The sequence below is a fragment of the Streptomyces silvae genome (assembly GCF_016745505.1).
Classification (GTDB): Bacteria; Actinomycetota; Actinomycetes; order Streptomycetales; family Streptomycetaceae; genus Streptomyces; species Streptomyces silvae.
In genome coordinates this window covers 1-112,247 of the sequence record NZ_JAERUC010000206.1, presented here as the reverse complement: position 1 = coordinate 112,247, position 112,247 = coordinate 1, and the positions used below count along the sequence as shown (strand labels likewise).

General features: G+C 72.0%; 98 protein-coding genes and 4 pseudogenes (1 of these 102 running past the window's edge). 45 read left to right on the top strand and 57 right to left on the bottom strand.

The features are described 5' to 3' along the window. Nucleotides 1-3,953, bottom strand: partial view of a glycoside hydrolase family 2 TIM barrel-domain containing protein gene (locus tag JKV81_RS35325; RefSeq protein ID WP_202079672.1) — the 5' portion only. The gene continues 1 nt to the left of window position 1, outside the view; the window shows 3,953 of its 3,954 coding nt (coding positions 1-3,953); its start codon is at nt 3,951-3,953; its stop codon straddles the left edge of the window (only 2 of its three bases are visible, at nt 1-2). A gap of 404 nt (nt 3,954-4,357) precedes the next feature. Here JKV81_RS35325 and JKV81_RS35320 point away from each other — a divergent pair, with 404 nt between their 5' ends. From JKV81_RS35320 to JKV81_RS35305, 4 genes are read left to right on the top strand one after another with little or no spacing between them, the layout of a single operon-like run. Next, the gene (locus tag JKV81_RS35320; protein ID WP_202079670.1) at nt 4,358-5,623 is read left to right on the top strand and encodes a WS/DGAT domain-containing protein; all 1,266 of its coding nucleotides are present in this window, start codon (nt 4,358-4,360) and stop codon (nt 5,621-5,623) included. A gap of 49 nt (nt 5,624-5,672) precedes the next feature. Next, on the top strand, nt 5,673-6,086 hold the full coding sequence (locus tag JKV81_RS35315; protein ID WP_129259945.1) for a phage holin family protein: 414 nt from the start codon (nt 5,673-5,675) through the stop codon (nt 6,084-6,086). Then, complete coding sequence (locus JKV81_RS35310; RefSeq protein WP_124279212.1) at nt 6,083-6,562, top strand: DUF3618 domain-containing protein; 480 nt, start codon at nt 6,083-6,085, stop codon at nt 6,560-6,562. The genes JKV81_RS35315 and JKV81_RS35310 overlap by 4 nt, the downstream gene beginning before the upstream one ends. Continuing rightward, entirely contained in the window at nt 6,559-6,825 is a 267-nt protein-coding gene (locus JKV81_RS35305; protein WP_129259944.1) for a DUF4235 domain-containing protein, read from the top strand. Before JKV81_RS35310 ends, JKV81_RS35305 begins: the two co-directional genes overlap by 4 nt. A 109-nt stretch (nt 6,826-6,934) precedes the next feature. On the opposite strand, the pseudogene JKV81_RS35300 reads toward JKV81_RS35305, so the two are convergent. Continuing rightward, nucleotides 6,935-7,497 (bottom strand): annotated as a pseudogene (locus JKV81_RS35300) (CGNR zinc finger domain-containing protein). Nucleotides 7,498-7,511: 14 nt separating this feature from the next. On the opposite strand from JKV81_RS35300, the pseudogene JKV81_RS36460 reads away from it, so the two are divergent. Further along, a pseudogene (locus JKV81_RS36460) lies at nt 7,512-7,712 on the top strand (alpha/beta fold hydrolase); the annotation flags it as partial. Nucleotides 7,713-7,728: 16 nt separating this feature from the next. Here JKV81_RS36460 and JKV81_RS35295 read toward each other — a convergent pair. Then, nucleotides 7,729-8,616, bottom strand: coding sequence for a helix-turn-helix domain-containing protein (locus tag JKV81_RS35295; RefSeq protein ID WP_129259943.1), 888 nt, complete (start codon nt 8,614-8,616; stop codon nt 7,729-7,731). Nucleotides 8,617-8,750: 134 nt separating this feature from the next. Between JKV81_RS35295 and JKV81_RS35290 the strand changes: the two genes are divergently transcribed. Next, complete coding sequence (locus JKV81_RS35290; protein ID WP_129259942.1) at nt 8,751-10,520, top strand: glycoside hydrolase family 35 protein; 1,770 nt, start codon at nt 8,751-8,753, stop codon at nt 10,518-10,520. Between the two features lie 90 nt (nt 10,521-10,610). Here JKV81_RS35290 and JKV81_RS35285 read toward each other — a convergent pair whose 3' ends face one another. Then, on the bottom strand, nt 10,611-13,679 hold the full coding sequence (locus JKV81_RS35285; RefSeq protein WP_129259941.1) for an endo-alpha-N-acetylgalactosaminidase family protein: 3,069 nt from the start codon (nt 13,677-13,679) through the stop codon (nt 10,611-10,613). Between the two features lie 204 nt (nt 13,680-13,883). Between JKV81_RS35285 and JKV81_RS35280 the strand changes: the two are divergent. The 4 genes and pseudogenes from JKV81_RS35280 (at nt 13,884) to JKV81_RS35265 (ending at nt 18,215) form a co-directional block, all read left to right on the top strand. Then, nucleotides 13,884-15,238, top strand: a pseudogene (locus JKV81_RS35280) (APC family permease). Between the two features lie 186 nt (nt 15,239-15,424). Further along, complete coding sequence (gene ligD / locus JKV81_RS35275; RefSeq protein ID WP_129260228.1) at nt 15,425-16,447, top strand: non-homologous end-joining DNA ligase; 1,023 nt, start codon at nt 15,425-15,427, stop codon at nt 16,445-16,447. Beyond that, nucleotides 16,444-17,370, top strand: coding sequence for a non-homologous end-joining DNA ligase (gene ligD, locus JKV81_RS35270; protein ID WP_202079668.1), 927 nt, complete (start codon nt 16,444-16,446; stop codon nt 17,368-17,370). Before ligD (JKV81_RS35275) ends, ligD (JKV81_RS35270) begins: the two co-directional genes overlap by 4 nt. Before the next feature lie 38 nt (nt 17,371-17,408). Next, a complete protein-coding gene (locus tag JKV81_RS35265) occupies nt 17,409-18,215 on the top strand; it encodes an Fpg/Nei family DNA glycosylase (protein WP_202079666.1) in 807 nt (268 codons plus the stop codon). 42 nt (nt 18,216-18,257) lie between these two features. Here the strand turns inward: JKV81_RS35265 and JKV81_RS35260 are convergent, their stop codons facing one another. From JKV81_RS35260 to JKV81_RS35250, 3 genes are all read right to left on the bottom strand, one after another. Continuing rightward, complete coding sequence (locus JKV81_RS35260; RefSeq protein ID WP_124279202.1) at nt 18,258-18,959, bottom strand: 2-phosphosulfolactate phosphatase; 702 nt, start codon at nt 18,957-18,959, stop codon at nt 18,258-18,260. 143 nt (nt 18,960-19,102) lie between these two features. Next, nucleotides 19,103-20,530, bottom strand: coding sequence for an MFS transporter (locus JKV81_RS35255; RefSeq protein ID WP_164493796.1), 1,428 nt, complete (start codon nt 20,528-20,530; stop codon nt 19,103-19,105). Between the two features lie 227 nt (nt 20,531-20,757). Further along, nucleotides 20,758-22,203, bottom strand: coding sequence for a dihydrolipoyl dehydrogenase family protein (locus JKV81_RS35250; RefSeq protein ID WP_202079662.1), 1,446 nt, complete (start codon nt 22,201-22,203; stop codon nt 20,758-20,760). A 115-nt stretch (nt 22,204-22,318) separates the two neighbouring features. On the opposite strand from JKV81_RS35250, the gene trxA reads away from it, so the two are divergent. Continuing rightward, nucleotides 22,319-22,714 carry a thioredoxin gene (gene trxA / locus JKV81_RS35245; protein WP_202079660.1) on the top strand — a complete coding sequence of 132 codons (396 nt, stop codon included), beginning with the start codon at nt 22,319-22,321 and terminating at the stop codon, nt 22,712-22,714. A gap of 57 nt (nt 22,715-22,771) precedes the next feature. Here the strand turns inward: trxA and JKV81_RS36455 are convergent, their stop codons facing one another. The 3 genes from JKV81_RS36455 to JKV81_RS35230 form a co-directional block, all read right to left on the bottom strand. Beyond that, the gene (locus tag JKV81_RS36455) at nt 22,772-23,218 is read right to left on the bottom strand and encodes a hypothetical protein (protein ID WP_236058543.1); all 447 of its coding nucleotides are present in this window, start codon (nt 23,216-23,218) and stop codon (nt 22,772-22,774) included. Between the two features lie 62 nt (nt 23,219-23,280). Beyond that, nucleotides 23,281-24,309, bottom strand: a complete 1,029-nt coding sequence (locus tag JKV81_RS35235) for a LacI family DNA-binding transcriptional regulator (protein WP_129259935.1) — start codon at nt 24,307-24,309, stop codon at nt 23,281-23,283. A gap of 63 nt (nt 24,310-24,372) precedes the next feature. After that, nucleotides 24,373-25,494, bottom strand: a complete 1,122-nt coding sequence (locus JKV81_RS35230; protein WP_202079658.1) for a glycosyl hydrolase family 18 protein — start codon at nt 25,492-25,494, stop codon at nt 24,373-24,375. 71 nt (nt 25,495-25,565) lie between these two features. Between JKV81_RS35230 and JKV81_RS35225 the strand changes: the two genes are divergently transcribed. Then, on the top strand, nt 25,566-26,033 hold the full coding sequence (locus JKV81_RS35225; protein WP_129259933.1) for a type II toxin-antitoxin system PemK/MazF family toxin: 468 nt from the start codon (nt 25,566-25,568) through the stop codon (nt 26,031-26,033). Here the strand turns inward: JKV81_RS35225 and JKV81_RS35220 are convergent. Next, complete coding sequence (locus tag JKV81_RS35220; protein WP_129259932.1) at nt 26,018-26,854, bottom strand: TIGR02452 family protein; 837 nt, start codon at nt 26,852-26,854, stop codon at nt 26,018-26,020. The genes JKV81_RS35225 and JKV81_RS35220 overlap by 16 nt on opposite strands. A 146-nt stretch (nt 26,855-27,000) precedes the next feature. Here JKV81_RS35220 and egtA point away from each other — a divergent pair, with 146 nt between their 5' ends. The 4 genes from egtA to egtD are packed head-to-tail and all read left to right on the top strand — an operon-like array spanning nt 27,001 to nt 31,350. Continuing rightward, nucleotides 27,001-28,299, top strand: a complete 1,299-nt coding sequence (gene egtA / locus JKV81_RS35215; protein WP_124279197.1) for an ergothioneine biosynthesis glutamate--cysteine ligase EgtA — start codon at nt 27,001-27,003, stop codon at nt 28,297-28,299. Beyond that, on the top strand, nt 28,296-29,636 hold the full coding sequence (gene egtB, locus JKV81_RS35210) for an ergothioneine biosynthesis protein EgtB (RefSeq protein WP_202079656.1): 1,341 nt from the start codon (nt 28,296-28,298) through the stop codon (nt 29,634-29,636). Before egtA ends, egtB begins: the two co-directional genes overlap by 4 nt. Then, on the top strand, nt 29,636-30,391 hold the full coding sequence (gene egtC / locus JKV81_RS35205; RefSeq protein WP_202079655.1) for an ergothioneine biosynthesis protein EgtC: 756 nt from the start codon (nt 29,636-29,638) through the stop codon (nt 30,389-30,391). The genes egtB and egtC overlap by 1 nt, the downstream gene beginning before the upstream one ends. After that, the gene (gene egtD, locus JKV81_RS35200) at nt 30,388-31,350 is read left to right on the top strand and encodes an L-histidine N(alpha)-methyltransferase (RefSeq protein WP_202079653.1); all 963 of its coding nucleotides are present in this window, start codon (nt 30,388-30,390) and stop codon (nt 31,348-31,350) included. The genes egtC and egtD overlap by 4 nt, the downstream gene beginning before the upstream one ends. Here egtD and JKV81_RS35195 read toward each other — a convergent pair. The 3 genes from JKV81_RS35195 to JKV81_RS35185 form a co-directional block, all read right to left on the bottom strand. Continuing rightward, nucleotides 31,293-32,132, bottom strand: coding sequence for a lysophospholipid acyltransferase family protein (locus tag JKV81_RS35195; RefSeq protein ID WP_202079651.1), 840 nt, complete (start codon nt 32,130-32,132; stop codon nt 31,293-31,295). The genes egtD and JKV81_RS35195 overlap by 58 nt on opposite strands. Further along, nucleotides 32,129-32,962 (bottom strand): GNAT family N-acetyltransferase, encoded by an 834-nt coding sequence (locus JKV81_RS35190; RefSeq protein WP_202079649.1) that lies wholly within the window; start codon nt 32,960-32,962, stop codon nt 32,129-32,131. The genes JKV81_RS35195 and JKV81_RS35190 overlap by 4 nt, the downstream gene beginning before the upstream one ends. Nucleotides 32,963-33,134: 172 nt before the next feature. Continuing rightward, nucleotides 33,135-34,388 (bottom strand): extracellular solute-binding protein, encoded by a 1,254-nt coding sequence (locus JKV81_RS35185; protein WP_202079647.1) that lies wholly within the window; start codon nt 34,386-34,388, stop codon nt 33,135-33,137. Nucleotides 34,389-34,593: 205 nt separating this feature from the next. Here JKV81_RS35185 and JKV81_RS35180 point away from each other — a divergent pair, with 205 nt between their 5' ends. Then, nucleotides 34,594-34,809 (top strand): dodecin, encoded by a 216-nt coding sequence (locus JKV81_RS35180; protein ID WP_099175818.1) that lies wholly within the window; start codon nt 34,594-34,596, stop codon nt 34,807-34,809. A gap of 63 nt (nt 34,810-34,872) precedes the next feature. Here JKV81_RS35180 and JKV81_RS35175 read toward each other — a convergent pair whose 3' ends face one another. Then, the gene (locus JKV81_RS35175; protein WP_129259924.1) at nt 34,873-35,361 is read right to left on the bottom strand and encodes a phosphatase domain-containing protein; all 489 of its coding nucleotides are present in this window, start codon (nt 35,359-35,361) and stop codon (nt 34,873-34,875) included. 78 nt (nt 35,362-35,439) lie between these two features. Beyond that, on the bottom strand, nt 35,440-35,766 hold the full coding sequence (locus JKV81_RS35170; protein WP_129259923.1) for a plasmid stabilization protein: 327 nt from the start codon (nt 35,764-35,766) through the stop codon (nt 35,440-35,442). A gap of 205 nt (nt 35,767-35,971) precedes the next feature. On the opposite strand from JKV81_RS35170, the gene JKV81_RS35165 reads away from it, so the two are divergent. Together JKV81_RS35165 and JKV81_RS35160 are read left to right on the top strand one after the other, a co-directional pair. After that, entirely contained in the window at nt 35,972-36,163 is a 192-nt protein-coding gene (locus tag JKV81_RS35165) for a DUF6381 family protein (RefSeq protein WP_104782993.1), read from the top strand. Nucleotides 36,164-36,258: 95 nt separating this feature from the next. Continuing rightward, entirely contained in the window at nt 36,259-38,679 is a 2,421-nt protein-coding gene (locus tag JKV81_RS35160) for an excinuclease ABC subunit UvrA (protein ID WP_202079638.1), read from the top strand. 39 nt (nt 38,680-38,718) lie between these two features. On the opposite strand, the gene JKV81_RS35155 is transcribed toward JKV81_RS35160, so the two are convergent. The 5 genes from JKV81_RS35155 to JKV81_RS35135 form a co-directional block, all read right to left on the bottom strand. Next, nucleotides 38,719-39,825, bottom strand: coding sequence for an SPFH domain-containing protein (locus JKV81_RS35155; protein WP_129259921.1), 1,107 nt, complete (start codon nt 39,823-39,825; stop codon nt 38,719-38,721). 29 nt (nt 39,826-39,854) lie between these two features. Beyond that, nucleotides 39,855-40,292, bottom strand: a complete 438-nt coding sequence (locus tag JKV81_RS35150; protein WP_202079636.1) for an NfeD family protein — start codon at nt 40,290-40,292, stop codon at nt 39,855-39,857. A gap of 130 nt (nt 40,293-40,422) precedes the next feature. Next, a complete protein-coding gene (locus JKV81_RS35145; RefSeq protein WP_099175811.1) occupies nt 40,423-41,169 on the bottom strand; it encodes a succinate dehydrogenase/fumarate reductase iron-sulfur subunit in 747 nt (248 codons plus the stop codon). Next, nucleotides 41,166-43,115, bottom strand: a complete 1,950-nt coding sequence (locus JKV81_RS35140) for a fumarate reductase/succinate dehydrogenase flavoprotein subunit (RefSeq protein ID WP_202079634.1) — start codon at nt 43,113-43,115, stop codon at nt 41,166-41,168. Before JKV81_RS35140 ends, JKV81_RS35145 begins: the two co-directional genes overlap by 4 nt. 1 nt (nt 43,116) lies before the next feature. Next, nucleotides 43,117-43,824: a succinate dehydrogenase gene (locus JKV81_RS35135; RefSeq protein WP_202079632.1), complete on the bottom strand. Its 708-nt coding sequence runs from the start codon at nt 43,822-43,824 to the stop codon at nt 43,117-43,119. A 96-nt stretch (nt 43,825-43,920) separates the two neighbouring features. On the opposite strand from JKV81_RS35135, the gene JKV81_RS35130 reads away from it, so the two are divergent. Next, nucleotides 43,921-44,925, top strand: coding sequence for a LysR family transcriptional regulator (locus tag JKV81_RS35130; protein ID WP_236058541.1), 1,005 nt, complete (start codon nt 43,921-43,923; stop codon nt 44,923-44,925). Here JKV81_RS35130 and JKV81_RS35125 read toward each other — a convergent pair. The 3 genes from JKV81_RS35125 to JKV81_RS35115 form a co-directional block, all read right to left on the bottom strand. After that, the gene (locus JKV81_RS35125; RefSeq protein WP_129259916.1) at nt 44,865-47,039 is read right to left on the bottom strand and encodes a putative bifunctional diguanylate cyclase/phosphodiesterase; all 2,175 of its coding nucleotides are present in this window, start codon (nt 47,037-47,039) and stop codon (nt 44,865-44,867) included. The two genes, JKV81_RS35130 and JKV81_RS35125, sit on opposite strands and share 61 nt — an antisense overlap. Then, on the bottom strand, nt 47,036-47,854 hold the full coding sequence (locus JKV81_RS35120; protein WP_129259915.1) for an SAM-dependent methyltransferase: 819 nt from the start codon (nt 47,852-47,854) through the stop codon (nt 47,036-47,038). Before JKV81_RS35120 ends, JKV81_RS35125 begins: the two co-directional genes overlap by 4 nt. A gap of 205 nt (nt 47,855-48,059) precedes the next feature. Continuing rightward, a complete protein-coding gene (locus JKV81_RS35115; protein WP_129259914.1) occupies nt 48,060-49,016 on the bottom strand; it encodes an SCO0930 family lipoprotein in 957 nt (318 codons plus the stop codon). 737 nt (nt 49,017-49,753) lie between these two features. Here JKV81_RS35115 and JKV81_RS35110 point away from each other — a divergent pair. Together JKV81_RS35110 and JKV81_RS35105 are read left to right on the top strand one after the other, a co-directional pair. Continuing rightward, nucleotides 49,754-50,521: a bestrophin-like domain gene (locus JKV81_RS35110; protein ID WP_129259913.1), complete on the top strand. Its 768-nt coding sequence runs from the start codon at nt 49,754-49,756 to the stop codon at nt 50,519-50,521. A gap of 183 nt (nt 50,522-50,704) precedes the next feature. Beyond that, the gene (locus JKV81_RS35105; RefSeq protein WP_202079630.1) at nt 50,705-51,247 is read left to right on the top strand and encodes a hypothetical protein; all 543 of its coding nucleotides are present in this window, start codon (nt 50,705-50,707) and stop codon (nt 51,245-51,247) included. Between the two features lie 92 nt (nt 51,248-51,339). Here JKV81_RS35105 and JKV81_RS35100 read toward each other — a convergent pair whose 3' ends face one another. After that, the gene (locus JKV81_RS35100; protein WP_307820666.1) at nt 51,340-51,981 is read right to left on the bottom strand and encodes a hypothetical protein; all 642 of its coding nucleotides are present in this window, start codon (nt 51,979-51,981) and stop codon (nt 51,340-51,342) included. A gap of 344 nt (nt 51,982-52,325) precedes the next feature. Here JKV81_RS35100 and JKV81_RS35095 point away from each other — a divergent pair, with 344 nt between their 5' ends. Then, nucleotides 52,326-52,988, top strand: coding sequence for a class F sortase (locus JKV81_RS35095; protein ID WP_124279175.1), 663 nt, complete (start codon nt 52,326-52,328; stop codon nt 52,986-52,988). A 24-nt stretch (nt 52,989-53,012) separates the two neighbouring features. On the opposite strand, the gene JKV81_RS35090 is transcribed toward JKV81_RS35095, so the two are convergent. Next, complete coding sequence (locus tag JKV81_RS35090) at nt 53,013-53,858, bottom strand: polysaccharide deacetylase family protein (protein ID WP_129259910.1); 846 nt, start codon at nt 53,856-53,858, stop codon at nt 53,013-53,015. A gap of 164 nt (nt 53,859-54,022) precedes the next feature. On the opposite strand from JKV81_RS35090, the gene JKV81_RS35085 reads away from it, so the two are divergent. Beyond that, nucleotides 54,023-54,484: a universal stress protein gene (locus JKV81_RS35085; protein ID WP_202079626.1), complete on the top strand. Its 462-nt coding sequence runs from the start codon at nt 54,023-54,025 to the stop codon at nt 54,482-54,484. A 36-nt stretch (nt 54,485-54,520) separates the two neighbouring features. On the opposite strand, the gene JKV81_RS35080 is transcribed toward JKV81_RS35085, so the two are convergent. After that, on the bottom strand, nt 54,521-55,744 hold the full coding sequence (locus tag JKV81_RS35080) for a CapA family protein (protein ID WP_202079624.1): 1,224 nt from the start codon (nt 55,742-55,744) through the stop codon (nt 54,521-54,523). A 257-nt stretch (nt 55,745-56,001) separates the two neighbouring features. On the opposite strand from JKV81_RS35080, the gene JKV81_RS35075 reads away from it, so the two are divergent. Continuing rightward, nucleotides 56,002-56,571, top strand: coding sequence for a sigma-70 family RNA polymerase sigma factor (locus JKV81_RS35075; RefSeq protein ID WP_124279171.1), 570 nt, complete (start codon nt 56,002-56,004; stop codon nt 56,569-56,571). On the opposite strand, the gene JKV81_RS35070 is transcribed toward JKV81_RS35075, so the two are convergent. Then, a complete protein-coding gene (locus JKV81_RS35070; protein ID WP_129259907.1) occupies nt 56,505-56,702 on the bottom strand; it encodes a zf-HC2 domain-containing protein in 198 nt (65 codons plus the stop codon). The genes JKV81_RS35075 and JKV81_RS35070 overlap by 67 nt on opposite strands. 111 nt (nt 56,703-56,813) lie before the next feature. On the opposite strand from JKV81_RS35070, the gene JKV81_RS35065 reads away from it, so the two are divergent. Continuing rightward, complete coding sequence (locus tag JKV81_RS35065; RefSeq protein ID WP_129259906.1) at nt 56,814-57,335, top strand: hypothetical protein; 522 nt, start codon at nt 56,814-56,816, stop codon at nt 57,333-57,335. Nucleotides 57,336-57,351: 16 nt separating this feature from the next. Here the strand turns inward: JKV81_RS35065 and JKV81_RS35060 are convergent, their stop codons facing one another. From JKV81_RS35060 to JKV81_RS35045, 4 genes are all read right to left on the bottom strand, one after another. After that, complete coding sequence (locus tag JKV81_RS35060) at nt 57,352-58,578, bottom strand: sensor histidine kinase (RefSeq protein ID WP_099175795.1); 1,227 nt, start codon at nt 58,576-58,578, stop codon at nt 57,352-57,354. After that, on the bottom strand, nt 58,575-60,065 hold the full coding sequence (locus tag JKV81_RS35055) for a sodium/solute symporter (RefSeq protein ID WP_129259905.1): 1,491 nt from the start codon (nt 60,063-60,065) through the stop codon (nt 58,575-58,577). The genes JKV81_RS35060 and JKV81_RS35055 overlap by 4 nt, the downstream gene beginning before the upstream one ends. Continuing rightward, the gene (locus JKV81_RS35050) at nt 60,062-60,424 is read right to left on the bottom strand and encodes a hypothetical protein (protein ID WP_099175792.1); all 363 of its coding nucleotides are present in this window, start codon (nt 60,422-60,424) and stop codon (nt 60,062-60,064) included. Before JKV81_RS35050 ends, JKV81_RS35055 begins: the two co-directional genes overlap by 4 nt. 62 nt (nt 60,425-60,486) lie before the next feature. Further along, nucleotides 60,487-61,239, bottom strand: coding sequence for a LytR/AlgR family response regulator transcription factor (locus JKV81_RS35045; RefSeq protein WP_099175790.1), 753 nt, complete (start codon nt 61,237-61,239; stop codon nt 60,487-60,489). 72 nt (nt 61,240-61,311) lie between these two features. On the opposite strand from JKV81_RS35045, the gene JKV81_RS36755 reads away from it, so the two are divergent. Next, nucleotides 61,312-61,521, top strand: a complete 210-nt coding sequence (locus JKV81_RS36755; RefSeq protein WP_129259904.1) for a zf-HC2 domain-containing protein — start codon at nt 61,312-61,314, stop codon at nt 61,519-61,521. 9 nt (nt 61,522-61,530) lie between these two features. On the opposite strand, the gene JKV81_RS35035 is transcribed toward JKV81_RS36755, so the two are convergent. The 5 genes from JKV81_RS35035 to JKV81_RS35015 all read right to left on the bottom strand — a co-directional run bounded on the left by JKV81_RS35035 (nt 61,531) and on the right by JKV81_RS35015 (nt 67,940). Then, nucleotides 61,531-62,391, bottom strand: a complete 861-nt coding sequence (locus JKV81_RS35035; RefSeq protein ID WP_129259903.1) for an Fpg/Nei family DNA glycosylase — start codon at nt 62,389-62,391, stop codon at nt 61,531-61,533. Nucleotides 62,392-62,441: 50 nt separating this feature from the next. Then, nucleotides 62,442-63,314: an amidohydrolase family protein gene (locus JKV81_RS35030; protein ID WP_129259902.1), complete on the bottom strand. Its 873-nt coding sequence runs from the start codon at nt 63,312-63,314 to the stop codon at nt 62,442-62,444. Beyond that, nucleotides 63,311-64,279 carry an aldo/keto reductase gene (locus tag JKV81_RS35025; RefSeq protein ID WP_129259901.1) on the bottom strand — a complete coding sequence of 323 codons (969 nt, stop codon included), beginning with the start codon at nt 64,277-64,279 and terminating at the stop codon, nt 63,311-63,313. The genes JKV81_RS35030 and JKV81_RS35025 overlap by 4 nt, the downstream gene beginning before the upstream one ends. Before the next feature lie 115 nt (nt 64,280-64,394). Continuing rightward, the gene (locus JKV81_RS35020) at nt 64,395-65,753 is read right to left on the bottom strand and encodes a wax ester/triacylglycerol synthase family O-acyltransferase (protein ID WP_202079622.1); all 1,359 of its coding nucleotides are present in this window, start codon (nt 65,751-65,753) and stop codon (nt 64,395-64,397) included. Nucleotides 65,754-65,873: 120 nt separating this feature from the next. Beyond that, nucleotides 65,874-67,940: a SpoIIE family protein phosphatase gene (locus JKV81_RS35015; protein WP_202079620.1), complete on the bottom strand. Its 2,067-nt coding sequence runs from the start codon at nt 67,938-67,940 to the stop codon at nt 65,874-65,876. Nucleotides 67,941-68,094: 154 nt separating this feature from the next. Between JKV81_RS35015 and JKV81_RS35010 the strand changes: the two genes are divergently transcribed. The 3 genes from JKV81_RS35010 to JKV81_RS35000 are packed head-to-tail and all read left to right on the top strand — an operon-like array spanning nt 68,095 to nt 70,918. Further along, nucleotides 68,095-68,931 carry a YndJ family protein gene (locus JKV81_RS35010; RefSeq protein ID WP_129259898.1) on the top strand — a complete coding sequence of 279 codons (837 nt, stop codon included), beginning with the start codon at nt 68,095-68,097 and terminating at the stop codon, nt 68,929-68,931. Next, nucleotides 68,928-69,437 (top strand): DUF1990 domain-containing protein, encoded by a 510-nt coding sequence (locus tag JKV81_RS35005; RefSeq protein ID WP_129259897.1) that lies wholly within the window; start codon nt 68,928-68,930, stop codon nt 69,435-69,437. Before JKV81_RS35010 ends, JKV81_RS35005 begins: the two co-directional genes overlap by 4 nt. 29 nt (nt 69,438-69,466) lie before the next feature. Beyond that, nucleotides 69,467-70,918 carry a lipase maturation factor family protein gene (locus JKV81_RS35000; RefSeq protein WP_129259896.1) on the top strand — a complete coding sequence of 484 codons (1,452 nt, stop codon included), beginning with the start codon at nt 69,467-69,469 and terminating at the stop codon, nt 70,916-70,918. Nucleotides 70,919-70,991: 73 nt separating this feature from the next. On the opposite strand, the gene JKV81_RS34995 is transcribed toward JKV81_RS35000, so the two are convergent. The 3 genes from JKV81_RS34995 to JKV81_RS34985 form a co-directional block, all read right to left on the bottom strand. Beyond that, nucleotides 70,992-71,165, bottom strand: a complete 174-nt coding sequence (locus tag JKV81_RS34995) for a hypothetical protein (RefSeq protein WP_164992608.1) — start codon at nt 71,163-71,165, stop codon at nt 70,992-70,994. 361 nt (nt 71,166-71,526) lie between these two features. Further along, the gene (locus JKV81_RS34990) at nt 71,527-73,017 is read right to left on the bottom strand and encodes an SDR family NAD(P)-dependent oxidoreductase (RefSeq protein ID WP_124279158.1); all 1,491 of its coding nucleotides are present in this window, start codon (nt 73,015-73,017) and stop codon (nt 71,527-71,529) included. Between the two features lie 131 nt (nt 73,018-73,148). Beyond that, nucleotides 73,149-74,624: an MFS transporter gene (locus tag JKV81_RS34985; RefSeq protein WP_129259895.1), complete on the bottom strand. Its 1,476-nt coding sequence runs from the start codon at nt 74,622-74,624 to the stop codon at nt 73,149-73,151. 230 nt (nt 74,625-74,854) lie between these two features. Between JKV81_RS34985 and JKV81_RS34980 the strand changes: the two genes are divergently transcribed. The 6 genes from JKV81_RS34980 (at nt 74,855) to JKV81_RS34955 (ending at nt 81,099) form a co-directional block, all read left to right on the top strand. Continuing rightward, nucleotides 74,855-75,751, top strand: a complete 897-nt coding sequence (locus tag JKV81_RS34980; protein ID WP_129259894.1) for an RNA polymerase sigma factor SigF — start codon at nt 74,855-74,857, stop codon at nt 75,749-75,751. Between the two features lie 167 nt (nt 75,752-75,918). Further along, a complete protein-coding gene (locus JKV81_RS34975) occupies nt 75,919-77,130 on the top strand; it encodes a PP2C family protein-serine/threonine phosphatase (RefSeq protein ID WP_241748359.1) in 1,212 nt (403 codons plus the stop codon). Further along, nucleotides 77,127-78,752 (top strand): sensor histidine kinase, encoded by a 1,626-nt coding sequence (locus JKV81_RS34970; protein WP_202079618.1) that lies wholly within the window; start codon nt 77,127-77,129, stop codon nt 78,750-78,752. Before JKV81_RS34975 ends, JKV81_RS34970 begins: the two co-directional genes overlap by 4 nt. Continuing rightward, nucleotides 78,749-79,192 (top strand): response regulator, encoded by a 444-nt coding sequence (locus JKV81_RS34965; RefSeq protein WP_124279153.1) that lies wholly within the window; start codon nt 78,749-78,751, stop codon nt 79,190-79,192. Before JKV81_RS34970 ends, JKV81_RS34965 begins: the two co-directional genes overlap by 4 nt. Before the next feature lie 99 nt (nt 79,193-79,291). Beyond that, nucleotides 79,292-79,750 carry an ATP-binding protein gene (locus JKV81_RS34960; RefSeq protein WP_124279152.1) on the top strand — a complete coding sequence of 153 codons (459 nt, stop codon included), beginning with the start codon at nt 79,292-79,294 and terminating at the stop codon, nt 79,748-79,750. Nucleotides 79,751-79,974: 224 nt separating this feature from the next. After that, the gene (locus JKV81_RS34955; RefSeq protein WP_202079616.1) at nt 79,975-81,099 is read left to right on the top strand and encodes a DMT family transporter; all 1,125 of its coding nucleotides are present in this window, start codon (nt 79,975-79,977) and stop codon (nt 81,097-81,099) included. Here JKV81_RS34955 and JKV81_RS34950 read toward each other — a convergent pair. Then, a complete protein-coding gene (locus JKV81_RS34950; protein ID WP_129259890.1) occupies nt 81,069-82,376 on the bottom strand; it encodes a transglycosylase family protein in 1,308 nt (435 codons plus the stop codon). The genes JKV81_RS34955 and JKV81_RS34950 overlap by 31 nt on opposite strands. Before the next feature lie 211 nt (nt 82,377-82,587). On the opposite strand from JKV81_RS34950, the gene JKV81_RS34945 reads away from it, so the two are divergent. Then, nucleotides 82,588-83,655: a LacI family DNA-binding transcriptional regulator gene (locus JKV81_RS34945; protein ID WP_124279149.1), complete on the top strand. Its 1,068-nt coding sequence runs from the start codon at nt 82,588-82,590 to the stop codon at nt 83,653-83,655. 69 nt (nt 83,656-83,724) lie between these two features. On the opposite strand, the gene JKV81_RS34940 is transcribed toward JKV81_RS34945, so the two are convergent. Then, nucleotides 83,725-85,056, bottom strand: a complete 1,332-nt coding sequence (locus JKV81_RS34940) for an ROK family transcriptional regulator (RefSeq protein ID WP_202079614.1) — start codon at nt 85,054-85,056, stop codon at nt 83,725-83,727. A 144-nt stretch (nt 85,057-85,200) separates the two neighbouring features. On the opposite strand from JKV81_RS34940, the gene JKV81_RS34935 reads away from it, so the two are divergent. The 5 genes from JKV81_RS34935 to JKV81_RS34915 all read left to right on the top strand — a co-directional run bounded on the left by JKV81_RS34935 (nt 85,201) and on the right by JKV81_RS34915 (nt 90,285). After that, a complete protein-coding gene (locus tag JKV81_RS34935; protein ID WP_129259888.1) occupies nt 85,201-86,514 on the top strand; it encodes an ABC transporter substrate-binding protein in 1,314 nt (437 codons plus the stop codon). Between the two features lie 10 nt (nt 86,515-86,524). Further along, nucleotides 86,525-87,535, top strand: coding sequence for a carbohydrate ABC transporter permease (locus tag JKV81_RS34930; protein WP_129259887.1), 1,011 nt, complete (start codon nt 86,525-86,527; stop codon nt 87,533-87,535). A 19-nt stretch (nt 87,536-87,554) separates the two neighbouring features. After that, complete coding sequence (locus tag JKV81_RS34925; RefSeq protein WP_129260227.1) at nt 87,555-88,394, top strand: carbohydrate ABC transporter permease; 840 nt, start codon at nt 87,555-87,557, stop codon at nt 88,392-88,394. Nucleotides 88,395-88,414: 20 nt separating this feature from the next. Next, a complete protein-coding gene (locus JKV81_RS34920) occupies nt 88,415-89,773 on the top strand; it encodes a GH1 family beta-glucosidase (RefSeq protein WP_202079612.1) in 1,359 nt (452 codons plus the stop codon). Between the two features lie 131 nt (nt 89,774-89,904). Further along, nucleotides 89,905-90,285, top strand: a complete 381-nt coding sequence (locus JKV81_RS34915; RefSeq protein ID WP_099175750.1) for a hypothetical protein — start codon at nt 89,905-89,907, stop codon at nt 90,283-90,285. 149 nt (nt 90,286-90,434) lie between these two features. On the opposite strand, the gene JKV81_RS34910 is transcribed toward JKV81_RS34915, so the two are convergent. From JKV81_RS34910 to JKV81_RS34895, 4 genes and pseudogenes are all read right to left on the bottom strand, one after another. Then, on the bottom strand, nt 90,435-92,201 hold the full coding sequence (locus JKV81_RS34910) for a galactose-binding domain-containing protein (RefSeq protein ID WP_129259884.1): 1,767 nt from the start codon (nt 92,199-92,201) through the stop codon (nt 90,435-90,437). A gap of 126 nt (nt 92,202-92,327) precedes the next feature. Continuing rightward, nucleotides 92,328-93,464, bottom strand: coding sequence for a DUF1996 domain-containing protein (locus JKV81_RS34905; RefSeq protein ID WP_202079610.1), 1,137 nt, complete (start codon nt 93,462-93,464; stop codon nt 92,328-92,330). A 670-nt stretch (nt 93,465-94,134) separates the two neighbouring features. Further along, the gene (locus JKV81_RS34900) at nt 94,135-95,268 is read right to left on the bottom strand and encodes a S1 family peptidase (RefSeq protein WP_129260226.1); all 1,134 of its coding nucleotides are present in this window, start codon (nt 95,266-95,268) and stop codon (nt 94,135-94,137) included. Between the two features lie 225 nt (nt 95,269-95,493). Further along, nucleotides 95,494-96,998, bottom strand: a pseudogene (locus JKV81_RS34895) (carboxylesterase/lipase family protein). Between the two features lie 244 nt (nt 96,999-97,242). Between JKV81_RS34895 and JKV81_RS34890 the strand changes: the two are divergent. Together JKV81_RS34890 and JKV81_RS34885 are read left to right on the top strand one after the other, a co-directional pair. Further along, entirely contained in the window at nt 97,243-97,890 is a 648-nt protein-coding gene (locus JKV81_RS34890) for an HD domain-containing protein (protein WP_129260225.1), read from the top strand. A 52-nt stretch (nt 97,891-97,942) separates the two neighbouring features. Next, nucleotides 97,943-98,413, top strand: a complete 471-nt coding sequence (locus JKV81_RS34885; protein WP_202079608.1) for a DUF1579 family protein — start codon at nt 97,943-97,945, stop codon at nt 98,411-98,413. On the opposite strand, the gene JKV81_RS34880 is transcribed toward JKV81_RS34885, so the two are convergent. The 11 genes from JKV81_RS34880 to JKV81_RS34830 all read right to left on the bottom strand — a co-directional run bounded on the left by JKV81_RS34880 (nt 98,395) and on the right by JKV81_RS34830 (nt 111,479). Beyond that, the gene (locus JKV81_RS34880) at nt 98,395-99,897 is read right to left on the bottom strand and encodes a UDP-N-acetylmuramoyl-L-alanyl-D-glutamate--2,6-diaminopimelate ligase (RefSeq protein WP_129259881.1); all 1,503 of its coding nucleotides are present in this window, start codon (nt 99,895-99,897) and stop codon (nt 98,395-98,397) included. The two genes, JKV81_RS34885 and JKV81_RS34880, sit on opposite strands and share 19 nt — an antisense overlap. A 320-nt stretch (nt 99,898-100,217) precedes the next feature. Beyond that, nucleotides 100,218-101,765, bottom strand: coding sequence for an ABC transporter ATP-binding protein (locus JKV81_RS34875; protein WP_202079605.1), 1,548 nt, complete (start codon nt 101,763-101,765; stop codon nt 100,218-100,220). A 20-nt stretch (nt 101,766-101,785) separates the two neighbouring features. Continuing rightward, the gene (locus JKV81_RS34870; RefSeq protein ID WP_129259879.1) at nt 101,786-102,595 is read right to left on the bottom strand and encodes an ABC transporter permease; all 810 of its coding nucleotides are present in this window, start codon (nt 102,593-102,595) and stop codon (nt 101,786-101,788) included. Beyond that, nucleotides 102,592-103,545 (bottom strand): ABC transporter permease, encoded by a 954-nt coding sequence (locus JKV81_RS34865; RefSeq protein ID WP_129259878.1) that lies wholly within the window; start codon nt 103,543-103,545, stop codon nt 102,592-102,594. Before JKV81_RS34865 ends, JKV81_RS34870 begins: the two co-directional genes overlap by 4 nt. Next, on the bottom strand, nt 103,542-105,137 hold the full coding sequence (locus tag JKV81_RS34860; RefSeq protein ID WP_129259877.1) for an ABC transporter substrate-binding protein: 1,596 nt from the start codon (nt 105,135-105,137) through the stop codon (nt 103,542-103,544). Before JKV81_RS34860 ends, JKV81_RS34865 begins: the two co-directional genes overlap by 4 nt. Continuing rightward, complete coding sequence (locus JKV81_RS34855; protein WP_202079603.1) at nt 105,134-105,973, bottom strand: class I SAM-dependent DNA methyltransferase; 840 nt, start codon at nt 105,971-105,973, stop codon at nt 105,134-105,136. Before JKV81_RS34855 ends, JKV81_RS34860 begins: the two co-directional genes overlap by 4 nt. Then, nucleotides 105,970-107,244: an MFS transporter gene (locus JKV81_RS34850; protein WP_202079601.1), complete on the bottom strand. Its 1,275-nt coding sequence runs from the start codon at nt 107,242-107,244 to the stop codon at nt 105,970-105,972. Before JKV81_RS34850 ends, JKV81_RS34855 begins: the two co-directional genes overlap by 4 nt. Further along, nucleotides 107,241-108,308, bottom strand: coding sequence for a dipeptide epimerase (locus JKV81_RS34845; protein WP_202079599.1), 1,068 nt, complete (start codon nt 108,306-108,308; stop codon nt 107,241-107,243). Before JKV81_RS34845 ends, JKV81_RS34850 begins: the two co-directional genes overlap by 4 nt. Beyond that, nucleotides 108,305-109,390, bottom strand: a complete 1,086-nt coding sequence (locus JKV81_RS34840) for a PLP-dependent cysteine synthase family protein (RefSeq protein ID WP_129259873.1) — start codon at nt 109,388-109,390, stop codon at nt 108,305-108,307. Before JKV81_RS34840 ends, JKV81_RS34845 begins: the two co-directional genes overlap by 4 nt. Then, complete coding sequence (locus JKV81_RS34835) at nt 109,387-110,226, bottom strand: Rossmann-like domain-containing protein (RefSeq protein ID WP_129259872.1); 840 nt, start codon at nt 110,224-110,226, stop codon at nt 109,387-109,389. The genes JKV81_RS34840 and JKV81_RS34835 overlap by 4 nt, the downstream gene beginning before the upstream one ends. Continuing rightward, entirely contained in the window at nt 110,223-111,479 is a 1,257-nt protein-coding gene (locus JKV81_RS34830) for an ATP-grasp domain-containing protein (RefSeq protein ID WP_129259871.1), read from the bottom strand. The genes JKV81_RS34835 and JKV81_RS34830 overlap by 4 nt, the downstream gene beginning before the upstream one ends. A gap of 270 nt (nt 111,480-111,749) precedes the next feature. On the opposite strand from JKV81_RS34830, the gene JKV81_RS34825 reads away from it, so the two are divergent. Beyond that, nucleotides 111,750-112,211 (top strand): DUF5709 domain-containing protein, encoded by a 462-nt coding sequence (locus JKV81_RS34825; RefSeq protein WP_099175727.1) that lies wholly within the window; start codon nt 111,750-111,752, stop codon nt 112,209-112,211. The last annotated feature ends 36 nt before the right edge of the window (nt 112,212-112,247 follow it).

Here is a 112,247-nt window from a genome sequence, read left to right as displayed (position 1 = left end):
CAGCCGGGCAGCTCCGTCGAGGTCGGCCGGCGCGATGCCGCCGTGGCGCCGTCGGGGCCGGTCAGCGGACGCAGCCGGTAGGTGTAGGAGTAGTCCCGGTCGGCGAACAGCTTGTACTCGTCGTGCGTGGGCGCTCCCCAGCTGTCGTCACCGCCCACCCCCATCTGCCGGTGGTTCAGCCGGAGTACGACCTCGTCCCGGGGTGTGAGCTGGTAGTCGTGCCGGATGCCGGCCGACAGGTCCTCCGGGGTGAAGTGCGAGGCGTTGAACTCGATCAGCGGCTCACCGGAGGCGAGCAGTCCCCTGCCGCCGCCGTCCGTCAGCGCCACCCACCGCACGTCCGTCCTGTTGCCGTTCTCCTGCGGGCGGAGGTACGGGGTCTTCTTCGCCGGAACGGTGAGGGAGTGGAGCCCCACGTCGGTGCCGTTGTTGCGGTCCCAGTAGTTCTCGTCCGGTCCGCGCCCGTAGTAGTGCACATGGTCCAGCCGGCCGGGCAGCAGGAGCAGGGAGCCGACCTCCGGGATGTACGGGAGTCCCGCCGCACCCGGGTGCAGGGTGTGGTCGACCTTGATCTCGGCGTTGCCGAAGACCGTGTACACGGTGGTGTACGTGGACTCGGCCGAGGTGGGCAGGGTCCCGCTGACGGTGATCTCGACGGCACGGTCGCCGAGCGTCTGCACCTCGACGCCCGTCACCGTGCGCTCGCTGCCCGCATGGCGCCAGGTGGCGTTGCGGACCGGCTGGCCGGTGCCGATGTCGTTGTCGGTCGGGGCGCGCCAGAAGTTCGGGGCGGGCCCCGAGACGATCAGCGGGACGCCGCCGGCCTCGTACGAGGTGATGACGCCGCTGCTCCGGTCGACGGTGACGGAGAAGTCCTCGCCGGTCACGGTCACGGAGTCGTCGCCGTCCCGGTGGCTCAGTGGCCGTACGGAGTCCAGCGGCCTCGGTGTGACGGCCGGGCTGCCGGCGCCGATCGCCAGCTGGTGCCTGGCCACCTCGAAGCCGGCCTTCGCCCACCTGGTGGGCTCCTTGGTGGTGAACGACAGCTGGAGGAAGTACTCGGTGCCCGGTGCCGGGTTCGCGGGCAGGGTGAGGGGCACGGTGACGGTTTTACGGGCCAGGGGGGCGATGTCCAGCTGGGTGCGGGTGAGCTTTCCGCGCCGTACCACCGTGCCGTCGGCCACTAGTTCCCAACTGCCGTCGAATTCCCTGAGGTTGGTGAACAGGTATTCGTTGGTGACGGTGATCCGTCCGGCGGCCGCTTCGCTCGTGCCGGCTGTGACGCCGATCGCCTGGTAGACGCGCTTGATCTCCGTGGCCTTGCCGGTGTGCCCGCGGTCGGCGGTGACGACGCCGTCGCCGGAGAAGTTGCCGTCGTTGGGGTTGTCGCCCCAGTCACCGCCGTAGGCGAGGAACGTCCGCTCGGAGGGTTTGCGTTCCTCGAAGCCGACGGTGGCGGCGTCGAACCAGAAGCGCACGCCGTCGTCGCCGGGGCCCCGGGAGCCGGAGGCGAGCTCGGCGGCGGTCAGGGCGCGGGCGTAGACGCGCGCCCGCCGGATCGTGCCGCTGAACTCGCGGGTCGGGTCCTCCCCGTCGGTGGCGAGCGCGAGCGGTGCGGTGTTGCTGCCGGGCGGCTCGGGGGCGGCCTTGGTCGCCTTGGCCTCACCGTCGACGTAGAGGGTCACGGTGGCCGCCTCGGCGTCGAAGACACCCGCGACGTGGTGCTCGGTGCCGGTCCAGTTCTCCGGGAGCTTCCAGCTCGCGGTGGTCCACCGGCCGCCGGCGTGGATGAAGAACTCCAGGGTGCCGTCGGTCTGTTTCAGCGCGTACTGGGTGTCGCCCTTGGCCAGGAAGGGCTGATGGCCGCCGCTCACCTTCTGCGTGATCCAGGCCTCCAGGGTCAGCGAGCCTGTGATGTCGTGCCCTGCGTCGCGGGCGAAGAGGGTGCCGCCGTACACCCCCTTGTCCCGGTCGAAGGTGCCGCTGGGGGCGAGGATCTCCCCGGTGACCGCGCCGGGGCCTGCTTCCGTGAACAGCTTGCGGGTCGGCGTGGGCCAGGCGAGGGCCTGGTCGGCGAAGTCCCAGATCCAGCCGCCCTGCAGGACGTCGTAGCGGCGGATGAGGTCCCAGTACTTCTTGAAGTTGCCGTTCGAGTTGCCCATCGCGTGGGAGTACTCGATCAGGACGAACGGCCGGGTGTCGGCGGTGTCCTCGGCGCGCTCCTCGACCTGGGCGGGCCTGGTGTACATCTCGGAGCGGATGTCGCTGATCCCGGGGCGGTCGTCGCCCTCGTACTGGATGACCCGGGTGGTGTCGTAGGAGCGGATCCAGTCGTGCATGGCGACGAAGGCGGATCCCGTGCCGGCCTCGTTGCCGAGCGACCAGATGACGGCGGACGCGTGGTTCTTGTCGCGGTGCACCATGTTCCTGGCGCGTGCCACGCAGGCCTCGGTCCAGTCGGCGTGGTTCCCCGGGTACGCGTCGCGGATGCCGTGGGTCTCCAGGTTGGTCTCGGCCACCAGGTACAGCCCGTACTCGTCGGCCAGTTCCAGCCACAGCGGGTTGTTCGGGTAGTGGGAGGTGCGGACGGTGTTCATGTTGAGCCGCTTGACGGTCTCGATGTCCTTGACCATGTCCGCGCGGGTCAGCGCCATGCCGCGCTCGGGGTGCATCTCGTGCCGGTTCGTGCCGCGCAGGGAGACCGGCTTGCCGTTGACGCGCATCAGCCCGTCCTCGATCGCGAAGGTGCGGAAGCCCACGCGGTGCGACAGCGTCTCGGTCACCCGGCCGGCGGGGTCACGCAGCCGCAGGACGGCGGTGTAGAGGTACGGGTGCTCGGCGGACCAGAGGACCGGCTTGGCGACGGCCTTGTCGGCCCGTACGGTCACGTCCTTCCCGGCCGGCACGGACCCGGGGTCGGCGGACTGCCGCAGCGGGCGGGACCAGACCGGGTGCCCGGCGGCGTCGTAGAGCTGGGTCTCGACGGTGTGCGTCCCCTTGCCGGGGGCGTCGCCGTACGCGCGCACCGAGGCGGTGACGGACAGTGCGGCCGACCTGTGGTCGTCGCCGAACGGGGTTTCGAGCTTGAAGTCCCGCAGGTGGACGGCGGGGGTGGAGAAGAGGTGGACCGAGCGGAAGATCCCGCTCAGCCGGATCATGTCCTGGTCCTCCATCCAGTCGCCGTCGGAGAACCGGTAGACCTCCACCGCGATCTGGTTACGGCCCGGCACGAGGTGCGGGGTGATGTCGTACTCGGCGGAGGTGTAGGAGTCCTCGCGGTAGCCCACCGGCTTGCCGTTGATCCAGACGTAGTGGGCCGACTTCACCCCCTCGAAGTGGAGGAACACCCGCCGCCCCGCCCAGCCGCGCGGAACCGTGAAGGTGCGGCGGTACTGGCCGACGGGGTTGTAGCGGGTCGGGGCGAACGGCGGCTGCGCCTCCTCGCCCAGGCCGTTGGCGCCCGCCCAGGGGTAGGTGATGTTGGAGTAGATGGGGAAGTCGTAGCCGTGCAGCTGCCAGCAGGACGGTACGGGGATGGTGTCCCAGGAGCGGTCGTCGAGGTCGGTCCGGTGGAAGTCGGGGTCGCGGTCGTCGGGGCGGTCGGCGTAGGCGAACTTCCATGTGCCGTCGAGGCCGAGGCGCCACGGGGAGCGCGTACGGTCGCAGTCCAGGGCCTGGCCGACGTCCTCGTACGGCATGAGCGTGGTGTGGGGCGGCTCCGAACCGACGTCGAAGACCGCGATGTTGTTGCTCCACTCCGGATGGCCGTTGGCCGGCGGCTCCCAGGCCGCGGGGGCAGGGTCCGCGTGCGCGACGGCGCCTGTGGGCAGGACGGCGGGGAGACCGGAGAGGGCGAGCGCGCCGAAACCGGCGGCACCGCCCTCCAGGAGCCGGCGGCGGCTGACGCTCCGGGACGGGTGGGCCTGCGGGTGGGGGGAAGACGAGTGCTCCATGGCAGTGGACCCCTAGGAATGGCCGTACCGCTGTGCGTCGGTGGGGCGTACAGCAGGCCGGCGTGTCGAGTTCCGTTCGATATTTCGTCTGGCGTCCGAAATCCTGCCGTGACGGTAGTGACGCGTGAGGAAGTGTGTCAACGGTCGTGCACGGAGGGTGTGTTGTGCCGGCCTGCTGCGGTGCGGGGCGGGTCCGGGAGGTCACGGACCCGCCGCCGCCGGCGTCCACCGGCGCGCGCCGCCCTCACCTGCGCGGGTGATCTCTCCGGGCATTGTGCGGGCGGCGCGCTACGGAACGGCTCCGGCGCGGTTGTCCGTGCACGGGCTTCCGAGGCCCGGACCGCTTCGTCCGTGCGGCAGACGGGGGCGCGGACCGGTTCCGCAGACAGGACGCGAGGAAACACATGCAGTCGAGTACGCCCCTACCGGCGCAGGCCGGTGACGCGGTGCTCATGGAGATGGCACCGCTCACACACGCGGCACAGATGTACATCGCCACGGCACTGATCCTGGAGGGCGAAGCACCCGGCGCGGCGGAGGTCGCCGGTCACCTCGCACCGCGCGTGGGGCGGGTGCCGGGCCTGTGGCACCGCTATGCCGAGCGCGCGGGGCGGCCCGTCTGGCAGCCGCAGCGGGTGCGGGCCGCCGACCATGTCGCCCTGCTCCCCCTCGGCGCCGACGCGGCCGACGCGGGGCTCGACGGACTGATGCGGGAGGTCCGGCGGCGGCCACCCGTGTCCCCGGCGGGGGCGCCGATGTGGGATGTCCTGATCGCCACCGGCTTCGCGCCCCGGCGGTGGGCACTGGTGTTCCGCTGCCATCACACCCTGATGGACGGCGGAGCCATCACCCACACCCTGGACCAGTTGTTCGGCGACGGCCCCAGGGCCCGGCGCCGCTCCCTGCTGGGCGGCGGGCTCCTCCCCGCTCTGCCGCGTCTTCCGTCCGCGGCGGCCTCGGTGCTCCGGGCGGCCCTGCCCACCGCACCCTGGCCGGCACCGGCGGCAGCACGGGCCGAGGGTTCCGCGACGTACGCGGTGACCGAGCCCTTGGAGGTGGAGGCCGTCAAGCAACCGGGCGCCACTCTCAGCCAGGTCTTCGCCGCCTGCTTCGCGCTGGCCGCCGACTCCTGGTGGCCGCTGCCCGGGGACCGGGAGGTGCACGCACTGGTCCCGATGGACCTGAGGGTGCCCGGCGAACAGCGGGCACTGGGCAACCACTTCGCGCCGATGCGTCTGGCGCTGCCCACCGGGGATCCCGCACGCGTACTCGCCGGGACCGGGGCGCAGATGGCCGCGTGGCCGACGCCCGGGTTCCGGGCGGCCCTCGACCTGACGATCCGGCGGATCACCCCCTTTCCGGCCACCCTCGCCCTGGGCCGGCGCATCAGCTCGGGGGTGTGCTGCAGGGCGGTGGTCTCCTCCATCCGCTCCAGGAACCCCCTCTCCTTCAACGGGTCCCCCGTGCTGGACCTGGTGCCGGCAGCCCCGACCTTCCCGGGGCAGGCCCTGTCGTGCGTGCTGTGGTCCTACCAGGGGCGGGCCCGGGTCGCCTTCGGCTCGCACACCTCCATGCCGGGGGTCGGCGCACTGCCCCAGGCGTGGGAGCAAGCGCTCAAATCGATCCAATCCCTTCCCCCTGAGGCGGGTGCAGGAGCGGTTGCGGGGTAGTCGGGCCAAGACACCGGCGACAGACCGAGGAAGGCAAGGTGACCTGGCCATGAGCACGGCAGAGCGACCGCCCCACGCCACCGACGAACCGGTGGGCGTGCTGGTGTCGCGGGCCTCGCAGCAGATTTCGGAGCTGGTCCGCGAGGAGATGGCGCTGGCCCGGGCGGAGATGACCCAGAAGGGCAAGCGCTTCGGGAAGGGCGGTGGCCTCTTCGGCGCCGCCGGCTTCATCGGCATCCTGGCCGCCCAGGCCCTCGTCGCGACGTGCATCGCGGCTCTCGCGCTGGTGCTGCCGGTGTGGGCGTCGGCTCTCGTCGTCACGGCGGTGCTGGCTGCGGTGGCAGCCGTGGCGGCCCTGGCCGGAAAGAAGGAGTTCGCCGAAGCCGGGTCACCCGCCCCCGAACAGACCGTCGACAGCGTCAAGGCCGACCTGGCCGAGATCAAGGAGAAGGCACACCGATGAAGGAAGAATCCCGGACCAACATAGGCACCCCCGTCCCCGACGCCTCCGACCCGGAGGAGCTGCACGAGCAGGTCGAGCGCACCCGGGACGAGCTGGGGCGGACCGTCGAGGCGCTGGCCGCCAAGGCCGACGTCAAGGCGCAGGCCAAGGAGAAGACGGCCGCCGCGAAGGAACAGGCCTCGGAGAAGGTGGCTCTGGCCGCCGATCAGCTCCGGGGGAAGGCCGAACAGGCCACGCGACTCGTCAAGGACAAGACACCCGACCCCCTCCTGGAGCGGACGGCCCAGGCGGCGGCCCAGGTACGGGACACCGCGTCCAAGGCGGGACAGTACGCGGCCGGCAAGGCTCCCGAGCCGGTGCGCGAAAAGGCCGGTCAGGCCGCGTCGTTCGCACGCACCAACCGCGGCCCCCTGATCGTGAGCGGTACGTTGCTCGCGGCCTTCCTGCTGGTGCGCCGGGCGCGAGGACGCCGATGAAGGTGTCCAGGATCGCGTACAAGCCGGTCGGGATGGCGCTCGGCGCGGCGAGCGGCATGATCGCGGGTGCCGCCTTCAAGCAGACGTGGAAGATCATCGAGGGTGAGGGCGATGCGCCCGACGCCCTGGACGAGGACCGGTCCTGGCGGCAGATCCTGCTCGCCGCCGCCATCCAGGGTGCCGTCTTCGCCGTGGTCAAGGCCGCGGTCGACCGCTCGGGGGCCGTGGCAGCACGGCGTCTGACGGGCACCTGGCCGGGCTGACCTGACCCGGGTGATCAACGCGGGTGACACCATCGCCCTGCGGTGGTGCGCCTGACGCTCCGAGGTAGGCGACGGCCCCCCGCATCACCACCGATGCGGGGGGGCCTGCTCAGCGGGCCGGCTCGGCGGGTGCGCTCTTCTTGCGCGCGCGGTAGGCGGCCGCGTTGCTCTTGTTGCCGCACGAGTCCATGCCGCACCACTGCCGCCGCATGCCGCGCGACCGGTCGGTGTACACCCGGGTGCACTCCGGGTTGCCGCACTCCTTCATCAGGGGCACGTCCGGCCCGGTGAGCAGTTCGACGGCGAGCCGGGCGACGGTCGACAACGCCTGCTCCGGGGTCGCCACGGTCCGGCGCCGACGCGGGTGAGCTGGGGCACGGCGGAGGGCCGGCGCGCCGCCTCGTTGACCACGGCGAGTGCGTCCGCGCCGAACTCCTCCCCCAGGCGGCGGGCCGTGATCAGTGCGTACACGGCTTCACGCACGGCCCGCGCCTGCTGTACGTCGCCGTCCTCGCCCGGGGTGACCGCGTCGACGACGCCGGATTCCTCGTACCACGCGCCGAGCCGTTCCGGCGTCACGAACATCTCGAAGCGCGCCGAACGGCGGGCCCGGAGGGTGGCGGCGAAGTCGAGGGCGGGGTTCCCGCAGACGAAGACATGGTCGAGGTTCACCTCACCATCCGGACGCCCGCCCCCGCATCGCCACCCCGACGATCACCCTCGACGCCGAGCGCGACCCGTTCACCGCCCCCGGCGACGGCTCCTCCTACCGGGACTTCTTCACCGGGCCCTACGAGCACCGCACGCTCGCCGGGATCGGCCACAACGTGCCCCAGGAGGCACCGGCCGCCTTCGCCCGGGCCGTCGTGGACGCCACCCGCCTCTGATCCCCGGCCAGGGATCTCACACCGGCGGGTTGACGATGGTCGGAGGGTGCCCGGGGTCCGGGATCCGGTTGCTCCAGCCGCCGGGGACCGCCCTGCCCTGCTGGTCCCGGAAACGTACGGGCGCCAAGCCGACCCGCCGGGTGAAGAGGCGGGAGAAGTAGGCGGGGTCGTCGTAGCCGACGCGGCGGGCCACGGCGGACACCGGGAGCTCGGTGCCGGCGAGGAGCTCCTTGGCGCGGCCGAGCCGGATGCCGAGGAGGTAGTCCTTGGGGCTGCATCCGGCGACGCGGCGTACGGCGGTGCGCAGCTCGGCGGGCGTCATCCCGTGGCGGGAGGCGTGCTCGGCGACGGACAGCGGCTGGAAGGCGTCGCGGGCGAGGGCGTTGAGCACGGGGTCCCCGTCGGCTCCGACGTCGGCGCGGGACCGGCGCAGGGCGACGAGCAGTTCGTGCACGGCGGCGCCGGTCTCGACCTCCAGGAGGGGATTGCCCAGGCGGGCGGCGCGGGCGATGCGGCTCACGGCGGCCCGGGGGGACGCGGTGTCGGCGAGGGGGACGACCGGCCGGTCGGGCTCGATATAACCGAGTTCGGTGTACGGGGCGGTCGCCGGGCCGGTGAAGTCGACGAAGCTCTCGTCCCACCCGGTGGCCGGATCGGGGCCGTAGTGGTGCGGGACGCCCGGCACGAGCCAGATCAGCGCGGGGGCGGTCACGGGCGTGACCGTGCCGTCGGGGCAGCGGTACCAGCCGCTGCCCGCGCTGATGACGACGGCGACATGGTGGTCGAGCGTACGGGGCCCCACCGTGGGCAGCGTGCCGTGCTGGAGGCCGACCCCGAGGCAGACCAGACCCAGCTTGTGGTGCGTGGGGCTCGGCGTGAAATAGCGCATCCAGGTGTGGTACATCCGCTTCCGTTCCTCCCCGCCCGGCCGTCGGCGTTCCGTTGTGTCCAACCAGCGCTGATCTTTGTCCATGGACCGCTCCGCCGCCAGGGGGTGAGGTGAGGGACGGTGGGGGCGTGGAACGAGAGGCGGGGACCGTGGCTGAATTCACGGTGGGCGAGCGGGATTTCGAACTGGACGGGCGGCCCGTACGGCTGCTGTCGGGGGCGATGCACTATTTCCGGGTGCACGAAGGCCGGTGGGGGCACCGGCTGGCGATGCTGCGTGCCATGGGGCTGAACTGTGTGGAGACGTACGTCCCGTGGAACCTGCACGAGCCGCGGCAGGGACACCACCGGGATGTCGAGGCGCTGGGGCGTTTCCTGGACGCGGCGGCGGCCGCGGGGCTCTGGGCGATCGTGCGGCCGGGGCCGTACATCTGCGCGGAGTGGGAGAACGGCGGTCTGCCGCACTGGCTGACGGGGGCGCTGGGCACCCGGGTCAGGACCCGGGACGCGGAGTACCTCGGGCAGGTGGAACGCTGGTTCCGGCGGCTGCTCCCGCAGGTGGTGGAGCGGCAGATCGACCGGGGCGGCCCGGTGGTCATGGTGCAGGTCGAGAACGAGTACGGCAGTTACGGCTCCGACCAGGTGTATCTGGGCCGGCTCACGGAGCTGTTGCGTGAGCTCGGTGTGACGGTGCCGCTGTTCACGTCCGACGGGCCGGAGGATCACATGCTGACCGGCGGTTCGGTGCCGGGCGTGCTGGCCACGGCGAACTTCGGCTCGGGGGCCCGGGAGGGCTTCGCGACGCTGCGGCGGCACCGTCCGGACGGGCCGCTGATGTGCATGGAGTTCTGGTGCGGCTGGTTCGGGCACTGGGGTGCGGAGCCGGTGGTGCGGCACCCCGCCGACGCGGCTGCGGCGTTGCAGGAGATCCTCGCGTGCGGCGCATCCGTGAACATCTACATGGCGCACGGCGGTACGAACTTCGGCGGCTGGTCGGGGGCGAACCGCGCCGGGGACCTGCACGGCGGGGAGCTCCAGCCGACGGTGACGTCGTACGACTACGACGCGCCCGTCGACGAGTACGGCCGCCCCACCGACAAGTTCTGGCTCTTCCGGGACGTCCTGGCGCTCCACCGGGAGGACGGCACCCCGCTGCCGGACGTCCCGGCGCAGCCCGCCGCGCTGGCCGGTCCGGTGCGCGCGGAGCTCGTGGAGTGGGCGCCGCTGGGCGAGGTGATGGACACGCTGGGCGGACCGGAGGCCGAGTGGGCGATGCCGCCGACGTTCGAGGAGCTGGGGGTGGACCGGGGGCTGGTCCGCTACCGGGTGGAGGTGCCGGGGCCGCGTCAGCCGTATCCGCTGGGCGTGACCGGGCTGCGGGACCGGGCGGTGGTGTACGTCGACGGGGTGCGGGCGGGGGTGCTGGGCGGCGGCCCCGCCGAGGCCGGCTCGTACACGGCGCTGAAGGAGCCCCTCGCGGGGCCTGCCTCGGTGGAGCTGTGGGTGGAGTCGCTGGGCCGGGTCAACTACGGGCCGCGGCTCGCCGAGCCCAAGGGGATCACGGGCGGCATCCTGCACGAGCGGCAGTATCTGCACGGCGTATGGGCGCGTGGGCTGGCCCTGGACGCGTTCGAGGGCGAGGACGCACTCGGGAAGGTGCCGTTCCGTTCCCCTGAGCCGGGCGCCACGGGCCTGTTCCGGGGCACCTTCGACGTACGCGGTGCGGGGGACGCCGGGATCGCCCTGCCGGGGTGGGAGCGGGGCTTCGTCTGGGTGAACGGCTTCTGCCTGGGCCGTTACTGGGACGTGGGCCCCCAGGAGTCCCTGTACGTTCCCGGGCCCCTGCTGCGGGAGGGTGTGAACGAGGTGTGGGTCCTGGAGCTGGAGCGCTCGGGCGAGCACCTGCTGACGCTCCGCTGAGTCACGCGTGCCACCCGTGGAGGGCCGGTCCTCATCAGGACCGGCCCTCCGTGTCGTCACCGCTCGCAGGCGGCCGCTGTCAGCTGTGCGTCACACCTCGCGCACCTCGAAGGAGTCGAGGACGAACTCCGCCGTGCCGTCGTCCCCGGTCTTGCGCAGGCCGACCCAGGTCTCGCCCTCGGAGGGCGCGGTGAACTCGTAGCTCAGCACGGCCGGCGAGGTGGCGACGGGCAGGTCCCTGCGGTCGAGTTCGCGGGAGGCCGGTGCGTCGACACCGGTGATCCAGGCGTACTCGCCGGCCTTCTCGTTCTCGTAACGGAAGGTCACCCGGTAGCGCTTGCCCGGTGCGAAGCGGACGGTGTGCTGCACGGTGCGGTACACGAGTCCGGTGTTCTCACCACGCGACTTGAGCGACTGGGTCCCGTCGACGATGTCGTCGATCGCCTTGCCGTTCCAGCCGCACTGGGTGAACGGGGCGTGCCGCTGCGCGATGTGGGTGCGCGGGTCGGTCGAGCCGCCCGCGTCGCCCTTGACGAAGGCTCCCCAGCCCTGGGGCACGTGCTGGAAGTCCTCGAAGGCCACGGTTCCGGCCTTGGTGGTGCGCTGCGCGGCCACGATCCGCACGTTGTCGAAGCGGACCCTGGCGCTCCCTGCCCCGGCCCGCAGGGTGAGGTCCACGGGGCCCGAGCCGGCCGGCACGGTGAACCAGGTGAACAGGCGCTGGAAGCGGGTGTCGTGCTTGCGGTCGGCCGCGACGAGGTTGACGGCGGTCGAGGAGTCCGTCCAGTTCTCGGCGGTGGTTCCGTCGGCGGTGCGCACGGTGAGCGCGGCCCGGCGCCTCTCCCCCGCCTTCGCTCCCACCTCCACCTGTACGGACGCGGCGTAGGTGCCCGGGGCCAGGCGCGTGAGCCGCCGGCCGACGGCGGCGGCCGCACCGGCGCCGATGACCAGTTCGTAGTCTCCGAGGGCGCTCAGCTCCACCGACGCCGGCCCGCTGACGTTCCAGCCGTCCAGGGAGCCGGAGTTGAAGCCCGGGTCGTGCAGCGGTGTCGCCTGCCCCCACTGCGGGTCCCGGTGCGCGGGCATCCGGGTGCGGTGGACGACGTACGGCTGCTTCGCCTCGGCCTCGATGGTCACCCGGCCGGAGCGGACGGGCACCTCACGGAGGCCGGCCCGCCCCTGGTCGGTGAGCCGGTAGACCGCGACCTTCGACCGGCCGGCCCAGCCGCGCGGCAGCTGCCAGGTGGTGGTGCCGCCCTCCGGGTTGTAGTGGTAGAGCCGGTCGGGGTCGGTGGCCTCACGCGGCTCCCAGGGCAGCAGGTAGCGTCCCGCCTCGTACACCACCCGGCCGTCCGTGGTGATGCGGCGGGTGCCTTCGGTGTCGTCCACGGACGTCCTCGTCGGGCCGAAGAACGTGATCTCGTGGTCGCCCCAGGTTCTGACGGGGTACGCCTGGAGGTACTTGGCGGGCAGGCTGTCGGTCCAGATCTGCTCGTAGAAGGTGTTCCAGTCGGTCTTGTTGACCCAGCCCTCGAAGTTGCCGGTGCGCGGGATGCCCAGGAGCGTGGGCCACTTGTCGGCGAAGACGTCCTTCTGGTGGTTGCGGACGAAGCGGATCAGCCGGGAGTTGATGCCCCGGGACGTGTCGGCGCCGTAGTCGGTCTCGGTGGCCCAGTGGGACCACAGGGAGGAGCGTTCGAGGCCGTGGCCCCACTCGGTGGTGACCTGCCACCCCTGGTCCCGCAGGGCACGCTGGAGCCGGTCGGAGGTCCATCCCGACTCGCGGAACACGTCGATGTAGAGCATGTTCAGGGCGGGGTCGGTCTCGTCCCTGAGGTCCTGGAAGCGCTTGATGATGTCGCCGGACACGAGATCACGGCGCTGGTCGATGCGGTAGCTCTGGTCGAGCCAGTCCCACTGTTCGTTGTTCTTGTCGACGAGTGTCTCGGAGAACGCGTTCGCGACGGGGTACGACTCGGTGGCGTTCACATGGACGCCGAAGTCGCTCCCCCACCGGCGTCCTTCGCGCACGAGGGTGTTGAGGTCCTTCAGGCCGCCCGCGCGCTCGTTGTGGTTGCCCGCGTAGTCGGGGTGGGCGGAGTCGTGACCCTCCGACTGGTAGCCCTTGAGGAGGGTGTACTGGCGCAGGCCGTCCGTCGCCAGGGAGATCCGCTTGACGTTGTCGAGCGTCGCGAGGAACGGGTTGGTGGCCTGGCTGGCGAAGTTGAACGGGATGTGCGGGACGACGCGCAGGTGCTGTTCGTCGGCGCCCAGCGGGTCGACCATGATGTCGCGGAAGGCGATGGCGGCGTCCTGCCAGTCCACCACCCCGTCGCCGTTGCGGTCCCCGGTGACGATGACGGTGGCGTACGGGAGCGGCTCGGTGGCGTCCACGGGCGCGGTCGCGGCGCGGTGCGTCCACTGCCCGCAGGCCAGCTGCGCCTTGACGTAGCCGTCCTTCTTGACGGTCTGCCGCCACAGCCGCCCGTTCTCCCAGGTGGCACCGGGGGTGCTGTCGGGCTTGTCGTACGTCGTGTTGGTCTCGACGGCGCCGCCGAGCCGGTCGTGCGCCACGACGGCGTAGGCGCAGCCCGTCGGCTCGGCCTCGGGCGCGGTACCGGGCGTGACCTCGACCAGGGTGTCTCCGCTGGTGGCCTTGTCGAGCTGGATCCGGGCGGCGAGGAGCGCGGCGCCCGGCTGGTCGCTCCGTACCGACAGGAAGGCCAGCGACGGGATCTGCAGCGTGCCGACGCGCAGGGCCGGTGTGTCGGTGATCCTTGTGACCCGCCAGTCGACCCGGCGGCCGGTGACACGGATCTCGACCCTGATCTCGGTACCGCCGTCGAAGGCGAGGGTGTACGAGGCGCTGTCACGGCCGGAGCGTGAGGTCACCCGCGGGGTGCGGGCGGTCCCGTCGATCAGCACCGAGGTGACCGGGTCCTCCTGGCCGTGCAGGACGGCGCCGCCGGCGCGGTCGGTGTACGAGACGATGCGCGGGAAGTCCGGATCGACGCGCACCTCCAGCTCACGGGAGCGCAGCACGGTCTCCCGCTGCGCCGCGAACGCCACACCGGGACCCGCGAGGGCCAGCCCCGCCCCCGCCAGCGCGGTGGCGGCCACCACGGTCCTGCGGCTCGGTCCGGGATCTTGTGCGTGCATGCGCGCTCTCCTGACGCTGGACGGCATCCGTGCACGCCAAGATCGCGTCTCGGGGGTGAACGCGCCCATGGACAAAGGAGGAGCGGGTCTTGGACTAACGCGCCGGGCGCGCACCGGGCCCGGACCCCGCGCACCGGGCCGGCACTCCCCGCCCCGGGCGCCGGCCGCCTGCTTGGGGACGCCCTGGCGTGGTACCAGGTGACCATGAACCGTCCTGCGCACGACGACACGGAACTCGCGGAGTCACCGCTCAAGCGCACGCTGACCACGCCGCTTCTCTACTTCTTCATCCTCGGTGACGTGCTGGGTGCCGGGGTCTACGTCCTCGTGGGGCAGGTGGCCGCGGAGTCCGGTGGCGCGGTGTGGGTCCCCCTGTCGGTGGCCCTCGGGCTGGCCCTGCTGACGGCCTCCTCGTACGCGGAACTCGCGACGAAGTACCCACGGGCCGGTGGCGCGTCTCACTACACCACCTTGGCCTACGGCCCGTTCGCCGGCTTCTTCACCGGTTTCTGCATGCTGGCGGCGGGGGTGGTGTCCGTGGCTGCCCTGGCCCGCGGATTCGGCGGCGACTACCTCAGTGTGTTCGTCTCGCTGCCCGTCGCGCTGGTGGCCGTACTGTTCCTCGGCCTGCTGGCTCTGCTCAATGCCAGAGGCATCAGCGAGTCGACCCGGGCCAACGTGGTCGCGACCGTCATCGAGGTCGGAGGCCTCGTCCTGGTGATCGGCCTGGGGGTGTGGGTGGTGGTGCGCGGTGACGGCGACCTCGGGCGGCTGACCCGGCTCGGCACCGCCGAGCACTCGCCTGCCGCCGCCGTGCTGAGCGGATCCGTCCTGGCCTTCTACTCTTTCGTCGGCTTCGAGACGTCCGTCAACGTGGCCGAGGAGACCCGCGACCCCGCGCGGTCGTATCCCCGTGCGCTGTTCGGCGCGCTCGCCACCGCCGGCGTGGTGTACGCGCTGGTCGGTGCCACCGCGAGTTCCGCTGTGAGGACGAGCACACTGGTGCAGTCCAGCGGTCCCCTGCTCGCTGTCGTCGAGACCGCGGGTGGTGTCCCGACGCGGCTGTTCAGTGTGATCGCCTTGATCGCGGTGGCCAACGGCGCCCTGCTGACGGGCGTCATGTCCTCCCGGCTTGCGTACGGCATGGCACGCGACGGCCTCCTGCCGCGCTTCCTCACGCGCGTGCTCCCCGGGCGGCGCACTCCCTGGGCCGCCATCGCGACGACGGCCCTGCTGTCGCTGCTGCTCGCCGTGACGGGGGATGTGGCCGCCCTCGCCTCGACGCTCGTACTGCTGCTCCTCGTCGTCTTCCTCCTGGTCAACACGGCCGTTCTGCGCCTGCGTGGCGACACCGTGCCGCACAACCACTACAGGACGCCCAGGATCGTCGCCCTGCTCGGGGCCGCCTCGTGTGTGCTGCTGGCCACGAGGATCGAGGGCGCGGTGTGGGGCGGGGCCTGATCGTGCTGGCCGTCGGCGTACCGCTGGCGTGGGTCGCGGCCCGACGCCGGCGGAGCGAGAAGGACGGCGGAAAGCGGCACCAGCGGGCCGGGGCGTGAGAGCGGCCGGACCGCGCCCGGTGCCGGTGTGCGACCGCGCTCGGTTGCGCGATCCGTCCACCGGAGGATCCTGGAAGGTCCGGTCCGTCCTGCGTCCGGCCCGGATACGGCGTGGCGCGGAGGCGCCTGATGGCGGAGGTGCCTGATGTACGTGACGTACGGGAAGGACGGTCCTGCGGAGTGGCGATGAACGTGCTCGACCGGCTTCCGGCCGATCTGGCGGCCCGCCTCGGCCCGGCGGTCCCGCAGGTCGGCGAACGCGCGGCCGAGAAGCCGATGCTCGCGGTGCTCAGTGACCGCCGGTCCTTCGACGAACGCTGGCTTTTCGAACGCAAGCTCGACGGGGTGCGCACCCTCGCCCTGCGCTCCGGCGACGGGGTGCGCCTGTTGTCGCGCGGAGGCCTGTCGCGGGAGGACACCTATCCGGAGGTCGTCGACGCATTGGCGGCCCAGGCGTGCGAGGACTTCACCGTCGACGGCGAGATCGTCGCCGTCAAGGGCGGGCGCATGGACTTCTCCCTGCTCCAGCAGCGCAGCGGTATCACCGATCCGCGGGCAGCGCGCGCCGCCGGCGTCACCGTGCTGTACTACGTGTTCGACCTCCTGCGCCTTGACGGACGCGACACGACCGGCCTGCCGCTGCGGGTGCGTAAGAGTCTGCTGCGCGACGCGATGACGTTCCGGACGCCGCTCAGGTTCACCCCGCACCGCAACACCTGGTCCGACCGGCTGCTGCCCGACGCCTGCGCGAGCGGCTGGGAGGGGCTGATCGCGAAACGGGGGGACTCGCCCTATGTGCGGCGTCGCTCGCCCGACTGGCTGAAGCTGAAGTGCGAGGCGGGACAGGAGTTCGTGATCGGCGGCTACACACGGCCCTCGGGCAGCAGGGTGGGCTTCGGAGCGCTCCTGATCGGCTACCACCAGCAGGGGCGGCTGCGGTACGCCGGCAAGGTGGGGACCGGCTTCGACACCCGGACACTCCGGGACCTGACGGGGCGTCTGGAGGAACTGTCGGCGGACCGGTCGCCGTTCGCGGATCCCGTACCCGAGCCGACGGCCCGCTGGGTGCGTCCTGAGCTGGTGGCGCAGCTGGGCTTCACCGAATGGACCCGGGCGGGCCGCCTCCGTCACCCGCGCTTTCTCGGACTGCGGGACGACAAGGACCCGGCGGACGTCGTACGGGAGACACCGTCGGAGGGAGGACCATGAGCGCGGAGGAGAACATCCGGGTGGGCCGGCGCACGGTGGCCCTCACCCGCCCCGGGAAGGTCCTGTTCACGGACGACGGGATCACCAAGGCCGGCCTCGCGGACTACTACAAGTGCGTTGCCTCCGCCATGATCCCCCACCTGCGGGGGCGGCCGCTGATGATGGAGCGGCGTCCCGAGGGCATCGACGGGCCGGCCTTCATGCAGAAGGAGGTGCCGGGCCACTTCCCCGACTGGTTCCACCGCGTCGAACTGCCGAAGGAGGGCGGGACGGTCACCTACGCGGTGTGCGACGAGGCGGCGGCGCTCGTGTACCTCGCTGGCCAGGCGTGCATCACCCCGCACCGTTTCCTGTCCCGGACGGACCGTCCGGACCATCCCGACCGCATGGTGTTCGACCTCGATCCGTCCGGCGACGACTTCGGCACCGTCCGCACGGCGGCGCTCCGCCTCCGCGCGCTCCTGGACGAACTGGAGCTGCCCGCCGCCGTGATGACCACGGGCTCGCGCGGGCTGCACGTCGTGGTGCCGCTGGACCGCCGGGCGCCCTTCGACGAGATACGCGACCTGGCTCACCGGATCTCCGGTCTGCTCGCCGCCCGTCACCCCGAGACGCTCACCACCGCACCGCGCAAGCAGGCCCGGGGCGGTCGTCTCTACCTCGACGTCCAGCGCAACGCGTACGCCCAGACCGCCGTCGCCCCCTATGCCGTACGGGCCCGTCCGGGCGCTCCCGTGGCCGCGCCGCTCACCTGGGCGGAGGTGGAGGACCCGCGGATCCACGCCCGCAGCTTCACGACGGTCTCCGTCCTCGACCGCCTCGGCGACGACCCGTGGAAGAACGCGTTCCGGCACCCCCGGGCGGCCGGGGCCGCTCTGCGGCGCGTCGAAGCACTCGGCTCCGGCCCCCGGGAAGGCACCTGAGCGGAGGGGCGACGGCAGGAGAAGCGGAGGAAAGAACCATGCCCGAACTCCCTGACGTCGAAGGGTTCCGCCGGGAGCTGACCACATGCGGGCGGCGACGGACGGTCACCGAGGTCGACGTACGCGACAGCGGAGTCCTGGAGGGAGTCTCCGGGCGACGGCTGCGCGGAGAACTGACCGGGTCGCGCTTGGGCACACCGCGGCGGCACGGCAAGTGGCTGCTCGCGCCCACGGACGACGGCCCGACGCTGGCCTGGCACTTCGGGATGACGGGGTCGCTGCGGTGCTGCTCCCCCGAGGAGGAAATCCACCGGCACGACCGCCTGGTGCTGACGCTCGACGACGGGCGGCAGGTGCGCTACCGCGACCAGCGCAAGCTCAAGGGCGTGTCGTGGATGAGCGACCACGACCTCGACCACCTCCTGGACGGACTCGGCCCGGACGCCCTGACCGTGGGGACGGCGGAGTTCGAGGAGGCGCTGTCCCGCCGGCGGTCGGCGGTCAAGAGCGCGCTCATGGACCAGTCCGTCGTCGCGGGCCTCGGGAACCTCCTCTGCGACGAGATCCTCTGGCGGGCGCGCGTCGACCCGAGGACCCCGGCACGCGATCTGGACGCCGCGACCCTCCGGCGGGTCAACGGGGCGATGGGACGCGTCCTGCGTACGTCCGTGCGGGCCGGGCACGTCCCCACCCGGCGGTCCTGGCTGACCGGCCGGAGGGACGCGTCCGAGCCGTCGTGCCCGCGCTGCGGCCATGCCCTGGAGTCGGACCGGGTCGCCGGTCGCCGCACGGTCCACTGCCCGCACTGCCAGACCTGCCAGACCTGCCAGACCTGCCAGACCTGACAGCCCGTCATACGCGCATGATTCGGCGGTGGGAACAGGTGGTCAGGCCGGGTGCCCGCCGGCCGGCTCAGGCGTCGTGTGCGGGCGCAGGACCATGAGCGGGCCCTCCGGGGCCGCCACCATGGCGAAGGGGAAGCGGTCGACCTCGAGACAGAGCGCGATGTCATCGGCGTGGACCCCTTGGCGTATCCCGTGCGTCAGTTCGGCGGCGGCTCGCGACCCGGCAGCGCGGCGGACGAACTCCGCGGCGTCCGTCCCCGCGCCCTCGGCCCTGCGGGCGATGTACTCGGCGCACGCCAGGTCCTCGTCGGCCTTCCCGTCCTCGCCGGTGACCACGAAGGTGACGCTGTCGCTCCCGCGCCTTCGCAGCAGTCGGGCCGTCGCCTCGGCCACCACGAAGCCGGCGCACAGCACGAGCGACGCCTCCTTGACCGCGAGGGCGCCGACCGTCCCTGCCGTGGTCTTCTGCACGACGGTACGTCCGCCTAGTTCGGCGGACCGCAGCAGGCCCGGGGAGTTGACCAGGTCGAAACCGGGCGCGGGCGGCCCGTCCTTGAGCGCCGCCCAGTCCGGGTGGGCCGCCTTGAGTTCCAGCGCCTCGTCCGGCGACCCGGCGAGGACGATCTTCTCCGCCCCCCGGGAGAAGGCCCAGGCCGCCACGGTGAAAGCGCGCATGACGTCGACGACGACCGCCACGGGAGGCACGTCGTCCAGATCGGGGATACCGAGAAATCGTGTGTCCACCCGGCTCATGATCGCGCACGCCTGTCCCCGGGCATACACCCGGAGCCGTGGCAAGCAACGTACGTCCCGTCCGACGCACGCTCTCGCGGAGCCGGACGCCGCTCCGCACGGAAACCGTTGCCTGCCACGCCAACAGGTCCGCGTCAGGCGGACGGGACCTCGGTCCGGGCGGGGGCCGCCGGGACCTCGCCCTCGTCCAGGGCGACGTCCTTCGTCTCCTTGCCGATGAGAAGAGCGGTCAGGGTGAGGACCGCCATCACGGAGAGGTAGACGCCGACCAGCCACGGGGAGCCGTCGCCGGCCTCCCAGAGGGCGACCGCGACGAACGGGGCGACGGCCGCGCCGAGGATGGAGCTGACGTTGTAGGCGATGCCGGAGCCGGTGTAGCGGACGCTGGTCGGGAAGAGCTCCGGGAGCATCGCGCCCATCGGGCCGAAGGTCGTGCCCATCAGGGTGAAGCCGAGGACCAGCCACAGGACCACGCCGAGCGTGCCCAGGTTGATCAGCGGCACCCAGACGAGGCCGAAGACGATGATGCCGACGGTGACCCAGGCGAGGGTCTTACGGCGGCCGTACTTGTCCGCGAGCGGGCCGGAGATCAGGGTGAACGCGGCGAAGAACAGCACACCGAAGATCATCATCAGGACGAACGTGGTGTAGCTGTAGCCGAGACCCGGGACATCCGCGTCCTCGGCGGCACGGCCGTAGCTCAGCGAGAACGTCGTCATCAGATAGAAGAGGACGTACGTCGCCAGCATCGCGAAGCTGCCGAGGACCAGCTGCTTCCAGTGGTGGCGGAAGACGGTGGCCAGCGGCAGCTTGCGGACCTTGCCGGTCTCCTGCGTCTTCGCGAAGACCTGCGACTCGACCAGGCGCATGCGTACCCACAGACCGATCGCGACCATGACGGCCGAGAACAGGAACGGGATCCGCCAGCCCCAGCTCTGGAAGGCTTCGGACGGCTGCGAGGGGTCGGCGCCCGCCGCGGAGGGCAGCAGCGCCCCGATGATCAGGAAGAGGCCGTTGCCGATGATGAACCCGAGCGGGGCTCCCAGCTGCGGGAACGTGCCCCACAGCGCACGCTTCCCGGCAGGTGCGTTCTCGGTGGCGACCAGGGCCGCGCCGCTCCACTCCCCGCCGAGCGCGAAGCCCTGGGCGAGGCGCATCAGCACCAGCAGCGCCGTGGCGACCCAGCCGACCTGCGCGTACGTCGGCAGGACGCCGATGAGGAAGGTGGCGATGCCCATCGTGAGCAGCGAGGCCACGAGGGTGCCCTTGCGGCCGAGCCGGTCACCGAGGTGGCCGAAGACGATCGCGCCGATCGGGCGGGCGACCATCGCCGCGCCGAAGACCGCGAAGGAGGAGAGCAGGGCCGTCGTCGCGTCGCTGCTCGGGAAGAAGAGTTTCGGGAAGATCAGGACCGCGGCGGTCGCGTAGACGTAGAAGTCGTAGAACTCGATCGTCGTGCCGATGAGGCTGGCGATCAGGACGCGGGACCGCGAGTTGGCGGGTGCGGTCCCGGCCGGGGACTGCGACGGGGCCTGGGAGGGTCCGGTGGTGGGAGCGTACATCTCTGGGGCTTTCCCACGAGGGCGTAGTGCGGCCGTCGGCCTGGAGGGCCGACGGTCCCGCACGGTGTCGCAGGTCCCCTCGTGGCAAGGCCGCGCGACGGGTGCGGGCGCCGAAACGATCTCACGCATCTCACGGACCGGTTAGACATCGTCCAGAATGTGGGATCGCTGCACCGCGGACCGAACACTGCCGACGTGGCCGGAGCGCGGGCGAGCGATACGCGGGCTCATCCCCGGTAGGTCTCCAGCAGCCGCAGCCACACCTCGCTGATCGTCGGGTACGCGGGCACCGCGTGCCAGAGCCGTTCGATCGGGACCTCGCCGGAGACGGCGACCGTCGCCGAGTGCAGGAGTTCACCGATGCCGGGGCCGACGAAGGTGACGCCCAGCAGGATCTCCCGGTCCAGGTCGACGACCATCCTGGCCCGGCCCTTGTAGCCCTGCGCGTACAGGCCGGCGCCGGCGACCGAGGCCAGGTCGTGGTCGACGGCACGGACCCGGTGGCCCGCGGCTTCCACCTCGGCGAGCGTGAGCCCGACGGAGGCCACCTCCGGGTCCGTGAACACGACCTGGGGGACGGCCGCGTGGTCGGCGGTGGCCGCGTGCGCGCCCCAGCGGTCGGTCTCCAGCAGCGGGGTCTCCTGGGCGCGGGCCGCGATCGCCGCGCCCGCGATACGGGCCTGGTACTTGCCCTGGTGGGTGAGGAGCGCGCGGTGGTTGACGTCGCCGACGCCGTACAGCCAGTCGCTGCCCTCCACGCGGCAGCTGTCGTCGACGGAGAGCCAGGAGCCGGGCTTGAGGCCCACCGTGTCGAGGCCGAGATCGCCGGTCCGGGGGGCCCGGCCGGTGGCGAAGAGGATCTCGTCGGTCTCCAGCCGCTCGCCGTTGTCCAGTTCGACGGTGACCGGTCCGTCGTGGCCCGCGCGGCTCACACCGCTGGCCGAGACCCCGGTCAGGATCCGCACGCCGGCCTCGGTGAGTGCGTCGGCGACCAGCTCACCCGCGAAGGGTTCCATCTTGGGGAGCAGGCGGCTGCCGCGGATCAGCATCGTCACCTCGGCGCCGAGGCCCTGCCACACGGTGGCCATCTCCACGCCGACCACTCCCCCGCCCACGACGACGAGCCGGCCGGGAACCTCCTTGGCACTGGTCGCCTCACGGCTCGTCCACGGCCGTACGTCCTCGATGCCGGGCAGGGCGGGGACCACGGCCCGGCTCCCGGTGCAGACGGCGACGGCGTGCCGTGCGGTGAGGTGCTGCTCGGTCCCGTCGGCGGCCGTGACGGAGACCTGCCGGACCCCTGTCAGCCGGCCCATGCCGCGGTAGATGTCCGCGCCGATGCTCTCCAGCCAGCCGACCTGGCCGTCGTCCTTCCAGTGGGAGGTCTCCTCGTCGCGGTGGGCGAGCACGGCGTCCGCGTCGAGCGGACCCTGCACCGCGCCGCTCAGTCCGGGTACGCGGCGGGCGTCGGCACGCGCGACGACCGGGCGCAGCAGTGCCTTGCTGGGCATGCACGCCCAGTACGAACACTCACCGCCGATCAGCTCGGACTCGATCACCGCGGTGCTCAGCCCGGCGGCCCTGGCCCGGTCCGCCACGTTCTCCCCCACGGGGCCGGCCCCGATGACCACGACGTCGTATTCGCGGTTCCGCACACCTTCATCATCAGTCATGGGAACAGTGTCCTCGTGGGTGTGCGGAGCGGCCACATGGGCAGGCGGAATAGCGCAAGTGACGTCACCGTTGTGCCGGACAGGTCCGAACGGTCCCAGGAAGAGGTAACAGAGTATGAGCACCATAGAGCTCACCAAGGAAAACTTCGATCAGGTCGTGAGCGACAACGAATTCCTGCTGATCGACTTCTGGGCTTCCTGGTGCGGTCCGTGCCGGCAGTTCGCCCCGGTCTACGACTCGGCGTCCGAGCGTCACCCCGACCTGGTCTTCGCCAAGGTCGACACGGAGGCGCAGCAGGAGCTGGCGGCCGCCTTCGAGATCCGGTCCATCCCCACGCTGATGATCGTCCGTGACAACGTGGCGGTCTTCTCGCAGCCGGGGGCGCTCCCCGCGGAGGCGCTGGAGGATGTCATCGGCCAGGCCCGCAACCTGGACATGGACGAGGTACGCAAGTCCGTCGAGGAGCAGAAGCAGGCACAGCAGGGCCAGGCGCAGCAGGAGCCCCAGTAGTCCCTTCGGATGTGCGGCAGACGTGATGAGGGCCCGGCCTGAACGGCCGGGCCTTCGTCATGGTGCGGTGCCGTCCGAGCTCCCCGCGCCGGCCCCGGTGCCCTCCGTCCCGGCCCCCTCGGCCCCGGCCCGCGCCCCAGCGCCCCCGGCCCCGGACTCCTGCGCCCCGGTATGCCCCGGCTCGGGCTCGGCGGGCGCCGCCTCCTCGGCCGCGGCCGGCTCCTCCTCGGTCTCCTGAGGGCCGCGGACGCGGTCGGCGATCCTGGCCGTGAGCCCGTAGTCCAGCTCCGCGCCGTCCACCAGCAGGGCTTCCACCGTGTGGGAGGCGGGGTCGATGTCCGCCTCCATGCCGTTCCCGGCGTAACGCGGATAGCCCGTCTCCCCGGTGTCCCCGGTGGCCGCCACGACCGCGGAGCGGATGGCGGTGCCGGGCGGGGGCGCCCCGGTGACGGGCTCCTCCGGTTCCGGGAAGAGCAGGATCTCGTAGCTCTGCGGATGGCTCATGCCGTCGACGCTAGACATCCGGGGCCACCCTCGCATGTCGCAACGCCGCGCATCAGGGCCGGTCAGCTGGATTCGCGCGCCACCACCGTGGCCCGCAGCGGATAGTGCCGCTCGGGCGCCCCGCCGGGGCTCTGCACGAGGCGGTCGATCATCTCGGCCGGTGACTGGGCGGTCGCCAGTTCCATGGTGACGCTGCTGAGGCGGGGCCGCAGGAGCCTGCCGAGCATCAGGTCGTCGGCCCCGATCACGGCCGTCTCGGCGGGGACGCCGATCCCGGCGTCCTGGAGGGCGCTCATCAGCAGCATGGCGTACTCGTCGTCGTACGCGAACACGGCGTCCAGGCCCAGCGTCCGCCAGCGGGCGGCCAGGTCCGCCGCCGACTCCTCCTCGTACCGCAGGGGCAGTGGCCGGACACGGGCGTCCGCGCCGGACTCCTCCACGGCGCGTACCGCTCCGGCCAGCCGGGGTTCGGCGAAGGGGGCGAGGCCGGGTTCCTGGGGCATGACCACCCCGATCCCCCGCCGCCCCCGCGAGAGGAGGTGGCGGACCGCGGCGCCGCCGACCTCGCGCTGGTCCACGACGAGCGCGTGGGCGCCCTCCACCGGCTGCGGGCCCAGGGTGATCACGGCCTTGGCGCCGGAGCGGGTGAGCACGCCGGTGCCGTACGGGGTGAGGGCGATGTTCCCGGGCGAGACGACGGCCACCGGGCGGAGTTCCGCCCAGGCCCTGGCCGCCTCGTCGGCGTCCATGCCGGCGCTCCCGTACTGCACGACGGTGTAGTCGAGGCGGCGCAGACCGGTTTCGAGCCCGGTGAGAAACCGCTGGTACAGGGGCCCGGCCGGGGACCGGGCGGCGGGCAGCAGCACCATCCTCGTGTGCCCGGCCCGCAGGCTCCGGGCCGCCGCGTGCGGGACGTAGCCGAGGTCGGCGGCGGCTTCCCTGACCCGACGGCGGGTGGGTTCGCTGATCCGTACGGAGGTGTTGTCGTTCAGTACGTAGGACACGGTGGCCCGGGAGACTCCCGCGAGCCGCGCCACGTCGGCGCTGGTCGGTACGGAGGTGCCCGCGGGCTGCTCGGATAACTGGCTCATGGCGTCCGGCAGTCTTCCAGACCCCTCGGCCCCGCCCCGGGGGCGGGGCACCGTAACGGGGCGTCAGCCGTCGGCGAGTACCGGCCAGATCTCCGGGTCCTCGAAGTTGAGCGCCCACAGGGCGGTCCCGGTCACACCGTGTTTGCGCAGCACCGTCAGGTGGGCGGCGATCCCGCGCGCGTCCTGGTACCAGACCTCGCGGGACTCCGTGCCGTCCCGGTAGGTGAAGTACGGGGTGCCGGAGACCTGGTCGAAGCGGTAGGGGACGCCCTGCCGCTTGCGCAGCGCCTCGGCCTCCTTCCAGGTGACGTGCTTGGTGGCGGCCGTGCCCGTGCGGTCCGCGGGCCAGTCCCAGCCGTAGGCGGGAAGGCCCATCTCCAGCTTGGCGGCCGGTACGAGCGCGGTGGCCCGGGTCAGGATGTCCTCGTACCAGCGGGTGTCGGCGAGCGGCCCGGGGTCGCCGCCCGACCAGTGCAGGTTGTAGCCCATGATCCGGATCCGGTCGGCGACACGCCCGAGGGCCGCGTAGTCCCAGATGCGGCCGGTCGTGGCGGTCTTCGGGAAGACCGTGAGCACGCACTGCTTGCCGAGGGTGTGCAGACGCCCGCAGAGGTCGGTGGCCAGTGCGGTGAACCCGTCGCGTACGGAGGCGTAGGTGGAGTCGCCGGTGGCGGCGATGGACTCGTAGTCGAGGTCTAGGCCGTCGTAGTCGCGGGTGGCGACGGTGCGCATCAGCGCGTCGGCGTGCTCCGTGCGGCGGGCGGGGCTGGTCAGGATCGCCGCCAGGGCACCGTACTTCATGGTCTCCATCACCGTGGGGACGACCTTCGTCCCGGCCCGGTGCAGCCCGTCGATGATGCGGCGTTCGCCCGCGCCGGGGTGCGCGTCGATCCGGCCTGCCGACACGGCCTCGTACCAGAACGGGCTGACGGTGTGCAGTTGCGCGGCGTGGAGCAACGCGTCCTGGTAGGCGCCCTCCTGGTCCCAGTAGGGCAGCCACGCCGACACGGTGCGGGCGGTGGGTGCGGAGGGGCGGGCCGAGGGGCCCGGCGCCGTGGTGGGCGTGGGGGACGGCCGCGGCGGCGGGGCTGACGCGGCACCAGGAACCGTGGCCAGGACAGCGGCTGCGAGGAGGCCGGCGACGGTGACGGCGCGGGCCGTCCGGAGGGTGAGGAGGGTGATCATGTGGTCGAGCCTGCGGTCGGTTTCGCCGACCCGCTCCACGGACTGGGCCGTACAGGTCCTACGGTATTGCGATGACGTTCCAGCACACCAACCACAGCAGCGACAGCACGACCGACTTCCCCGGCCGCAGCGGACCGGCGGCCACCACGGAGGCGGAACCCCGCGACGTGGGGCCCGTCCGCACCTCGTACGCCCCCGACCGCGACGGGAATCCGGACCCCGGCGAGATCGTCTGGACCTGGGTGCCGTACGACGAGAACGACGGGCGCGGCAAGGACCGTCCGGTACTCGTCGTGGCCCGGGAGGAGCGGGGCACGGTGCTCGCCGTACAGCTCTCCAGCAAGCAGCACGACGGGGACCACGAGTGGGTCTCCCTGGGGGCCGGCCCGTGGGACAGCTCGGGCCGGCCGTCCTGGGTGGATCTGGACCGGGTCCTGCGGGTGCACGAGGACGGGATGCGACGCGAGGCCTGTGCCCTGGACCGTGTCAGGTTCGACCTGGTCGCGGGGCGGCTGCGGGAGCGCTACAGCTGGAGCTGACCGCCGAGCGCGCGGGTGAAGGCCGCCCGGACGGCGGAGTCGGGATCCCGGTCGGGTACGCCGAAGACGAGCTGCTCGAAGTGGCCGGCGAACCGCCCGCCGCCGGTCAGCAGGGCGCGGAACGCGCCGGCCACCTCGGCGGGGTCGTTCATGAAGACGCCACAGCCCCACGCGCCCAGCACGAGCCGCCGGTAGCCGCGGACGGCGGCCACTTCGAGCACCCGCTCGGCCCGGCTCGCCAGCGCGGCGGGTATGCGCGGGACCAGGTCGGGCTCCCGGCTGCGGATGACTCCGGCGTTGGGCGCGGGCGAGGTGAGGAATCCGGCCGTGTACGGGGATTCCAGCAGCCGCCCCCGGTCGTCGCGGAAGACCGGTACGCCGGGTGAGTGGATGACCCGGTCGGTGTAGAAGGCGCTGCGTTCGGCGCGGTGGTGGGCGTAGAACTCGGGGGCCCGCAGCAGCGTGGCGTGGAGCGCGGAGCCCCGGCACAGGGACTCCTCCTGGGCCTGCGCGCCGTTCAGATAGCCGCCGCCGGGGTTGCGTGCGGAGGCGTAGTTCAGCACGGCGACCTTGGCCGCCGACTCGCCCGTCATCCGGTGTGCCGCCTGCAGGCTCGTCTCGCCGGTCACCTCGACGACCGGACTGCGGTCGGTGTCCAGGGCCGCCACGTGGACGGGCTCGGGGCCGTACAGCCGGGTGCCGGAGAGGGCGGTGGCCAGGGCGCGCCCGATCGTCACCTCGCGCCCCTCGGGCGTGCGGTACCGCCCGGACCGGACGACGGACTCGGTCTCTCGCGCGATGCCGCGCAGTCGTGCGCTCATCGGCGCGCCCCCGTGTGGTGCATACGGGGCATGCTGGACGCCGTGACGGCATGGACGCAACCGGTTTTCCGCGTCCAGGGGCACCCTTGTGCGAACTCCCGGTAAGGGTTTGGGTGGGTAGGAAGCACCCGAAGAGGAGGCCCAGCATGCCCCCGGACACTCTCGGCCAGCACGGCCCGCCCGTCGACGCGGCGCCGCTCGGTGAGGAAGAGGCGGAGGATCTGCTCCGCGGCATATGTTTCAAGACGGGACCGCCCCGGACGGTCGGTGTGGAGCTGGAATGGCTCATTCACGACCGTGAACATCCCGAGGTCGCCGTCCCGCACGACCGTCTGCGCGCCGCGGCCGACGCCGTGCGCGCGACGGAGCTGGACGCCGCCCTGACCTTCGAACCAGGAGGCCAGCTGGAGCTCAGCTCCCAGCCCGCTCCCTCGATGATGGCGTGCGTGGACGCCACGGCCGCCGATCTGGCCTCCGTACGCGACACCCTCGGCCGGGCCGGGCTGACACTGGCCGGCCTGGGCGTGGACCCGTGGCATCCGCCGCGTCGCCTGCTCCGGGAGCCGCGTTACGACGCCATGGAAGCGGCGCTGGACCGGTCGGGTTCCGCAGGCCGCGCCATGATGTGCACCTCCGCGTCCGTGCAGGTCTGCCTGGACGCGGGCGAGGAGGAGCCGGGGCCGCTGGGTTACGGGCGGCGCTGGCAGCTCGGGCACCTGCTGGGCGCGGTGCTGGTCGCCGCGTTCGCCAATTCGCCGTACCGGCAGGGCCGGCGCACCGGCTGGCGGTCGACCCGGCAGTCGCTGTGGGCCGACCTCGATCCGGCCAGGACGCTCGCGCCGCAGGGCCGTCTCTCGCCCCGTGACGCCTGGGCCACGCATGTGCTCGCCACACCGGTGATGTGCGTCCGTGCCGACGACGGCCCCTGGGCCGTGCCGGAGGGGCTGACGTTCCGCGACTGGATCCGCGGCGGTGGGCCGAGACCACCGGTGCGGGCCGATCTCGACTACCACCTCACCACGCTGTTCCCGCCGGTGCGCCCGCGCGGGCACCTGGAACTGCGCATGATCGACGCCCAGTCCGGCACCGACGGCTGGATCGTTCCGCTGGCCGTCACCACCGCTCTGTTCGACGACCCGGAGGCAGCAGAAACCGTGTACCGCACCGTGAAACCGCTGGCCGAGACGGCGGGCCCGCCGGCCGCGCCCCGCAATCCGCTCTGGACCGCCGCCGCCCGTGACGGGCTGAGCGATCCCGAGCTGGCGGCGGCGGCCGCGGTCTGCTTCACGACGGCGCTGGAGGCGCTGCCCAGGATCGGGGCGAGCGACCATGTCATCGGGACGGTCGCCGCCTTCCATGACCGCTATGTGGCCCGGGGCCGATGTCCGGCCGACGACTTTCCCGACCCTGCCCGGGCGCCGTACGGAAAGGGCTTGGTCCGATGACCGACACCTCAGCTCCGCACACGGGCGCGGAATTCGACGCGGAAAAGCTGCGTGAACGTGCCCTGGCCGCGCTCCTCGCCGCGCGCGAGCGCACCGCCCTGCTCACCGACAGCGTCGACGACCACGACCTCACCGCCCAGCACTCCCCCCTGATGTCGCCCCTGGTCTGGGACCTGGCGCACATCGGGAACCAGGAGGAGCTGTGGCTGCTGCGGGCCGTGGGCGGCCGCGAGGCGATGCGCCCCGAGATCGACGGGCTGTACGACGCCTTCGAGCACTCCCGGGCCAGCCGGCCCTCGCTGCCCCTGCTGGCTCCCGCCGAGGCACGGACGTACGCCGCCGACGTACGCGGCCGTGCCCTGGACGTCCTCGGTGGCGCACCGCTGCACGGCGAGGGCCGTCCGCTGGAGCGGGCGGGGTTCGCCTTCGGCATGGTCGCCCAGCACGAACAGCAGCACGACGAGACGATGCTGATCACCCATCAGCTGCGCTCGGGGCCCGCGGTGCTCGGCGCCCCGGAACCGCCCGAGCCCACGGACACCGTCACCCTTCCGCCCGAAGTCCTGGTCCCCGGGGGCCCGTTCACCATGGGTACGTCCACGGAGCCCTGGGCACTGGACAACGAACGGCCCGCGCACCGGCGCGAGGTGGCGGCCTTCCACATCGACACCGCCCCGGTCACCTGCGGTGCGTACCAGCGCTTCATCGAGGACGGCGGCTACACCGAGGAGTGCTGGTGGGCGCCCGAGGGCTGGGCGATGATCCGCGAACACGACCTGACGGCGCCCCTGTTCTGGCACCGGGACGCCGGACAGTGGCTCCGGCGGCGCTTCGGGGTGACCGAGCCCGTGCGGGCGGACGAGCCGGTGCTCCACGTCAGCTGGTACGAGGCGGACGCGTACGCCCGCTGGGCGGGCCGGCGCCTGCCGACGGAACCGGAGTGGGAGAAGGCGGCCCGCCACGACCCCGCGTCGGGGCGTTCGCTGCGCTACCCGTGGGGCGACGAGGACCCGGCCCCCGAGCACGCCAACCTGGGCCAGCGCCATCTGCGGCCCGCCGCCGCCGGGGCGTACCCGGCCGGCCGATCCCCCGCGGGGGCGGGCCAGCTGATCGGCGACGTGTGGGAGTGGACGTCGAGCGACTTCCTGCCGTATCCCGGCTTCGTCGCGTTCCCGTACCGGGAGTACTCGGAGGTCTTCTTCGGGCCCGGCCACAAGGTGCTGCGCGGTGGTTCGTTCGCCGTGGACCAGGTGGCGTGCCGTGGCACCTTCCGTAACTGGGACCTTCCCGTCCGGCGTCAGATCTTCTCCGGATTCCGCACGGCGAGGGATGCCTGATGTGCCGTCATATCGCTTACCTGGGGCCGCCGGTGGCGCTGGGCGAGGTGCTCGTCTCCCCCGCTCACGGACTCGTGCGCCAGTCCTGGGAGCCCCGGCACCAGAGGCACGGCACGGTCAACGCCGACGGGTTCGGGGTCGGCTGGTACGCGGACGGGGACCCCGTGCCCGGCCGCTACCGCCGTTCCGGGCCGGTCTGGGGCGACGAGACCTTCGCCGATCTGGCCCGCGTGGTGCGCAGCACGGCGCTGCTCGCCGCGGTCCGTGACGCGACGTTCGCCGGGGCGGACGGGGACGCCGCGGCGGCCCCCTTCGCCGAGGGGCGCCTGCTGTTCAGCCACAACGGCGCGGTGCGCGGCTGGCCGGGCTCCCTGGCGCCGCTGGCCGGGGACCTGCCGCCCGAGAGGATGCTGGCCCTGGCGGCGCGGAGCGACTCGGCGCTGATCTGGGCGCTGGTCCTCCACCGGGTGGCGCAGGGGGACGAGATAGCCCGGGCGGTCGCCGAGACCGTTCGCGACGTCGGTGCCGCCGCCCCCGGCTCACGCCTCAATCTGCTGCTCACCGACGGTTCCACCATCGTGGCGACCACCTGGGGCGACTCCCTCTGGTATCTCCACGAGCCGGGCCGCCGCACGGTGGTGGCCTCGGAGCCCTACGACGACGATCCGTACTGGCGCGAGGTCCCGGACCGCACCCTGCTGGCCGCGACGCGCACCGATGTCCTGCTGACCCCGCTCAAGGAGCCCACCGCGTGAGTCCCTTCCAGCTGACCCGCACCCTGCCTGCGGACGCGACGGACGCGGCGCTGCGCGCCGATGTGCGCAGCGGTCTGACGCGGCACCCCAAGACGCTGCCGCCCAAGTGGTTCTACGACGCGCGGGGCAGCGACCTGTTCGAGGAGATCACCCGTCTGGAGGAGTACTACCCGACGCGTGCGGAGCGGGAGATCCTGATCGCGCGTGCCGGGGAGATCGCCGCCGCGTCCGGGGCGCGCACCCTGATCGAGCTGGGGTCGGGCTCCTCGGAGAAGACGAAACACCTGCTGGACGCGCTGCCGGAGCTGCACACGTACGTACCGGTCGATGTCAGTGAGAGCGCGCTCGTGGGCGCGGCCGAGGCGCTGCTGGCCGAGCGTCCGGGGCTCTCCGTGCACGCGCTCGTCGCCGACTTCACGCATGTCCTGGAGCTGCCCGCGAGCCCCGGGCCGCGGCTGGTGGCGTTCCTCGGGGGGACGCTGGGCAATCTGCTCCCGGCGGAGCGCGCGGAGTTCCTCCGGTCCGTACGGGCGCGGCTCGCACCCGGGGACGGGCTGCTGCTCGGCACGGACCTGGTCAAGGACAAGGCGACCCTCGTCGCGGCGTACGACGACGCTGCGGGCGTGACGGCCGCGTTCGACAAGAACGTGCTGGCGGTGGTCAACCGTGAGCTGGGCGCGGACTTCCCGCTGGACGACTTCGACCATGTGGCGCTCTGGGACCCGGACCACGAGTGGATCGAGATGCGGCTGCGGGCCCGCCGTGCGCTGACGGTCAAGATCCGGGAGCTGGATCTGGTGGTGCAGTTCGAGGAGGGTGAGGATCTGCGTACGGAGATCTCCGCGAAGTTTCGCGAGGAGAGGGTCCGGGACGAGCTGGCCGCGGCGGGCCTGCGGCTGGATCAGTGGTGGACGGACACGGCGGGCAGGTTCGCGCTGTCGCTGGCGACGGCGGACTGAGCCGCCCGCGCCAGCGCCCGCCGGCCGGGCTCACCCGCCGCGTGGACCGGGGGCAGGACCCGGATCTCGGCGGTGAGCCCGGCGGCGGTCACCACGCGCCACAGCGATGCGGCGAGCGGGTCGTCCCCGACGAACGCGGCGGCTCCCGCCGCGTCCGCCGTCGCCGTCCGGTAGGTGATGCGTACGGGGCGGACGGCCGATCCCGCGTCGATCGCCGCCTGGAAGGCGGCGGGCCGGAACGGGCCGCCGCCGCTCCGGCCGCACCATGTGCTGCCCTGCGGGAACACCGCGATCCGCGCCCCGGAGGCCAGCGCCCCGGCGAGGGCCCCCACGGCCTGCGGGAGGGCCCTCAGCCGGTCCCGCTCGATGAACAGGGTGCCGCCGAGCGCGGCGAGCGGTCCGAGGAGCGGCCAGTTCCGTATCTCGCTCTTGGCGACCATCCGGGCGGGCAGCACGGAGGCCACCAGCGGGATGTCCAGCCAGGACACATGGTTGGCGACGACGAGTTCGCCCGCCGGCGGCCGCACCCGCTCCACCGGCTGCCCGGTGGCCCGTACGCGTACGCCGAAGGCCCGCACCACCGCACGGGCCCACCGGCGGATCAGCAGGTCGCGGTGGGCCGGTCCCAGCAGCAGGACGGCGGGCACGCAGAGCACCCCGAGGAAGGTGAGGGCGCATCCGGCGGTCAGCAGCGCCACGGCGTGCGCGGGCGGACGTCTGGCGCCCTCGTGGTGTGCGCACTCGCGCGGGGTGCAGGGGGCGACGGGCAGCCAGGCGCTCATCGCAGCGGGGCCAGCGAGAGGAAGTGGCGCAGGTAGCGCGGGTCGGTGCGCTGCATCGAGAGCAGGACGTAGAGGTCCGCGACGTCGAAGTCCGGGTCGTGGGCAGGGGCTCCGCAGACCCAGGCGCCGAGCCGCAGATAGCCGCGCAGCAGCGGAGGCAGTCCGGCGCGGCCGCCCGCGCCGCCGCCGGGGTGGCCCGTGGTGTCCCAGAGGCGGTGCGGGGTGACCCAGCACTCCTCGGGGGCCAGGTGGTGGGTCCGTACGGTGTCCCAGCTCCTGGCGGCCAGTGCTCCCCCGTCGGCGAGCGGTACGGAGCAGCAACCGGCCAGCCAGGTGTGGCCGGTGCGCTCCATGTAGCGGGCGAGGCCGGCCCAGATCAGGGCGATGACGGCTCCGTCCCGGTGGGCGGGGTGGACGCAGGACCGCCCGACCTCGACGAGGTCGTCGCGGATGGGGCCGAGGCGTCGGAGGTCGAACTCGCCCTCGGCGTAGAGCCCGCCCGCGAGCCGGGCGCCCTGGGGCGGCAGCAGCCGGTAGGTGGCGACCACCTCCCCGGTGGCCGCCTCGCGCACCAGCAGGTGATCGCAGTACGCGTCGAAGGCGTCGCTGTCCAGGCCGGGTTCGGTGCTGTCGAGGCGGGCGCCGAGCTCTCCGGCGAACACCAGGTGGCGCAGCCGCTGGGCGGCCCGTACGTCGTCCTGGCAGGTGGCCAGCGAGACCCGGTAGCCGGAGGGTGCACCCGAGGCGGCCGGACGGGGCGCGGGCACACCGGCGGGTGCGGGGGCGGAGGAGGGTATGGGGGTCGGGGAGGTGAGCGGCAGCACGGTCATGGCGGTCTCCGGGGGACGGATCAGCGGGGCCGTGGGCCGCCGCGGGGGTGCGACGGCCCGGCCCTCTACTTCTTCCGTGACCGGCTGGATTCGACGTGACCGGCGTGGAGCGGGGGGATGTGCGACGGCTGAATCCCCCGGGTCGCCCGGCGGGCGGCGCTCTCCGGTCCGGTCAGCCGGTGATGAGCTTGGACGTGATGCGGTCGGAGGCCTTCTTCGCCTCTTCCGCGGGATCGCCGCCCTCCAGCACCGCCGTCATGTACGGCTTGATCGGGTTGTCCGCCTCGACGGCGGCCCAGAAGGGCGAGTTGGGGGTGGCACGGCCCTCGGCGGCGCCTTCCGCCATGGCGGCGGTGCCCTCCTGGCCCTCGACGGCCTTCGCCAGGGCGGGCTTGTTGGGGACGTAGCTCATGGCGCGGGCGAGCTCCGTCTGCCACTTCTCCCCCGCGAGGGCCTTGACGACGTCGATGCCCTCACCCCGGTGATCGGCGTCTTCCGGCACGATCAGGTCGGATCCTCCGGTGAAGACGGCACCGGGCTTCTTCGCGCTCCGGCCGGGAACGGGGAAGTAGCCGAGCTTCCCCTTGAGTTCGGGGTTCTGCTGTTCGATCAGCGCGGCGCTGCCGGGTACGGAGATGATCTGGGCGACCTCGCCCCCGGCGAACACGTCGGTCTCGGGGGGCGTCTGCTCGTCGGCGTCCTTGGGGCCGTCGCCGAAGGCCTGGAGCGTCTTGTAGAAGTCCATGCCGCGCAGCGCGGCGGGCGAGTCGAGTGCGCCCTGCCAGTCACCGCCGCTGTCGTCGGCCAGTTCGCCGCCCTCGTCCCAGATGAACCCGGCGAGTACGTACCAGTTCTGCCCGGCGAGGTAGACGCCCTGCCGGCCGGCGGTGTTCAGCCGCTCGCTGATGTCCACCCACTCCGCACGGGTCTTGGGGAGTTCGGTGATCCCCGCCTCCGCGAAGAGGTCCTTGTTGTAGATGACGACGCGGTTGGCCGCGTACCAGGGGATGCCGTACTGGGCGCCGTTGACCTTGCCCGGGTCCGCGAGTCCCGGGAGCCAGTCCTCCCCGCCGAGGTCGCGGACGGATTCCAGGGTGAGGTCGCGCAGTTCACCGGTCTCCGCGTACTGGGCGACCTGGGTGTTGCCGACCTCGATGACGTCGGGTGCTTCGTCGCCGTCGAGCGCCTTGAGGACCTTGGGGCCGATGCCGCCCCACTCCTGGAGGACGAACTCCAGTTCGACCGAGGGGTTTTCGGCCTCGTACGAATTCTTGAAGCGGTCCAGGAAGCTCTGCGAGGCGCTGCCCTTCATCAGCCACACCGTCACCGTGCTGCTGCCGGATCCGGCGCCGGGAAGGTAGCCGCAGCCGCTCAGCACGACGGTGGAAGCGAGCGCGACGGCTCCGGCCAGTATGCGGATCTTCACGGGGGTCACCTTCTGCGAAACGGCACGACGACAGGACAGGACCCGGGTGGGGGGACTGCGGGCGGCGCTCGCACGGGGCGTGTGCACCGGAGTTTGGTATGGACCAATGCGCAGGTCAAGCCCCTGCCCAGCCCGGATCGCCACGCCGATACCTCGCGCTCCGACCCGGAGTGAGGCACCGTGGAATCACGAAAGGAGACATTAGATGTCGAATCACACCTACCGGGTCACCGAGATCGTAGGAACCTCCGAGGAGGGCCTCGACGCGGCCATCCGCAACGGCGTCGCAAGAGCCTCCGAAACGTTGCACAATCTCGACTGGTTCGAGATGACGCAGGTCCGGGGCCATATCGAGGACGGCCGTATCGCCCACTACCAGGTGGGACTCAAGGTGGGCTTCCGGCTCGACGAGAAGGCCTGACCCCCCGCGCAGGTCCGGGGCGGGGCGGAAGGCCCGCCACGCGCCACCGCCGGGTCCGGCCCCTCAGGTGCGCCCCTGGCGCTCCTGCGCGTCCTTCAGCGACGGCGACGCCACGGCCCACCGGGCGCGTACGACCGTGAAACCGGCCCGTTCGGCCGCGTCGCACACGAGTTCGTCGTCGTCGACGAGGACGCGCACCTCGCGTTCCCGTCCGAGCCGTTCCAGGATCTCCAGCTTGGTGCGGCGGGCCGGCCGCCGGTCGGCGTTGCGCCGCATGTGGAGAGCGCCCCTCGGCAGCCCCTGCCGGTCCAGCCAGGCCAGGGTGTCCTTGCGGCACTTCTCGGGGCGGCCCGTCAGATAGACGACCTCGCACTCCTGCGCGCTCTCCAGCACGAGTCCCACGCCCTCCTCCAGCGGAGGATCGTGGGGCGCGGCCGAGAAGAACGCGTCCCAGTCCCGGCGCGAGCCTTCGAGGAAGTGCTGACGGTGGCCGCTGTCGGCGAGGGTTCCGTCGAGATCGAATACGGCCAGCGGCCGGGTGTCGTCGCTCACGGCGGCCAGCTTAGAGCGGTCCCGCGCCGCCGCTCACGTCCTCAGCGTCCCGGGGCCGGCAGGCGACGCTCCTGGCCCTCAGCGTCCCAGGGCCTTGCGCAGCTGCTCCTTGTTCATCGAGGACCGGCCTTCGACGTTGCGCTTCCTGGCCTCCTCGTACAGCTGGTCCCTCGTCGGTCCCTGCGCTCCGCTGTGGGAACGCTGCCCACCACGCTCGGAGGCCGACTTGGGGTCCTTGACCGAGGTGCGGCTCGCGCTGCGGGACTCTCCCGAGCGGGCCCGCTCCTTGTTCACGGTCCGCGCCGCGATCTCCTCGGCACGCTTCGTGGACGTACCGCGCTTCTCGGCGCCTTCCTTGATGTGCTCGTACTGGCGTTCACGCTTGGGGCTGGATCCTGCCGGCATGGCACCTCTCCTCACTGTCGGACGACGGTGGTGACCCGTCGCACCCACTACCCCACACCCACACCCTTACGCCTGCCGGGCGGGAGGTCCGAACGGGGCACGGGCCGGCCGGCACCGGTCGCGGAGCGTGGCCGTTCGAGATGCAGCCGGGGCCGGGCGCTGTTTCGCTGAGGAGGTCCGCTCCCCCACAGATCCAGGAGTGATCATGAGCGTTGCAGGTGAGTCCGGCGGCCGTGCCAAGCAGCTGCGTGCCAAGGCACAGGAACTGAACGAGGCAGCGGAACGCGCCACCGACCCGGAGCAGCGGCAGCGGCTCCAGGACAAGGCCCGCCGCCTGCGGGAGCAGAGCGAGCAGGAGAGCTCCATGACGGACCGCGGCATGGACCCGATGGTGTAGGTCCGGCCCCCGCGCTGCCGGTGGTTCTTCCCCGTGCGGGAGGATCACCGGCAGAAGCATGCCCACCCCACCTACTCCACGGAGCCGTGCCGCCGATGTCCACCCCTCATGATCCGTACGTCCGGGTGCGCGGCGCGCGTGAACACAACCTCACCGACGTGGACGTCGACATCCCGCGCGACATGCTCGTGGTGTTCACGGGTGTCTCGGGCTCCGGCAAGTCCTCCCTGGCGTTCGGGACGGTCTACGCGGAGGCCCAGCGCCGGTACTTCGAGTCCGTCGCCCCGTACGCCCGCCGGCTGATCCATCAGGTCGGGGCGCCCGACGTGGGTGAGATCACCGGTCTGCCACCCGCCGTGTCCCTGGAGCAGCGCCGGTCGGCGCCCGGTTCGCGCTCCTCGGTGGGTACGGTCACCACGCTGTCCAACTCCCTGCGGATGCTCTTCTCGCGTGCCGGTGACTACCCGCCGGGGGCCGAGCGGCTCGACTCGGACTCCTTCTCGCCGAACACCGCGGCCGGCGCGTGCCCGGAGTGCCACGGCCTGGGGCGCATCCACCGCACCACCGAGGAACTGCTCGTCCCGGACCCGTCGTTGTCGATCCGGGAGGGCGCCGTCGCGGCCTGGCCCGGAGCCTGGCAGGGCAAGAACCTGCGCGATGTGCTGGACGCCCTGGGCTACGACATCGAGCGGCCGTGGCGGGAGCTGGAGCCCGCGGACCGTACGTGGATCCTGTTCACCGACGAGCAGCCGGTGGTGACGGTCCATCCGGTACGCGAGGCGGGCCGGATCCAGCGCCCTTACCAGGGCACGTACATGAGCGCACGGCGCTATGTGATGCACACGTTCGCCGATTCCAGGAGCCGGACGCTGCGGGCGAAGGCGGAGCGCTTCCTGACGAGCGCCCCGTGTCCGGTGTGCGGAGGCAGCCGGCTGCGGCCGGAGGCCCTGGCGGTCACCTTCGCGGGCCGGACGATCGCCGACCTCGTCGCTCTGCCGCTCACCGCCCTCACCGAGGTGCTGCTGGAGGCGGGCGGCGCGAGCGACACGGCACGCGTGCTGACGGCCGACCTGCTGGCCAGGATCGGGCCGGTCACGGAGCTCGGACTCGGCTATCTCAGCCTCGACCGTACGGCGCCGACCCTGTCCTCGGGCGAGCTGCAGCGGCTGAGGCTCGCCACCCAGCTGCGCTCGGGCCTGTTCGGCGTCGTCTACGTGCTGGACGAGCCGTCGGCAGGGCTCCACCCCGCCGACACGGAGTCGCTGCTCGGGGTGCTCGGCAGGCTCAAGGACGCGGGGAACTCGGTCTTCGTCGTGGAGCACCAGATGGACGTGGTGCGGCAGGCCGACTGGCTGGTGGACGTGGGGCCGCTGGCGGGCGAGCACGGCGGCCGGGTCCTGCACAGCGGCCCTCCGGCGGACCTCGCCGGGGTGGCGGAATCCGCGACCCGGCGGTTCCTCTTCGACGAGGACCCGCCGCCGGCCCGCGAGCCGCGCACCCCCACCGGGTGGATCACCCTGCGCGGGGTGGACCTGCACAATGTGCGCGGTGTCGACGCGGCGTTCCCGCTCGGGGTGCTCACGGCGGTCACCGGTGTGTCGGGGTCCGGCAAGTCGACGCTGGTGGGCCAGGTCCTGGCGGGTGTGCTGGCCGACCGGCGGCAGGCGGAGACGGACGCGCCGGCCGCTCCGGAGGAGGTGCGGGGCTGCGCGTCGGCGGAGGGCCTGGAGGCGGTGGACCGGCTCGTACAGGTCGACCAGCGGCCCATCGGCCGTACGCCCCGGTCCAACCTGGCCACGTACACCGGGCTGTTCGACGTCGTACGGAAGATGTTCGCGGAGACGGAGACGGCGCGGGCCAGGAAGTACCGGGCGGGCCGGTTCTCGTTCAACGTGGCGGGCGGGCGCTGCGAGACCTGTCAGGGCGAGGGGTTCGTCTCGGTCGAGCTGCTCTTCCTGCCCAGTACGTACGCTCCCTGTCCGGACTGCCACGGCGCGCGCTACAACCCGCCGACGCTGGAGGTGACGCTGCGCGGGTTCACCATCGCCGAGGTGCTGGACCTGACGGTGGAGGCGGCGGCGGAGTTCCTCGCCGGGACCCCGGCCGCCGAGCGCAGTCTGCGGGCCCTGCTGGACGTGGGGCTCGGCTATCTGCGCCTCGGCCAGCCGGCCACGGAGCTGTCCGGCGGTGAGGCGCAGCGGATCAAGCTCGCCTCCGAACTCCAGCGCGCCCGGCGGGGGCACACGCTCTACCTCCTGGACGAGCCGACGACGGGACTGCACCCGGCCGATGTGGAGGTGCTGATGGGGCAGTTGCACGGGCTGGTGGACGCGGGGAACACCGTGGTGGTCGTGGAGCACGACATGGCGGTGGTGGCCGGTGCGGACCACGTGATCGACCTGGGTCCGGGCGGCGGCGACCGGGGCGGCAGGATCGTCGCCACCGGTACGCCGCGTGAGGTCGCCCGCGCGGCGGGGAGCCGTACGGCCGGCTATCTGGCGAAGGCGCTCGGGTAGCCGGCACGGGGGCGGGTCCGGACCGGCCGGACGGGAGGCTCAGTCGCCGGACGTCCGGCCCCGGCCCGGCAGCTGGGACGACTGTGCGGCCTGCGCCTCCGCCTTGGCATCGCTGACCGCGGCGGCGGCCTGCTTCTCGGCCTCGTCGGTCGCCTGGGCCGCGTCGAGCGAGAGGGCCGACGGGGCGTCGAGCTCCGGCGTCCCGCCGCTGCCCGGCACCTCGCCGTCCTCGGGACGTGCTTCGTCGGCCTCGGCGGCAGGCGGCGGGGCGCCCTTCGAGTCGTCGCCGAACGCACTGGTGACCGTCCTGATCGCCTCGGTCAGCTCGCCCGGGATCACCCAGAAGGTGTTGTTGTCGCTGCTCGCCAGGCTGGGAAGTGTCTCAAGGTACTTGTACGCGAGGACCTTCGCGTCGGCGTTGTTGCGGTGGACGGACTGGAAGACGAGCTCCACGGCTTTCGCCTCGCCGTCCGCCCGGAGGATCATGGCCTGCTGGGTGCCCTGTGCCTCCAGGATGTCCTTCTGCTTCGTACCTTCCGCGGTGAGGATCTTGGCCTGCCGCTCACCCTCGGCGTGCAGGATGGCCGCGCGCTTGTCACGCTCGGCACGCATCTGCTTCTCCATCGCCTCCTTGATGGTGTTCGGCGGGTCGATGGCCTTGATCTCGACGCGGTTGACCCGGATGCCCCACTTGCCGGTGGCGTCGTCGAGGACGGCACGGAGCCGGGCGTTGATCTCCTCACGCGAGGTGAGCGTGCCCTCCAGGTCCATGGAGCCGATGACGTTCCTCAGCGTGGTGACGGTGAGCTGATCGATCGCGTGCAGATAGTCGGCGACCTCGTAGGCCGCCGACCGCGGGTCGGTGATCTGGTAGTAGAGCACCGTGTCGATGTTCACCACGAGGTTGTCCTCGGTGATCACCGGCTTGGGCTCGGACGAGTAGACCTGTTCGCGCACGTCGAGCTTGGAGTTGATGCGGTCCGCCACGGGCACGACCAGGTTCAGGCCCGGCTGGAGTGTCCGGCGGTACCGGCCGAACCGTTCGACGTTGTAGCGGCGCGCCTGCGGGACGATCCGCACGGTCGAGGCCACGAGGAAGATGACGACGATGGCCGCCACGAGAATGGGGATGACAAGGGGATCCACAATGCCTCCGTCGCTCTGCGTTCAGCCGGTCACGGAAGGAGCTCCCTGGGGTAGACGACAGCCGTGGCACCGTCGATCTCCATGACGTCGACCAGGGCTCCCTCCGGGATCACGAGGCTCTCGTCGAGGGCGCGGGCGGACCACTCCTCGCCGGCGAGTTTGATCAGGCCGCGGGTCCCGGTGACCTCCCGCACGACCTGCGCCTGCTTGCCGATCAGCGCGGCGCTGCCCTCGCGTGTGATCGGTTGCTGCGCCATGAGGCGCAGGGCGACAGGGCGGACAAGGATGAGGCCGGCCGCAGCCGCTGCCGCCAGGGCCACGATCTGGCCGAGGAGCCCGACGCCCACACCGGCGACCAGGGCGGCCACCAGCGCCGCCCCGGCCAGCAGCCCCAGGACCAGCGTCAGGGTGAAGAACTCCGCGGCACCCAGCGCCGCGGCGGCGAGCAGCCACACGAACCACGGCATCGGGTCACCCGTCCTTCTTCAGGGGCCTTCCCCTCCAAAGTACCGTGCGGAGCGTCCAGCGGGACCGGGGGAGGACGGAGGCGATTCCCGCCGGACGGCTGAAAACGCGGTACACAGAGCCGGCGGCCGGTCAGCGGCGCACCTTGCGGTTGGCGCGCAGCCATTCCTTGTTCATGGCGGTGATCGACGGCAGCGGGATGCCCTTGGGGCAGGCCGTGGCGCACTCACCGGTGAGGGTGCAGCCGCCGAAGCCCTCGTCGTCCATGGTGGCGACCATGTCGAGCACCCGGGTCTCGCGCTCGGGCGCTCCCTGCGGGAGCACGTTGAGATGGTTGACCTTGGCGGAGGTGAAGAGCATCGCCGAGCCGTTCGGGCAGGCGGCGACGCAGGCACCGCAGCCGATGCACTCGGCGTGCTCGAAGGCCGAGTCGGCGTCCGGCTTGGGCACCGGGGTGGCGTGGGCGTCCGGGGCGGTACCGGTGGGTGCCGAGATGTAGCCGCCCGCCTGGATGATCCGGTCGAAGGAGGAGCGGTCGACGACGAGGTCCTTGACGACCGGGAAGGCCGAGGCGCGCCACGGCTCGATGTCGATCGTGTCGCCGTCCTCGAAGGACCGCATGTGGAGCTGGCAGGTGGTGGTCCGCTCCGGTCCGTGGGCGTCGCCGTTGATGACGAGGCTGCACGCGCCGCAGATGCCCTCGCGACAGTCGTGGTCGAAGGCGACGGGCTCGTCCCCGCCGAGGATGAGCTCCTCGTTGAGGGTGTCGAGCATCTCCAGGAACGACATGTCCTGCGAGATGCCGTCGACTTCGTAGGTGGCCATGGCGCCGGGCGCCTCGGCGTTCTGCTGGCGCCAGACGCGCAGGGTGAGCTTCATGCGTAGCTCCGCTGAGTGGGGTGGACGTACTCGAAGACGAGGTCTTCCTTGTGCAGGACGGGGGCGTCGCCGGTGGCGCTGAACTCCCAGGCCGCCGCGTACGAGAACTCCTCGTCCCGGCGGGCGGCCTCGCCGTCCGGGGTCTGGGACTCCTCGCGGAAGTGGCCGCCGCAGGATTCGGCGCGGTGCAGGGCGTCGAGGCACATGAGCTCGGCGAGCTCCAGGTAGTCGACGACGCGGTTGGCCTTCTCCAGCGACTGGTTGAACTGTTCTCCGGTGCCGGGCACCTTGATGCGGCGCCAGAACTCCTCGCGGATCTGCGGGATCCGGTCGAGGGCCTTGCGGAGCCCTTCCTCGGTGCGGGCCATTCCGCAGAACTCCCACATGAGTTCGCCGATCTCGCGGTGGAAGGAGTCCGGGGTGCGGTCCCCGTCGACGGCGAGGAGGAGGTTGAGCCGGTCCTCGGTCTCGGCGACGGCCTCGGTGACCGCGGGGTGGCCGGCGTCGATCTCCTCGGTGTGCGGGTTGCGGGCCAGGTAGTCGTTGATCGTCGACGGCAGGACGAAGTAGCCGTCGGCGAGGCCCTGCATCAGCGCGGAGGCGCCGAGGCGGTTGGCACCGTGGTCGGAGAAGTTGGCCTCGCCGATGGCGAAGAGGCCGGGGATGGTGGTCTGGAGGTCGTAGTCGACCCAGAGGCCGCCCATCGTGTAGTGCACGGCGGGGTAGATCCGCATCGGCGTCTCGTACGGGTTCTCCGCGGTGATCCGCGCGTACATGTCGAAGAGGTTGCCGTACTTCTCCTCGACGGCCTTGCGGCCCATGCGCGCGATGGCCTCGGCGAAGTCGAGGTAGACGCCCTGGCCGCCGGGGCCGACCCCGCGGCCCTCGTCGCACACGTTCTTCGCGGCGCGGGAGGCGATGTCGCGGGGCACGAGGTTGCCGAAGGCGGGGTAGATGCGCTCCAGGTAGTAGTCCCGCTCGTCCTCCGGGATCAGGTGGGCGGGGCGGTCGTCGCCCTTGGCCTTCGGGACCCAGATGCGTCCGTCGTTGCGCAGCGACTCGCTCATCAGCGTCAGCTTGGACTGGTGGTCGCCGGTGCGCGGGATGCAGGTGGGGTGGATCTGGGTGAAGCAGGGGTTGGCGAAGTAGGCGCCGCGCCGGTGGGCGCGCCAGATGGCGGTGGCGTTGGAGTTCATGGCGTTCGTCGACAGGTAGAAGACGTTGCCGTAGCCACCGCTGGCCAGGACGACCGCGTCGGCGAAGTACGTATCGATCTTCCCGGTGACGAGGTCGCGGGCCACGATGCCGCGGGCCTTGCCGTCGACCACGATCAGGTCGAGCATCTCGGTGCGGGAGTGGAGCTCGACGTTGCCCGCGGCGATCTGCCGGGAGAGCGCCTGGTAGGCCCCGAGGAGGAGCTGCTGCCCCGTCTGGCCGCGTGCGTAGAAGGTGCGGGAGACCTGGACGCCGCCGAAGGAGCGGTTGTCGAGGAGGCCGCCGTACTCACGGGCGAAGGGCACGCCCTGGGCGACGCACTGGTCGATGATCTCCACCGAGATCTCGGCCAGCCGGTGGACGTTGGACTCCCGGGCACGGAAGTCGCCGCCCTTGACGGTGTCGTAGAAGAGCCGGTGCACCGAGTCGCCGTCGTTGCGGTAGTTCTTGGCCGCGTTGATGCCGCCCTGCGCGGCGACGGAGTGGGCGCGCCGGGGCGAGTCCTGGAAGCAGAACTGGACGACGTGGTAGCCCTGTTCGGCGAGGGTCGCGCCGGCCGAGCCGCCCGCGAGGCCGGTGCCGACCACGATGACGGTGTGCTTGCGGCGGTTGGCGGGGTTGACGAGCTTGGCCTCGAAGCGCCGGGTGTTCCAGCGGTCGGCGACCGGTCCGGTGGGCGCCTTGGTGTCGGTGACGGGCTCCCCCGTCGTGTACGTCGTGTAGTCGGCCATGTCAGCTCACCAATCCGGTCATGACGGCGACGGGTACGGAGACGAAGCCCGCGGTCAGCACCACGGCGAGCAGGTTGGCGAGCGTCTTCAGCACCCGGTCGCGGGTCGCGCTGCCCACACCCAGCGTCTGTGCGGCGCTCCAGAAGCCGTGCTGGACGTGCAGCCCCAGGGCGAGCACGGCGACGATGTAGATGACGTTCCCGTACCAGGTCGAGAAGGTGTCGAGCACGTTCTGGTAGGGGTGCCCCGGCTGGAATCCGCCGGTGTGCACGGTGCCGGTCGTGAGGTCCAGGATGTGCCAGACGATGAACAGCGCGAGGATGACGCCGCCGTAGCGCATGGTGCGCGTCGCGTAGCTGGACCGCGCCTTCTTGTGCACGTACGCCGTGGGGCGCGCCCTGAGGTCGCGTCGGCTCAGCTGGTACGCGGAGACGGCGTGCAGCACGACTGCCGCGACGAGGACCACGCGGATGATCCACAGCGCCCACTCGTAGTGCAGGAAGGGCTCACCGAGGGTCCGGAGCCAGTGCGCGTAGTGATTGAACTCGCCGGATCCGAAGAAGATCTTCAGGTTGCCCAGCATGTGGACCGCCAGATAACCGAGCATGATCAGGCCGCTCACAGCCATGATCGTCTTCTTGCCGACGGACGAGTCCCAGAGCGTACGCGTCATCGACGGCCGTCGGTCCGTCCGCGTTGCCAGTGCCATGGACACGACGCTAGAGGCGGAGGGCATCATCAGTCCAAGACATGAAACGACTCATCTCCATAGGCAGTCACTATCGAATTGGCTATCGTGGGTGCCATGCACTTCCAGCAGCTCGCCTATTTCGTGGCCGTGGCCGAGGCCAGGCACTTCACCCGGGCCGCCGAGGAGGTGCATGTGTCGCAGCCCTCCCTCTCCCAGCAGATCAAGGCCCTGGAGAACGAGCTGGGCGCCGAGCTGTTCAGCCGGGCGCGCGGCAACATCGCGCTGACCGACGCGGGTGAGGCGCTGCTGCCGCTCGCCCGCCGGATCCTGGCGGACGCCGACACCGCACGGCACGAGGTGCAGGAACTCGTACAGCTGCGCCGCGGGCGGATCAGGCTCGGCGCCACCCCGAGCGTCTGCACGGGGCTGCTGCCCGAGGTGCTGCGCGCCTTCCACGGCGCGCACCCGGGGATCCAGCTGCTGATCGAGGAGGGCGGCTCCCACGACCTCGTACGGCAGCTGGCGCGCGGCGCGCTGGATCTCGCGCTGCTCGTGCTGCCGCTGCCCGCGGCCTCCCCGGCGCTGACCACGGTGGAGCTGCTGCACGAGGACCTGGTGGTGGTGTCGTCGGAGTCCCGGCCCGCGCCCGGCCGGAAGGGGTCCGTGCACATCGCCGATCTGGAGAACGAGCCGCTGGTGATGTTCCGGCACGGCTACGACCTGCGGGAGCTGACCGTCGCCGCGTGCCGGGCGGAGGGCTTCGAGCCCTCGTTCACGGTGGAGGGCGGCGAGATGGACGCCGTACTCGGCTTCGTACGGGCGGGCCTGGGGATCGCCGTCGTCCCCCGCATGGTGGCCGTACGGGCCGGCCAGGGCCTGCGGACGACGCCGCTGGCCCCACCGGGGCTGCGGCGCACGATCGCCCTGGCGCACCGCAGCGACGTCGAACCGCCGCGCGCGGCGCGCGAGCTCCAGCGGATGCTTCTGGGGGCGGGGCCGCCCGGCGTGTCCTCAGCCGCCGGCGGGTCCGGCCCGGGCGGCGGCCGAGGACACGGGCGTCAGACCGCGTCCGCCAGCAGCAGCGAGTGGATGCGGTCCGGGGCGCCCGGCCGCGCGTAGTACCAGCCCTGGGCGGTGTCGCAGCCGAGCTGTCGCAGCTGCTCTGCCTGGGCGCCGGTCTCGACACCCTCGACCGTGACCGCGAGGTCCAGGCTGTGGGCGAGCGAGACGATGCCCTCGACGATCTTCAGGTCCACCGGGTCGGCCGGGTGGTGCTGCATGCCCTGGGTGAAGGAACGATCCAGCTTGAGGATGCTCACCGGCAGCCGGCGCAGGTTCGCCAGGTTCGAGTAGCCGGTGCCGAAGTCGTCCAGGGCGATGTCGACGCCCATCTCCGCCAGTTGGCGCAGCGGCTTGAGCAGGTCGTCGTCCGCGCCGATCAGCGCGGACTCGGTGACCTCCAGGCAGAGGGCACCCGCTTCCAGGCCGGAACGCTCCAGTACGTCGACGGTCTCGGCGACCAGGTTCGGGTGGTGCAGCTGGGTCGGCGAGAGGTTGACGTTGATCCGGAGGGGGCCGCCGTCGGTGTGACGCTCCTGCCAGAAGTTCGCCTGCCGGACCGACTCCTCCAGGACCCAGCGGCCGAGCGGCACGATCAGCCCCGTGTGCTCGGCGAGCGGGATGAACCGGTCCGGGCCGAGCACACCGTGCTGCGGATGGCACCAGCGCACCAGCGCCTCGGCCCCGTGCACACTGCCGTCCCCGAGGTGCACCAGCGGCTGGTACTCGATGAAGAACTCACCGCGGTCCAGCGCCGCCGGCAGCGCCGTGGTCAGCCCGTGGCGGGTGATGGCGCGGGCGTCGGCCTCGGCATCGGCGAGCGCGAAGCGGTTCCCGCCCGCCGCCTTGGCCCGGTACATCGTGATGTCGGCGCTGCGCAGCACCTCGGCGGCGGTGCGCTCGCCCGACGGGCCCTCGACGACGCCGATGGAGCCCCGTACGGTCAGCTCCCGGCCGTCGAGACGCATGGGCGTGGCGAGTGCGGAGAGGATCCGCCCGGCGAGCTCGTGGACCTCGTCCTGGGTGCGCGGCCCGGTCGTGAGCGCGACGAACTCGTCGCCGCCGAGCCGCGCGACCATCTCACCGGGGGCGGTGGCGCAGCTCTGCAGCCGGTCGGCGACCTCGACCAGGAGCCGGTCCCCCGCCGCGTGGCCCAGGCTGTCGTTGATGGCCTTGAAGCCGTCGAGGTCCAGGTAGCAGAGCCCGAAGCGCATGCCCTCCCTGGGCGCGAGGGCCTTCTCCAGACGCTCGAAGAAAAGCGTCCGGTTGGGCAGCCCGGTGAGCGCGTCGTGGGTGGCCTCGTACCGCAGCCTCAGATTGAGCAGCCGCCGCTCGGTGGTGTCCTCCATGAGGGCCAGCTGGTACTCCGGACGCCCCTCCGAGTCCCGCAGCAGCGAGACGGTGAGGTTGGTCCACAGGACGGTGCCGTCGTTGCGGTAGTACGGCTTCTCGACGCTGTAGTGCTCGCGCTCGCCCCGCACCAGCTCGTCGTAGTACCTCCAGACGTGCGGCGAGTCCTCGGGGTGCACCCATTCGTTGACCTTGTGGCTGCGGACGTGGTTCTCCAGGCCGCCGAACATCCGGGTGAGGGTGTCGTTGATCTCCAGGATGTTGCCTTCGAGGTCGGCGATGCCGATCCCGATGGCGGCGTCCTTGAAGACGGCGCGGAAGCGGGCCTCGGTGGCGTGCAGCGCCTGTTCGGCGTCGGAGCGGGCGGTGAGCGCCGAGCGGGCGATCGCCTCCTGCTCGGCGAGCGTCCGCTCCCGCAGGGCCTGGGTGAAGCCGCCGGCCAGCGCGTGCTGGATCCGCGCGCACCGGGCCCGGCTGTCCTCGGTCGACAGCTCCACCGGCCCGTTGCCGCCGCAGTACAGGACCAGGTAGGAGTCGACGACGCCGAGCGTGGAGCTCAGGGCGTCGGGATCCGTGCAGTGCGCGGCGACGAGTGAGGCCCCGACGCCGTGCGCGGGCGTGGCGTCGAAGACCCGGGTGTGCAGGATGTCGCTCAACTGCCGCGCGAGCGGCAGCAGATGCTCCTCGAACTCGGGGCGTGACAGGGAGGTGGCCGTCGACGGGAAGATCGCCCGGCTCCAGATGGTGGCGAATCTCCGGAGCCGGCCCTCGGGGCCGTCGGGCTCCGCGTCGGGCGCGCCTGACGACTGGGCGGGAATGCTCACGCCTTGCGCCCAACCCCGGCGAAGCCCGAGTAGGCGAACGGGTCCTCCTGCGCGAGCTGCTCCGGGGACTCGGGCCGCCATTCGGGCATGGCCACGAGCCCGGGGTCGACCATCTCGTACCCGTCGAAGAAGCGGCCGATCTCCGTGCGCGAGCGCATGATCAGCGGGTTGCGGATGGTGCGGTAGACACCGACCGTCCCGCCCGCCTCCTCCTCGGAGAGCGGAATCCCCTCGTACGAGGCGTGGGTCAGGAGCAGCAGGCTGCCGGGGGCCAGTGCGTCGCGCAGCTCGGCGACCGCCGCGTACGGGTCGTCGGTGTCCTCGATGAAGTGGAGCACCGCCACCAGCAGCAGCGCCACCGGCCTGTCCAGGTCGAGGAGGCCGTTGATCTGCGGGTTCTCCAGGATGTCCTGGGGCTTGCGCAGATCGGCGGCGGCGATGACGGCCCGGTCGTTGCCCTCGAGCACCGCCTGGCTGTGTGCGACCGCGACCGAGTCGTGGTCGACATAGGCGATGCGCGCCTCGGGATCGGCGGCCTGGGCGACTTCATGAACATTGCCGAAGGTCGGTATCCCGGAGCCTATGTCCAGGAACTGGTTGACGCCCGAAGTGGTCGCGTACTGCACGGCCCGTCGCATAAAAGCCCGATTGGCCTGCATGACCTTGGGCAGGCCCGGCATGAACTCCATGGCCTTGCGGGCCGCTTCCCTGTCCACCTCGAAATTGTGCGAACCGCCCAGATAGAAGTCGTACATGCGAGACACGCTCGGCACCGAGATGTCAATGCCTTGCGGTGCCCAGGCGGGACGCTCCATCGATGTCTCCAACAAGTCGCCACGGCGATCCGGCCATGTTCATGGTCAGTGTTGACCAGAGGCTACTGATCGACCGCCAGGAGAGCGAGTGGAAACGGAAATTAGAGATCCGTTATTGGTCACACACCGGAGGCATGTGCGGCCGGTCCGTCGCTGCGCGTACGCATTCGACGACGGACCGGCACCACGGAGCCTCTCCCGGGGGCTACTTGGCGGCTCCCACCAGCTTCGCGTCGGGCGAGACCGCGTACCATGTGCCCCCGACGCCTTGGCCGTTGGTGTCTCCCGGCTCGGCGTCACCGGAGAAGGTGTAGACGGGCCAGCAGTCGAGCGACTGCTGCTGGATGCCGTCGGGGCGGTCGAAGGTGACGAATCCCTTCGTGGTGACACCGTCGACGTCATTCTTCGGTACGGGAGCGACGACCGGCCACTTCTTGAGGCAGTCACCCGTGCACGCGGACTTCATCGGCCACGCCGAGTCCTTCTTGAAGCGGTAAACCGTCATGCCGCGCTTGTCGACGACGATGTTCCCGAGTTCCGGGTCCTTGCGGACCGAAAGTCCGGCGGCGTCGGCCTGTGCACCGCTGGGCCCGTCGGCGTTCACGGCCGCTTTCTTTCCGTCCGGGGCCGCGGCGAACCACGTTCCGCCGACGCCCTGCCCGTTGGCGTCACCGGGTTCGGCGTCCTCGGCATAGCGGTACATGGGCCAGCCCCCGACGGTCAGCTGCTTGGTCCCGTCGGCCCTCGTGACCTCGCCGATCAGTGAGGCGCCGACCCCGGCGGCGGCCTCGGCGTTCTCCGCCGGCACCGCGGGCCACGTCTTCGCACAGTCGCTCTCGCAATTCGAGGCGGGCGGCTCGGCGGTGTCCTTGTCGAACCGATAGAGCGTGAACCCTTCGCTGTCCGTCAGCACCTTGCCCAGCTTCTTGCTGTCCCACACCGCGAGCTGCCCGGCCTCCTTCGGTGCCGTGCCCGCTCCCACGTCGGAGCCGTAGCCGCCGTCCGAGCCGTAGCCGCTGTCGGCCGGCTGCTGCGCCGGAGCGGCGTTCCCCACGGCCTGGCCGTTCGGGGACGCGGTGCCCTTCTCCTGACCGCACGCCGTCGTCAGCGCCAACAGGGCCACCGCCGTCACCGCGAGCGAGGCGTTCCGCCAGGTATTCATGTCGACTCCCGTTGTCCTTCTGCCGTCCGGGACGCGAGTCCGCGCCTTTCGTGGCCCTAGGTACGGACGGCCGGGGCCCCGGTGTTCAACGGCAGCCCGAGAAAGTTTCGGCGGGCGCAAACGCGAATTGCCCCAGGTCCCCTCCATCAGGCGAATCAATTCCATCCGCTGCGTGTCCGGCGGCTGGGGGGAACATGCTCCCGGCGTGTACGGATCACGCATATGGCGGCTGACGGCCGCGACCCTGCTCCTGCTGCTCGCCGTCCCGCTGCCGGCGGCCGGTGACGACTGTGCGGTCGCCTCCATCGGCCAGGGGGACGGCGGCTCGTCCGTCGCCGTGGCGGGCGAGGGCCGGTGCGGGGCGGTCATCGCTGAACCCGAGCCCGAGCCCGAACCTGCCCCACCGCCACCACCACCCCCGCCTCCCCCACCACCACCGCCCCCTCCTCCGCCACCGCCTCCTCCTCCTCCTCCTCCTCCTCCGCCGCCGCCGCCCCCTCCGCCGGCCCCCGCTCCACCCGAACCTGAACCGGAGCCCGCACCGCCGCCGCCCACCGTGCGCCCCTCACCACCGGCCCCGGCGCCGGTCGCGCTGCCCACCTACAGGAAGCCGCCCCGCAAGACACCCCGGGCCGGCCCGTCACTGGTCTCGCTCACCCTTCTCATCACCGCGCCCGCCGTTTTCGCCGTGGCCGTGCTGCGGCCCCGCTCGTCCCGCTGACCGAAGAGGGGAACCCATGTCGGAATGGCTTGTTCTGACCATTGCGATGGCATCGGCCTGTGCCGTCGTCCTGACCATCGCCGTCCTCAGCAACCGCCGCGTCGCCGAGGACGACGATCCGTCCGAGACGCCCGACGTCATCGAGTACATGACGATGATGATCGGCGTGGTCTACGCGATCGTGCTCGGCCTGGCCATCGCGGGCGTCTGGGAGGGCCGCAGCGCCGCCCAGGAGTCGGTCAGGCTGGAGGCACAGGCGCTGCACGAGGTGAGCGCGCGGGCCTCCGTCTATCCGGTCGAGGTCCGCGACCGTATCCGGGCCGACGTCGACGCCTATGTGGCCCATGTCGTCGGCGACGAGTGGAGGTCGATGACGGACCACGCGAGCCTCACCGACGAGGGAACCAGGCTCCTCGACCGGGTGCGGGCCGATGTGACGGAGTACGAACCGCGGACGGACCTCGAAGGGCAGGCGTACCAGCCGTTGGTGGACCAGGTGGCCGCCGTCGACGACGCGCGCGGGGCCAGGGGCCAGAACGCCGGCGCGACCATGCCGGGAGTCGTCTGGTTCGGCCTGATCACCGGGGCCGTGGTCACGGTCGGGCTGATCTTCACGCTCCAGATCCGCAGAACCTTCCGTGAACTGCTGCTCGCGGGACTCTTCAGCGTCCTGATCGCCTTTCTGCTCTTCCTCATCTGGGACTTCGACGCCCCGTTCGGCCGGGGCATCTCGGCGACCACCGCTCCGTTCATCGATCTCTTCCCGCACGCCACGGGCGGATAGGAGCGCGCCTCCCGTCCCTGTCCCCCGGCAGGTGAGCCGGCCGGGGGACAAGGCTGCCCCATTCGCCTGACACCGATCGCGGGTGGTATGCGACGCTTCTACCGTTTCGGACATCGAGGTGCATGTCCCATCCCTCGCGGAAATCCGTTCCGCGGCTGCTCCTCGGGACCCGGAGGATTCACCATGCGCGCGATACGTGTCGCACCCGTCGCCCTGCTGGGCGCCGCCGCCTGCTTTCTGACGGCACCGGCCGCATCTGCCGATGTGCTCAACGGCGGCACGTCCACCTCGTTCACGCCGACGATCACGCCGTCGACGGTCGCGCCGGGGGGCCGGGTCACCCTCGGCGCCATGGGGTGCACCACCGAGGCGACCGCGTTCTCGGGCGTGTTCGACACGACCACCATCCCGAGCGGGAGGTCGGCCACGGCCACGGTCGACCAGGACGCCCGACGGGGCGCTGTCTACGAGGTGACTTTCCGCTGCGGCACCACCACCCGGTCCGCCAATCTGACCATCACGAGCGGTGCCACCAGTTCTCCCACGCCCACCACGGCCCCGACGACCAGCTCCACCGCTTCTCCCGCCGGTGTGCTGGGCGGCCTCGGAGGCAGTGTCGACACGATGGATCCCGCGGAGATCGTCGCCGGTTCCGCACTGGTCGCGGTCGCCTCGGCCGGCGCCTTCTACGTCCTGCGCAAGCGCCGCACCGGCCGCCAGCACTGACGGTTCGCACACCGGCACACGACAGTCGCCCCGGGTCCTGGTCCAGGACTCGGGGCGACGGGCGTATCGGGCCGGGCAGGAGGTTCGACGCGTCAGATCGCCGCATTGCTCGTCCGGCGGCGGACGAGGAAGAAGGCACCGCCGACGGCCGCCGCCGCGACGAGGCCGCCACCCACCTGCATCTCGACGGAGCTGGGCCCCATCGAGCCGCCGAGGCCGCCCTGTGCGCCCCGCGAGGGGAGCACGGTGAAGCGGGCCGTCGCGACCGGATCGCCGTTGCCACCCTGGCCGCCGTTACCGCCCTGGCCGCCCTGACCGCCGTTGCCACCCTGGCCGCCCTGGCCGCCCTGGCCGCGCTCGTCCCCGTTGCCGCCCTGGCCGCCGTTCCCGCCCTGGCCGCCGTCGCCTCCGTTGCCGCCGCCGAAGTTGTTGTCGCTGTCGTTGCACCGCACGGACAGGCTGTACTGACCGGGCGTCGCGTTGTTGCGGATGTGCGCCGTGGCGTAGCCGACCCGGCCCGGCGAGAGGTTCACCGTCGGGAAGGCGTTCGACCACACCTTGCCGCCGGAACGCCCGCAGCCCTCCGCGCTGACCTGCATCGTGGCGCCCTGGAAGACCCGGGACGGGTTGACCGTGACATTGGTCGGGAAGTTGCTCGGGTTGCTGCCCGGGCCGCCGCCGGCGGCGGCCAGCGGGGCAGCGAGCCCGACCGCCGCGAATGCGGTCGCGGTCACCGCGAGAGTGCGTGAAGCACGCATCTTTGAACCTCCAGCGGGAAGCGCCCCGGAGTCCTGGCCTCCGGGATTCGACGAGAACGCGTCCCATGACGAACCCTCACCAGATACCGCCCAAGTCGCACTTCGGCACTGCTCCACCCCGGTGAGCCGACACGCCGGGGGCCGGGTGCGGAATCTGACGGACCCGCAGGTCACGGACCGTCAGAAGTTTTATCCGCTCATTACTCCGAAGAGAACACACCACCGTCGACGCCCGGTCGGCCGCCACCCGTTCGCCCTCCCCTGATCGCCGCCGCCCGGACCTGTGCCTAGCGTTGCGGTGTCGCGACGAAGGGAGAACCATGGGCCGGGATCAGTGGGGCGGCGGGCGGAGCAGACGCACACCATGGGGCGCCATCGCCCTGGTGATGCTCACCGGGCTCGCTCTCATGCGCAACGGGGTGGAGACCTCCCCCGGGCCTCCGCAGCCGGCCGCCGCGGCCTCGGTGGCCGGCCCGCGGGACACCACCGTGTCCGCCCCGGCCGACGGCGAGCCCGTCCAGCCGCTCGCGTACGCCCCCGTCGAGCGCATCCAGATCCCGTCGATCGAGGTCGACGCTCCCGTGGTCGACGTGAACCTGGACCCGGCCGGCTGGATCGAGGCACCGCCGGCCCAGGACCCGAACCTCGCCGGCTGGTACCAGAACGGCATCGCCCCCGGCCAGCGCGGCACCTCCGTGATGGTCGGCCACGTCGACAACCTCGCCGGCCCCGCCGTCTTCTACGGACTGGGCTCGCTCAGCAAGGGACAGCAGATCGAGGTGTCCCGCTACGACAACCGGACCGCGGTGTTCGAGATCTACGGCGTCGAGGTGTTCTCCAAGAACGACTTCCCCGGCCCCCGGGTGTACGGCGACACCGGGTACGCCGAGCTCCGGGTCATCACCTGCGGCGGCGGGTACTCGAAGGCCAACGGGTACGACGGGAACGTGGTGGTCTTCGCCCGGCTCGTCGAGACCCGGTAGCGGGCGGCCCCCGGCGCCCGCCGTTCAGCTGCGGTACGGAACGGTGGGCCGGTAGCCCCTCTCGATCAGCGCGGGCAGGTACCGGCGCAGGGCGGCCACGCTCTGGGACCGGTTCCCGCCCGCGTCGTGCGACAGCACCACGACGCCGGGCGCGGCGCCCTTCTTGACCCGGCGGACGATGGTGTCGGTGCCCGGCGTGGTCCAGTCCAGCGTGTCGACGGTCCAGGCCATCGGCTCCATGCCCATCGCGGCGCCGATCTCGAAGGAGTTGCGGTTCCAGGCGCCGTACGGAGCCCGGTACCAGAGCGGCGGGGCGCCCAGCGCCTTCTCGATCACCTCGCTGGTGCTGCCCAGTTCGTCGACGATCGCGCCTCGGGAGAGCTTCGGGATGAGGGGGTGCGACCAGGAGTGGTTGCCGACCACATGCCCGTCGTCGGCCATCTCACGAAGCAGGCCGGGGTTGTCCGCGGCCATCTCGCCGCAGACGAAGAACATCGCCCGGACGTCGTACCGGCGCAGGATCGCCAGGATGTCCGGGGTGTACCGCGGGTCCGGGCCGTCGTCGAAGCTGAGCACCATGGCGTCGTGCCCCAGCTCGGGCAGCTCCTCGAAGGGCCGGGTGCGGACGGGCGGCGCGGCGGGCCGGAAGCGGGGCGGCGTGGTCGAGGTCATGGGGCGCAGCCGGTAGGCCCCTGGGCGGGCCCTGGCCGCCGCGGGGGGCCCGGAGGCCGGGGCCGGCGGCTCGCCGCCGGGGCGTGCGGGGGTGCCGGCCGGATCCGCCGCGACCGTGTTCACGGCGGTGGCGACGCCCAGCGCGAGGGCGAGGCGCAGCAAGGTGCGGCGTTCCGCGGGGATCTGATCATGCTTCATGACCAACTGCTCGCACGGAGGGACGCCCGTGCACGACGCCGACACCGGAGATGTGGTGTTTTGCACCCGATGGATGGAGTCCTCGGGCGGTATCCGGCGGGGAGGTCCCGGGCCGGGTGGAGGCGCCCGGGGGGCGGCCGGCGGCAGAGGCTACCCTCGGGGCCGTGACTGACCAGCAACATCAGCGCTTCGAGCGCGGCACGGACGGCCCCAAGGTGATCGTCGCGGGCATCGACGGATCCGATTCGTCCATGCGGGCGGCGGCGTACGCGGCGGGCCTGGCCCGTCGGCAGAACGCGATGCTCGCCCTCGTCTACGTCCAGCCGGTGATGTCGGCCGGCGCCGCTCTGGGGGCCCCGGTCGCCGAGGCGACCGGGGAGGTCGCCGAGGGTCTGGTGAACGAGATCAGGACGGCGACCGAGCGGCTCAGGGACATATGGAACGTCCGCTGGGAGTTCCACACGTTCCACGGTGATCCGTACAACGGGCTCGTGACGGCGGCCGACGAGCTGAAGGCGGACGCCGTGATCGTGGGCGCGTCGGAGTCGGCGGGCCACCGCTTCATCGGATCGGTGGCGGTCCGGCTCGTGAAGGCCGGGCGCTGGCCGGTCACCGTGGTGCCCTGACACCGGGAGGCGTCAGGGCACCACGGCCGGCGTCGCTCACCTGCCTGCCACGAGGCCGTCCCCCGCGGCACCGCGGCTGAGGACGGCGGAGTGGATCCGGTCGCGGATCTCGCGCAGCCGACTGCCGTTCTCTCCTGTCGGGTCCGGTGCCCCGGGGGCGAGGTTCACGACGCGGGCCGCCTCGGGGTCGAACCACTGCGGGAGGAACTCGGCCTTCCCGACGGCCCAGCGCTGCCCCGGTTTCGCGGGCGGCTCGAAGGTGAAGCGGCCCATCGAGCTCTCGTTGCCGCGCGGGTCCTGCGCACCCTCGTCGTTGACCATGGAACCGGCGACCTGGTCGCCCATGCCGTAGACGATCCAGGTGCCGTTGACCTTCTCGTACGCCTGGGGGACGTGGGCGTGCGTGCCGAGGATCAGGTCGATGTCGGGGCGGTCGCCGGTGCCCGAAGCGGTGAGTTCGCGGCCGAGTCCGAGCTGTACGTCGTCGGGGGCGTCCTGCCACTCGGTGCCCCAGTGCAGGGAGACGACGACCACGTCGGCGCCCGCCTTGCGGGCCGCCTTCGCGTCCGCGAGGATCCGGTCCTTGTCGATCAGGTTGACGGCCCAGGGCCGGCCGGCGGGCAGCGGGATGTCGTTGGTGCCGTAGGTGTACGCGAGGTGGGCGACCTTCGCCGCGTCCTTGCCCTTGCCCGCCCTGAGCAGGGTGGGCCGGGACGCCTCGGCCGCCGAGCGGGCGGATCCGGCGTGGGCGACGCCCGCGCGGTCCAGTGCGTCGAGGGTGCGCGCGATCCCCTCGGCACCGTCGTCCAGGGTGTGGTTGGAGGCGGTGGAGCAGGAGTCGAAGCCGGTGGCGTGCAGCGCTGCGGCCACCTCGGGCGGCGACTTGAAGGACGGATAGCCGGTGTACGGGCCGCCGTCCTGGCCGTACACGGTCTCCATGTGGCAGATGGCCAGATCCGCTCCCGAGACGGCGGGTGCGGCACCCTTGAGCATGGGGCGGAAGTCGAAGCCCCCGCCGCCCGCGTCGGCGGCGGCCCGGTCGATGACCGAGGAGTGCGGCAGGATGTCGCCCGAGGCCAGCAGCGTGAAGGCGCGCGCACCCTCCGCTCCCCCGGCGCCCGCGCCGTTCGCCCCGTGCTCGGCGGAGAGGTGCCGCCCGGCGAATCCGGGGGGTGAGGTCGGCTGGCCGGTACAGGCTGTTGCGGTGGCGAGGAGGCCGGCGACGGCGATCGCCGCGCCCGGTCGGATGCGCTTCGTCATCTGCACGACTCCCAGTTCGGACGATTTCGGCCATCCGAATACACATATATTCATACCGGTGAGTCAAGAACAAAGCGGACCAAGTACCTGAATCGGCCGTATCGGGGTCGGCCGACCGTTCACCGCACCACTCGCCGCTCCGTGCGACCGCTCGGCGCACACCTCGGTGCACCGGCTGTTCCCCCACGTCCCGATGCGTTCGTATACGCCAGGCGGGAGCGAGGCGTCAGGGGCCTCTTCGGGAAAGGACGTTCACGATGACCACGGCGACAACCGATGAGCGGACCCTCGCCCGGCTGCAGCGGGAACACGGGCCCGCCCTGTTCCACTTCCTGCTGGGGCTGACGTTCGGTGACCGGCAGCGGGCGGAGGACCTGCTCCAGGAGACGCTGGTACGCGCCTGGCAGCACCCGGAGGCGTTCGACGCGCCCTACGACTCGATGCGCCCGTGGCTGTTCACCGTCGCCCGGCGGCTGGCCATCGACGCCCGCAGGTCCCGCCAGGCACGGCCGACGGAGGTCAGCGACGCGGTCCTGGAGAGCGCACCCGCCCATGACGACACCGCGGACTCGGCGGTCCACGCCCTCGATGTGCGCGAGGCGGTGAGCACCCTCAGCCCGGAGCACCGGGCGGTTCTCGTGCAGATCTACTTCCGCGGGCTCAGCGTGGGCGAGACCGCGCAGGCCCTCGGCATACCGGCGGGCACGGTCAAGTCCCGCTCGTACTACGCGCTGCGGCTGCTGAGCCGTAACCTGCCCGGCTACTCCAGCAGGTCGTCCAGGTTGAGCAGCGCCAGCAGGGACACCGCCTCCGCGACCTCCACATAGGCCGCGGCGCAGGCCCCGCACCGCTGGAGGTGCCGGGCGACCGGACCGCTCTCGTCGTCCTCCAGGGCATCGAGTACGTAGGCGCCCAGCAGCTGCCGTACATGCGGTTCCTCACCGCGGTCGGCGGTCATCGCACCTCGAATCTCCCGATGGATCCTGCCCTTCTGCCCACGCGGGGCGCGTGCCCCCGGTTCAATGCTGCGTGTAGCCCGGTGCCGAGTCGACGAAAGAGGCGAGACGGGATGCGTCCCGAACATGACGAAGGAACCGGCGGGGGCGGGCTGCTGGTCCCGATGGCCTGGATGTACTCCGAGTACCTCGCCGACGAGGTCCTGGCGACCGGCGACCTGATGGAGCCGACGACCCTGGAGTACCGGGCGGGGCGCGACGCCCTCGCCCTGACGATCTTCCTCTCCGACGGGGCGGGCGCCGAGGAGCTCCCCGCCGCGCGGGTGGACGAGCTGCGGCTGCTCACGGCGTACGGCGCCTCCTGGAGACGCTGGGTCTGCGCGCGGCTGGAGGCGCTGGAGCGGCCGACCGCCCCGGCCGGGCTCCCGGGCCCCGACCTCGCGCTGGCGCGGGCCGCCTGGCGGTGGCTGGAGGAGACCGAGCTGCTGGCCGCGGACCTCGACGCGATCGGGCCGCTGCCGTGGGAGCCGGTGGACGACGACGGCGGGGAGGAGGCGGGGGGCGAGACGCGGGTGTGGACGCCGGCGTGGCAACTGGGCCTGCCGCTGGGCCATCTGGCCGTCCACCTGTACTGAGCGGCGGAGCAGCGGGTCAGGAACCGTGGACGCCCGCGCGGTACTTGGGGAGTCGCAGGGTGATCTTCATGCCCGCCCCGACCCCCGTCTCGATGACCAGGCCGTAGTCGTCCCCGTACACCTGGCGAAGCCGTTCGTCCACGTTGAGCAGGCCGATGCCGGTGGAGGTGCCGCCCTCGCCGCGCAGGATCTGCCGCAGGCGCTCCGGCTCCATCCCGGTGCCGTCGTCCTCGATGACGACCTCCGCCTCGGCGCCCGCGTCCAGCGCGCTGATCGTGACGCGGATCGGGCCGTCTCCCGCCCGGGCGGTGCCGGCCGGCCGGGAGGGGGTGACGGCACCCTCCAGACCGTGCTTGACGGCGTTCTCCACCAGGGGCTGGAGACAGAGGAACGGGAGCGAGACCGGAAGGACCTCCGGAGCGACCTGGAGGGTCACCGAGAGCCGTTCCCCGAAGCGGGCCCGCACCAGCGCCAGATACTGGTCGATGGAGTGGAGTTCGTCGGCCAGGGTGGTGAACTCGCCGTGCCTGCGGAAGGAGTAGCGGGTGAAGTCGGCGAACTCCAGGAGCAGTTCACGCGCCCGCTCGGGGTCGGTCCGGACGAACGACGCGATGGCGGCCAGGGAGTTGAAGATGAAGTGCGGGGAGATCTGGGCCCGCAGCGCCTTGATCTCGGCCTCGATGAGCTGGGTGCGGGAGCGGTCGAGCTCGGCGAGTTCCAGCTGTACGCAGACCCAGCGGGCCACCTCCCCCGCCGCCCTGGCCAGCACCGCCGACTCCCGGGGCGCGTAGGCGACGAGCGTGCCGAGCACCCGGTGGTCGACGGTCAGCGGCACGGCGACGGCCCAGCGCAGCGGGCAGTCGAGGTCCCCGCAGTCGCTGTGGAAGGCGGTGTCCCTGCCGCTGGCGAGGAGCCCCTCGACCTGGTGCATCACGTCCGTCCCGTGGTGGTCGCCCTCCCCGTCCCACACCAGCACGCTCTCGCGGTCGGTGAGGCAGAGGGCGTCGGTGCCGAGCAGGGAGCGCAGCCCGCGCGCCGACCTGCGCGCGCTCTCCTCGGTGAGTCCGGCGCGCAGCGGGGGCGCGGCGAGGGACGCGGTGTGCAGGGTCTCGAAGGTGGCGTGCTCGACGGGTGTGCCCACATCACTGGTGCGTACGGGCCTGGCGGTGCGGCCCAGCAGGAAGCCCGTGCCGAACAGCAGCAGGGCGAGCACGGCGATGACGGCGATCCCGGCCCCGGTCACCGCACGCGCCCCGAGGTCAGCGCCTCCGGCAGATGGAAGCGGGTCATGGCCGCGTTGGTGCCCGCGGGTATCCGCCCCGGAGTGGCCAGGGAGACCAGGATCATCGCGAGGAAGCCGACCGGTACGGACCAGACGGCGGGCCAGGCCAGCAGGGCGTGCGGCCAGCCGGGCGGGCGCACCGCCCCGCTGACGGTGATGGCCACGGACAGCAGCGCCGAGCCGCCGCCGAGCAGCAGCCCGGCGATCGCGCCGGGCGGGGTGAGCCGCCGCCACCAGATGCCGAGGACGAGCAGCGGGCAGAACGACGACGCGGAGACCGCGAAGGCCATGCCGACGGCGTCGGCCACCGGCACCCGGCTGACCACCAGCGAACCGGCCAGCGGTACGGCGATGGCGAGCACGGTGGCGAGCCTGAACTGCCGTACGCCCCGGGAGGGCAGGACGTCCTGGGTGATCACTCCGGCGACGGCCATGGTGAGCCCGGACGCCGTGGACAGGAACGCGGCGAACGCCCCGCCCGCGAGGAGCGCGCCGAGCAGATCGCCGCCGAGCCCGCCGATCACCCGGGCGGGCAGCAGCAGGACGGCGGCGTCGGCGTCACCGCCGTGCATGAGCTCGGGCGCGTACAGCCGGCCCAGGGCCCCGTACACCGGCGGCAGCAGGTAGAACAGGCCGACCAGGGCGAGCACGGCGACCGTGGTGCGGCGGGCGTCGCGGCCGTTGGGGCTGGTGTAGAAGCGGACCACCACATGGGGCAGGCCCATGGTGCCGAGGAAGGTGGCCACGATCAGTCCGTACGTCGCGTAGAGCGGGTGGTCGGCGCGGAAGACGGAGATCTGCTCGTCGAAGCTGACCCGGGGGCGGCCGTCGCCCTGCCAGGCCAGCACCAGGAAGATCGCGGGCACCAGAAGGGCGGTGAGCTTCAGCCAGTACTGGAAGACCTGCACGAAGGTGATCGAGCGCATGCCGCCCGCCGCGACCGCGACCACCACGACGGAGGCGACCAGCACGTCACCGAGCCAGCCCGGCGCCCCGGTGAGGATCTTCAGGGTGAGCCCGGCGCCCTGGAGCTGCGGCACGAGGTACACCCAGCCCGCGCCGACGACGAACACGCTGACCAGCCTGCGCACCTGGCGTGACTCCAGCCGGCCCTCGGCGAAGTCGGGCAGGGTGTACGCCCCCGAGCGGCGCAGCGGAGCGGCGACGAACACCAGCAGCACGAGATATCCGGCGGTGTAGCCGACCGGGTACCAGAGCATGTCGGGGCCGTGCACCAGCACCAGCCCGGCGATGCCGAGGAAGGACGCGGCGGAGAGGTACTCGCCGCTGATCGCCGCCGCGTTGAGCCTCGGCCGTACGGTGCGCGAAGCGACGTAGAAGTCGGAGGTGGTACGGGAGATCCGCAGCCCGAAGCCGCCGACGAGGACGGTGGCCAGGACGACGAGGGCGACCGCCACCATCGCCGCCGGGTGGCCGGGGGCGCTCACGGTGCGGGGAGGCCTTCCACGAGCCGGGCGAAGTCGCGCTCGTTGCGCTCGGCCCTGCGCACGTACCACCAGGCGGCCAGGGTGAGCGGCGGATAGGTGGCGAAGCCGAGCACCGCCCAGACGAGGGCGTTGCTGTGCAGCGCCTCGAAGACCAGGGGCAGGGTTCCGGCGACGAGGGCGAGCACCGCGAAGGCGGTGAGTCCGGCGCGGAGCTGGCTGCGCATCAGGGAGCGGACGTAGGCACCGCCGAGTGCGGTCTGCTCGTCGATCTCCGACTGGGCGCGGTAGCGGGGCAGGGGACGCACCCGGCGGGGCTCGCCCGTGACCACTTCGCGCCGGGGCGTGCTCTCTGCGGACATGGGCCCGGAGTGTAGGCGGCGCGGGGCCCGGCTGGGAAGGGCCGGCCGCCGGTCGAGGCAGGTCAGCGGCCGGTCTGCCGCATCAGGAGATCGCGCAGGGCACGGGTGTGGCGGCGGCTGACGGCGAGTTCGGCGCCCCCGATGCGTACGCTCATGCTGCCCGCGTCGAGCCGGAGTTCGTCGATCCGGTTCAGCGCCACGAGGTGGCGGCGGTGGATGCGTACGAACCCCCGGGAGCGCCAGCGCTCCTCCAGGGTGGTGAGCGGGATCCGGACGAGATGGCTGCCGGAGGACGTGTGGAGGCGGGCGTAGTCGCCCTGCGCCTCGGCGTACGCGATGTCGTCGACGGGCACGAACCGGATGACCCCGCCCAGCTCGACGGCGACCTGGTCGGCGGCCGCGTCGTGGACGGAGGCGGAGCGCTCACCGACCTGCTCGGCGACCCGGCGGACGGCCTCGGCCAGACGCTCCCGGCGGACGGGCTTGAGCACGTAGTCGACGGCCTTGAGGTCGAAGGCGTGTACGGCGAACCCTTCGTGGGCGGTGACGAAGACGATGAGCGGCGGCGCGGCGAACCCGGCCAGGAGCTGGGCGACGTCGAGGCCGGTGAGCCCCGCCATGTGGATGTCCAGGAACACGACGTCGATCGCCGAGGGGTCCTCGGGCCCGGCGTCGACGGCTCCCCCGATACGGCGGAGCGCCTCGGTGGCGCCGGTGGCGCCCTCGGCACTGCGGACGCGGGGATCGGCCCGCAGGAGGTAGAGGAGCTCCTCCAGGGCGGGTGGTTCGTCGTCGACGGCGAGTACGCGCAGCATGAGGCCGGAGTTTAGGTGCTCCAGGGGTGTGGTGGCTTGAGTGATTCACGGGTTCGTCCCGTATCTGAGGGCATGCGCGCCATCGAACTTCACCGCGACGCCGGGGCCTACGCGCTCGGGGTGCTCGGGACCGTCGACACCTGCCGTTTCGAGGAGCATCTGGCGGGGTGTTCCGCGTGCGTGGTCCAGGTGCGTGAGTTCGGCCCGGTGGTGGCCCACCTGGCGGCGTACGCGCACCTGCTGCCGCCCGGGGGCGTCCCCCGCCCGGCCCGGCGGCCGTGAGCCGGGCCGCTACTTGAGCAGACGGGAGAGCCGCCGGTCTGCGAGGGGCTTGCCCCCGGTCTGGCAGGTGGGGCAGTACTGGAGCGAGGAGTCGCTGAAGGACACCTCCAGCACGGTGTCGCCGCAGACGGGGCAGGGCTGCCCGGTGCGGCCGTGGACCCGCATGCCGCTCTTCTTCTCGGCCTTGAGCCGGCCCGCCGCGACGCCCCGGGAGCGTTCGACCGCGTCCTCCAGCGTGGTGCGCATGGCGTTGTACAGGTGGGTGATGTCGTTGTCGCCGAGCGCGGTGGTGAGCTTGAACGGCGACATCTTCGCGACGTGCAGGATCTCGTCGCTGTAGGCGTTGCCGATGCCCGCGATCAGCGACTGGTCGCGCAGGGCTCCCTTGAGCTGCCGGCGGGCCCCGGCGAGGACCATGGCGAACGCGTCCCGGTCGAAGGAGTCGGCCAGCGGGTCGGGGCCGAGGCGTGCCACCCCGGGCACGTCCGCCGGATCGTGCACCAGGTGGACGGCGAGGCGTTTCGTGGTGCCCATCTCGGTCAGGTCGAAGCCGTCGCCGCCGGTGAGCACCGTCCGCAGGGCGAGGGGGCCCTTGCCCGGCCGTGGCGGGGCGGCGGGGAAGCTGTCCTTCCACCGGAGCCAGCCTGCCCGCGCGAGGTGGATGAGCAGATGGAGATCGCCGGCCGTGATGTCGAGGAATTTGCCGTGCCGGGCCACGGAGGTCACGGTGGCGCCTTCGAGGGCGGTGGGCGGCGGGTCGTACGTCTTCAGGACGCTGATCGCGAGCGGCAGGACGCGGGCGATCTCCTTGCCGACCAGTTGGTCGTCGAGGAAGTCCCGCAGGGCTTCGACTTCCGGCAGTTCGGGCATGCCTCCAGCCTGCCGCAACGGCCCCGCGGATGCCCGCCGGACGGCACGCCTCAGCCGGCGGGTTCCCGTAGCCCGTAGACCCGCCGCGCGGTGCCGGCGAGGACGGCCCGCTGCTCGTCCTCCCCGAGCCCGACGGTCAGCGCGCGTGCCGCGTCCAGGACCTCGGTGTACCCGGCGGCGAGCCGGCACACCGGCCAGTCGGAGCCGAACATCAGCCGGTCCGGTCCGAAGGCGTCGACGACGGTGTCCGCGTACGGGCGCAGGTCCTCCACGGTCCAGGTGCGCGGGTCCGCCTCGGTGACCAGACCGGAGAGCTTGCAGACGGTGTTGGGCAGCGCCGCGAGGGCCCGCAGGTGGCCGGCCCAGGGGTGCGTCGCCCGCGTCGCCACGGGCGGCTTGCCCGCGTGGTCGAGTACGAAGGTGAGCTCCGGCAGGAGGGCGGCGGCGCGGGTGGCGGCGGGCAGCTGGTGGGGCAGGACGACCAGGTCGTATGCGAGTCCGGCGGCGGCGACGGCGCGCAGCCCGCGCAGGACGTCGGGGCGCAGCAGCCATTCCGGGTCGTCCTCCCCCTGGACCTGGTGGCGGATTCCGGCGAGCCGGCCGCCGCCGGGCAGGGCGCGGAGTGCGGCGAGGGCGTCGGCGACGTCCGGGGCGGTGAGGTCGGTCCAGCCGACCACGCCCGCGACCAGCGTGCTGCCGTCGGCGAGCGCGAGGAGTTCGGGCGTCTCCCCGGCCACGGTGACCGTCTGGACGAGGACGGTGGCGACCACCCCGGCGGCGCGGGCCTCGGGCTCCAGGTCGGCGAGGGTGAAGGTGCGGCGGATGGGGGCGAGTTCCTCGCCGGTGATCCACTCCTGGTCCCGCACCGCGAGGTCCCACACATGGTGGTGGGCGTCGACGACCGGAGGGGGCGTCGTGTTCACAGCAGGCCCTCCGCGCGCAGGTCGTCCCAGAGCGCGTCCGGGACGGGTGCCCGGAAGCGGGCCGCGGCGTCCCGCACCTCCTCCGGCGAGCGGGCGCCGACCAGGACCGCCGAGACGGCCGGGTGGCGGAGCGGGTAGTGCAGGGCGGCGGCGCGCAGCGGCACTCCGTGTCCCCCGGCGATGTCCCGGATGCGTACGGCCCGCTCCAGGACGGGCGCGGGAACAGCCGCGTAGTCGTACGTCGCACCGGGGTGCGGGTCGATGAGCAGCCCGGAGTTGAAGACACCTCCGACGACCACACCGCGGCCCCGGGCGGCGGCCTCCGGCAGCAGGCTGTCGAGGGCGCTGTGGTCGAGGAGGGTGAGCCGGCCGGCGCAGAGCACCACGTCGACGTCGGTCTCGCGCAGGAAGCGGGTGAGCATCCCGGTCTGGTTCATGCCGGCGCCGATCGCGCCGACCACGCCCTCCGCGCGGAGCTGCTCCAGCGCCGGGTAGCCCTCGCGGAAGGCCGCCTCCCCGTGGTCGTCGGGGTCATGGAGATAGACGATGTCGACCCGGTCGAGGCCGAGGCGCACGAGGCTGCTCTCGATGCTGCGGCGGATGCCGTCGGCGCTGAAGTCCCAGCGGCGCCGGTGGGTGTGCGGTACGGCGAACCCGTCGGACAGCCCCTGGTGGGCCGCCGTCTCGGCGGGGGTCAACGGATCGAGCAGCCGGCCCGCCTTCGTGGACACCGTGTACGCGTCCCGGGGCCGGCCTCGCAGTGCCTCGCCGAGCCGGCGTTCGGAGAGTCCGAGGCCGTAGTGCGGGGCGGTGTCGAAGTAGCGGATGCCCTCGTCCCACGCCGCGTCGACGGCGGCGGCCGCCCGGGCCGGGTCGACCTCGGAGAAGAGGTTGCCGATGGCCGCCGCCCCGAAGGCGAGTTCGGTGATCCCGACCGTGCCGCGTCCGAGCGTGATGCGCCGCATGCCCCTGCCGCCCCTGCCGGTGATCGCTGGTGGTCCTGATGGCCCGTGGAGGACTGTTCACCGGATCATTCATCGGATCAATCGGCCGCGTCAACAGGTTCCCGGCGATCGGCACTTACGCCGGTGCGGGCACCGTCGGCACGAGTGCGTGCAGGTCGTGCAGCTCCTCGCGGACCGCACGCGCCAGCCGGTCGAGATCGGGCAGTGCCTTTCCGTCGGCGACCAGTCCGACCTGTACGCCTCCGCCGTACGTGGTCAGGGCGACGGCCAGGGACTGCCCGCGGGCCAGCGGCGCCATGGGGTAGACCGCGCGCAGCGGGCACCCGCCGAGGGAGAGCGCGGAGCGGGGCAGGGGCACGCTGGTGACCAGGATGTCGAAGAGCATGCGGGCCGCGCTGCCGGCCAGCGGCGCTCCGAACCGGTGGGCCAGCGCGGGCAGCTGGTCGGCCAGGACGGCGACGGCGCCCGCGCCGCGCATCGGCCCGGCCGTCTTGTTGCGGTCCATTCCGGTGCGTACGAGGCGCAGGCGTTCCCGTGGATCGGGTTCGCCGACGGGCAGTCCGAGGAGGTACGCGGAGAGCCTGTTGCCGGTGGCCGCTCCGCCGGGGCGGCGCCGGGAGACGGGGACCAGGGCGCGCGGGTCGGCGCCGGGGAGCGGCTCGCCGCGTTCGAGCATCCAGCGGCGCAGCCCTCCGGCCACCACGGCGAGCAGGACGTCGTTGGCCGTACCGCCCTCGGTGCGGCGGATCCGCTGCACCGCCCCGGCGTCGAGGTCCGAGGTGGCGAGCCTGCGGGTGCCGCTGGAGCGCGCGGTCAGCGCCGTGCCCGCCCTCAGGTCGAGTCGGCTGGCGCGTACGACGGAGGCACCGACCCCGAGCGCCCGGCGCACGTCCCCGAGCCGGTCCATCGCCATGCCCGCGGCCTCGTACGGTCCGGGGAGCCAGGAGCGGGGCGGCACGGGCGTCCGGCGGCGCACCGCGCCACGGCCCGCGCCGGCGGAGGCGATCTGGTCGAAGATGCCGGCGCCGATGGCGACGGCGCGCATCCCGTCGGCGAGCGCGTGGTGCAGCTTCACCAGTACGGCGAACGGCCCGTCACCCGGGCTGTCGAGGAGGTACATCTGCCAGGGCGGCAGGCCGCGGCCGAGCGGCCGTTCCATGAGCTCACCGGCGAGCCGGGTCGCCTCCGCCATGAAGTCGCCCCCGGGGAGCACGACCCGTCGCACGTGCCGCTGCACGTCGAAGTCCTTGTCCGTGAACCAGGCCGCGCCGCCGACGGGCAGCAGGACGTCACGCACCCGCATCCGGAGCCGGGGGATCGCGGCGGCCCGCGCTCCGAGCAGCTCCAGCAGGTCCTGCGGGGTCACACCGGGCACCGGGTCGAAGACGGCGAGGGCGCCGAGGTGCATCGGATGGGTCTCGGATTCGAGGTGCCAGAAAGCCAGATCAAGAGGTGCCAGGAGCTCGGTACTCAACGGGGCCTCGCGTCTTCGACAACGGAACGGCGGGATCGCAGTCAATCCCGCAGCGTCGGTTACGGTCAAGTATGGACATGTTACGTACTGTTACAGTCTCGCGCTGTCCCGACAGCCGCGCTACCGGTGGCCCGGGATGACGAACTCGCACCACACGCACTTGCCGTTGCCGCGGGACTCCACTCCCCATACGTCGGCGATCCGGTCGACGAGCATGAGTCCGCGGCCCGAGACTCCGGACTCCCCCGCGTCCCTGCGGCGGGGCAGCGCGCTGGAGCGGTCCTCGACGTCGACGCGGAGGCGGCGTTCGGGGCCGGTGAGCATCCGGATGGTGACGATGGCGCCGCCGTCGGTGTGCATCAGCGCGTTGGTGATCAGCTCGTCGGCCGCGAGCTCGACCTCGTCGGCACGGCCCTTCGCACCCCAGGCCCGGACGGCCGCCCGGATCATGTGACGGGCGGAGGTCAGCGCCTCCGGGTCGTTCTGCGCGACGTGCTGCTGGAGCCGGCCGCCCGGATGGGGGGCGTGGGCCGCGTTGCGGCGCAGCAGCAGCACCGCCATGTCGTCCTCGCCACCGCGCTCGTCGATGACCTCGCAGAGCCGTTCGGCCAGTTTATGGAGGTCCTGCGGGCCGTCGCGGACCGTCGCGGTCAGCAGCCGCATGCCGTCGTCGAGGTCGGTCCCGGGCAGCTCCACCATCCCGTCGGTGTAGAGGATCAACGTCTGGCCCGGGTCCAGGTCCACGGTGCTGACCGGGTATTCGAGCTGTCCGAACTCCGCGGAGAGTCCCAGCGGCAGCCCGCCGTCGACCGGCAGCCTGCGGCAGCTGCCGTCGACGTCCCGCAGGGCCGGGTCGACGTGCCCGGCCCTGACCATCTGCACCACTCCGGTGGTCAGGTCGGCTTCGGCGTAGGTGCAGGTCGCGAAGCGGTCGGTGTCCAGCTCGTGGAGGAAGACGGAGGCCCGCGCCATGACCGTGGCCGGGCTGTGCCCCTCGGCCGCGTAGGCGCGGAGCACGATGCGGAGCTGCCCCATGACGGCGGCCGCGTGCGTGTCGTGGCCCTGTACGTCGCCGATGACGGCGCCGACCCGGCCGCCGGGCAGCGGGATGATGTCGTACCAGTCCCCGCCGATGTCCCTGCCGAGCCGCGCCGAGCGGTAACGGACGGCGACCTGGGCCCCGGGCACGTCGGGGATCCGGCGCGGCAGCATCGCCTGCTGGAGCCCTTCGGCGAGGTCGTGCTCCTGTTCGTAGAGCATCGCCCGCTGGAGGCTCTGCGCGATCGAACTGCCGAGCGCCACCAGCAGGTTCCGCTCGTCACCGGTGAAGCCGGCCTTGTCCCGGTAGAGCAGCCCGAGTGCGCCGATCGGGCGGGCCTGGGCGATGAGCGGCATGTAGGCGGCGGCGGTGATGCCGAGATGGCTGATGTGGGGCCACAGGATGGGGTACGACGTCGCGAAGTCCTCCGGCGTCTCGATGAAACGCGGTGTGAGCGTGCGGATGACCTCGCTCATCGGGTACGGCTCGTCCGTCCGGGTGTAGCGGGTGCCCTGCACGTACGCGCCTTCGGGGCCGTCCGCCACGAGATGGATGCGTCCGGACTCCAGCAGCCCCATGACGAGGCTGGCGGCGCCGAGGTTGGCCAGGCCGCGGGAGCTCTTCAGCACATCGGTGACGTCCTTGACCGTCCGGGCGTGGGCCAGGGCCGCCGTGGTGCCCTCGACCAGGCTCGTACGGCGGCGGCGTTCCTCGTCGACGGTCCGGCGGGCGGTGGACTCGGCCAGCTCCTGGGTGGCGTCACGGATGATCCCGATGATGCGGCGGGGGCGCCCGGTGCCGTCGCGGCGGATGAACCCCTGGGTGTGGGTCCAGCAGAGGGTGCCGTCGCGCCGTGCCCTGCGGAAGTAGGCACCGTAGTTGCTGCGGCCGCTCTTGAGGGCCTGCGAGACCATGGCGTCCAGCCGGATCGCCTCGTCGGCGGGGACCCGCTCGCCGAGGCTCGCGGGTCGGCCGTCGTACTCCTCGGGGCGCAGGTCGAACACATCGAGGGCGGGCTCGTCCATGTGCATGAGGCCGCTGTCCAGATCCCAGTCGAAGCTGCCCATTCGGTTCAGGGCGAGACTGAGGTCCGGGTGGGCGGGCCAGTCGTCCGGGAGTGACAGGGCACCCGCTACCCGATCATCCATGTGCGCCACTCTGCCATTATTTGTCCGATTCCTCGACCGAACCCGGCCCTCAACACGCCTTGAACGCGTTCAAAGTTGACCCTATGATCGGCACGACACGAATTGAACGCGTTCAATTCAGCACTGTTCGTGCGTGTGGACGGGGGTGGACGCAATGTCCGTACTGGTCGGACTCATCGTGATGCTGGGCATGCTGGTGATCGTTCCGCTGGGTCTGGGGCTCGTCGGCGACCCCTCACTCGACCGGCTGCGGCGGCTGTGGCCGCTCTTCGCGGTGCCCGGCGCCGTGTCCCTGTGGCTGCCACGCGGCGGCGTCGCCACCGCGCTCGCCCTCTGCTACGCGCTGGGTACGCTGCTGCTCGCGTCCCACGCGCCCCGGCGCCTCGCCCGCACCCGCAGCGTCCGCCCGGTGGAGGCCGCCCTGCTCACCGCGCTGGTCACGCCGTCGGTCGCCGCGCTCGCCCTCGTCGCCGAGCGCTCCGGGCACGAGCTGTTCGGATTCGGGCTCGGCATCCTGGCGCTGACCGTGCCGCACTTCCACTTCGCCGGATTCGCCGCGGCCCTCGTCGCCGGTCTCGTCTGCCGGGCGGAGGACGGCGCGGCCGGCACGTTCGCCGCCCTGAGCGTGCCGCTCGGCACCCTGCTCGTGCTGGTCGGCTACTTCGTAGCGGAGTGGACCGAGCTCGCCGGGGCCGTCGTGCTCACCGCCGGGATGTGGACGGTCGCCCTGCTGACCTGGCGCGCCGCACCGGCCCCCGGACAGGACCGTCTCACCCGCGTCCTGCTCGCCGTATCGGCCGGCGTCCTCGCGGTCACCATGGTGCTCGCGCTGAGCTGGGCGCTCGGCGAGGCCACCGGACTGCCGCACCCCACCCTGACCTGGATGGCGGCCACACACGGCCTCGGCAACGCGCTGGGCTTCGCGCTCTGCGCGCTGCTCGCCCGGCGCCGGCTCCAGCACCTCACCCACCCGGAAGGCAGGACCGCATGAGCACGCTGACGTATCCCGAGGTCGGAGCCACCCGCCTGGGGCCGCTCCCGGACGGCTACAGCCATCTGCACCACCGCGCCGCCGTCGGCAGGGGCCGGGCGGACTTCGAGACCGCGGGCGCCGCCGTCACCGAGTGGCGCATGCACCGCGCGTCGGGATGCAGGGTGAACGCCTCCGCCGCACGGGCCGCCGCCGGAGGGACCGTCGAGGTGTCGGCGGGCGTCGGACCGCTCCGCCTCACCGCCCCCTGCGAGATCGTCTGGACCGCGTACGAGGAACACCGCACCGGCTTCGCGTACGGCACGCTGCCACGGCATCCGGAGTGCGGTGAGGAGAGCTTCGTGGTGGAGCTGGCGGACGACGGAACGGTGTGGTTCACCGTCATGGCGTTCTCGCGGGCCGCCTCCTGGTACAGCCGGCTGGCGGGCCCGCTCGTCCCGGTGGCCCAGCGGTGGTACGCCCGACGGCTCGCCGCCACGCTGCGCCGTGTCGTGTCGGCCGCCTGACGGGCACGGCACGCCGGATACTGGGCACGGTGGAATGGTTCACCGCAGACGGCTACTGGCTGAGCAGGCTGGTCTTCCAGCGGGCGCTCGCCGTCGTCTACCTCGTCGCGTTCACCGCCGCCGCGCTCCAGTTCCGGGCGCTGATCGGCTCCCGCGGCATGCTCCCGGTACCCGACCTTCTGCGCCGGACCCCTTGGCGGGCCGCGCCCGGACTGTTCCACCTGCACTACTCCGACCGCTTCTTCGCGCTGGTGGCCTGGGCGGGCGCCGCTGTGTCGCTCGCCCTCATCGCCGGGCTGGACGCCTACCTCCCGCTGGGGGCGGCGATGGCCCTCTGGGCCGTTCCCTGGGTGCTGTACCTGTCCATCGTCCAGGTCGGCCAGGTCTGGTACGGCTTCGGCTGGGAGTCGCTCCTGCTGGAGACCGGCTTCCTCGCCGTCTTCCTCGGCAACGGTGACACCGCGGCCCCGGTGCTGGTCCTGTGGCTGCTGCGCTGGCTGCTCTTCCGGGTGGAGTTCGGCGCCGGGCTGATCAAGATCCGGGGGGACGAGTGCTGGCGGAAGCTCACCTGCCTCGACTTCCACCACGAGACCCAGCCGATGCCGGGGCCGCTGAGCTGGTTCTTCCACCATCTCCCGAGGCCCGCGCACCGGGTGGAGACCGCGGCCAACCATGTCACCCAGCTCGTGGTGCCGTTCCTCCTGTTCACCCCGCAGCCGGTGGCGAGCGTCGCGGCGGGCCTGATGGTGGTCACCCAGCTGTGGCTGGTGCTCTCGGGGAACTTCGCCTGGCTGAACTGGCTGACGATCGTCCTCGCCCTCGCCGCGGTCGACTGGTCGCTGATCGCCGGTCCGCCGCCCGAACAGCCGGAACCGCCCCTCTGGTACGAGGTGGTGGTCATCGCCGTCACCGCCCTCGTCCTGGTCCTCAGCTACCGCCCGGCGCGCAATCTGCTCTCCCGCCGGCAGGCGATGAACCGTTCCTACGACCCGCTGCACCTGGTCAACACCTACGGGGCCTTCGGGAGCATCAGCAGGATGCGGCTGGAGGTGGTGGTCGAGGGCACCGACGACGCGGTGATCCACGAGGGCACCCGCTGGCTCGAGTACGGCTTCCGGGGCAAGCCGGGCGATCCACGCCGGCTGCCGCGCCAGTTCGCTCCGTACCACCTGCGGCTGGACTGGATGATGTGGTTCGCGGCGCTCTCCCCCGCCTACGCCCGCTCCTGGTTCGGGCCGTTCGTCGAGCGGCTGCTGCGCGGCGACCGCGACACCCTGCGGCTGCTGGGCCACAACCCGTTCCCCGACGGTCCGCCGGCCCACATCCGGGCCAGGGTCTACCACTACCGGTTCTCGGACCCGCGGGAGCTGCGGGCCACCGGGTGCTGGTGGGACCGGACGTACGTACGCGACTTCATGAGGCCGGTGGCCCGCCCGGTGCCGCTGCGGCCCGACGGGCACGGACCAGGGAAGCGGCCGTGACCGGAAAAAGCCCCTGCCCCCGTCCGGAGACGGGGGCAGGGGCCGAGGTGCGGCTCGAACGGGCGGGAGCGGGTCAGTCGATCCCTTGCAGGATGTGCGGCTCGGCCAGGTCGTCCTCGTAGCCGGCCAGCCGGATCGGTGCGGACCTCGCCCAGACCTCGATGTTCCGGAGCTTCTCGGGCCTGCGGCCCGGCTCCGGGGCCCGTTCGGACGGGCGCGTCTCGGTCTCCGTCATGTCAGGTGTCACCGCGGACTCCTTTGCGTCGCGTAACCCCGGGCGGTGGCGACGCTGCGGCTGTGTGAGAACCGTGTCGACCGCCCTCTGCGGGGCAGGGGCAGAAACAGTTCGGTCGCGGTGGCGCCGGGTACGGGGTGGGACGGCGGACTGCTTACAGACCTGTCCCAGGACGGCCGAGGAAGCTTCGTGGATCCCTTGGTGGCGTCCGTTGCTCCCAGACTAACCAAATGAGCGCCGTCCCGCTCGACAGAACGTGTGGCCTGGGTCACTTTCAGCCAACGGGAACGGCGGCGGCCCGCTCCGCGCGGGGCCGCCGCCGTGTCCTCGGGTCACCGCAGGTGACGGGAGGTGCGGGAGAGTCCTGGAGAGGTCACCAGTTCGCGGGGGCGTAGTCCTTCAGGAAGCAGCCGTAGAGCTCTTCGCCCTGCTCACCGCGGACGATCGGGTCGTAGACCCGGGCGGCGCCGTCGACAAGGTCCAGCGGGGCGTGAAAACCCTCCTCCGCGAGACGGATCTTGTCGGGGTGCGGCCGCTCGTCCGTGATCCAGCCCGTGTCGACGGCCGTCATGAGGATGTGGTCCTTCTCGAACATCTCCTGGGCGCTGGTGCGGGTCAGCATGTTCAGCGCGGCCTTGGCCATGTTGGTGTGCGGGTGCCCGGCACCCTTGTAGCCCCTGCCGAACACGCCCTCCATCGCGGAGACGTTCACGACGTAGGCGCGCTTCGCGGCGGTCGCGGCCATCGCGGGGCGCAGCCGGCTGATCAGGATGAAGGGAGCCGTGGAGTTGCAGAGCTGGACCTCCAGGAGCTCGATCGGCTCGACCTCGTCGACGGTCTGGATCCAGCTGTTCGTGTCGTGGAGGTCGGGGACCAGGCCACCGGCGTCGATCGCGGTGCCCGCCGCGATGCGGGCCGGGGACGCGGAGCCGGTCACCAGCGCGAGGTCCGTGACGTCCTGCGCGCTCAGGCCCTCGCCCTCGCGGCGGGCGGCGGGCAGCGCGGCGACCCGGTCGACCGTGCCGCTGCCGAAGGTCCCGATCACCTGGGCGGCGGGCAGTTCGCCCGCCGGGAGCGGTGCGGACTCGGCGGAGAGCAGCTCGCTGTAGGCCTGCGGGGAGCGGCGGACGGTCTGCGCGGCGTTGTTGATCAGGATGTCGAGCGGCCCCTCGGCCGCCACCGAGTCGGCGAGCGCGACGACCTGTGCGGGGTCGCGCAGGTCGATGCCGACGATCTTGAGGCGGTGGATCCACTCGTCGCTGTCCGGCATCGCCTTGAAGCGGCGGATGGCGTCGTTGGGAAAGCGGGTGGTGATGGTGGTGTGCGCGCCGTCGCGCAGCAGCCGCAGCGCGATGTACATGCCGATCTTGGCGCGGCCGCCGGTGAGCAGGGCCCGGCGTCCGGTGAGGTCGGCCCGCGCGTCGCGCCGGCTGCGGTTCTCCTTGGCGCACTGCTGGCAGAGCTGGTGGTAGAAGGCGTCCACCTCGACGTACCGGGTCTTGCAGATGTAGCAGGACCTGGGGCGCTGGAGTATGCCCGCGATCTCGGCGGTGGCCGAGGACGACGGCAGGACGCCCTGCGTCTCGTCGTCGATGCGCTCGGCCGAGCCGGTCGCCGTGGCCTCGGTGACGGCCTTGTCGTGCGCAGTCTTGGCGGCCCGGCGCTCCTGGCGGCGGCGCTGCTTCACGGTGCGGTAGATGCCCGCGGTGGCCCGGCGCACGGCGATCGCGTCCGGGTGGTCGACCTCGATGGTGTCCAGCTCGTCGAGCACGCTCAGGCAGACGGCCAGCCGCTCCGGGTCGATACCGGGACCGAACTCGTCGATACCGGGAGCGAACTCCTGGCTGTCCTCTGTCACCGTCATTGCCGTTCCTCTGTCACTCGTCACTCATGCCGTGGTGGGCTTCGGTGGGGAGTGATCCGGCCGGGAGCCGGCGAGGGCAGGCGCGCACGGGCGGAATGCCCCGGTCAAGTCTGCCATGAGTCGGACGTTGCTCAGTTCGGTGCTGCGCCCTGCCCGGCCTCGGCGGAGAGCGGGGTGGCGATGGACTCGAGGGACTTCTGCTCGGCCGCCACCGCGAAGAAGAACGCGACCAGTCCCGCGGCCACCATGAGGCCGGCCCCGATGCAGAAGGCCAGGACGGTGTCCCCGACCACGCCGCTCGCGGTCAGGTCCGCGAAGACCAGCGGTCCGGTGATGCCTCCTGCCGCGGTCCCCACGGCGTAGAAGAACGCGATCGCCATCGCCCGGGTCTCCATCGGGAAGATCTCGCTCACCGTCAGATAGGCGGAGCTGGCGCCGGCGGAGGCGACGAAGAGGACCAGGCACCAGCAGCCGGTCATGGTGACGGCCGTCAGCATCCCGACACCGAAGAGCCACGCGGTGGCGAACAGGAGCAGCCCGGAGAGGATGTACGTCCCCGCGATCATCGGCTTGCGCCCCACCGTGTCGAAGAGGCGGCCCAGGAAGAGCGGTCCCAGGAAGTTGCAGAAGGCGATGACCGCGAAGTAGTAGCCGGTGGCGCCGCTGGAGACGTCGAAGAACTTCACGAGGATCGAGCCGAAGCCGAAGGTGATGGCGTTGTACAGGAACGCCTGGCCGATGAAGAGGGCGAGCCCGAGGACGGCCCGTTTGGGGTACGAGCGGAAGACGGTCCGGGCGATCAGGCCGAACCCGATGCTCTTGCGCTGGCGCACGGTGATGGAGGGTTCGGCCGGGGGCAGGGTCCGCCCGGTCTCCTCCTCGACCTCGCGCTCCACCCCCTCGACCAGCCGCTCCGCCTCCTCGTCGCGCCCGTGGATGAACATCCAGCGGGGGCTCTCCGGCACATGACGGCGCACCAGCAGGATGACGAGCCCGAGGACGACTCCCAGCGCGAAGGTGAGCCGCCAGCCGATGTCCTTGGGGAAGAGGGCGGTGTTCAGGGCGAGTACGGAGAGCAGGGAGCCGGCCATGGCGCCGAGCCAGAAGCTGCCGTTGATGATGAGGTCGACGCGGCCCCGGTACTTGCTGGGGATCAGTTCGTCGATGGCCGAGTTGATCGCCGCGTACTCCCCGCCGATCCCGAAGCCGGTGAGGAAGCGGAAGAGGAAGAACCACCAGGCCGAGAAGGAGATCGCGGTGAGCGCGGTGGCCGCCAGATAGACGGCGAGGGTGATCAGGAAGAGCTTCTTGCGTCCGTAACGGTCGGTGAGCCATCCGAAGACCAGCGCGCCGGAGCAGGCGCCCGCCACGTACAGCGCGGCGGCGATGCCGGTGACCTGGGCGTCGGTGATGGGCAGTCCGCTGCCGTCCTCGGACAGCCGGCTGGCGATGTTGCCGACGACCGTGACCTCCAGTCCGTCCAGGATCCAGACCGTGCCCAGGCCGATCACGATCATCCAGTGCCAGCGCGACCAGGGGAGCCGGTCCAGACGGGCCGGGATCCGGGTCGTGACGGTGGGGCCACCTGCCGTACCCGTGTCACTCATGAGTCCTCCTCAGCTTCCGGAACCACAGATGCCCGGAACGAGGCGTGACTCACACATGAGCCGGAAAGAGTAACCGGAAGCACCTGGACAGACACGGATCGTCACCACGGGGGACCTCCTTCCGCCCCGTCGCGGATTTCCCGGAGAATCTTCGCTACCCGGTGGCATGACTTCCGGATGACGGGGCATGCGCCCGTCACTGCAGAGCGGACACCAGGGAGGGCGACACCATGACGGCCATGTCAGTGCGAACCACAGAAGCGATCGGCACAGCGGCCACGCGGTGTGACGAGGCGGGTGCGGTTTCCGGCACGGCCGCGCTTCCGTGGATCGAGGACGCCGGCAAGGTGGCCCCGCAGGACGCCCGGGCCATGTCGAAGCTCTTCTTCGACCGGCTCCAGGTCCTCGAGGAGGGCACCCACGAATACCAGTACGCGCGCAACACCCTCATCGAGATGAATCTCTCCCTGGTGCGCTTCGCCGCCTCGCGGTTCCGCAACCGGGGCGGTGACGACACCGAGGACATCATCCAGGTGGGGACGATCGGCCTGATCAAGGCGATCGACCGGTTCGACCTCTCCCGGGAGGTCGAGTTCGCGACCTTCGCGGTGCCGTACATCGTCGGTGAGATCAAGCGGTTCTTCCGTGACACGACCTGGTCGGTGCACGTCCCGCGGCGACTGCAGGAGCTGCGGGTCGAGCTGGCCAAGGCCAAGGAGCAGCTGTCGGCGGAGCTGGACCGCGACCCGACCGTGGCGGAGCTCGCCGTGCACCTCGATCTCCCCGAGGAGGAGATCATCGAGGGTCTCGTCGCGGCCAACGGCTACTCGGCGGGTTCGCTGGACACCCCGAACGCCGACAGCGAGTCCGGCAGCGACCAGCGCGCCTACGCCGAACTGCTCGGCGACGACGACCCGGGCATGGAGAGCGTCGAGAACCTGCACACCCTGGCCCCGCTGCTGCGGCAGCTGGACGACCGTGAGCGCAAGATCGTCCGCATGCGCTTCGGCCAGGAGATGACGCAGGCGCAGATCGGCGCCGAGCTGGGCGTCTCGCAGATGCACGTGTCGCGTCTGCTCAGCAGGATCGTCAAGCGTCTGCGCACGGGCATGAGCGTGGAGGCCTGACCCCACGGCGTACGCACGGAACGACTGAGGCCCGGCCGAGTGCCGGGCCTCAGTCACATATGCTTTCAGCCGATACGGCCGTGGGTGTCCCGTGCCGTCCGTCACCTAGGGGGTGGAGCGTGGCCGACTCGTCGTTGGGCACCTCTACGCGTGTGCAGCAGTCCGGCGTGGTCCCCGAGCAGCAGAGGGTGCTGACCGGTGCCGACGTGTCCGTCTGGGACGTCGACGCGGTCCTGCTCCTGGTCGAGGACGACGCCGGGGACGCGCTCCTGGTCGAGGAGATGCTCACCGACAGCGAGCTGGCCGCCCCGCTCACGTGGTGCAAGACGCTGGCCGAGGCGCGGCGGTTCCTGCTGGGGTGCAGCACACCGGTGTGTGTCCTGCTGGATCTCCATCTGCCCGATGTGAACGGCCTCGACGCCGTCCGTCAGCTCGTCGGGTCCGCCCCTGACGCGGCCGTGATCGTGCTCACGGGTCTGGACGAGTCGTCGACGGGGCTGTCCGCGGTGGCGCAGGGCGCCCAGGACTACCTCGTCAAGGGCCGGATCGACCCCGAGGTGCTGGGCCGCGCGGTCCGCTACGCCCTCCAGCGCAAGCACGCCGAGCGCTCGGCGGCCGCGATGCGGACCAGCCGTCTGATCGCCCAGGAGAACGCCCGTCTGGAGCGTGCGCTGCTGCCGATCCCGCTGCTCCTGGACGACACCTTCCAGGTCGCCGCGCGCTACGAGGCGGGGCGCGCCCACGGGCTGCTGAGCGGTGACTTCTACGACGTGGTGCAGACCCCCGACGGCGTGGTGCACGCGGTGATCGGCGATGTGTCGGGGCACGGCGCCGCGGAGGCCGCCCTGGGTGTCTGCCTGCGGGTCGCCTGGCGCACGGCCGTACTGACCGGTGTCACGCAGCCCGAGAAAATCCGTCTGCTGGAGGGCATTCTCGTCGCCGAGCGGTCGGATCCTCATGTGTTCGCCACCGTGACCACGCTCGTCTTCCCGCCGGGGCGGGACAAGGTACTCGTCGGGCGGGCGGGCCATCCGGGGCTGCTCATGCGGCGTGGCAGGCACGTCTCCTGGGTGGAGCCCGACGCCGGCATGGCGCTCGGGCTGCTGCCCGGCGCGGGCCACTGGACGATCACGGAGCTGGATCTCTTCCCGGACAGTGAGCTCGTCCTGTTCACCGACGGCCTGTTCGAGGGACGTACGGGTCCCAAGTCCCGGCTCGGCGAGGACGGTCTGCTGGCCATGGCGGGCAAGTACGGCGCACTCGAACCCGGCGCGTTCGTCGACGCCCTGGTCGCCGAGGCCACCGAGAGCGCCTCTCCGTACGGCGGACTGGCGGACGACGTCGCCGTTCTTCATCTGGGCTGGAAGGCAGGCACATGAGCACGGAGCAGCCGGCGGCCTCACCGCCCGGACCGATAGCCCGGCTGTCGGTGCAGAACTGGGTGCATCTGATCCTGGCCGGCTTCGTGCTGGTGGTCTGCGGATGTCTCGTCGTGGGCGGGCTCGTCCTCTCCCGGATCTCCGACCGGACCACGGAGCTGGTGGACCGCATCCAGCCCGCCCGCTCGGCGTCGTTCCAGCTGCAGAACGCGCTCCTCGACCAGGAGACCGGGGTACGCGGTTACGCGCTCACCGGTGACCCCTCGTTCCTGGAGCCCTACGAGGAAGGCATGCGGGCCGAGAAGGAGCGGCTGGCCCGGGTGCGCGCGCTGACCAGGGACGAGCAGCCGTTCGCCGAGGACCTGGACCGGCTGGCGGGGGCCGCCGAGCAGTGGCGGACCGTGCGGGCCGAGCCGCTGATCGCAACGGTGCGGGCGAGCGGGCCGGCAGGCTCGTCCTCGGCCCCGATCGTGCGGAGCAAGGCGGAGTTCGACGCGCTGCGCGCTCTGTACACCGCCCAGCAGGGACACCTGGACGAGGCGCGGGACACCGCACGCGCCGAGCTGTCCGCCGCGCGCACCACCCGCGACCGTGTGCTGATCGCCCTGGTCCTCGGCTTCGTACTGGCCGTCGTCTCGCTGAGCCTGCTGCTGCACCGCATGGTGGGCCGTCCCCTGGCCGCGCTGACCGCGGCGTCGATCCGGGTGCGGGAGGGAGCCTTCAGCAGCAGGATCGAGGTCCGCGGCCCGTCGGACGTCAGGGCGGTGGCCGCCGCGGCCGAGGACATGCGCCGGCGCCTGGCCGCCGAGCTGGCCGAGTCCCAGGAGCGGGAGACGCTGCTGGCCGAGCAGACCGCGGAGTTGCGCCGCTCCAATTCCGAGCTGGAGCAGTTCGCCTATGTGGCCTCGCACGACCTCCAGGAGCCACTGCGGAAGGTGGCGTCCTTCTGCCAGCTGCTGGAGAAGCGGTACAGGTCGGAGCTGGACGAACGCGGTCGGCAGTACATCGACTTCGCGGTCGACGGGGCCAAGCGGATGCAGGTGCTCATCAACGACCTGCTGACGTTCTCCCGGGTGGGCCGGGTGCAGCAGAGCTGGAAGCCGGTGGACCTCGACGCGGCGCTGGACCGGGCCCTGTCCAATCTCACCCTGGCCGTCGAGGAGTCGGGAGCCGTCGTCGTACGTGAGGACGCGCTGCCCGAGCTGCTCGGCGATTCGACGTCGCTCGCCATGGTGTGGCAGAACCTGATCGGGAACGCGGTCAAGTTCCGGCGGCGCGACGTGCCCTGCCGGATCACCGTCGGGTGCGTCCGGGAGGGCGACGACTGGCATCTCACGGTCGCCGACAACGGCATCGGGATCGCGCCGGAGTTCGCGGACAAGGTGTTCGTCATCTTCCAGCGTCTGCACGCGCGCGACGAGTACGAGGGGACCGGGATCGGGCTCTCCCTCTGCCGCAAGATCATCGAGTTCCACGGTGGCCGGATCTGGCTGGACCCCGAGCCGGCCGAGGGCACACTGATCCACTTCACCCTGCCCGTCCTCCCTGAGGCACCCACCCACACCACGGCGGAGCTCCTGGCCCCCGCCGCGCTCACCCCCCGGTCGGGAGACCCCCTGTGAACGACGCCGTCAAGCCCATCGAGGTCCTGCTCGTCGAGGACGATCCCGGCGACGAGCTGATGACCCGTGAGGCGTTCGAGGACAACAAGATCCGCAACACCCTCCATGTGGTCCGCGACGGACAGGAGGCGCTGGACTTCCTCTACCGCCAGGGCGCGTACCCGGACGCGCCGCGCCCTGATCTGGTCCTTCTCGATCTGAACCTGCCGAAGTACGACGGCCGGCAGGTGCTGGAGCGCATCAAGACGGATCCGGAGCTGGCGCTGATCCCGGTGGTGGTCCTCACCACGTCCTCCGCCGAGGAGGACATCCTGCGGAGCTATAAACTGCACGCCAACGCCTATGTCACCAAGCCGGTCGACCTGGAGCAGTTCATCGGTGCGGTGCGCCAGATCGACGACTTCTTCGTGAGCGTGGTCCGGCTGCCTCCGCGCGCGTAAGATCTGCAGAGATCTCCCGGAGTGGGATCTCTCGACGCGGGTAGACGAACGGCGAGAAGAGGTCGACGACCTCCCCTGCGGCGCCCCTGGCTGGAGCACATGAACGAACAGGCCACCTCACGGCCGGAAGATCCCTTCCAGGGATCCCCGCCGTCCACGGAGGTTCTGCTCACCGCCGAGGTGTTCGACGGCGAGCCCGGTTGCATCGCGCAGGCCCGCGCGCTGGCCGACCGCTTCCTGGCGCGGCTCGTCGCGGAGTGGCTCGCTGTGCTGGGTGAGCACACCCGCAGCGATCTGATGCTGGCGGTCAGCGAGCTCATCACCAACGCGGACCGCTACAGCCACGGTCCGTACCTGCTGGAGCTCGAGGGCGACGCCCGGCGTATCAGTGTCACGGTGTACGACAGCAGCACGGCGCTCCCCGTGCTCTACTCCCCCGATCCGGCCCGCCTCGGCGGTCACGGGATGGAGATCGTGGTCGCGCTCTGCGACCGGCTCACGGCCGAGCGCGTGCCCGTCGGCAAACGCATCCGCGCCGAGTTCATGCTCAGCACCTGACCGGCCGGCGCCGCGACGGCCGGTCCGTGACCTCTCCGGACACCGGGCGCGGTGGAACGGCGGCGGTGTGTCACCTCTTCCCGGCGAACTTCTGAGCCTTCGGGCGAGCAGGACTACCGTCAGGAGGAGGACCCTGGAGGGATGGACGTACTACTGGAGCAGTACGCCGAATCGCCGCCTCAGGGACGACGACGCGACGGCTCCGACGGGACATCGTGGTGTACATGAGTTCCCTCGCGCTTTCCGTGCTGCTGTCACTGGTCTCCGCGGTCGCCTACGCGGCCGGGGCGATCGTCCAGGAGCGCGTGGCCGCGTCCGGTGACAGCCGCCCGTACGCACCGCTGCGCAAGGGCGCCTGGTGGGTGGCTGTGGCGCTCAACGGCGTGGGAGCAGTGCTCCACGTCGTGGCGCTCGCGTACGGGCCTCTCAGCCTCGTACAGCCTCTCGGGGCGCTGACGATCGTCTTCGCGCTGCCGATGGCGGCGCTCTTCGTGGGCCGCAGGGCGGGGCGCACGGCCTGGCGCGGTGCGCTGATGGCCACGGTCGGCCTCGCGGGGCTGCTGGCCCTCACCGGGAGCGCCGGGTCCCACACGCTGGCCGGGCCGGAGCAGCTGGTGCTCGCAGCCGTGACCGCGGGTGTCGTGGCGGCCGTCCTGGTGCTCGCCAGGGGACTGCACCGGCCGATGCCGCGCAGCGTGGTGCTGGCCACGGGCGCGGGTGTCGCCTTCGGCATGGCGTCGGTGTTCACCAAGACCGTGGCCGTGGAGTGGACCTCCGGCTCGGTGACGTCCGGGCTGCCGACCCTGCTGGTGATCGCGGTGCTGGCGGCGGCGGGGCTGCTGCTCTCCCAGGCGGCGTACCGGGGTGCCGGGCTGGCGGCGCCGCTGGCGACGGTCACGGTGGTCAATCCGGTGGTGGCGGCCGCCGTGGGCATCACGATGTTCGGGGAACAGTTCCGCTTCGGCCTGACCGGCACCCTGCTCGCCCTCGCCTGCGGCGCGCTGGCGGCGGCCGGTCTGGTGCTGCTGACCACGCAGCGCGTGGGTGCGGAGCGACTGGAGGCCGAGCGGGCGGAGTCCCGGGAGCGTACGCCGGAGGGGCGCGCCGGTGGCCCGGAGGTGCCGAAGCAGGTGGCGCCGCCCGAGCCGACGGAACCCGCGACGGCGCAGGGGGCGGCGGTGCTGCCGGACCCGTTCCCGGCGCCCACCGCGCTCTCCCTGCCGCTGACCCTGCCGTTGGGCCACGGCGGGGGGCGCGTGGAGTTCGGCGGCGGGCAGCCCGCCCGCCGGGGTGACTTAGAGGGCCGCGCCGGGGCTGTTCACACGCTGACGCCGCCGGCCCTGAGGTAGGCCAGGGGGTCGATGTCGGATCCGTAGCCCGGGCCGGTGCGGATCTCGAAGTGCAGGTGGGGGCCGGTGCTGTTGCCGGTGGATCCGGAGCGCGCGATCCGCTGCCCGCTGCCGACCTGCTGGCCCTCGCGCACATGGAGCGAGGAGAGGTGGGCGTACTGGCTGTACCTGCCGTCGGCGTGCCGGATGACGACCTCGTAGCCGTACGCGCCCGCCCAGCCGGCCGAGACGACCTTCCCGGACGCCACGGCCTTGACGGAGGTGCCGGTGGGGACGGGGAAGTCGACGCCCGTGTGGTAGCCGCTGGACCATGAACCGGCCTGGTGGTACGGGGTTCCGGTGCGGGCGGACACGGGGGCGGTGAGGGCGGACCGCGGCTTGGACGCCTTCTTGGCGGCCGGGGCCGCGGGCTTCTTCGCCGTCTGCTCGGGGGCGGCCTTCCGGGCCGGCTTCTCCGTGGCCTTGGGGGCGGCGGTCTTCTTGGGCGCGGCCTTCTCGGTGGCCTTCTCCGTGGCCTTCGGAGCCGTGGTCTTCGGAGCCGTGGCCTTGGGTGTGGACCTCTGCTTCGGGGCCGTCGTCGGCGCACCGGCCACGTCGAGGGTCAGCCGCTGGCCCGGGAGGATGAGGTCGGGGTCGGCGCCCACGACGCTACGGTTCGCCGCGTACAGCCGCTGCCAGCCGCCCTGGACCCGCTCGGCGGACGCGATGCCGGAGAGGGAGTCGCCGCGCGCGACGGTGTACGACTCGCGCTGACCGGGCACCGCAGTCGGGGAGGTCTTCGCCGCCACCGCGTCCCGGGCGGACGTGGTGGCCGTGCTCTTCGCGGGGCGGGCCTCCGCCGCCTTGGCCTGCACGGCCTTGGCCGCCGTGGTCCGGGGGGCCGTGGCCGGTGCGTCGCCGCCCTGCTTCAGGCCGGAGCGTACCGAGCACGTCGGCCAGGCTCCCGGCCCCTGCCCGTCGAGGACCTTCTCGGCGACGGCTATCTGCTGGTCCCTGGTCGCCAGATCGGCCCGTGCGGCGTAGGCCGTGCCCCCGTAGGCGTCCCAGGTCGAGCGGGTGAACTGCAGTCCCCCGTAGTAGCCGTTGCCCGTGTTGATGTGCCAGTCGCCCGTCGACTCGCAGGCGGCGACCTTCTCCCACACATCGGTCGAGGCGGCGCCGGCGGAGGCCGCCGTGAGCAGCGGGAGCGCGATACCCGCGCCTCCCGCCGTCACCGTGAGCGAGGCACGGTTGATCCGGCTGGGCTGGTATCTGCGGTGCCGTCCGTTCGCGGCCATGATCAGGCTCCCCCACTGGCTGTAGGACACGTCGCAAGCGGCCAACTTATGGGCATACGAGGGCCGGTGACAAGGGAACAGCTGACGCCGGTCCCCCACGCGCACCGGCGCACCACCCCGCCGGGCCGGGACGTCACCTGCCGCCTGACCTCTTCGAGAACCCTGGGAGAGCGCTCTATCCGACCCTCTTCCTGATGCTATAAAGGCCCTCATGACGGATCCCCGATCACCCGGCGCGGCGCCCACCCTGGAGGACGTGGCGCGGGCGGCCGGCGTCTCGCGCGCGACGGTCTCGCGGGTCATCAACGGGGTGCGCAACGTCGACCCCGCGATCCAGGAGGCCGTACGCCAGGCGGTGTCGTCCACCGGCTACGCCCCCAACCGCGCGGCCCGCTCCCTGGTCACCCGGCGCACGGACGCCATCGCCCTGGTGGTGTCGGGCGCGGGGGGCGAGCCGGACGGGGAGGGGCCCGCCGAGGAGGGGTCCTTCACGGCCCAGGTCTTCGCCGACCCGTTCTTCGGCCGGGTGGTGACCGGCATCGTCAACTACCTGCGGCCGCGCGGGATGCACCCGGTGCTGATGTTCGCCGAGACCTCCCGTGCCCGGGACGAGGTGCTGGCGTATCTGCGCCAGGGCAGCGCCGACGGGGCGCTGATCGTCTCGACCCACGCTCAGGACCCGCTGCCGGGTCTCGTCACGGAAGCCGGGCTGCCCGCCGTGCTGTACGCCCGCCCCGCCCGGCCGACCCGGATCAGCTACGTCGATCTGGCCCACAGGGACGGAGCCCGGCTGGCCGCCGAGCATCTGCTGGCCCGTGGCTGCCGCCGGATCGCCACCATCAGCGGGCCGCTGGACATACCTGCGGCGCAGGAGAGGCTCGCGGGGTTCCGGGACACGATGGCCCGGCACGGCCGGGCCGGTGCCCCGGTCGCCGAGGGACTGTTCACCCAGGAGAGCGGCGAGGCCGCGATGGAACGGCTGCTGGCCGAACACCCGGATCTGGACGGGGTGTTCGCGGGGAACGACCTCATGGCGACCGGGGCGTGCCATGTGCTCCGGGAGCACGGGAGGCGGGTGCCCGAGGACGTCGCGGTGGTCGGCTTCGACGACAGCAGGGCCGCCTCGGCCTGCCGTCCGCCGCTCACCACGGTGCGGCAGCCGGTGGAGGACATGGCGGCGGAGATGGCCGGTCTGCTGCTGGACCGGCTGGCCGCGCCGGAGAGGCCGGCGACCTCGGTGATCTTCGAACCGGTGCTGGTCGTCAGGGACTCCGCCTAGGGTTTCGCGAGGTGGTGTCGGCCCTCCCCCCGGGCCGCCCGGCGTCGGAGGCCTCCCGGGCCGTCCCCCTCAGCCCGCCGCCGTCCTGCTGCGGCCCGGTGTCGCGCGGTCCAGGGCAGGGGTGGCGCTCCGGAGGGGCTCCGGCATGGGGCGGGTGCCGCCGCGGGCCAGGAAGTCGGAGAGGGGCAGGGTCGCCGCGCCCACGGTGACCGCGTCCGGGCCGAGGTGGCCCAGGTCGATCGTCGTACGGGCGACAGCGTGTTCGAGGGCGTACTCCCGGGCGTACCGGCGGATCTCCGGGAGGAGGTGGGGGCCGATGAGCAGGCCCGCCCAGCCGCCGAGCAGGATGCGCTCGGGCAGGAAGAGGTTGACCAGGTCGGCCAGTGCCGCGCCCAGGCACTCCGCCGTCTCGTCCAGGATCGAGACGGCCACCGGGTCGGGGGCGGGGCCGCCGGGCCCCGGGTAGGCGGCGTCGAGGAGCGCGGCGAGCGCCGTCTCGTCGTCGGCGTCCGGGGCGAGCGGGCCTCCGGCCTCCTGCCAGCGCTCGCGCATGGCCTCCGCGCCGGCGTAGGCCTCCAGGCAGCCTATGGAGCCGCATCGGCACCGGCGGCCCCGCAGCTGAACCGTGGTGTGGCCCCATTCCAGGGCGGCGTTGGAGAGGTCCTCGTCGAGGATGTCCCCCCGGTTGACGCTCGCGCCGACCCCTGAGCCGATCAGGGCGACGGCGGCCGCTCCGGCGCCGCGGCCGCCGCCGAACCACATCTCGGCCTGCCCCAGCGTCTTCGCGCCGTTGTCGATGAAGAACGGCACCTCGGGCGGCACGTCCACCACCTCACGGAGCAGCCGTTCGAAGGGGACCGCGCTCCATCCGATGGTCTGGCCGTGCACGACCGCACCGGGGCCGCCGGCCGGCTCCGGTGCGTCGCGTTCGATGATCCCGGGCACCCCGATGCCGATGCCGAGCAGCATGCGGGGGTCGGCGCCCGCGTCCCGCAGGACGTCGGACACCCCCGACCTGACATGGCCGACGATGCGCTCGACGTCGTATCCGTGCTGGGCCAGCAGGCGGTCGGTGCGGGCGAGTTCCGTCAGCGAGAGGTCGAACAGCTCGACGCGCACCCGGGTCTCGCCGATGTCGATGCCCACGAACAGGCCGCCGCCCGGCGCGATCCTCAGCAGGGTGCGGGGGCGCCCGCCGTCGGAGTCGACGACGCCGGCCTCCTCCAGGAGCCCTTCGGAGGCCAGCTCGGCGACCACGTTGCTGATGGATCCCGAACTCAGCCCGGTCGCCGGGCCCAGCTCCTGACGGCTCAGCGGGCCGTCGAAATACAACCGTTGCAATACCCGCGCCCGATTGCCCCTTCGCAGGTCACGCACGGTCCGTCTGCTGCGCTCAGCCATGTTGCTCCCTTCGCCCCGGCAACATACCCCGGTCCGGGCTCTTGACGCGCACTTTCTTCAGCTCTTAAATCACATCTTAAATTAAGAGCGGAAGGGTCGTTCGGATCCCGAACCCGCACCCTCCCCGGAAAGGGGCCACCTTTCATGCGTCACCTCAGAGCCGCAGCAGCCGTCACCCTCGCCATATCCGTCGCCGCCGGAGTCACCGGCTGCGGAGGCGGAACCTCCTCGGGCGGCGGCAGCAACGAGTCGCCGAAGACCCTGACGTACTGGGCGTCCAACCAGGGGCCGAGCGTCGAGGCCGACAAGAAGATCCTCGCTCCCGAGCTGAAGAAGTTCGAGAAGGAGACCGGGATCAAGGTGAAGCTGGAGGTCGTCCCCTGGGCCGACCTGCTGAACCGCATCCTCGCCGCCACCACGTCGGGTCAGGGCCCCGACGTGCTGAACATCGGCAACACCTGGTCGGCGTCGCTCCAGGCCACCGGGGCGCTGCTCCCCTGGGACGACAAGAACTTCGAGGCGATCGGCGGCCGGGACCGCTTCATCGACTCGGCGGTCGCCTCGGCCGGCAAGGAGGGCGAGCCCCCCGCCGCGGTGCCGCTCTACTCGCTGTCGTACGCCCTCTACTACAACAAGAAGATGTTCGCGGACGCGGGCATCACCACCCCGCCCGCCACCTGGGACCAGCTCGTCGCGGATGGCAAGAAGCTGTCCAAGGACGGCAAGTGGGCCCTGGGTGCCGAGGGGTCGAACCTGTCCAACAACATCCACCAGACGTTCGTCCTGGGGCAGCAGCACGGCGCGGACTTCTTCGACAAGGACGGCAAGGCGGACTTCACCTCCGACGGCGCCGTCAGCGCCGTGAAGCAGTACGTCGACTTCATGGCCAAGGACAAGATCATCGCCCCGGGCAACGCGGAGTACGCCCAGAACCAGTCGCTGACGGACTTCGCCAAGGGCCGGACCGCCATGGTCCTGTGGCAGGCCGCCGCCACCACCTTCGCCTCGCAGGGCATGAAGCCGGAGGACTGGGGCGTGGCTCCCGTCCCCGTGCCGGCCGGTGCACCGGGCGCGGGCAAGCAGACCAACTCCATGGTCGCCGGCATCAACATGGCGGTCTTCAAGAACACCAAGAACATCGACGGCGCGAAGAAGTTCGTCAAGTTCATGACGAGCGACGAGGAGCAGAAGATCCTCTGCAAGACCTACGGGTCGATCCCGCCCGTCAAGGCCGCCCAGTCGGATCCCGCGTTCTCGGCGCCCGAGCTGAAGGTCCTGCGCGACACCCTGGCCACCAGTGCCGCCCCGCTCCCCCAGGTGCCGAACGAGTCGCAGTTCGAGACGGCCGTGGGCACCGCGGTGAAGGAGCTGTTCGCGGACGCCGCGGCCGGCAAGCCCGTCACCACCGACACAGTCAAGGCGCGCCTCGAAAAGGCCCAGCAGACGATGCAGCAGTGAGGCTCTCTCCATGACCGCCACCGTGACCACCGACCCCGGGCCCGCGACATCGGCCAAGGGTACGAGCCGGGGCAGCGGGGGTGCGCGCCGCAGGATGCCGCGCATCCCCGACCGGATCCGCCAAGGCGGACTCCCCTACCTCCTGCTCCTCCCCGCAGTCCTCCTCGAACTCCTCATCCATCTGATCCCGATGATCGTCGGGATCGTGATGAGCTTCCGTCAGCTCACGCAGTTCTTCATCAACAACTGGAGCGCCGCGCCCTGGACCGGCCTGGACAACTACAGGCTCGCCGTCGACTTCGACGCGCCGATCGGTGAGGCCCTCCTCCACTCCTTCTTCGTCACCTGTGTCTTCACGTTCTTCGCCGTCGGTCTCGCGTGGCTCCTCGGGGTCGCTGCGGCGGTCATGCTCCAGGAGAACTTCCGGGGCCGCGGCGTCCTGCGGACCATCTTCCTCGTCCCGTACGCCCTGCCGGTCTACGCGGCGGTCATCACCTGGGCGTTCATGTTCCAGCGGGACAACGGGCTGGTGAACCACGTCCTCCACGACCAGCTGGGGCTGACCGACCAGCCGTCCTTCTGGCTGATCGGCGACAACAGCATCTACGCGCTGATCATCGTCTCGGTGTGGAAGGGCTGGCCCTTCGCCTTCCTCATGCTGATGGCCGCGCTGCAGAACATCCCGCGCGAGCTGTACGAGGCCGCCTCGATCGACGGTGCCGGCATCTGGCAGCAGATCCGCAAGATCACGCTGCCCTCGCTGCGCCCCGTCAACCAGGTGCTGGTGCTCGTGCTGTTCCTGTGGACGTTCAACGACTTCAACACGCCGTACGTGCTGTTCGGGAAGTCGGCTCCCGCGAACGCCGACCTCATCTCGATCCACATCTACCAGTCGTCGTTCGTCACCTGGAACTTCGGCACCGGCTCGGCCATGTCCGTGCTGCTGCTGCTCTTCCTCCTGGTCGTGACCGCCGTCTACCTGTTCTTCACCTCACGCGGAAGGAAGGGTTCCCGTGCCTAGCCGCGCCGCCCGGTCCCCCATGGCCGCGCCGCAGTCCTTCCTCTGGACCCGCCGCGTCGTCCTGACCCTGCTCGCGGGCTTCGTCCTGCTGCCGGTCTACGTGATGATCAGCAGCTCGCTGAAGCCGCTCCAGGAGGTGTCGGGGAAGTTCCAGTGGATTCCCCACGGGCTGACCGTGCAGCCGTACTTCGACATCTGGGAGACGGTCCCGCTCGGCAGGTACTTCGTGAACTCGCTGATCGTGGCCGGTTCCGCGACCGTCCTCTCGGTGGTGATCGCGGTTTTCTCGGCCTATGCCGTGAGCCGCTACAGCTTCCGCGGCAAGCGTGTCTTCACCGTCACGGTGCTCTCCACGCAGATGTTCCCGGGGATCCTCTTCCTCCTCCCGCTGTTCCTCATCTTCGTCAACATCGGGAACAGCACCGGGCTGGCTCTGTACGGTTCGCGGGGCGGGCTGATCCTCACGTACCTGACGTTCTCGCTGCCCTTCTCCATCTGGATGCTGATCGGCTACTTCGACTCCATCCCGAGGGACCTGGACGAGGCCGCCATGGTGGACGGCTGCGGCCCGATCCGCGCCCTCTTCCGGGTGGTCGTGCCGGCCGCGGTGCCGGGGATCGTCGCCGTCTCCGTGTACGCGTTCATGACGGCGTGGGGCGAGGTGCTGTTCGCGTCCGTGATGACCAACGACGAGACCCGCACCCTCGCGGTGGGCCTGCAGGGCTACTCCACGCTGAACGACGTGTACTGGAACCAGGTCATGGCGGCCTCGCTCGTCGTCAGCGTGCCTGTCGTCGTGGGGTTCCTGCTGCTGCAGCGCTACCTCGTCGCCGGGCTCACCGCGGGGGCCGTCAAGTGACCTATTCGGAAAGGCAGCCGGTGAACGATCTCAGCGCTCTCCCGGACGACTTCACCTGGGGGGTGGCGACGGCCGCGTACCAGATCGAAGGTGCGGTGGCCGAGGACGGCCGCTCCCCCTCGATCTGGGACACCTTCTCCCACACCCCGGGCGCCGTCGACAACGGCGACACCGGTGACGTGGCCTGCGACCACTACCACCGGGTCCCCGAGGACATCGGACTGATCAAGCAGGTCGGGGCGGGCGCCTACCGCTTCTCGGTGGCGTGGCCCCGGGTCGTGCCCGGGGGCGACGGACCGGTGAACAAGGCCGGTCTCGACTTCTACGACCGGCTGGTGGACGGGCTCCTGGAGGCCGGGATCACCCCGTTCGCCACGCTCTACCACTGGGACCTGCCGCAGGTGCTCCAGGACCGGGGCGGCTGGACCGTCCGCGAGACCGCCGAGCACTTCGCGGCGTACGCCTCCGTCGTCGTAGAACGCCTCGGTGACCGGGTGAAGGACTGGGCGACGCTCAACGAGCCGCTCTGCTCGGCCTGGATCGGCCATCTGGAGGGGAGGATGGCACCCGGCCTGACCGATCTGACGGCCGCGGTCCGCGCCTCGTACCACCTCCACCTCGGCCACGGTCTGGCCGTACGGGCGATCCGCGCGCTGTCCCCGGACGCCCGGGTCGGCATCGTGAACAACCTCAGCCCGATCGAACCGGCGAGCCAGAGCCCGGCCGACCTCGCCGCCGCCGTACGGGCCGACGGCCACATCAACCGCTGGTGGCTGGATCCCGTCCACGGCCGGGGCTACCCGCAGGACATGCTCGACCTCTACGGTGTCGAACTGCCCCTGCGCCCGGGCGACCTGGAGACCATCGCGGCGCCGCTGGACTGGATCGGGCTGAACTACTACTTCCGCCAGATCGTCACCGCCGACCCGGACGGGCCCGTCCCCCACGCCCGGCAGATCCAACTGCCGGGCACCCGGCGGACCGCAATGGACTGGGAGGTCCACTCCGAGGGCCTGGAGCAGCTGCTGCTGCGCCTCACCGAGGAGTACGGCGCCCGGCGGATCCACGTCACCGAGAACGGCTCGGCCTACCGGGACGTCGTCGGCGCCGACGGCTCGGTGCACGACCCGGAACGCACCCGGTACCTGGAGGAGCACCTCGCGGCCTGTGCCCGCGCCGTACGCAAGGGCGCGCCGCTGGCCGGCTACTTCGCCTGGTCGCTCCTGGACAACTTCGAATGGGCGTACGGCTACGACAAGCGTTTCGGTCTGGTCCACGTCGACTACGAGACCCAGCGCCGCACCGTCAAGACGAGCGGGCGGCGTTACGCGGAGCTGATCCGCGCGTTCTCGGGCGGCAGGCCCCGCACGGCGGCCTGAGCCCTTCCCCGGGCGACGGCCCGAACCCCCGGCCCGGCAGCCCCACCTGCCGGTGTCCGGGGGCGTTCGTCGTCCGGCACACCGCAGGGTGGGCGATCGGACCTGGGAGGTCCGGCGCTTATGCTCGCCGTATGGAGCAGAGCGAAGTCCTCAAGCGAGTGATCGGCATCCTCACGGAGGCGGGCGAGATACAGCGCCATGCCGAGGGGGATGCCGGCGGCGTCGACCCGGACGCGGGCGAGAGCATGGTGACGACCCTCCTCAACGAGACGATGCCGCACATCGCCATCCCCTCCGACGCGACCGTCGAGGAGATGGCCGCTCTGGTGGGTCGCGAGGTCGGCGGCGCCGTCGAACAACTGGTCGGAGCATTCACCCTCGCCTTCATCGCGCTCGCCCAGATCCACGACTCCGGGCAGGAGGACGTGACCTCGGCGGATGTGCTCCAGGATCTGGCGCTGCGGGCCGAGGAGCTGAGCACGGGTGACGAGGGGCCGGAGGAGCCGCTCTAGGCGGTCTCCGGGAAGGCGGAGCCCCTTTCTTCCGGGGGCAGCCTCCGGGAACGGGTCCGCGGCGGGCCACGGGGTTCCGTGGCCCGCCGCGGACTGTCCGGCCGCACCGACGGCGGGGAGTGGGACGGTGCGGCTGGTTCTTCGGGCGGTCAGCTCCGGTAGACGCCGAACTCGTAGAGCGAGTAGCCCCAGGGGGTGCCGCGCACGCCGGCGTTCACCCGGACGTAGCGCGCCTCACCCGTGACGTCGATGTCGTCGATGCCGCCGTTGCCCTCGGTGACGGTGTGGACGGTGGTCCAGTTCTGGCCGTCGTCCGAGGTCTGCACGGTGTACCCCTTGGCGTACGCGGCCTCCCACGCGAGCTGCACGTGGTCGAACGCGGTCTTCTCCCCGAGGTCGACCTGGATCCACTGCTGGTCGGCCCAGTCGCTGGCCCAGCGGGTGTCGAAGGAGCCGTCGACCGCGTTGCCCGCGGGGCAGGGGCAGCCGGTGCTGTCCGGCTGGAAGGTGGACGCGGTCGCCTGCTTGCCCTGCGCGAGGTTCGTACCGCCGATCTCGGGCGGGACGACCTTGAAGGACTTCGTCTCGATGCCGACGTTGCCCTTGCCGTCCGAGCTCTTGATGTAGACCTTCCAGACACCGAGGCGGTCGGGAGCGGTGACCTCGAAGGTGCCGTCGCCCTTGTCCGTGAACTGCGCGTCGGTCAGCTGTCCGCTGTCGTCCACGTACTTGCTGCCGAGCAGCACCTGGTGGGTGAGCGTGTCACCGTCGGGGTCGGAGATCGACGCCTTGACCGTGAACGGCTTGCCGGCCTGGACGGCGGAGGAGTTGTCCACCGTCATGCCGGAGATCACCGGCGGTGTGTTGTCGCCCGAGGTGTCGGCTCCGTACGCCTTCTTCACGGCGTAGTACGAGAGCCGCTTCTGACCCGCCGGGAGCAGGTTGAACCAGACGCCGCCGAAGTCGTACTCGGTGCCGTAGTGGAACAGCGTCGCGCCCAGGGCCACTCCGGAGTGGTCCGTGATGCACTGCCACGCCTTGTCGTAGCCCTCGGCCTTCGCCACGTCGGTCGGCTCGTCCGGTACGCCGTTGGCGTCGTCGGGCACCTCCCACTCACCGGCGGGGCCGCCCTCCGTCACGATGTAGGGCTTGTCGAAGCCCCCCTCCTCCCAGGTCTTGCGGATGTCGCAGACGGCGCCGTAGGAGTTCACCGCGTACAGGTCGAGGTCCGGGGCGTTCTTCTTGTAGTACGGCCATGCCCCGGTCCACGCGTCGGTCGAGGTGACCGGGTGGTCGGGGTCGACCGCGTGGATCTTCTTGGTGATGTCGTTGACGAAGGTCGTGTACGCGTCCCGCTGCTGTTCGAGGGCGTCGCCGCTGTAACAGTTCTGGAGACCGAGCACCGACTCGTTGCCCACGTTCCACATGAGGACACCCGGGTGGTCCTTGTAGTTCTCCACCCACTTGGGGAACTCGGCGAGCATGTCGTTCTTGTAGCCGGTGTCCGTCAGGTAGTTGACGCAGCCGCCACTGCCCGGGCCGCCGCCCGGCTGGAGCCAGAAGCCGGCGACGACCTTGATGCCGTTGTCGGCCGCGCTGTCCAGCAGGGGCTTCGTCGTGGCGTCGGTGCCCCAGGTCCGGATGGTGTTGACGCCCATCGACCTGATGTCCGGCATGTACTGCCCGGCGTCGGCGACGGCCGGGCCCCAGGTCAGGCCCTTCACCGTGTACGGCGCGCCGTCGACGGTCAGCTTCCAGGCGCCCTGCGATCCCTCGACCTTCACCACGCTGCCGGCCGCCTGCGCGGCGGGCACGGGCAGGGTGGCCGCTCCCGCGGCGACGAGAGCGGCGACGGCGAGGCGTGCCGTCGTACGTCTGCGGGCGCGGGCCGTGGGGGTGGGACGTGACAATTTCATGAGGAGACAGCTCCTTGTGGGGGGACGGGTCCTTGTGGGGTGGACGGGTCCTCGTGGGGTGGACAGGGATGGGAGAGCGCTCTCCCTCGTGGGCGTGATCCACCCACGAGGGGGAGACGGGACGGGTCAGGGCAGCTCGTAGTTCTCGTCCAGAGCGGCACCCTCGCCGGGGTTGGTCTCGTCGTAACCGCGGGCGTCGCACTGGAGCGCGCCCACGATGCAGTGGTCGACCAGGGCGTCCAGCGTGGCGTCGTCCCAGGCGTTGAAGAAGTCGTAGTGGAAGGAGTGGCCCGTGCCGCTGGCCAGCCTCACCTGCGACATGTCACCGTTGACGGGCCAGGCCATCTTGAACTCGATCATCGGCAGGGCCACGGGGTGGCTGGCCGGGCAGACGTCCTGGTTGGCGCCCATCACGACCGGATAGGCCATGTGGGCCTGGTGGTCCGGGGTGTCCAGATGCTGACCGTCCCAGCAACTGGGCGCCTGCATACGGAGGTTGAGCTGCGTGTCCTGGCTGGTCGGGCAGGTGGCCGGGAACTCGTAGTTGTGGTAGCTCTCGCCGCACTCGTACCCCTCGACCATGCCGGGGTGGTTACGGAACTCCTCGGCGGTCTGCATCGGGCTGCCGACGACGAAGCGCAGCCCCTTGGGGAACGGCCGTACGGTCCGGTAGTCGGTGACACCGGCCTTGTAGTAGATGGTCTGCGGACCGACCGGGCGCACCTCCTGGTCACCGTTGTAGAGGGTCGGCATCCAGTACGCGGACAGGTCACCGGGCGCCTTGCACGCCGTGCCGCCCTCACCGAGCGAGGCGGTGGTGCTGTTCTCGTCCGTGGTGTCGTTGCCCATGAACGTGTGGTTGTGGGACTTGCCGGTCTGCCCCGGGTAGACGATCGGGTCGACCGAACCGGTGTGGTTGACCGAGCAGTTCGCCTGGAACTCGTGGAAGTACCGGTGGGGCGGGATCTCGGTGGACGGCTCCACGCCGGTGACCGGCGGGTTCGCCGGAATGTAGCCGTCGCCGTCGGGGGCGTCACCCGAGGGGACGGGGTCGGCCGCCGCCATCGCGTGCCCCTGCGTGTGCTGCGTCCCCTGCATGACGTGTGACGCCGCGGCCGGTTCACCGGCACTCTTCGGGGCCGCCCCGGTCGCCGCCGGGGTGCCGGCGCGGGTGATCGCGTTGAACCCCATGACGACGAGGGCCAGTGCGGTGGCTATGACGAGGGCGGACACCCAGGTGGTTCTGCTGATTCTTTCGGCCATGCGGACCTCCATGCCGCTCTGCGTCCGCGCACATCGGGTGCGCGGTGGGGGGAGAGTGGAGCTGGATGGTGCGTCGTGCGGAACCCTGGGAGAGCGCTCTCCCAAGGCGGTGCCAGTGTTACGCCGCGGCTGAGAACATGTCAAGAGTTCGTGAACCGTGCGCGGTGCACCGGAAGTTGAACACGGACGCGCAGGACGGGACGGGCTGCGCGGTCACGGCGCGCGGATACGCGGGGGCCGGGGCGGAAGGAGCCCGGGACGGCGGTCACGGTGGCGCGGCCGGAGCGAGGGGGTGGCCGGAGCAGTGGCGCGGCCGGAGCGAGGGGGTGGCGGGGTCGGCGCCGGGGTCCGGCCGCCGAGGCCGGGGAAAACCTGGCGGGGGGGGGGAGCGCCGGCCCGGGGGCCTTTCGGGACCGGTCACGGGACGACCACAGGGACACGGGCGGCCACCCGGGCGAAGGAAGCGGCGGGGCGTTCCGAAGAGAGCGTCGCCGGGTGCAGCGCGCCTCGGCGCGCTGCACCCGGATGAGCCGTCGAGCCCGCGCGAACGGCCACGGGCGGGGAACCCGGCCGGGCGCGGCCGAGGTCTGCTGCGGCAGGGGGCCACCCTGCTGCCGCAGCAGACCGGTCATGTACCGCCGGGCCGGCCGGGGCCGGCACGGGTCGTACGTCAGGCCGTGTGGAGGGTCAGCCCGTAGCGGTTGAGGATCTCGTTGATGGGCTGGTGCCAGGTCTCACCGCCGCTGCTGCAGTTGCCCCAGCCGCCCGAGGTGACGCCCTGCGCCTGGTCGCCGCTGATGAACGACCCGCCGGAGTCGCCCCCTTCGGCGCAGACGCTTGTCTTGGTCATCTGGTGGACGGCGCCCTGGCTGTAGTTGACGGTCTCGTTCTTGGCGAGGACGTTGCCGCAGTGCCAGTGGGTGGTGGAGCCGGAACGGCAGATCGAGGCGCCGATCGGGGCCTCGTTGGAGCCGCGGACCAGCTGGTCGGAGACGGTTCCCCAGCCCAGGACGACGGGGACGGTCCACCAGCCGCTGCCCACGTTCACCCAGGCGTAGTCGTTGTCGGGGAAGGACGAGCCCTGGAAGTTGCCGATGGCCGAGCCGTCCCAGCCCCTGACCGCTCCGCCGGCCTGGCCGCAGTGGCCGGCCGTGACGAAGCCGCCGTGCACCGAGAAGCCTATGGAGCAGCGGACGTTGCCGGTGTAGTACGGGTCGCCGCCCACGGTTCCCGCGGCGAAGGTCTGCGGGGCCCCGGCGGTCTGCTTCACCGTGACGGGGCCCGCCTTCCGGGCCTTCGCGACGAAGGCCCGGACATCGTTGTCACCCTGCTCGGAGGCGACGACGTTCACCACGACGGTGTTGGCCTCGGGGTCGACGTGCCAGCTGCTGACACCGCTGGGCGCGGAGAGCGCGTCCAGCCTGCTCTTGACGCTGTCGAGCTCGCGCGCCGTGTGGCCGACGATCCGGACGTCCGCCCCGGCGGCCCGGACGGCACCGGCCTTGGCGCTGTCCGTGACGGCGACCGTGAGGCGCTCGCTGTCCGCGTCGTACCAGGAGCCGCCGAACGACGTCCCGGCCGCGCTGCGCGCCGGGCCCTCGACGGCCGTCGCCGCCTTCTCGGCGGTGAGCCGGGCCTCCGCCTGGCTCTTCGTCAGTCCGAGGTCGCGCTGCATGGCCGTGAGGATGCCGGCCGATGCCTGAGGTTCGGAGGAGGAACGGGTGTCCGCGGCGGAGGCCTGGGTCAGGCCGGCGGTCGCCCAGGTGCCGATGATGAGCAGTGCGGAGAGACCGGTCCGCACCATCGTCGTATGTCTCAAGGGAGTGCCCCTTCTGTTGTTCCAGCTTCGTGGGGGTGGAACAGGAAGCATCCGAGAGCATCTGAGAGCGCTCTCAGAAGTGCCGCTACGGACTGTAGTCCAGTTCGACGGGCAGGTCCATGCCAATGACAGCCCGGACGGGAGCATCGGCCGCGCCAGGGAATCAGCCGTGGAACAGCCGTACGACCAACCGCGCGATCAGCCGAGTCATCAGGGGGTGAGCAACGGAAGCCCGGCGTCACGCCAGGGCGCCCGGAACGCGTCCCACCGGCCCCGGTCGTCCTCCGGTGCGATGTCCCAGGTCCGTACGGCGCCGGAGGTGACCGGCGGCCAGCCCGGGTCCCCTGCGGTGGCGAAATCCGCCCACGCCCGCGTCATCCGCTCCGCCAGTGCGAGGTCGGCGGCGGCAGGAGGCCCGCCGATGAGGAAGTGGACGTTCTCGTCCTCCACGGTGCCGAAGGCGAACGGGATGTCCGCACAGTGCCAGGCCCTGACCAGCCTCCCCGGCCGTCGCGCTTCCGGACGAAGCGGGAGAGGTGGGTGCGGCCCCCCGCGCGGGCGTGGGACTCCGCCAGCCTGCTGCTGTACTCGCCGAACAGCAGGTCCCCGTACACGGCCAGGTAGAGGTCGTTCACGGACGCGCCGGGCATCAGCGCGCGGTAGGCCTCCAGCAGCGCTCCCGGGAGTCCGTGGTCCGAGGCGAACCGGGCGAGCCCCTGCTCCGTGGTGACGCGTGCACAGCTGCCCACGGCGTCCAGCAGCCAGTACTCCTCGGCCGTGTGGCAGACCATCAGCTCCACCCCACGGGCCGCTCCTTCCGCACACGCCGTGAGGGGGTCGGTGGGCAGCCCGGCCACGCCTGCCACCGGCCCGTAGATCGCCGGGTCGTAGTGGCGCGGCCCCGAATCCGGGTCGCGCCGGTAGCGTTCCGCCACCCGGTCGGAGGCGTCGACGAGGGTCGCCGGGGCCGTCGGCACCAGCCCCTCGTACGTGGCGGGCACACCGGCGGCCGCGGCGACCTCGGCCGTGGTGCGGGCCGCGGATTCCGGGGAGGCGCAGGCGTTCACGGCGCTGTGGGCGATGGCGCGGCGGAAGAGACCGCGCGCCGCGTCCATCACCGCCAGACAGGCGACCGAGGTCGCCCCGGAGGACTGCCCGGCCACGGTGACACGGTCGGGGTCGCCGCCGAACGCGGCGATGTTGTCCCGTACCCACCGCAGTGCGGCGATCTGGTCGAGCAGCCCCCGGTTGTCGGGGCAGAAGTCGCCGCTTCCGGTGGGCGGGACATGGCCGAACCCTTCGAAACCCAGCCGGTAGTTGAGGGTGACGACCACGAGTCCGTGACGGCACAGCGCCGTACCGTCGAAGTCCGGCTGGGCGGAGGAGCCGAAGACGTAGGCGCCGCCGTGGATCCAGACGAGCACGGGCAGCCGGTCGCCGCCGCCACCCGGGGTCCAGATGTTGAGGCTGAGGATGTCCTCGTCCCCCGGTGACCAGACGGGCGACCCGGGCAGCTCGACGGACTGCGGGGCGACGGGTCCGAAAGCGGTGCAGTCCCGGACTCCGTCCCAGGGTGCGGCGGGGCGGGGTGCCCTGAACCGCCCGGCACCGAACGGCGGTGCGGCGTAAGGGATTCCGCGCAGCTCGACGACTCCCGGATCGCGAACGGACCGCCGCCCCGCAACCGCTCCGGCCTCCGTCGTGAATCTCCGCATCCCTGCTCCCCCCGTCACGCCCCCGGCGGGGGCCCGGGTCAGCCTCGCACCGCCCCGGTCCCCCCGGCCAACACCTGACCGGCACCGATCCACACGTCCGTGATGTGGATCGGCGACCGGTCCACCCGCCCGTGCGGTGAATCAGTCGGGGGATCCCCGGCCTGTCGGTCCCGGTGCACGCCCCGGAGCGCCGATCCTGGAGGGGTCGTTCCCGACCTCTCGCACAGGAAGCCCGGTGGCACCCATGACAACCGGCCCGTCCCCGGCAGCCGGCGTACACGTACCGGACACGAAGCTCGCGGCCGAGGCGACCGAGCTCGTGCGCGACACGACCGGCGAGCTCGTCTACCACCACTCGCACCGGGTCTACCTCTTCGGTGCTCTCCAGGGACGCCGGCGCGATCTCTCCTTCGACCCGGAACTGCTGTACATCGGCGCCATGTTCCACGACCTGGGCCTCGGCGAACGCTTCCACGACAGCGGCCGGCGCTTCGAGGTGGACAGCGCGGACGAGGCGCGCCGCTTCCTCCAGTCGCGCGGGGTTCCCGAGGACAGCGTGCGCCGGGTGTGGACGGCGATCGCCCTGCACACCACCCCGGGCATCCCGGCCTTCATGGAGCCCGAGGTGGCACTGGTGACCGCCGGTGTGGAGTACGACGTCCTCGGCATCGGTTACGACGACATCTCCGACGCCGACCGGGCCGCCGTCGTCGCGCTCCACCCGCGGCCGGACTTCAAGCGCCGGATCCTCGCCGCGTTCACCGAGGGGATCCGCCCCAAGCCGGAGACGACGTTCGGCAACGTCAAGGCCGACGTTCTCCAGCACTACGTTCCCGGCTTCGAGCGCGGGGACTTCGTACGCACCATCCTCGAATCGCCGTGGCCCGAGTGAGGCCCGTCGTCGGTACGGCCGGGGCGCACCGCGCCGGAACGGAGGGACCGTCATGACCGTGGAACGGCAGGAGATGCTGGCACGCCTGGACGTCTTCGTGGGTGAGTGGTCGCTGGAACCACGTTTCCCCGAGGGCCGGCCGTCGCCGCCGGGTGAGGTGCCGAAGGCGCGCACCTGGTTCGAATGGGCCCTCGACGGGCAGTTCCTCGTGCAGCGTACGGAGATTCCGGTCCCCGAGGCTCCGGACGGCCTGATGGTCGTCCGTGCCGACCCGGGGACCGGGGCGTACACGCAGCACTACTTCGATTCACGGGGCGTGGCCCGTCTGTACGCGATGGAATTCGACGGCAGGGTGTGGACGCTCACGCGTGAGTCGCCCGACTTCACGCCCCTGGAGTTCCGTCAGCGGTTCACCGGCACGTTCAGCGAGGACGGCTCCACGATCACCGGCGGCTGGGAGGTCCGTTTCGACGGCGGTGAGTGGGAGCACGACTTCTCTCTGACCTACCGCAGGGCGGGCTGACTCCGTACGACCGGGATGTCGGCGAGCTCCCGCACGGTGGCCATGTCGCTGAAGGGCAGCAGCTGGTCGCCGACGGTCTGGTGGGGCTCGCTGCCCTTGCCGGCGATCAGGACGATGTCCTCGGGGCCGGCCGCCGAGAGGGCGAAGGCGATGGCGCTGCGGCGGTCGGCGAGGCGTTCGTAGGGGGTGCCGGTGTCCTCGATGCCGGGGACGACCTGGTCGAGGATGGCCTCGGGGTCCTCGTGGCGCGGGTTGTCCGAGGTGACGACGCACAGGTCGGAGTGGGTGCCGGCGATCGTGCCCATCTCGGCGCGCTTGGTGGTGTCCCTGTCGCCGCCGCAGCCGAAGACGGTGATGACCCTGGCCCGGGCGAAGCCGCGGATGGTGCCGAGCACCTTGTTCAGCGAGTCCGGTGAGTGGGCGTAGTCCACGATCACAGAGGTGCCGGCGGCCGTCGTGACGCGCTCGAAGCGGCCGGGGATCTGCGGCATGCGTTCGAGTGCGGCCACCAGCCCGGAGAGGTCGTGGCCCAGGGTGTGGCAGGCCGCCACCGTGGCGAGCGCGTTGGAGACGGAGAACCGGCCGGGCGCGGGGATCGCCGCCGGATACTTGCGGCCGTCGTGGTGCAGCGTGAAGCGGGTGCCCGAGGCATCGACCACCAGATCGGTGGCCCGGTAGTCCGCTTCGGTGTCGAGGGCGTACGTGGTCACCTCGCCCGGCATCATCGGCCCGATCAGGGCGCCCACCGGGTCGTCCGCGTTGACGACGGCGTGCTTGCACAGCCCCTGGAAGAGCCGGAGCTTGGCGTCCCGGTAGTTGTCCATCGTGCCGTGGTCGTCGAGGTGGTCCTGGCTCAGGTTGGTGAAGACGCCCACGTCGACGAACGTACGGTCGACCCGGTGCGTCAGCAGGCCCATGGAGGTGGCCTCCAGGACGACGGTGCCGACCCCGCGGTCGCGCATGCACCCCAGCAGATACTGCAGGTCGGGTGATTCGGGGGTGGTCAGCACCGACCGGGGCATCGGGATCAGCTCGTCGCCGATGCGGCTCCCCGCCGTGCCGATGACCCCGGCCCGCGCCCCCTCGGAGAGGCGCAGCACGGACTCGACCATGTACGAGACGGAGGTCTTGCCGTTGGTGCCGGTGATCGCCACCATGTCCATCCGCCGGCCGGGCTCGCCGTGGTACAGGGAGGCGGCGACGGCGCCCGCGCTCCGGGTGTCCGGGACCCGTACGACACAGACGTCCCCCGCCGTCGCGGGCAGTACGCAGCCGTCTTCCACGAGGACCGCGGCCGCGCCCCGGGCGAGGGCGGGGGCGACGGCTCCGGGGCCGCCTTCCACGTGCCCCGGCACCGCGATGAAGAGCGATCCCGGCATCACCCGGTCCGCGTCGAAGGCGGTTCCGGCGGTGATGTACGTCTTCTCCGGGTCACCCTGGAGGATGTGGTGGTTCTGTCCGGCCAGCAGCTCGCTCAGCTTCAAGGTGGTCCCTTCGAGGGGTGGCTGGGGCCGTGGTTCGGCCGTCGCCGGAACGCCGCGACGGCGGTGCGCCGAAGCTGCGGTGGTGAAGTGGAGCGCGTACGGGGTGGAAACGGGGCGCGTGAGGCGCTGACACGGCGACGGGGCGGGGCGGGCGGCGCCCCCGGGCGTGACGGCCCGCCGAAGGTCGCTAGCCGTGTCCGTGCAGGGCGAGGCGGCAGCTCGCGGGCACGCCGGGGGCGGCCTGGTGCAGGCACTTCCCTGTGACGCCGGTGTGACCCATGGGGCGAGTGTACGTGCGCACAGGTGGTCCTGGTTCCGCTTCAGGGACGTACGGCGGCGCCCCACCTCCGTGAAGCGGCGAGCAGCGCGGCCGTGAACGGGTGCCGGGGCGCGGTCAGGATCTGTTCCCTGGTCCCCTGTTCGACGATGTGGCCCCCGTCCAGCACGGCGAGGCGGGTGGCGGGTGCCGCCGTGTCCAGGTCGTGGGTGATCAGCACGACGCCGGGGCCGCCGGGGCGGCGGATCAGCGTCGCGAGCAGGTCCAGCAGGGAGCGGCGGGTCACGGGGTCCAGTCCCGAGGTGATCTCGTCGCAGACCAGCACCCGGGGCCGCGCGAGGAGGGCCCGGGCGAGGGCCGCGCGCTGGAGTTCGCCGCCGGACAGCCCGCCCGGCGCTCTGCGGACGAGGGCGTCGTCCAGTCCGAGGTCCGTGAGCGTCCGCCGGGCCTCCTCCGTGGCCTCCCGGTGGCCTGCGCCGCGCAGGCGTACCGCGGTGCGGGCCACCTGGTCCAGGACCGGCCGGTGTTCGTCGAAGGCGGCCCGGGCGTCCTGGAAGACGTACTGCACGGCGGCGAGCTGCTCGCGGCTGCGGTCCCGCAGGCTGCGCGGCAGTGCCGTGCCGTCGAGCAGGATCTGCCCGGTGTGGTCGCGGTGGAGGCCGGCGAGACAGCGGGCGAGGGTGGTCTTGCCGCTGCCCGAGCGCCCGACGACGGCGAGGCATTCACCGCGGCGGAGCGTGAGCCGGTCCACGTTCAGCACGGGGGCCCGGCGGCCGGCCGTGCGGTGGCGGGCGGTGAGCCCGTCGACCGTCAGCAGCTCCTCGCCCGTGCGCCCGGGGTCGGCGTACGGCAGGGTCCGCGGTTCGGCGAGGAGCTCCTTGGTCCACGGGTGCGTGGGGCCGTCCAGGATCCGGTGGGCCGGACCCTGCTCGACCACCCGGCCGCCGCGCATCACGAGCACCTCGTCGGCCAGTTCGCGTACGACGTCGAGGTCGTGGCTGAGCAGCAGTACGGCGATGCCCCGTGCGGCCACCGCCGCGAGCTGGTCGACGATACGGCGCTTGGTCAGGGCGTCCTGTCCGGTGGTCGGCTCGTCGGCGACGATGACGCGGGCGCCGAGGAGGAGCGCCTGCGCCAGGACGACGCGCTGCTGCTGGCCGCCGGACAGCTGGTGCGGGTAGCGGCCAAGCACCCCGGCTGATGCGTCCAGTTGGGCGTCGGCCAGCGCTTCGGTGACGCGCTGCCGTGCCGCCGTACGACGCTGCGGGCGGGGCAGGTCCCGTACCTGTCGCCGTGCCATGTCGTGCAGGAGGGCCCCGGTGCGGCGGGCCGGGTTGAGGACGGCCGCGGGGTGCTGGGGGACGTAGCCGATCCGGGTGCCGTGGACCGTCACCTCGCCCGTCACGCGCGCGCCCGCGGGGTATTCACCGAGCAGGGCGAGGCCGGTCGTGGTCTTGCCGCTGCCGGACGCGCCGACCAGGGCGGTGACGGTGCCGGGGCGGATCCGCAGCGAGACCCGGTCCACGAGCGCCCGCCCGTCGACCTCGACGGTCAGCGCGGTGACGGAGGCGAGCACGGGGTTCTCGTTCATGGGCTGCTCCATGGGCGGCTTCATGGGCGACGGCCCTTCCGGGGCGGGGTGCGGTGCTGGAGGGCGGCGTCGACGAGCAGGTTGCCGCCCATGGTGAGGGCGACGATGAGCAGGGCGGGTACGACGACGGCCCAGGGCTGGATGAGCAGTCCGGTGCGGTTGCGGTCGACCATCACGGCCCAGTCGGCGGCGTCCGGGGCGACCCCGATGCCCAGGAAGGCCGCGGTGGCCACCAGGTAGAGCACACCGGTGAGGCGGATCCCGGCGTCGGCGGCGAGGGTGCGCAGGATGGACCGCCCGACGTATCCGACGGCGATGCGCCACCAGCTCTCCCCCTGCATGCGCAGGGCCTCCACGGCGGGCCGGGACGCGGCTTCCGCGGCGGCGGCGCGCACGATACGGGCGGCGTCGGGGATGGAGACGAAGGCCACCAGCAGCGCCAGTCCCACCGGGCCGGGCGGGAAGGCGGCGGCAACGAGAAGGATCATGAGCAGGGAGGGAACGGCGAGCAGGACGTCCGGCGGCCGCATCAGCACCTCCTCCAGCCATCTGCGGTGGGTGAGCGCGCTGATCAGACCGAGCGGCAGGGCGACGAGGTACGCCAGGGCCGTGGCCGCCAGGGCCACGAGGACCACGGGCCGCCCGCCGAGCAGCACCTGGTGCACGACGTCCCGGCCGACGAAGTCCGTGCCGAGCCGGTGCCCTCCGCCGAGGGTGAAGGACGCGGCGCGGGCGGAGGGCTCCCCCGCGAGGAACGGCCCGGCCAGGGCGAGGCCGAGCGGGATCGCGACGACGGCGGCCCCGGGCCCGTATCTGCGGAGCCGGTTCACGCCGCCACCCCCGAGCGCGGTGCCAGCCGGTGGGTGACGAGGTCGGCGCCGAGGTTGAGCACGACGGTGGCGAGACCGAAGACCACCGCGAGCCCCTGGACGACGGGGATGTCGCGGTCGGCCACCGCGTTCATGAGGACGGTGCCGAGTCCGGGGATCACGTAGAGGGCCTCCACGACGATGACGCCGCACAGCAGCCAGTCGACGGTCCGGGCGAGTTGCTGGGTGGCGGGGGCGAGGGCGTTGGGCAGGGCGTGCGCGTAGCGGACGCGGGCGCCGGGGATCCCGTACCGCTCGGCGTGGGCGGTGTACGGGGCGGCGAGCGCCTCGATCATGCCGGCCCTGACCAGCCGGGCCAGCGAGCAGACGGGCCGGGCGAGCAGGACCAGGACGGGCAGGACCAGCACGGCGGGGTGCGCGAGCAGTCCTGTCCCGTAGCCGACGGCGGTCGGGGGGAACCAGCCGAGCCGCAGGGCGAAGACGCTCACCAGCAGCGCCCCGAGGGCGAATTCGGGCACGGCGTAGACGCCGAGGGTGGCGGAGCTGATGAGGCGGTCGGTGAACCGGCCTTCGTGGCGGGCGGCCAGGACACCGAGGCCCACCCCCACCGGGACCAGGAGCAGGACCGTGACGGCGGCGAGGAGCAGGGTGGGGCCGAAGCCGTCCGCGAGGAATCCGGCCACCGGCCGTCCGGAGGTGAGGGAGGTGCCGAAGTCGCCGTGGAGCAGGCCCAGCACCCAGTCGGCCAGGCGCTCGTGGGCGGGGCGGTCGAGGCCCATCGCCTCGCGGACGGCCGCGATGCGCTGCGGGTCGGGCTGGTCGCCGGCGAAGGCGACCGCGGCGTCGCCCGGCAGCGCCTCGGTGAGCGCGAAGACCAGCAGGACGACGGCCGCGGTCTGCACCGCGCCGAGGAGCAGCCGCCGGGCGATCCAGGAGCGCATTCCGTTCACGCCAGCCAGACCTTGTCGAAGCGCGCCCAGTCCAGGGTGTTGGCGGGTGCTTCGCGTGCGACACCGCGCAGGTTGCGGGCGGTGCCGAGGATCCAGTCGCCGAACCCCCAGACGAGGAAGCCCCCTTCGGTGTACAGCTGTCGCTGCATCCGTCCGTAGAGGGCGGCGCGGGCCGTCCTGTCCTTGGTGGACTGGGCCTGCTGGTAGAGCGTGTCGAACGTCTTGTCCTGCCACTTGGTGGCGTTGGTGGTGGAGTCGGTGAGCAGCCGCTGGGAGATGTGGGACTCGATGGGCATGGCCCCCGACCGGTAGCAGCACAGGGTGCCGGAGTCGAGGATGTCCTTCCAGTACGAGTCCTTGCTGCCCATCCGTACGTCGACGGTGACCCCGGCGCGCGCCGCCTGGTCCCGGAAGATCCCGGCGGCCTCGGTGAAGCCGGCGGCGACGGAGGAGGTGTCGAGGGTGACCTTCAGGTCCTGTGCGCCCGCCTGCTTGAGGAGGCTGCGGGCGCGGCCGATGTCCTGCGTGCGCTGCGGGAGTTCGTCGGCGTAGTACTCGTACCCCTTGCCGAAGAGGTCGTTGCCCTGCTCACCGGCGCCGGACAGGGCGCCGTCCACCAGTTCCTGGCGGTCGGCGATGAGGAAGAACGCCTCGCGGACCCGGGGGTCGTCGAAGGGCGGGCGGTCGGTCTTCATGGCGAAGGCCTGCATGGCGCTGTTCCGCAGCCGGACGATCTCGATGCCGCCCGCCTTCTCGTGGGCGCGCCCGGTGGCGGGGTTGAGCTCGTGGGCGTATTCGATCTGGCCGCCGAGGAGGGCGTTGATGCGGGCGGACTCCTCGTTGGCGACGACGAATTCGAGCTCGTCCAGGTGCGGGGCGCCGTCCCAGTGCGTGTCGTTGCGCCGCAGGACGGTGGAGCGCCCGGGGGTGAAGGAGACGAACCGGAAGGGGCCGGAGCCGACCGGGTCGCGGTCGAACGCGGTGGCGCCGTCCTGGACGATGTACGTGCCGAACGCGGCTATGACGTTGGGGAATTCGGCCGTGGGCCGCTTGAGGACGAACTCGACGGTCCGCTCCCCCGTGGCACGGCTGGCCTTCAGGTCGACGGGTTCCAGGGACGCGCGGGCGCGGTACGCCTTCTCGGGGTCGGCGATGCGGCGGTAGCTGTACAGGACGTCGGCGGCGGTCACGGGCTTGCCGTCGTGAAACTCCGCCTGCCGCAGGGTGACGGTCCAGCGGTCGAGGCCGGCGTTCGGCTCCCACTTCTCGGCCAGGCGTGGCACCGCGGCGAGATCGGCGCCGTAGTCGGCGAGCTTGTCGAAGAGCGCCTTGCTCCGGGCGGCGTCGGCGAAGAGGTTGCCCAGGTGCGGGTCGAGGGTCTCGCTCGCACCGCCCCCGGCGAAGGCGGCGCGCAGCCGTCCGCCGCGCCGGGGGGTGCCGTCCCCCTTGCCGGACGCGGTCCCGGTGGCGGGTGAACCGGAGCAGCCGGCGAGGGTGAGGGCGCCGAGTCCGGCCGCTCCCCCGGCCGCGGCGAGGAAGCCGCGCCGGTGCAGGCCGGGGAAGCGTTCGTGTCTGTCGGCCGGTGCGGTCATGGCTGCTCTCCTGTTGCTGGATGTGCGGAAGGGGCGGGGGTGGTGACGGCCGGGGCCCTCGCGACGAGGTGGAGCCGGTCGCCGTCGGCGGCGTCACCGGGTTCGTCGCCGGGTCGCCAGGACGGTTCGGTGCGGGGCCCGGGGCCGTCGTACAGGGCGAGGACCTCGAAGCCGTGCACGGTGAGGAAGTGGCGCAGTTCCTGGGGCAGGAGCAGCCGCCACGCGGAGTGCTCCTCGACGGGCGGGCTGCCGTCGTCGGCGGTCCAGCCACGGGTACGCCGCAGGAGCTGGGCGGCGCGGTCGACGCGCAGGGCGGTGGTCGAGCGGTAGGCCGTGCCCTGCCAGGTGAAGCGGGAGACGGCGGGCGTGGTGGGTGGTGCGTCCCGGCCGAGGAAGTACGCGCCGTTGCGCATCTCCGCGACCAGCAGGCCGCCGGGCACCAGGGTGCGCCGGCAGGAGTCCAGGAATCCGTCGAGCTGCTCGTTGGTGTGGCAGTACAGCAGCGAACTGTCCAGGCACACCACGGCGTCGAAGACGTGCTGTCCGAAATGGAACCGGCTGAGATCAGCCTGTACGTACACGGGGCCCGGGTGGTGGACGCGGGCGTGGGCGAGCATGGTGCCGGAGAGGTCGGCACCGGTGACGCGTCGTCCGGCGGCGTGGAGGGAGGCGGCGTCGCGGCCGGTCCCGCAGCCGAGGTCCAGGACGGCCGGCCCGGCGCCGTACCGTCGCAGGAGGTCCTCGGCCCACCGCCCGGCGAGGCGTTCGGGGTCGGGGAACCGCGCCTCGTACAGCTCGGGGCGGTCGGTGAGCAGGTTTCCCGTACGGCGCGTCATGCCGCCACCGCCACCGGGGCGGGCCGTGTCCGGGGCAGGGTGCCGTTGCGGTGCAGCCAGGTGACGCCGGCCGCGGAGGCGAGTCCGGCCGCCAGGCAGCAGGCCCAGGGGAGCAGAGCGGCCGCGCCGCCGCCCCCGCCCCGCCCGGCGACGTCCATGGCCCAGCCGACGGCGGCGTTGCCGGATGCGGCGGCGATGCCGGAGACCGCGTAGAAGATCCCGAAGTACGTACCGGTCAGGGCCTGCCGTCCGAAGGCGGGGATCAGCTCCATGACGAAGGGCAGCGCGGTCATGACGCCCAGATGGAGCAGGAGGGCTCCGAGCAGGACGGGCAGGGCGCGCAGGGTGGCGTCCAGAGCGCCGTGCGGGGGCGTGTCCGTACCGGCGACGAGCATCGGTGGTACGAAGGCGAGCCCCATCAGCACCAGGCCCGCGACGATCCACCGTCCCCTGGTCCCGCGGCCCTTGAGCGCACGGGTGATCCGCAGCTGGAAGGCGATGCCCGCGGCCGTGCCCACCAGGAAGACGAGTCCGGCGGCCCCGTCCCAGCCGGTGGCCTGGCGGGCGCCCGCGGGGAGCAGCAGATAGAGCTGGTTCTCCAGGGTGAACATGCCGACCATGGCCAGGGCGAAGGCGAGGAAGGCGCGGTTGCCTACGGCTTCGCGCCAGTCGGAGGTGACGCTTCCGGTGGCCGGTGGCACGTCCCGGGCGGGGAGCACCAAGGCCTGCGCGACGGTGAGCAGGGCGAAGATCCCGGCGGCGGTGAGCGCGGACGCCCGGAAGTCGATGAGCAGCAGCGCGCTGCCGAGGAGCGGCCCGACCAGGGCGCCGGTCGTCGCGAAGACGTTGAACAGGGCGAACGCCTCGGCCCTGCGCTCCCCCGCCTCCTGGGCGAGGTAGGTGCGGACGGCGGGGTTGAACAGGGCGCCGGCCACTCCGCTGAGCACGGAGGCGGCGAGCAGGACGGGCAGTCCGTCGCCGAGGGCGAAGAGGGCGAAGCCGACGGTGCGTATCGCGCAGCCGGCGATGATGACGCCGCGTGCGCCGAGCCGGTCGGCCGCGGACCCGCCGATGAGGAAGAGGCCCTGCTGGCTGAGGTTGCGTACGCCGAGGACGATGCCGACGACGGCCGCCGACATGCCCAGGTTGTCGCCGAGGTGGGTGGCGAGGTAGGGGATGAGGAGGTAGAAGCCCGTGTTGACGCCGAGCTGGTTGACCAGCAGCAGGCGGATGGCGAGCGGGAATCCGCGGATCTCGTGCCAGGTCCTCATGAGGCCGCCCTCCGGATCCCGGCCTCGGTGCGGGGCCGTACGCCGAGTCCGGGCAGTCCGGCGGCCGAGACGAAGCCGTCCTCGCCGCCGATTCCGGTCCAGGGGTCGTGGGCGAGCAGGAGGTGCCCGTCGAGGTCGGTCCAGCGGGCGCGGTCGGCGATGTGGACGGCGGGGGCGATGCCGAGGGTGCTGGCGGTCAGGCAGCCGAGCATCAGGTCCGTGCCACTGCCCTCGATCAGGGCGGCGATGCGGAGAGCGGCGTGGACACCTCCGCATTTGGCGAGTTTGACGTTGATCCCGTGGACGCGTCCGGCGAGCCGCCGCGCGTCCTCGTACGTGACGGCGTCCTCGTCCGCGATGACGGGTACGGGCGAGCGGGCGGCGAGCCGCGCGAGGGCCTCCGGATCACCGGGGGCGAGGGGCTGCTCCACGGCCTCGACACCGAGGCCGTGGAACCGGGGCAGGAGCTCCCGGGCCTGTGCGGCCGACCAGGCACCGTTGGGGTCGAGGAGGAGGCGGGCGCCCGGCGCGGCGGCGCGGACGGCGCGCACCCGGTCCAGATCCGCGTCCTGGTCGGGGTCGCCGGCCTTGATCTTGATGACGGAGAACCCGGCGTCCGCGAGCCGGCGGGCCTGGACGGCCGCGTGCCCCGGGGAGACAAGGGAGATCGTGCGGGCGGTGGCGACCCGCGGTGCCACGGGGGATCCGAGGAAGCGGTGGACGGCGGTGGCGGTGCGCTTGCCGACCAGGTCGAGGAGCGCGGCCTCGGTGGCGGCGGTGACGGCGGCCGGGGTGCCGGGCGCGTCGAGCTCGCCGACACGCAGGGCGTGCAGCGCGGTCTCCGGTGCGGCGAAGCGGGTGAGCCGTTCACCGGTCCGGGCGGCGAGGCGTTGCAGGGTCGGTGTGTCGAGGCCGTAGAAGAGGCTGGTGACGGCCTCTCCGTGACCGCTGAGCCCTTCGTGCTCGATGGTGAGACGGACGGCGTCGCGGGCGGCCATGGTCGACCGTGAGATGCGCAGCGGCTCGGCGAGGACGAGCCGCACGGTGTGCTGGGTGAGCTTCACGACTGCCTCTCCAGGCGTTCGGCCAGGGGGTCGGTGACGGTGGTACATCGGGCCCAGCCCCCGGGGTGCGGGGCGCGGGGGTGCGGGACGTCGACGGGGTGTCCGGCCGCTCGGCCGGGGTCCAGCTGGTGGGCGGTCATGAAGTCGTCGTCGTAGACGGTGCCGAGGTAGCGGTGGGGTCCGTCGGGGAAGACGGTGGCGACGGCCGCCCCGGGGTGGGCTCGGGCGGCCCAGGCGGCGACGCGGGCGACGGCGCCGGTGCTCCAGCCGCCGCTGACGAAGTTGCCCCGGGCCAGGCGCCGACAGGAGTCGGCCGCCTCGGCCGGACCGATCCAGTGGACCTCGTCGAAGGCGTCGTAGGCGACGTTGCGCGGATGGATGCTGCTGCCGAGCCCCCGCATCAGGCGGGGCGCGGCGGGCTGTCCGAAGATGGTGGACCCGGTGGAGTCGACGGCGACGAGGCGCAGAGCAGGCCAGTGCCTGCGCAGCGGTCCGGCGATCCCGGCGCTGTGTCCCCCGGTGCCGACGCTGCAGACGAGGATGTCGAGGTGGTCGAGCTGGGTGGCCAGTTCGGCGGCGAGGGAGGCGTAACCCGCGGTGTTGTCGGGGTTGTTGTACTGGTCGGGCCAGTACGCTCCGGGCAGCCGGGCGAGCAGGTCGTGCAGCCTCTCCAGGCGGGCGCCCTGCCAGCCGCCGTGCGCGGCGGGACGGTCCACGAGTTCGAGGCGCGCGCCGTACGAGCGGAGCAACTGGCGCATGGACGGCTCCAGTTCGCTGTCGCCGACCAGCACGACGGGATGCCCGAGTGCCTGGCCCGCGAAGGCGAGTCCTATGCCGAGCGTGCCGGAGGTCGATTCCACGACCGGTGCGCCGGGGAGCAGTTCGCCACGTTCCTCGGCGCCCAGGAGCATGGAGACGGCGGCCCGTGCCTTCATGCCGCCGACGGCCTGGCCTTCGAGCTTGGCCCAGAAGCCGGGGTGGGGCAGGGGCAGTCCGGTGGTGATCCTGGCCAGCGGGGTGCGGCCGAGGAGGGCGAGGAGCTCGCGGTTGGGGGCGAGGGCGGGCAGGGATGCCGTGGTCACGAGGTGCCTCCGTCGTCCGCGCGGTAGTGGTGGATGGTGCCGGGGCCGCCGTCGAGCCAGAAGAAGGGGTACGGCTCCGCGCACACCGCGGCCACCCCGGCGCCCAGGAAGCGGGGCAGGACCGCGCTCCCGGTCTGGGCGAACATGACCAGGGGCTTTCCGTGCTCCTGGGCGCTCCGGCGCAGCGGGTCGAAGGTGCCGTTGCCGAGCGTCATGCCGGAGGCCAGCACGGCGTCGCAGCGGCCGATCTCGGCGAGCGCGTCGGTGCCGATGGGCTCGCCCCACTCGGTGGTGCCGCCCTTGAGGTCGCAGGGAATCCCGGTGAGCCCGCGCGAACGCAGCTCCGCCAGCAGCGAGTTGACGACGCCTACGACGAGGACGGTGCCGCCGGGCTCCACGTCCAGCAGGTCGGTCACGGCGGCGGCCCGCGCCCGGGATCGCTCCAGGGAGCTGCCGGCGGGGACGGTCACCGGCTGCGCGCCGTGGGCCGGGGTGTGGGGTGCGACGTCCATCAGGTAGGCGTCCAGCGCCGCGACGCGCACCGGTAGTACGGGGTGCCGCAGGAGGCCGGCCACGTCGGCGCCGGCGCAGTCCTCGACGGTGCCGGGCGGGAGCGCGCCGGGTTCGGTGGCGCAGGAGCCGACCGCGCGGTCGAGGCGCAGGCTGAGGACCTCGTTGCGGTATCCGCCGCTCCGGCCGTCGTGCCGTACGGCCTGGGACGTCGTGAAGGCCACGGCGATACGGCGGGTCGCCGGGTCCGGGCCGAGCTCACCGGCGAGGGCCTGGCCGAGGAGGGTGTCGAGACAGGGGGCGAGGGCGTGCGGGGCCGCCGTCATGAGCGCACCAGCAGGGGGCGTACGTCCGCGAGCAGGGCCTCGACGCGGGCCCGGGCGCCGAGCCCGGCGGCATCGCCCGCCATGATGTGCCCGAGGTACGCGTTGTTGCTGTCCGCGGCCTCGACCGTGCGGCCCGCCTCGGCGACCTGGACCTCCAGGACGCCGTCGGCGCCCCGCACCCCGTCGGCGCCCTCCACGGACGCGAGGGTGCCCGCGGTACCGGGCACGAGGAATCCGATGGCCGCGCTGCGCAGTCCGGTGTCACGGCGGCGGAGGTCGGGCTCCCGGCCGAGCGCCACATCGACGCAGGCGGCGGCGAGGTCGATCCCGGTGACGTGCCGGACCAGCTCGGTGATGCGGTTGCCGGCCGGGCGGGGGTTGACCTCCACCACCCGGGGGCCGTCGGCCGTCAGCTTGATCTCGGTGTGCGCCACGACGTCGTCGAGGCCGAGCGCCGCACCGGCGTCCACGGCGGTGCGGGTGGCGGCGGCGAGGTCGTCCGGGGCCAGGGCGGCCGGGAACATGTGGCCGGTCTCGACGAAGGCCGGGGCCCCTCCGATGCTCTTGTCCGTCACTCCGACGACATGGGCGACGCCCCGCCGGGTCACGGTCTCGACGCTCACCTCGGGCCCGTCGAGGAACTCCTCCAGCAGTACGTGCGGCGCCCGCCGCTGCCCCCTGGCGTTGCGCGGGAAGCCGGCCAACACCTCGCAGGCCGCGGCGAGTTGTTCCGCGTCGTCGACCCGGCGTACGAACATGCCCGCACAGAGGTCCACCGGCTTGACCACCAGCGGATAGCCGATGTCACGGGCGGCCACGGCGGCCTCCGCCCCGTCCGCGCAGACCGCGAAGCGGGGCCCGGGGACACCGGCGGCTGCCAGGACCCGGCGGGTGGCGTCCTTGCGGCAGGCGTTCTCCATGGATTCGGGTGAGGGGCCCGGCAGTCCCAGCAGGGCCGCGATCCGGGCGGAGGTCGGCAGATAGTAGTCACAGGAGGTGATCACTCCGTCGAAGCCGAGGGCACCGTGCAGCCTCTCGACCTGCGGAAGCAGCGCGTCGACGTCATTGGTCGGCGCCGTGACGACATTACGGGCGGTGAGCAGCGGGTGCGCCGTACCCTCCGGCGCCGGGCGGAGGTAGTGGTGCAGGTCGCGGGTGAGGAAGGTGAAGTGGTGCCCCGCCTCCCCCAGGGCCCGCGGCAGCAGTCTGCTCATCGATCCGACCCAGCTCTCGACCACCAACAGATGAGCCACGAGCTCCCCTTCTCACAGTGCGTTGGAATGCGGTGCGTTGGAATGCGGTGCGTTGGAATGCGGTGCTTTGGAATGCGGGCAGGCAGAGGTCGCCCCTGCACAGATCACCCCGTACGGAGGCTCCGGGCCCGACCACGCCTACGTTATCGACAATCGTTTTCATTGTCATCTAAAACAGCGTCATGTGTGCGGAACGCCGGGCTTCCGTTGCGTCACGCGCCGGACCGGAGTGGAATTGCATACAGGGGGACCCGGAGGAAGGGACACGCCATGACCGACAGCGACCGGGGGGACGACGTCTACCAGCCGCAGGAGCCGGAGGCCTCCGACCCCGATGACCTGCTGGATCTCGAGGACACCCTGGACACGTCCGCCATCGACGACGTCCTGGACGAGGGCTACTCCCCGCCGGACCGGCCCTGGGCGGTCGACGACAAGGGCACCACCGCCTCGGAGCAGCACACGGGCGAGTCCCTCGACAGCCGCTTGCACCGGGAGATCCCCGAGGACACCGATACCGCCCCGGACGGCCCGGGAGACCTGGCGGACGGCGACGGGGAGCTCTACGACGACGAGGTGGGGACGGACCGCGCGGGCAGGCTCACACAGCAGGGCGACGGGCATGTGCCGTCCACCCTCACCGCGCAGGACGTCGGCATCGACGGCGCGGCGGCGTCCGCCGAGGAGGCGGCGATGCACCTGATCCCCGAGGAGCAGGACTTCTTCGGCTAGGGCGTGTTTTGAAAGTAGCGCCGTCCGCCCGGAGGG

Bases quoted from the DNA above. Each gene is read 5' to 3' on its own strand.
- JKV81_RS35075 (WP_124279171.1), top strand. From the start codon at position 56,002: ATGACCACGGCGACAACCGATGAGCGGACCCTCGCCCGGCTGCAGCGG.
- JKV81_RS34925 (WP_129260227.1), top strand. From the start codon at position 87,555: ATGGCCGCGCCGCAGTCCTTCCTCTGGACCCGCCGCGTCGTCCTGACC.
- JKV81_RS35250 (WP_202079662.1), bottom strand. From the start codon at position 22,203: ATGACTGATGATGAAGGTGTGCGGAACCGCGAATACGACGTCGTGGTC.
- JKV81_RS35130 (WP_236058541.1), top strand. From the start codon at position 43,921: ATGCACTTCCAGCAGCTCGCCTATTTCGTGGCCGTGGCCGAGGCCAGG.
- JKV81_RS35135 (WP_202079632.1), bottom strand. From the start codon at position 43,824: ATGGCACTGGCAACGCGGACGGACCGACGGCCGTCGATGACGCGTACG.
- JKV81_RS34910 (WP_129259884.1), bottom strand. From the start codon at position 92,201: ATGAAATTGTCACGTCCCACCCCCACGGCCCGCGCCCGCAGACGTACG.
- JKV81_RS35140 (WP_202079634.1), bottom strand. From the start codon at position 43,115: ATGGCCGACTACACGACGTACACGACGGGGGAGCCCGTCACCGACACC.
- JKV81_RS35170 (WP_129259923.1), bottom strand. From the start codon at position 35,766: ATGCCGGCAGGATCCAGCCCCAAGCGTGAACGCCAGTACGAGCACATC.
- JKV81_RS35165 (WP_104782993.1), top strand. From the start codon at position 35,972: ATGAGCGTTGCAGGTGAGTCCGGCGGCCGTGCCAAGCAGCTGCGTGCC.
- JKV81_RS34905 (WP_202079610.1), bottom strand. From the start codon at position 93,464: ATGGCCGAAAGAATCAGCAGAACCACCTGGGTGTCCGCCCTCGTCATA.
- JKV81_RS34900 (WP_129260226.1), bottom strand. From the start codon at position 95,268: ATGGTGCGGACCGGTCTCTCCGCACTGCTCATCATCGGCACCTGGGCG.
- JKV81_RS34835 (WP_129259872.1), bottom strand. From the start codon at position 110,226: ATGACGGCGGCCCCGCACGCCCTCGCCCCCTGTCTCGACACCCTCCTC.
- JKV81_RS34825 (WP_099175727.1), top strand. From the start codon at position 111,750: ATGACCGACAGCGACCGGGGGGACGACGTCTACCAGCCGCAGGAGCCG.
- JKV81_RS35110 (WP_129259913.1), top strand. From the start codon at position 49,754: ATGTCGGAATGGCTTGTTCTGACCATTGCGATGGCATCGGCCTGTGCC.
- JKV81_RS34960 (WP_124279152.1), top strand. From the start codon at position 79,292: ATGAACGAACAGGCCACCTCACGGCCGGAAGATCCCTTCCAGGGATCC.
- JKV81_RS35160 (WP_202079638.1), top strand. From the start codon at position 36,259: ATGTCCACCCCTCATGATCCGTACGTCCGGGTGCGCGGCGCGCGTGAA.
- JKV81_RS34930 (WP_129259887.1), top strand. From the start codon at position 86,525: ATGACCGCCACCGTGACCACCGACCCCGGGCCCGCGACATCGGCCAAG.
- JKV81_RS35035 (WP_129259903.1), bottom strand. From the start codon at position 62,391: ATGCCCGAACTGCCGGAAGTCGAAGCCCTGCGGGACTTCCTCGACGAC.
- JKV81_RS35320 (WP_202079670.1), top strand. From the start codon at position 4,358: ATGCAGTCGAGTACGCCCCTACCGGCGCAGGCCGGTGACGCGGTGCTC.
- JKV81_RS35045 (WP_099175790.1), bottom strand. From the start codon at position 61,239: ATGCTGCGCGTACTCGCCGTCGACGACGAACCACCCGCCCTGGAGGAG.
- JKV81_RS34970 (WP_202079618.1), top strand. From the start codon at position 77,127: ATGAGCACGGAGCAGCCGGCGGCCTCACCGCCCGGACCGATAGCCCGG.
- JKV81_RS35010 (WP_129259898.1), top strand. From the start codon at position 68,095: ATGTCCGTACTGGTCGGACTCATCGTGATGCTGGGCATGCTGGTGATC.
- JKV81_RS35285 (WP_129259941.1), bottom strand. From the start codon at position 13,679: ATGCACGCACAAGATCCCGGACCGAGCCGCAGGACCGTGGTGGCCGCC.
- JKV81_RS34860 (WP_129259877.1), bottom strand. From the start codon at position 105,137: ATGACCGCACCGGCCGACAGACACGAACGCTTCCCCGGCCTGCACCGG.
- JKV81_RS35005 (WP_129259897.1), top strand. From the start codon at position 68,928: ATGAGCACGCTGACGTATCCCGAGGTCGGAGCCACCCGCCTGGGGCCG.
- JKV81_RS34940 (WP_202079614.1), bottom strand. From the start codon at position 85,056: ATGGCTGAGCGCAGCAGACGGACCGTGCGTGACCTGCGAAGGGGCAAT.
- JKV81_RS35225 (WP_129259933.1), top strand. From the start codon at position 25,566: ATGACGTTCCAGCACACCAACCACAGCAGCGACAGCACGACCGACTTC.
- JKV81_RS35015 (WP_202079620.1), bottom strand. From the start codon at position 67,940: ATGGATGATCGGGTAGCGGGTGCCCTGTCACTCCCGGACGACTGGCCC.
- JKV81_RS35105 (WP_202079630.1), top strand. From the start codon at position 50,705: ATGCGCGCGATACGTGTCGCACCCGTCGCCCTGCTGGGCGCCGCCGCC.
- JKV81_RS36755 (WP_129259904.1), top strand. From the start codon at position 61,312: ATGCGCGCCATCGAACTTCACCGCGACGCCGGGGCCTACGCGCTCGGG.
- JKV81_RS35220 (WP_129259932.1), bottom strand. From the start codon at position 26,854: ATGAGCGCACGACTGCGCGGCATCGCGCGAGAGACCGAGTCCGTCGTC.
- JKV81_RS34855 (WP_202079603.1), bottom strand. From the start codon at position 105,973: ATGACGCGCCGTACGGGAAACCTGCTCACCGACCGCCCCGAGCTGTAC.
- JKV81_RS35235 (WP_129259935.1), bottom strand. From the start codon at position 24,309: ATGAGCCAGTTATCCGAGCAGCCCGCGGGCACCTCCGTACCGACCAGC.
- JKV81_RS34990 (WP_124279158.1), bottom strand. From the start codon at position 73,017: ATGACGGTGACAGAGGACAGCCAGGAGTTCGCTCCCGGTATCGACGAG.
- JKV81_RS34890 (WP_129260225.1), top strand. From the start codon at position 97,243: ATGACAACCGGCCCGTCCCCGGCAGCCGGCGTACACGTACCGGACACG.
- egtB (WP_202079656.1), top strand. From the start codon at position 28,296: ATGACCGACACCTCAGCTCCGCACACGGGCGCGGAATTCGACGCGGAA.
- JKV81_RS35310 (WP_124279212.1), top strand. From the start codon at position 6,083: ATGAAGGAAGAATCCCGGACCAACATAGGCACCCCCGTCCCCGACGCC.
- JKV81_RS35255 (WP_164493796.1), bottom strand. From the start codon at position 20,530: ATGTACGCTCCCACCACCGGACCCTCCCAGGCCCCGTCGCAGTCCCCG.
- JKV81_RS35145 (WP_099175811.1), bottom strand. From the start codon at position 41,169: ATGAAGCTCACCCTGCGCGTCTGGCGCCAGCAGAACGCCGAGGCGCCC.
- trxA (WP_202079660.1), top strand. From the start codon at position 22,319: ATGAGCACCATAGAGCTCACCAAGGAAAACTTCGATCAGGTCGTGAGC.
- JKV81_RS35090 (WP_129259910.1), bottom strand. From the start codon at position 53,858: ATGAAGCATGATCAGATCCCCGCGGAACGCCGCACCTTGCTGCGCCTC.
- JKV81_RS35080 (WP_202079624.1), bottom strand. From the start codon at position 55,744: ATGACGAAGCGCATCCGACCGGGCGCGGCGATCGCCGTCGCCGGCCTC.
- JKV81_RS34850 (WP_202079601.1), bottom strand. From the start codon at position 107,244: ATGAGGACCTGGCACGAGATCCGCGGATTCCCGCTCGCCATCCGCCTG.
- JKV81_RS34950 (WP_129259890.1), bottom strand. From the start codon at position 82,376: ATGGCCGCGAACGGACGGCACCGCAGATACCAGCCCAGCCGGATCAAC.
- ligD (WP_129260228.1), top strand. From the start codon at position 15,425: ATGAACGTGCTCGACCGGCTTCCGGCCGATCTGGCGGCCCGCCTCGGC.
- egtC (WP_202079655.1), top strand. From the start codon at position 29,636: ATGTGCCGTCATATCGCTTACCTGGGGCCGCCGGTGGCGCTGGGCGAG.
- egtA (WP_124279197.1), top strand. From the start codon at position 27,001: ATGCCCCCGGACACTCTCGGCCAGCACGGCCCGCCCGTCGACGCGGCG.
- JKV81_RS35120 (WP_129259915.1), bottom strand. From the start codon at position 47,854: ATGGAGCGTCCCGCCTGGGCACCGCAAGGCATTGACATCTCGGTGCCG.
- JKV81_RS35025 (WP_129259901.1), bottom strand. From the start codon at position 64,279: ATGCGGCGCATCACGCTCGGACGCGGCACGGTCGGGATCACCGAACTC.
- JKV81_RS35065 (WP_129259906.1), top strand. From the start codon at position 56,814: ATGCGTCCCGAACATGACGAAGGAACCGGCGGGGGCGGGCTGCTGGTC.
- JKV81_RS35305 (WP_129259944.1), top strand. From the start codon at position 6,559: ATGAAGGTGTCCAGGATCGCGTACAAGCCGGTCGGGATGGCGCTCGGC.
- JKV81_RS35315 (WP_129259945.1), top strand. From the start codon at position 5,673: ATGAGCACGGCAGAGCGACCGCCCCACGCCACCGACGAACCGGTGGGC.
- JKV81_RS35115 (WP_129259914.1), bottom strand. From the start codon at position 49,016: ATGAATACCTGGCGGAACGCCTCGCTCGCGGTGACGGCGGTGGCCCTG.
- JKV81_RS35190 (WP_202079649.1), bottom strand. From the start codon at position 32,962: ATGACCGTGCTGCCGCTCACCTCCCCGACCCCCATACCCTCCTCCGCC.
- JKV81_RS35050 (WP_099175792.1), bottom strand. From the start codon at position 60,424: ATGTCCGCAGAGAGCACGCCCCGGCGCGAAGTGGTCACGGGCGAGCCC.
- JKV81_RS34980 (WP_129259894.1), top strand. From the start codon at position 74,855: ATGACGGCCATGTCAGTGCGAACCACAGAAGCGATCGGCACAGCGGCC.
- JKV81_RS34955 (WP_202079616.1), top strand. From the start codon at position 79,975: ATGAGTTCCCTCGCGCTTTCCGTGCTGCTGTCACTGGTCTCCGCGGTC.
- JKV81_RS35070 (WP_129259907.1), bottom strand. From the start codon at position 56,702: ATGACCGCCGACCGCGGTGAGGAACCGCATGTACGGCAGCTGCTGGGC.
- JKV81_RS34875 (WP_202079605.1), bottom strand. From the start codon at position 101,765: ATGAACGAGAACCCCGTGCTCGCCTCCGTCACCGCGCTGACCGTCGAG.
- ligD (WP_202079668.1), top strand. From the start codon at position 16,444: ATGAGCGCGGAGGAGAACATCCGGGTGGGCCGGCGCACGGTGGCCCTC.
- JKV81_RS35195 (WP_202079651.1), bottom strand. From the start codon at position 32,132: ATGAGCGCCTGGCTGCCCGTCGCCCCCTGCACCCCGCGCGAGTGCGCA.
- JKV81_RS35230 (WP_202079658.1), bottom strand. From the start codon at position 25,494: ATGATCACCCTCCTCACCCTCCGGACGGCCCGCGCCGTCACCGTCGCC.
- JKV81_RS35295 (WP_129259943.1), bottom strand. From the start codon at position 8,616: ATGTACCACACCTGGATGCGCTATTTCACGCCGAGCCCCACGCACCAC.
- JKV81_RS35150 (WP_202079636.1), bottom strand. From the start codon at position 40,292: ATGCCGTGGTTCGTGTGGCTGCTCGCCGCCGCGGCGCTGGGTGCCGCG.
- JKV81_RS34935 (WP_129259888.1), top strand. From the start codon at position 85,201: ATGCGTCACCTCAGAGCCGCAGCAGCCGTCACCCTCGCCATATCCGTC.
- JKV81_RS35265 (WP_202079666.1), top strand. From the start codon at position 17,409: ATGCCCGAACTCCCTGACGTCGAAGGGTTCCGCCGGGAGCTGACCACA.
- JKV81_RS34945 (WP_124279149.1), top strand. From the start codon at position 82,588: ATGACGGATCCCCGATCACCCGGCGCGGCGCCCACCCTGGAGGACGTG.
- JKV81_RS34885 (WP_202079608.1), top strand. From the start codon at position 97,943: ATGACCGTGGAACGGCAGGAGATGCTGGCACGCCTGGACGTCTTCGTG.
- JKV81_RS35095 (WP_124279175.1), top strand. From the start codon at position 52,326: ATGGGCCGGGATCAGTGGGGCGGCGGGCGGAGCAGACGCACACCATGG.
- JKV81_RS35180 (WP_099175818.1), top strand. From the start codon at position 34,594: ATGTCGAATCACACCTACCGGGTCACCGAGATCGTAGGAACCTCCGAG.
- JKV81_RS34985 (WP_129259895.1), bottom strand. From the start codon at position 74,624: ATGAGTGACACGGGTACGGCAGGTGGCCCCACCGTCACGACCCGGATC.
- JKV81_RS36455 (WP_236058543.1), bottom strand. From the start codon at position 23,218: ATGAGCCATCCGCAGAGCTACGAGATCCTGCTCTTCCCGGAACCGGAG.
- JKV81_RS34915 (WP_099175750.1), top strand. From the start codon at position 89,905: ATGGAGCAGAGCGAAGTCCTCAAGCGAGTGATCGGCATCCTCACGGAG.